The organism is Streptomyces sp. NPDC002206, from assembly GCF_053593595.1.
On sequence record NZ_JBSFCW010000010.1, the window covers coordinates 1 to 112,828 of the forward strand.

A 112,828-nucleotide genomic window follows, 5' to 3' on the forward strand; every position below is an offset into this window, starting at 1 on the left:
ACGATCACGTACACGTAATCGTTGGGTCCGCCGGGAGCGCACCTCACGGCCCATCCGGGCTGCCCGCCGCCGGAGGCGTTCCCGGAGCGCGGCACCTCGTCACCGAAGTCCTCGTTCGGATACTCGACCAACGGCCCGTGTGCCAGCCTCTGTTGATCCCGCAGTTTCACCCGGCACAGGTTGAGCACCGCATGCTGCATGGCGACATTGACGCGCTGTCCACGCCCGGTGTTCTCGCGCTGGAACAGTGCGGCCAGAATGCCCGCAACCGCGTGGATGCCGGTCCCCGAATCACCGATCTGCGCGCCGGTGGCGAGCGGCGGCCCGTCCTCGAAGCCGGTGGTGGACATCGAACCGCCCATGGCCTGGGCGACGACCTCGTACGCCTTGAAGTTGGTGTACGGACCCTCGCCGAAGCCCTTGATGGACGCATAGACGATCTTCGGGTTGATCTCCTGGATCCGCTCCCAGGTGAACCCCATCCGGTCGACGGCCCCGGGCCCGAAGTTCTCCACCATCACATCCGAGCGGCGGATCAGCTCAGTCAGCAGCTCCTTGCCACGCTCCGTCTTGGTGTTGAGAGTGATGCTCCGCTTGTTGCAGTTGAGCATCGTGAAGTACAGGGAGTCGACGTCCGGGAGGTCGCGCAGCTGCTTGCGTGTAATGTCGCCGGTCGGCGCCTCCACCTTGATGACGTCCGCGCCGAGCCACGCGAGGAGCTGGGTAGCCGAGGGCCCGGACTGCACATGTGTCATGTCCAGAACTCGGATGCCTTCTAGTGCCTTTGCCATGGCCGTCCTCACCTCGCTGATGTGTCATGTCGTCGGGTTGGGGCTGGAGAGGAACACGGTCGTGGGGGCCCGGCCCCCACACGCACACCCTGCGCGACGACGGCAGTCATCACGCCTGCACAAGCCCACACTGTAGATTGCATACCGTATGGAGTTGCCATCATCGTGGCCGCAGCGGGCGTCGTTGTCCAGAGGTCGACGCGATTCCGCGCGAAACCGTCGAGCCGCACCGGAGTCTCCCGGTGACGAACGATCGTTCGCGGCACGCACGCAGCGGTTCAGCGGAACGCAGGGCACGGCGTCCGCGTGCTCTTCGGACTACTGGCTGTCCGGGCGTGGTGTCGTCAGGGTGAGGCCAGTTGTGTCGAGGCATCCATCGATCGGCAGATTCTCCTCACCCTTGGCGAGCCGGACGGAAGGCTCGCCTTGGCCGACCCCGGACCGGACCGTCGAGGGAGGCGAGACACCAGGCGCGCACGGAGCGGAGGGCGGCGTTTTCCGGGCAGGGGCCGCAGCGGGAGCAGCCGCGGGCCGTTCCTCGTCGACGCTGATACCGAAGTCCCTCGCCAGTCCCGCAAGCCCGCTCGCATACCCCTGGCCGACGGCCCGGAATTTCCATCCGCCGCCACGCCGGTAGAGCTCACCACTCACATAGGCGGTCTCTGTGCCGGCTTCCATGTCGAAGCGGGCCAGGTCAACACCGGACGCAGTGTCGAACAGTCGCAGATGAAGCCCGGGCACCTGCCCGAACGTGCCACCGTCCGCTGAAGCACCCAAGGCGAACCGCTCGATGTCCCGTCCCAGTGCGGCCAGATCGACGTCCAGCGAGTCGGATCGACCTGCTTGCCGAGGTGACGCACGGCACCGGAAGCATGCTGCGGCTGGTTGCAGAAGACGAAATCGCCACCGAAGCCAACCCACCCGCTGCCGGTCAACAGCAACGCGGACGCGTCCACATCCGGCAGGCCGGGCCCAGCCGACCATCCGAGTGCAGCCCTGGCGGCGGATGCCTCGACCGGCATGTTGGCACCCTTGCTCAGCGTCGTCACAAGAGACAGTCTGCCTGCCGGCGGACCGCAAGGTCCCCCGACCGCACGAGGAGACAGTTACTGATCCCGGCCTACGCCGGGTTCCCCGTCAGACACGCCTCCGCTGTCAACTCGTATGACCTAAGTCTATTCTTGTACCCGTGCATGATGGTAGCGATCATGAGCTCGTTCGCTCCCGTGCGCTCGGCCAGATCTGCCAACCCCGCCTTGACGGCGGCCGGTGAACCGACGATGTGGTGGGAGAAAACCTCCGAGACATAGTCGTCCTGCGCGGGGGCCCACGGCCCGTCCGGTACGGCTTCGATCTCTTCCGGTGACAGCAGCGGACCCGGCTCTCCGGACATGGCCCGCACGGTGCTGATGTGAGCAGCGTTGTGGTACCGCTGGGCGAGTTCGTCGGTTTCCATGCAGATCACGCCCACCGAGACGATCGCGTACGGTTGCTCCAAGGTCTCCGACGGGCGGAACGCCTTGTGGTACGTCTCGATCGCGTGCGCGCTGTTCGAGCCCATGAAGTGCCCGCCGTGCGCGAAGGGAAGGCCAAGCGATCCGGCCAACTGCGCGCTGTAGGATCCCGATCCGAGCAGCCATATCGCGGGCATGTTGCCCCTGCCCGGCGTGGCGATGATCGAACCATAGGGATGACCGTCGGGGAAATCGCCCTGGAAGAACGCCAACAGCTCGGCGAACAGTTGCCTGAATTCCTTGTGGTTCGGTTGCAGCGCGTGGCTTGTGATCTGGTTTGCCCCGGACGACCGGCCCAGGCCGAGGTCGATCCGGCCGGGGTGCAGCACCTCGAGCAGGCCCATCTGCTCGACGGTCGACAATGGCGAGTAGTTGGACAGCATCAGACCACCGGTGCCGACCCGGAGGGTTGAGGTTCGGGCGGCGACGTGCGCGGCCAGAACCGCCGGTGTGGAGCCGGCCAGCCACGGCATGTTGTGGTGCTCGGCCACCCAGTAGCGCTCGTAGCCGGTCCGTTCGGCGAGCTGGGCCACCTTCGTGGAGTGCCAGAACGCGTCTCCCAAGAGGGAACCGGACGACACCGGCGTGTGGTCGAGGATGGACAGGCGAAGGCGTCCGTCAGACATGAGCGGCACCTCCCGTGGCGGCGCTGACCGACTCCTGGCGGTTACCCCGCAGGTCGAAGGATTCTGCCAGCAGGCGGTACGACGTCAGCCGATCTTCCGGCTGGGCGATGAGGTCTTGGATGATCATTTCGTCGGCTTCCACTTCGGCTGCCATGGACTGGACAATGTCGCGCAAGCGGTCGGGCGCGGCGGCGATGCTCATCGGCCACCGGCCCGGGGTGTAGCGGTAGGGCTGCGGCAGGCCGCCGAGCTGGTCAAGGGCATCAGCGGTGGTGGGCACCCCGTTGGGCAGCCTGCCTTTCGACGCGAGCCGGCGGACGACCTCTCCGCCCGATTGGGCGCGCAGCGCGTCTTCCTCGGTTTCGCCGCACACGACGCTCACGCCCAGGATCGAATACGGGCTCTGCAACCCCGTGCTGAATGGCGACGGCTGGAACTCCTTGCGATAGGTCGCCATGGCGATGTGCGCCGCGCCGGGGTTCAGGAATGCCGCGAACGTGTACGGCAGGCCCAGGCGAGCGGCGACGACTGCACTGGCGGGGCTGGAGCCGAGGATCCATGTCTCCGGCCGACCGGCGACGCCGTCGAAGAACGGCACCTGCGCGAACGGGTGACCGTCTTCGAAGCCGTCGAACCAGTGCAGTAGTTCGACGACCTTGTCGTCGTAGGGCTCGGGCGTGGCGACCACCTGGCGGGAACTCTGCAGCGCGAAGTCGAGCAGCGGACCGGCCGTGGCTCGGCCGAGACCGAGGTCGATCCGCCCCGGGAACATGGCGTTCAACTGGACGAACGTCTCGGCGACCCGGTAGGGGCTGCGCTGGTTCAACAGCACGGCACCAGAGCCCACCCGCAGGTTGCTCGTCCGTGACGCGATGGCCGCGATGGCGATCTCCGGTGAGGTGCTGGCGTTGACCGGCACCCCGTGCAGTTCGGCTATCCAGTACCGCGAATAGCCGAGCTGATCAGCCTGCGCGGCCAGGTCCAAAGTGAGCTTGTACGCCTCGGCGGCCGTCGAACCGGCAAGAACCGGCGACGTGTCGACAATGGACATCTTCATCGGATACACCTCCATCTGTTGCGAACGCCGGTGTTCGACGTCTTCACCCACCGACAAGATGCTTGAAGTCTTCACGCATATCCTCACTGGGCCACGCCGAACGCTGGAGATCCGGCGCCTGATTCGGTGTGGCTGCGCACCATGGTCCGGCCTCGTTCCAGGCCGGTGCCCACATACGTCATGGTGCGTTGGCATCCGGTAGCCACGGCCTGGTCCCAGGCGGCACGCTCGGGCGACGACCGTCGCTACCGACGCGTCGATCAACGGGCGGGGTCGAGTGCGATGTCATGGCTGATTTCTCGGCCGATCCGGTCCACGAGCAGGAATTCGGCGTGCGGGGCGTGCTGTGAGGCGGAGGCGATCAGGGTGTATCCGCCCGGGGGCAGCCCGGTGATCTGATAGAGGCCGTTCTCTGCCCTGGCCTGCGTCCAGCGCTGGTCCCGGTCGGCCACCACGGTGATCCACGCCTCGCAGCCGTCGGGGTGCAGCGGGCAGTGCAGCGCGCCGCTGACGGTGGCCGTGGCGTGGTTCGGGGAAAGGCTCGGCGTGGCGGTGGCACGTCGGCCGACTGGCGCGTCGGCCCTCCCCGCAGGATGGGACGGGCCGGCGACCCATCCGGGTCGAGGGCGGACGTGCCCGTGTGCTGCCACCGCGACGTCCGGGATCGCCGGCCCGCGCATCAGGGCCAGCTCGGCAAGCACACCCTCGATGTCCTCGAGCTCAGAGCGCAGGCTACCGGTGACCGACGTCTGCCGTTCGGGACGCACCGGTTCCAGCGCAGCGGCGGCGGAAGGGGCGGGCGGGCTGACCTCTTGACCGTCCAAGGTGTCCGCCACAGCCCGGGCGACCGATGCCGCCCGGTGGGTGATTCCGGCGAGTTCCGTCAGGTCGTTTCCGCGGTGCGCCAGCACCGAACTGTCGTGCACGATGGTGCGACCGAGTTCGTGGGACAGATCCACCAGTCGCAACGTCTCCGGGCATCGGCGGTTGGCGGTGCCGAGGAGCGTCCTGACCAGCGGGCGGATCGTCGCGGTCGCGGCGTGGAAACTGGCGTCGAGGACGCGGGTGTCGGTCCGCGCGCTGTGCCCGGCGGTCGGGCTGTCCGGCGCGAGAAGACCGTCGAGTACCTGCGCCAGCGCACGCAGATAGCCGGCCAGCCCGACCTGGGCCGCGTATGTCGTGCGCAGCGGCAGAACGGCCAGCCCGACGACGATCGCGCACGCCGCCCCCAGAGCGGTCTCCTCAACACGCGTGGCCAGCAACGAGGAAGTCAGTTCGCCGGCCTGTGAGTAGAACTGCGCGACCCCCAGGGTGGCCGCGCCGACGACGAGGGCGTAGTTGATCCTGCCGAAGTACGACATCAAGAACGCCGCCACGATGACCACGGCTATCGATGCCACCGGCTGCGTCCCGGTCAGTCGGGCAAGGCCGTCGCCGATCACTACACCGACCAAGGTGCCGAGGACGCGAAACACGGACTTGCGCAACTGTTCGCGGTCACTGGCGGAGCCGAGGAACGTCACATATACCGAGACGACAGCCCACAGCAGATGCGACGGACTGAGCAAATCGCCGAAAAAGACCGCCAAACCGAGCGCGATGGCCAGCTGCAGCGAGACGCGGGTGCTCACGGTCAGCGAGATCCGGTCCACCCGTGCTGTGCCCTGTTTGGACGATGCCATCGCGTTCACGATCCCCGAACCCGGCAGCCAACCGCCGACGAGGTGCACCGCGGGACGCGGTTCCTGCTGCACCTGAGGGTCCGCCTCGGTGCTGCTCATGGCGGACACCAGCGCGCGGGCCGCCTCGTGGTAGCGCTCGGCGATCTCTCCGGCACCCCCGGCCGCACCGACTGCGCCGATACCGCCGTCTTCGCGGCTCCCGGAGCGCGGCACGGAGTCGGCCGGCTGATAGCGCTGGAAACGGTACTCGGCCTCTTCGAGAGCGGCGAGATCGAGCTCACGCGCGGCGGTGACGACCGCTCGGGCGTCAGCCCGTGCCTCACGACTCAGTTGGCGGTCAGCACGTCGTTGCGCGAGCCGCGCCAGAGTGACCACGGCGCGCTCGTGTTCGAACAGTGAGCGGCGTCCGTCCTTGGCCGCCGTGTCGTTGTCGTCGGCAGGCGCGGTGGCCAACTGAGTGTCGAGCACCAGCGCGGTCTCATTGAGACGCACGACCAGTCGCCGCAGCCGTCGCGCGAGCCGACGATCGGCGGGGGTGTGCACGGGAGCGTCCATCAACGCGCCGGTCACAGTGAGAACACGACGGGCACGGGCGCGGTAGGAACGCTGCATTCGCGCTGTCGCATGAGCGTAGCCCGGCAACAACGCCAAACCGACGATGAAGGTCGCCGCGCCGGCCACACCGATGATGGCCCCGGGCCACGCGAGCTGGCCGACGCTGATCTGGCTGCCGGCGAGGAACCCGATCAGATAGCCGACGTGGATCGGGAACCCGGTCGCGAACGCACGTGCCCCGTAGCGTCGGAACCAGGCACCAACGGCCGGAACGACGACCAGCAGGACCAGACCAACGAGCCGATAGGGATGTACGGCTATCGCCAGGGACAGGCCCGCCCACATGCCGAGACAGGCGATCAGCGACGTCAGCGCACGCGCACGCAGGGTCCGCTCACCCACGACAAATGACGCCGTCAGCGCAACCGACGCGCCAAGTATCAACACAAGCAGCGGGGCCAGATGATTGATGACCCCAGCCCCTGGGACCGATGCGGCCACTTCGAACATGTGGAAGTCGGCATCGAGCAGCGCGGAGGCCCCGATCGCCGCCAGAACAGCGATCGCCCCGTTCGTCGCCGCCCGAACGCGCTCACCGCCCGGGTCGGACCCGAGATAACGATCGACGGCGTCGATCAACGCCATGGCCGACCTACCAAACTCAGCGGATGCACGTAATTCTCCTCATGATGGTCACTCGTGGTCCGGAGTGGCTCGCCGTCGATTACATGTCGGATGCTCACGTTGCTGAGCACCTCAACAGCCTGCGGAAAGCCCGACTACCGCACACTACATACATGAGGTCTTCAAGCAAAGCACTTGAGGTCCTCATGTATATGGATGGATGAACATCACAGTCGGGGGATCACGGAATACACCTGTCCGCCGGCACAGGTGGACGGCGACATGAGAGTCGTGGGACGCGCGGACTTCGGCGGTCCTGAGGGAGCTGCTCGGCAGGGGTGACGGGCTGTTGGAGCCCTCGGCGACCAGGTCCTGCAGATACCCGAAGCGGCGGATCCGACCGGGCCTGCAGGCCGACGGCCGTCAACAGCCCCCTGCGGTGCGCGAGGTCGGCCATCTCCTTGGCCTGGCCGAGGTCGGCACCCAGCGGCCACTCGCTGAACACCGTCTTCCCCACTTCGAGCGCGGGCCGGATGAGCTCCAGGTGCTCCGGAACCCTCACCGTCACGACCACGAGATCGACTTCCTCACTGCGGGCCAGCTCCTCCGCACTGCCGAGGCTCAGCGCCACTGCATACTTCTCGGCGGCCACACGCGCCGACTCGGCACTGCTGGCGCTGAGCGCCCGCAACTCGTATCCGTCGAGCCCGGCCAGTGCTGGCACATGGGCGGCGGCTGCCCACCCGCCGCTCGCGCTCAGACCTACGACACCGACGCGAATCGGTCCCTGATGAGGGGAAATGGACGTCATATGTACACCGTTCCTAGCCAGTGCACATGAGTGAGTCCCGGACCCACTGTTGCGTACTGGGCGCATCCCGAACGGTGTTGGATGCACTGGTCCCCCGCTTTCGCTTCCCGCTCGGCGGCACACCTCCAGGGGCGTGGTCCGTTGCGGGTGGGCGGGTTCCCTCACGCCCCCGGGTGCCCGGTCCGGCCTGGGCGGTCCGATGCCCCGCACGATCACTCCGGTCGTGCGGGGGCGGTGCCGTCCTTCCCCAAGCTCTCAACTCCGTTCGAGCAGGGGATACCCCATCCCGGACCGGGTGTCCGAGGGCGCGTCGCCCGATCGCGATACCCGCGGCATCGTGACGGGACATCTTTCGGCGTGGGGTGGCCAGCGGTTTCTGTCAGTGCTGGGCACCCCACAGGGAGGTGTAGGCCGGGTCGACCGCGACAACGCTCAGGCCGTGCTCGGCGGCCATGGACACCAGCCGGGCCTTGAGCTTCCCGGTCGGCATGCCGGAGATGAGCTGCCGGAACCGCTTGCGGCGGCCGTGCTTCTCCCGGGTCTTCTCAGGCGTGAAGTCGAGGTCTTCGATACCGATCGCGGCAACACCGACCCGCCCCGCCCAGTTGATCAACCGAGTCAGGGCATGGCGGATCTGTGCGTGGGTCGAAAGGCAGCTGCGGACCGCCCTCGCCGCTACGGAGCAGGGAGATGCACGACATACGGGCCATGCCTCGCCGCCATCATCCTCCAGTGACTCCGCAATCCTTGCGTTGGCCGCATCCTCGTGGCCGTCATTGCAGCAGTAGCAGCCCGTAGTGCCGCGGTCAGCGCCTTCTGCTCGCCGCCGGGCATGGCGGCGAAGATCCGGGCGATGTCGGCCTGGCGGCGGGCGGTGACCTCGCGCACGACGGCGCGTCCCGCGGCGGTTGCCGTGATCTTGGTGACGCGGCCGTCGGCCGGATCGGAGGTGCGCTCGACCATGCCCGAGGCGGAGAGGCGGTCGACCATGCGCGTCGCGGTCGAGGGGTTGACGGCGAGACGCTCGACGAGTCCAGCGAGGTTGGTCGGACCGGAGTTCTCCAGCACCACCAGCATGTGGAACCGCGGCATGGTAAGGGTCTCGTCCACGGCGGCCAGCGAGCGCGCCGAGATCGCCACCAGCGCCCGAGCAGCGGTCAGGAGTGCCGCCACCATCTCGCTCGCCGCGCCGGAATCCGTTGCTGCTTGTGTCTCCCGCATAGTCGCCTTTCTGGACCGCCTCGGCGGCTGCGTGCCGGGCAGGAACGCCTGAAGATGCACAACCACCCTCCAAACGACAGGCAAATACCGAACACAATCGATATCCGACCCCACCCGGCTCGCTCACCGGCCGTCATGTCACGGAATGAGCAGCAGCTTGCCCACGGTCTCCTGGGATTCGAGGTCGCGGTGCGCCTGGGCGGCATCCTCCAAGGGATACGTCCGGTCTATCAGGACATCGAGTGTGCCGTCACTGATCCATTGCATCACCTGGGATGCGCGCTGCCGCCACTGGTCGGTCGACTCGTGGGGGGCGTCACCCCGGACGTGGACCAGGCGAACCCCGTCGGGCTGCACCCACAGATCCAGCGGCGGAATGGCTCCCCCCGCGCGGCCGTAGTGGACGAAAACGCCCCTGAAGCGCAGCGACGAGATGCTGACGTCGAACAGGCTCTTGCCCGTGCCGTCGAACGCGAAGTCCACGCCCTCACCGTCGGTGAGCTCTCGGATGGCAGCACCCAGGTCCTCGGTCTCGTCACGGACCAGCACCTTCCAGGCGCCCGCCTCGGCAGCCGAGCGCGCCTTGTGGGCGCGGGAGACCGTGGCGATCACGCGCGCACCGCGGGCGGTGATCAACTGGGTCAGCATGCGGCCGACGCCGCTGGCGGCGGAATGCACCAGCACCACCGCGCCGCTGGGAACGGGAACGGCGTCGTAGGACAGGTGCTGGGCCGTCAGCCCCTGCATCAGCCCGCCCGCGGCGGTCTCGAAGGTCACGTTGTCGGGGATCGGGACGAGGCGCTCGTGCGGAACAGCCACCATGTCGGCGTAGCTGCCCATCACATACTGCCAGGCGACCCGGTCGCCGATCTTGGCTGTGGCGTCCGTGCCGACGGCGGTGACCACCCCGGCACCGTCGGCCCCCAGACGCGCCGGCAGTTCGAGACCCTTCATCACGCCGCGCCGCATGTAGCTGTCCATGAGGTTGATGCCGGCGGCCTTGACCTCGACGAGCACCTCGCTCGGGGACAGCTCGGGGACGGGCCGCTCCTCGACGCGAAGGACGTCGGGTGACCCAAAACTGGGAACGGAAATGACGCGCATGGTAGGTGCTCCTCGTTGAGATGGCTTGGATTGCCGAAGGGTTGGGGGTGTCTTGTGCGGTGGCCATGCCCCGGCCGGCGCGGGTCGGCGCCATGAACGGTCCACCGTCCTGAGCAGGCGCTTCTGACTATTCCTTTGGGCATCCCACGCTGCGTCTGGGCAGGTGTGACCGCCGATAGTGGCAAGCACGGCCGTGCGCACCGGAGGTGGCGCGATCGCACGGGGGCTTGCGAGACTGCCAGGTTACATGCATGAGGACCTCATGCAAAGTGACCTGGATATGCATGATGCATTCATGTAACCGCGCAGGGGTGGAACCGTCCTTCCGCGCCTTCCGGCACCCGGTTACCATGGTCCTTCGACCATCAAAGGGACGTGAGGACAGCCAATCCATGGGAACCAGGCAGCCACGGGACACCGGCGCCCAGCTAGCGGCCGTCCAGCAACTGATGCGGCTGCTCGTCGCCACCTACGCGCACGAGATGGACTCCCTCGCCAGCGAACTCGGCCTCACCCGGACCCAGGCCATCCTCCTCGGAACCGCCACCCAGCCCGGTTCCATCCGTGAACTGGCCCAGCGCATGGGCTGCGACCCGTCCAACCTCACGGGCGTGGTGCAGCGACTGCGCGAACGCGACCTCGTCGCCGTCGAACCCGACCCCGACGACCTTCGCGCCAAGCGCATCTCACTCACCACCACGGGCGTCGATACCGTCAACCACCTCAACGAGGGCACCGCCCGGCTCCTCACCGCGATCAGCACGGCAACTCCCACCCAGCTGACCACCCTCGAAAAGCTGCTCCGACGCGTGCTCAACCAATAGACGGGTGAGTGATCGCCTCCTGCCTCGCCGGCGTACTGATCCCGCCGAATCCCCCTACGCCGCATGCTCGCTACACAGACACGCGACGGCGGTCTCGATCCGCTCCCGGCCTGCCCACTCGGAGTGCCACTCGATCAGCACCGCTCGGACCTCCTCGACGATCGTCTCCTGGCTCGTCGCCGAGTCACGGTGCGCCCGGGCCTCATCGCTCGGCTCCTGCAGGTATCCGACCTCGAGCACCTTCGTTCCTCCGATGTCGACGTGGCCAGGGACCGCAGTCCGCGGTTTGGCCGCCGCCCCGGGTCACCGGAACGTCCGGCGAATCGTCTGCGACCGCGCCGTGGCGGCCATGCTGCTCCATTGAGTACGACTCGTGGGCTGGTCGCTCAGCGACAAGCCTGTCCCGGGCGTGTACGGGAATCGAACTGCTCGTGGGTCTCGACCGGCGTCGGGGAACAAGAAGCCCGCAGGAAGACCGCGTTCAGAATCTCTGCAGCACTGGCGGTCGGCAGGTCCAGGCGGAGGGTTCGGTCGCGGTGGAGCAGAACGCCCGCATCAGTGTCGAGCTCGACGGTCGGACAGGTCGCAGACCCGTGCGAGCTCAGTCGCCTCACCGCCCGTCCGGCTCGGCCGGCGGGACGATCTCCCGCTTGAGGACCTTGCCGGTGGGCCCCTTCGGTAGCGTGTCCGTGACCCACACCTTCCGCGGATACTTGTAGGCGGCTACCTGGCCTTTGACGTAATCACGCAGTTCCTCGGCCGTGGTGTGGGCGCCCGGCTTGAGAACGACCGCCGCGCCGACCTCCTCACCGAGATCGGGGTTGGGGAGGCCGACGACCGCGGCGTCGGCCACCGCCGGATGCTCGTACAGCACGGCCTCGATTTCGCGGGGGGTACACGTTGTATCCGCCGCGAATGATCACGGCCTTCGTCCGGCCGACGATCCAGAAGTATCCGTCCTGGTCGACTCGGCCGAGGTCGCCGGTATGCAACCAACCGTCCCGGATCGCGGCGGCGGTCTCCTCGGGGCGTCGCCAATATCGCTTCATCACGTTGTGCCCGCGGATCGTAATCTCGCCGGTTTCCCCGTGCGGTACCTCCTTGCCGTCCTTGTCGACCACCCGCATCTCGACGCCCCGGATCGGGGTGCCGACCGAACCGGGCCTGGGGCCGGCCTGCAGGGTGTTGAACGAGGCGACGGGCGAGGTCTCCGACAGTCCATACCCTTCGAGCACGGGGCAGTGGAACGCGGCCTGGAAGTCGTGCAGCACCTGGACCGGCATCGCCGCTCCGCCGGAGAGGGACACGCGCAGCCGGGAGTCGTCGTAGGCGCCCTGGTCGGGCTGCTGCAACATCCTGCTGAATACCGTCGGCACCCCGGCGAAGACGGTCACCCCGTGCCCAGCGAGGATTCCCAGTGCCTTCCCGGCGTCGAAGCGCGGCAGCAGCGTCAGACACGCGCCGGAGGCGACGGCGGCGTTGAGGGTGCAGGTCTGTCCGAACGCGTGGAACAGCGGCAGCCCACCGAAGACCACGTCGTCGGCGGTGAGCCGGAGCAGCTCGGTGGCTACGATGTCGCAGTTGCGGGTGAGGTTGGCGTGGGTCAGTTCGGCGCCCTTCGGCTGACCGGTTGTCCCCGAGGTGTAGAGGATCACCGCGGTGTCGTCCTCGTGCCGGTCGGTCAGGTCCTCGACGGGTGGGGCGGACACCAGCAGTTCGTCGAATGCGCCGGGACTGACGACGACCGCCTCGGCCTCGGCCTGCTGCGCACCGGTCCGTGCCTCGTCGGCGAAGGCGTGCCAGGTGAACAGGAGCCGGGCGCCTGAGTTGCCGAGGTAGTAGGCGACCTCGCGGGACTTGAGCAGGGGGTTCATCGGGACGATGATGCCGCCGGCCCGGAGTACGCCGAAGTAGGCGAGGGCGAACTCCGGGGTGTTGGGCAGCATGATCGCGACTCGGTCGCCGGGTTTCACGCCGCGGTCATGGAGCAGTCCGGCCATGCGGGCACTGCGCTGGTCGAGCGTGCGATAGGACACGGCGGCGTCCCCGAGACGGAGCGCCGCGCGATCCGGATGAGTCCGGGCGCTGCTCACGATGTGGGATGCGAGGTTCATGTCAGCTCCTCTCCTCGACTTTCTGGGTCTTTCGGCCACGCAGCCCCAGCGGGGCTGCGCCGACCACGCTCTGTTTCTGTTGCCAGCGGTGTTTGCAGCGGTGTGGGTCGGCCTCCAGCGCCGCCCGGTCCCAGCCGCCCAACTCAGCGGTCGCCTCGTAGGTGCTGTGCAGAAATTCGCTCAGCGCCCGGTCCGGATCGGCGGCGGCAGCAACCGCCTCGTAGGGCAGCACGTACGGGAATCAGCAAGCTGTCGAGATCGTCCTGCGCGTCCACCTCACGGATCCACACAAGACGGTGGCCTTCCTCGCCGGTCCTGATTACTTGCGCCTGTACCAAGCAAGCTGTGGGCACGTCGCTGTGGCCCTGGAACTCCAGCACACGTATCGCCGGCGCCGGCGTTCGGCTCCGGGCCGCATGGGAAACGAGGACCTTTACGGCGGTCCGCTGCGTCTCGGGCAGAAAGCCGGCGAAGTCGCGGCCGATGTACTTTTCCGGTGGTTCGCCCAAGGCCTCAGTCATGGAGGCGTTGAGCGAGCGAATCGCGCCGGCCGTGGTCAACACAACCGAAGCGAGGCCATCCGGATCAACGGAATGAACCAATTCGTTTGAGGTGTCCATCTGTGGCTCCTGAACAGTCTTCCCGAGCGGCTCCGCCATCGATTGATCGCCCGCCAGTGGCCGGGTACTGGCCACTCCCCTGTGTTCGACCGCGCACAAACACATAAGTCGGAAGGAATTCCGTTCCCTTGCCGGATGGCGATGGGGTCGCTGTCGAATGTGCGCGGACGGGGCAGTGCGCCCGGATCTGGTAGAAGACTGTCATGGCGATCCCCGGGGAGGCTTGGCATGCAGAACCAAATCCCTCCTCGATTGTGGTGTTCCGCGCCCGATAGCTGTCCCGCCGCCCGCTCCTGCCGTCGGGCTCACCGACACGATCCACCACGGAGTCGGTCCGCTCAGCCGGATCGGGCAAGCCGGCGTCGAAGCCCTGCGCACTCATCGATGCGCGGCCCGGCGTCAACGATCAGCCGTGTTGGGGCAGATCCTGTTCCGCCCAGACGACCTTGCCGCCCGTTATCCAGCGGCTGCCCCACCTACGCGACAGCTGGGAGATCATAAGAATGCCTCGACCGCCTTCGTCGTTACTGCAGGCGTGACGCAAGCGCGGGAAGGACTTGCCGGCATCGGAGGCTTCGCAGGTCAGCAGCCGGTGTTTGATCAGACGCAGGGACACGGGTCCGACGCCGTGGCGGATCGCGTTGGTGACGAGTTCGCTGGCGATCAACTCTGTGTCCGTAGCCAGGTCCTCCAGTCCCCATTGGGTCAGTTGCCGGGTCACCAGGCCGCGGGCACGGCCGACGACGGCGGGGTCACGGGGCAGATCCCATGAGACGGTCTGGACGGGGCTCGGAGAACGGGGCCGGGCCACCAGCAGCGTGACGTCGTCAGAGGGTGACTGGGTGGGCAGCGCCTCGATCACTGCGGAGCAGAGGGCTTCCAGGGGTCGCTGGGGCTGGGCCGCCAGAGTGGAGCCCAGTTGTCGCATTCCGATGTCGATGTCACGTTCGCGGGCCTCGACCAGGCCGTCGGTGTAGAGAGCGAGCAGGGACCCGTCGGGAAGTTCCACATTCACCGTCTCGAAGGGGACCGATCCGACGCCGAGTGGAGCTCCGGTGGGCAGGTCGGGGAACGTCACCTTGCCCTGCGGGTCGACGATAGCGGGCGGGGGGTGTCCGGCTCGTGCCATCGTGCACTGCCGGTGGACCGGGTCGTAGACGGCGTAGAGGCAGGTGGCGCCGACGGCGGCCGACGCCGCGTCCCCGGCGTCGGGGTCTTCCTCGGCCTGGCGTCGGACGGTGTCGTCGAGGTGGGCCAGCAGTTCGTCGGGGGACAGGTCCATGTCCGCGAGAGTGCGTACAGCCGTTCGAAGCATTCCCATGGTCGCCGCCGCATTGATGCCGTGCCCGACGACGTCCCCGACGACCAGGGCCACCCGGGCGCCGGAGAGGGGAATCACGTCGAACCAGTCGCCTCCGACGCCGTTGTCCGCATCGGCCGGCAGGTAGCGCGAGGCGGCCTCGATGGCCGTACTGCCTCTCAAGTGCTGGGGCAGCAGGTTGCGTTGGAGCGTGAGGGCCGTGGCGTGCTCGCGCGTGTACTGGCGGGCGTTGTCCAGCGACAGCGCGGCCCGGGTGACCAGTTCCTCCGCCAGGAGCAGGTCGTCCTCCTGGAACGGCTCAGGGTTCTCGGTGCGGATGAACAAGGCCACCCCCAGCACGGCATGGCGCGCAAGAATGGGCACGAGCATCATGGAGTGCATCCCGTTCTCACGGATCGCCTGCGCCCGCGCGGGGTCCTGGCCGACCCAGGTACCCGCAGAGGTGTCCAGGACAGGTTCCAGGTGAGAGCTGCCGGACGACAGCACACGGATCCAGGGCGAGGTCGGCGGGACGAAGATCGACTCCCCACGCACCCACGGAGACTCCGGGGTTCCCGAGTGAATCGAGGCCAGGCCTGCGCGGCGGAAGGTCTGGCGGCACCCCCCCGTCGAGCGGATGCGGGCCGCTGGTTCTTCGCCGAGCGGGACGAAATCCGCCAGGTCGACAACAGCGTAGTCGGCCAGGAGGGGTACGGCGAGGTCGGTCAGTTCCTGGCTGGTCTGCATCACGTCCAGGGTGCTGCCGATCCGAGTGCTGGCCTCGCTGAGGATGGCAAGACGCTCGTGCGCCCGCCTGCTTCCGGTGACATCCACGCTCAGGGAGCACACCCCCAGCGGCCGGCCGTGACCGTCGTGGAGGCAGAAGAACGACGCCGCCAGGGCATGCTCGCGGTACTGATCCTCCAGTGGCCATGCCCGGCACTCGTGGGCTGCGGGCGTGCCACTCTTCAGTACCTGCCGCATCACCGCTTCGAGCGCTTCGGATTCGAAGCCGGGCAGCGAATCCGTGAGGCGGCGTCCGAGCCGCCGGTCATGGGGGACGCCGTCCAGGCGTTCCATGACGTCGTTGACCCAGGTGCAGCGCAGTTCCAGGTCACGGACGACGATGCCGATCGGTGTGCGCATGAGGAGTGACTCGCGCACCGATCCAGTGATCGCCACCGGGGAGAGCGCGGCGATGTCGGTGCCGGAGACGAGCCAGCGGACATTCCCGTCCAGCCCCCACAGCAGCGAGATCCGCACACCCACGTGGAGCGTGCGGCCGTCGCGATGACGGACCGCCGTGGTACCGGACCACCCGCCCCGCGCCCGGCACTCCTCGACAAACGCCTGTACCTGCTCCATGCTCCGGGACAGCGGCATCACGAACCAGGCAGGCCGGCCCACCACCTCCCTGGCCGAGTAACCGACAAGCCGCTGCGCGGTGCTCGTCCAACCGACCACCGTGCCGTCGCCGTCGATCATCGCAATCGCAGCGTCGGGCACCTCTCGAGGGCTCAGCGGCTCTGTGAGGCCGTATCGGAGGATATTAGTCACCGTGGATCACCCCTCGGGGGTTCTCGAACAACGGGTCGAAGGCCAGTCGATCCCCCAAGGTCGAACACCGGACGGTGCTGTCACTTAACAGACGCTAGGCCTGGAGCGCACGAAAGCCACTGGGCCCGCGATACGACCTTCGGGTTGGAATTGGTGCCGATGGACCATTCCGTCGACGGTAATCGCGGGCGGGGCTGGTGTCAGCAGCCCCGCCAGTGCGGTGGGCGCCTCTCTGTGAAGGCGTGGGCGCCCTCCTGCGCGTCGTGGGACGCCAGAACCGGTGCGACGATCCGGTCCTGCTCGACGAAGGCGTCCTGGTCGCTGAACGCTCGCCGCTCGGTGACGACGCGTTTGACGGCTGTCACGGCCAGGGGCGCGTTGTGCCCGATGCTGGTGGCCAGTTCCAGGGACCGCTTCAGGGCCTGGCCCGGTTCTGTGAGGTGGTTGACCAGTCCGAATCGCTCGGCGCGCTCGGCGGGCAGAGGCTCGGCGGTAAGCAGAAGCTCCAGGGCGATGTTGCGCGGGATGCGCTCGGGCAGGCGCACCATGCCTCCTTCGGGCGGCACGATGCCGTAGTGGACCTCGGTCTGGCCGAAGGTGGCGTTCCGCGCAGCCACGATCATGTCGCAGGCGAGCGCCATCTCCGTTCCGCCGCCCAGCGCGTAGCCCTCGACGGCGGCGATGAGCGGGGTCTTGATCTGGGCGCGGGTGATGCCGGCGAAGCCCCGTCCTTCGACGATGGGCGTGTCTCCGGCCGCGAAGGCCTTGAGGTCCATGCCGGCGCTGAAGACACCGCCGGCCCCGCTGATGATGCCGACCCTGAGGTCGTCGCGGGTCTCCAGGCGGTCGACGGCAGCCGTCAGGGCCCTGGCAGTGGCCCCGTCGATGGCGTTGCGGGCGTTCGGCCGGTCGATCGTGATCGCGAAGATGCCGTCGTTCTCCTCGGTCCGTACGGTCGGCGGGTCCGTGGCCGTGGTCATGATGGTGGTTCCCTTCTTCCATGGTGCTGCTGAGCTGTGGCTTCAGTCGATGGCTTCGGCCTTGCGCAGCTCCTCGATCCCGGCGGCGTCGAAGCCGAGGTCGCGAAGCACGGACTCGGTGTGTTCGCCGAGATCGGGGGCGGGGCCGGGACGGACCTTGTGTTCCTGGTCCAGGAGGACGGGACTGTCGACGGTCAGGTGCGCCTCGTCGCTGCCGTCGTCGATCGGCACGAACACCCGGTTGGCGAGGAGCTGGGGGTCCTGGGCGCACTCTTCGAGCGTCTGGACGACTCCGTACGTGAGGCCCGCGGCGTCGAGCACCTCACGCCACTCGACCAGGGAGCGAGTCGCGAACGCCTTGTCCAGCAGGGCGGCGATCTCGGCGGCGTGGGCGCGGCGGCCCGGGGTGTCGGCGTAGCGTGGGTTCTTCGCTGCCTCGGGATGGCCGATGGCCTCGAGGAAGGGCGGGACCTGCTTGTCCTCGTTGACGAAGGCCAGGACGATCCAGCGGTCGTCGGCCGTGCGGTACATGTTCCCCAGCGCATTGGGCGGGTAGGACCGGTCGATGGGGCGGGGGGGCTTCGCCCCGACCAGTACGGCTTGCAGCCACATGCTCGCCGCCCAGGCGCCTTCGGCGAGCAGCGAGGCCGTAACGCGTGCGCCCTGGCCGGTCTTCTCCCGCCGGTACAGCGCGGTCATGATCCCCGCGAACAGGGTGATCGCCGTGGAGTGATCGCCCGATCCGAACGTGTTCATGGCCGGCGGTACGTCCCTCTGGCGTGTGAGGTCCATCAGGCCGCTGCGCGCCCAGTACGCCGTCACGTCGAAACCGGGCAGACGCGCATCCGGACCTTCCTCGCCGAAGCCGGTGACATCGGCGTAGATCAGCCGGGGGTTGAGGGAGGCCAGAGCGTCGTATCCCAGGCCCAGCCTTGCCCGCGTCCGCGGCGGGAAGTTGGTCACCAGCACGTCGGCCCACCGCACCAGACGCTCGAGCACCGGCCCGGATGCGGGCGACTTGAGGTTGAGCGCAATGCTGCGCTTGTTGCGGTTGTCCAGCTGCCAGGGGTAATTGACCCCTTCGACCTGGGGGTTGGGAGGGACACGGCTGAGCGAACGGTATGCATCGCCCACGTGCGGTGGTTCCACCTTGACGACATCGGCGCCGAAGTCACCGAGGACGGTGGCCGCGGCGGGCCCGGCGATGAAGCTCGCGAGATCGACGACGTGCAGTCCCTCCAGGAGGGGAGTGTTGCTCATGACTGCTCCATTCCTCAGTAAAGTCGCGCGCCGCACCCGGAATTGCCCCGCTGTCACGGGGCGCCGCGATGCATGCCGAGTCAGTGGGCGGGCGCCCCAGGCACGAAGGCGTTGTAGCCGGTGATGTCGCGGCCAACGATCAGCGCCTGCACGGTGTCGGTGCCTTCGTAGGTGTCGATGGCCTCGATGTCACACAGGTGCCGGGCCACGTGGTAATCGAGCAGGATCCCGTTGCCGCCAAGCATGTCGCGGGCGTCGGCGAGGATGGCCCGGGTTCCTTCGGTGTAGTGCATCTTGGCCAGCGCGACCCGGGGCATCGAGTAATCGCCCTCGTCCAGGAGCTGGCTGAGCCGGTACTGCATGCACAGCACGTCGGTGATGTCCGCCAGCATCCGGGAGAGCCGGTACCGGATGAGCTGGAAGGCGGCCGGCGGCATGCCGAACTGCTTGCGCTGCTTGGCGTAGGCCAGAGCCGTCTCGTAGCCCGCGATGGCGGCGCCGATCGCCTCCCAGGCGACGCAGAAACGCGAGGCCGGCAGGACCTTCTCGGTGTCGCGGAAGGTATCAACGCCCGCCGGCCGGTTCGCGGCCGGCACCCGGACGTCGGTGAGGGAGATCTGCGCGTTCTGGACACGGCGCAGAGCCGTCTTGCCCGTGATGACGTGCGCGTCGAACCCCGGCGCGCCGGTTTCGACCACGTAGCCGCCCACATGCCCGTCGTCGCCGCGGGACCAGATGATCACGTAGTCGGCGAAGGTCGTGTTGCCGATCCACCTCTTGTAGCCATTGACGACGTAGGAATCACCGTCCCTGCGCGCGGTCTTCTCCGGCTCGACCACGTCCGTGCCGTGCGCGGGCTCGGTCAGGCCGAAGGCCCCGATCTTCTCCAGGCACGCCATCGGCGGCAGGAAGCGCTGCTTCTGCTCCTCGGAGCCGAGCAGCGCGATCGACATCATGGCCAGGGCCGAGTGGACCCCGGCGAACGTCGAGATGCTCAGATCGCCCCGGGCCAGCTCGAGAATCACCAGGTCGGCCGTCACATTGCTCATCCCCGGGCAGCCGTAACCGGAAATCTGAAAGCCCGCGACGTCCAGCTGCGCCGGCTTGGGCACCAGCTCGAAGGGGAACTCCTCCCGCTCCCAATACGGGTTGATGATCGGGATGACCTCCCGGTCCATGAACTCGCGGACCTTCTTACGAAGGGCCCGCTGCTCGTCGGTGAGCAGGTTGTCCAGCAGGTAGTAGTCAGAGTGCTCCGGTCCACCCGGTACCGGCGGCTCCACCCCCGACGGCCTTCCGTTGCCGCTCGGGAAAGCGCCGTTCGGCACGGTCTGGCCCGGGTCGACTGCTGTGCCATGTGTCGCCTTCATGTTCCGCTCCCTTTGATCGGGGATCCGACTGCGTCAGCTAGGACGACGCTAGGAGCGAGCAGCGGCACGACCATCGGGCGCGTAACACCAAATTTGGTTTCAAATTGGTGCTCCCAACCCAATTCGCCCGGTAGTGCCTGCGCGTCAGCCTTGCACCACGGCTCGGGGAGAGCCACGCGGCCGCCTCGGCTGCCCGCGCTGACCCAACGATCAGAGGAAGCACACATGAGCACACCCAACGCATGACGCGCCACCCGCCACCGTGCAGTGGGTCGCCACCGGCTGCCCGCTCGCTCTTTGCGCCGTGATCCCGCCGGCTGCCTGGGCCATGAGCCGCTTCGGCGCCAAGCGCGCCTACCTCACCGCGTTGGCCCTGTTCACCGGCGGCTCCACCGCTAGCCACCCGGGCCAAAGGCCGGTGTGGACCATCCCGCCACGCGACAACCCCGCCGCCAAGGAATGATCTTGTGATTGACGTACCTCTTTCTGTCCTCGATGTGGCTCCGGTCGCCGCCGCCGGATCCCCCGCCGAGGCCCTCCGACACACCACAGCGCTCGCGGTCCGCGCCGATGAGCTTGGTTACCGGCGGTTCTGGGTGGCCGAGCACCACAACACGCCGTGGGTCGCCAGCTCTGCCCCGGCTGTGCTCATCGCACATTTGGCGGCCTCGACCTCGACGATCCGGGTCGGCTCGGGTGGCGTGCAGCTGCCCAACCATGCCCCGCTGGCGGTGGCCGAGCAGTTCGGCACCCTGGAGGCGCTGCACCCGGGCCGGGTCGACCTGGGCCTCGGCCGGACGTCCGGCACCGACCAGGCCACCGCGGTGGTCCTGCGCCGGACGTCCGCCGAGGCGTTCCCGCAGGAGCTTGACGATCTCATCGGATACTTCACCGGGCGCGAGAACCGGCTGCGGATCACCGCCGTCCCTGGGCTGGGCAACATGCCGAAGATCTGGCTGCTCGGATCGAGCGGCTTCAGCGCGCAGCTGGCCGGCATGCTGGGCCTGCCGTTCAGCTTCGCGCACCACTTCAGTGCGGCCAACACGCTGCCGGCACTGGACCTGTACCGGCAGTCCTTCCGCCCGTCGGAGTACCTCGACAAGCCGTACGCGATCGTCTCGGTCAACACGATCTGCGCGGATACCGACGAGCGCGCGGAGTACCTGGCCGGCCCGGCCATGCTGTCCTCCGTGCGCATTCGTGCCGGCCGGGCGGAGCTGCTGGCCAGCCCCGAGGAAGCGGCCCGGTACCCGTACACGCCGCAGGAGCGGGAGGTGGCGCGGCAGCGGTTCGAGGGGCAGGCCCTCGGCTCCCCGGAGACCGTGGCCCGCCAGCTCGCCGAGCTGCGCAAGCGCACGGGTGCGGACGAGCTGATGCTGACCACCCAGGTCTACGACATCAAGGACCGGATCCGCTCGTTCGAGCTGATCGCCGAGCAGGCAGCCACCCTCTGACCCAACGACCGGCCGCGGGCGAGGCCGGGGAAGTCTGCCACCCGGCCTCTTCGAGTGACTTCTCGTCCGCACCGAATTCCAGGGCGTCGCGCATGGTTCACGGTCGTCCGCCCGCCAGGCCACAGCTGCGCTTGCTGGGAAGCTGAACGACCACGAACGGCTGCGAACGAGACTGCAGATGAGACTGAACCGCCATGGCCGTGGCTGAGCTACGTGCTCTCGAATCGCCTACCAATTCTTGCGGATTTGGCGCTTCTTCGCCTTGGCTTCTTGACCGGCAACGGCAGCAACCCGAGTGAGGGACTGGTAGACGTTCCTGCGGGTGGTCCGGCTGCACGATGCCCGGCACGGCTGCGCCACGCCGCTCACGGCGGCGGGTGTCGCGCCGAGGGTCATCATGCGGATCCTCGGACACAGTCCGATCAGCATCAGGATGGACGTCTATACCCACGTCGTCCACGACATCCAGCGGGAGGCGATCAGCCACATGGACCGCCTGCTCAAGCGCCGTCTGCCAGGTGCCTGAGACACGACTGCCGTCAAAAGGCCCCGGACCGTGATCGGCCCGGGGCCTTTTGCCTGGTGCCCCCGGCAGGATTCGAACCTGCGACACCCGCTTTAGGAGTTCGATCTACCCGCCGCCTGTCGAGCTCCACCCGCGCGCACTCGGGCCGTTCGCGACCGCTGAACGCCGCGGCTGTCCATGGCCGTTGATGTCAGCGCTGGATGTCAGCGGAACAGCTCCGGCATGGGGCAGACCTCCAACGGCTCGTCCGGTCGGTCGGCCCATTTCCACCACACATGGCGACTGGCGCACTTCCACAGCAAACGGCACGTCCGACTACCGTCGCCCTCCCGCACACAGAGCACGAATCCGCCGAACTGCATGGCTTGGCTGCACTCCGGGCAGGTTGGGGCGTCGGCCATGCTGCGCACCATAGCGGAGCGCGAGGACGCCAATCCATGAGCTTGGGAATCACCGGCCGATCAAGCTCGACCAGGGCCCCGACCTGTGAGTAAGCACGCCTTTAGCTGGACTATGCGTCGAAGTAGCCGCTGTTGACCCCACTTCCCCACCTGTTGTGGCACGCATCTGGCATGGGGGTAGGAGTCGACGCGGTCGGCGCGCGGTGGAGCCCGTGCATCAGTCAGCAGACTCCGTCGCCCCTGAAGGAGTGTGGCCGCGCTGTACGGGGACAGCGAGTTCCGCCGGTTCCCGGCCAGGTGGTGTGACGCGGTGGGCGACGAGGGCGGCGAGGTCGTCGTCGCGGATTCCGTGACAGTAGGCGAGCAGGTCCTGGTGGAGGCGGTCGAGGAGTTGGCGGGGCGGGGCAAGGGCCCATCGGTGGACGCGCTGGGCGAGGGGGTAGAAGGTCCCGGTACGGTCGCGGGTCTCGCTGACGCCGTCGGTGTAGAGCAGCAGGCTGTCGCCGACGGTGAAGGGAATGGTGTCGACCTGATAGTGGTCGCCGAGTAGGTCCGCCATGTTGATGGGTGGTGACGGCGCGCTGGGTTCCACCTCGCGCACTTCGCCGCCGTGCAACAGCAGTGGCGCGGGGTGCCCGCAGTTGAGCACGCGCGCGATCGGTTCCCCGGCGGGGATCTCCACGAGCACGATGGTGGCGAAGCGCTCCAGCGCGTCGTCGGGGAAGTCCCGGGAGTAATGGCTCATGACGGTCTCCATATGTCCTGCCAGGGACGGCAGGTCGGGCGCGCTCATCCTCAGCACCCGGAACGTGCTGAGGATGACCGAGGCGACCTCGACGGCCGGAAGTCCCTTGCCGCGGACGTCGCCGATGATCAGCCGCACCCCGTGCGGGGTCTGCATCGCCTCGTAGAAGTCGCCGCCGATGCGGGCCTGCGCGGCGGCGGCCTGGTAGAGCACCTCGACGTCGATGTCTTCGAGGTGCTGCGGGAGTGGGCGCAGCAGCACCCGCTGCGCGGTCTCCGCCACGGAGAGGACCTCGGCGAGGGTGTGCTCCCGGTTCTGCCGTACCCGGCTGGCGTAGGCGGCGGCCAGGGTGACGGCCATGATCGCGAGCAGGGTGAAATTGCCCGGTGCCTGGCCCAGAGTGTGGTCGGCGGCGGAGATGGCGAACCCGGCTATCAGGGCGAGCAGCCCGATGCCCAGCGTGCCGGCCACGGAGTACATCGCGGCGGCTAGCGCCGGCGCTGCCCCGATCAACCGGTAGAACTGCAGGTGGGGCGTGAAGAGGGCCGCCACCGAGTCCAGCACGATCACCAGCAGCGGAATCAGGAGCGCCAGCGAGAACGGCCGGCCCTCTTCCCGCATCCGCCGGGAGAGCCGCTTCTGGGCGATCACCTGCCTCAGCGACCGAACGGCGGTGCCGCAGGTCGCGATGACCCCCCTGACATGCACACTCATGTTTCCAACCTTAGGCGGAGACGGTTTGTAGAAGCCCGTTTGTGCAGGGAGCCACCTGAAATACGTTCAATATTCCACTAAGCGCAAGCGCCCTAAGACTTACGTGATGCTCCTCGTGTTCGACCGACTGCAAGTTATGGTTGCGCCGCGTGACGGGCGTTACCGCCACTCTCTCGAGCTGCGTCGTCACCATGAGGGATTGGCAGGCCTGGCAACGTCTCGCGGTTGTGTCCGCCGACGCGCTGTGTGCACTCGGCCCCTGCGCCACCAGCGACGTCCGAGGTAGTTCCCGAGCTGCCCACCGAGCTCTGGATTCATCGCGATCAGCCTCCTCGCTTCACCGGCCCCGGCCCGTCCGGGACAGCGCCTTCCAGCATGCAATGGAGACGAGGCGGCGACCACGTCCTGACCGTACGAATCTATGGCGAGAGCTTGTTGCCAACGCACAATCACCAATCGGACGAGTGCGGGCCACGAGGTCGATGAGCATGTCCTTGCTTCAACCTCGACGTCGTCTACCCGGACCGCAGGCTCCGTGCCTGGGCCCACATGCTCGGCTTCCGCGGCCAGGTCTCCACCAAGTCCCGTCGCTACTCGACCACTCTCGGCGCGCTCCGCCAGGTCCACGCCGACTACCGCGCCGCCCAACAACGCGAAGAACTCGGCCTGCCCGACGCCGACCAGAACCCCACCGTGCTCGTCCTGGTCGACAGTGGAGTTCGTGGCCCAGTTCGACGAGTGCTACGTAGAGCTCCGGGGCCGGCGGGGCATTTCCTCTTCGTACTTGGTCTCGACCAGCGCGGAGAGCGACATGTACGTGCGGTGGAGTTGGCAGGGACGGCCGTTGTCGGCGGTCCGCAACGCGTCGCAGAGAGCGGGAGCGGCCCGACAAGATAGCTTCCGCCGTGCGCTCGCTCGACAAGGCGTCTTTGCCCGTGGCGGAGTTGCAGGAGATCGCTCGGGTGCATGAGCTGATCGGCGCGCTTGGCCGGAAGTCGGATGGCAAGTGTACGGCGACACAGACGCCGCCGGATCGAGGAGGAGCTGCGCGACCGCGGCTGGACGGCCCGGCATGATGGCAATGACCACGGCGACAACATCGCTGAAGCCAGTGGCCGCATATTTCCGTTCGGGTCGGCGCGGGTGCGGACAAGCTGGCGACCACGCGGGTCGATCACGGTGACCGTGGTGCCTGGCAGCGGCTGACCGGACGGGATCGGTGACCCGCCCGGTCAGCATCGGTCTTCGTCGCCGAAATGGTGCTGGTGTGGGGCAATGGCGACGGGCGCGGGCAGCATCACCGTGGGATCTTCCGCAGGGGACCCGGCCGGCTATGCCTCGCGAACCATCTGAGCCCCGGGTGGCCGACCCCCTGCCCGCCCAAATCGCCAGCGACGGCATCACCAATGCAATTCATGCGGGGCTGACGCGAAGGAGCGTCGAGCCGAGGTACTGAACGGCGCGCAGCGCGACTTCCAGATCGCTGTCCCCCTTCTGGACCGGGCGTCCCATGATTTCCTCGGCCTTCCGGATGCGGTACTGCACGGTGTTCTTGTGAAGAATTTGAGCGCTGGCGGTAGCGGTATAACTGCAGCCGGTGCCCAGAAAGTTCTGCACGGTCTCCCGAAGCCGTGCGCTGTGCTCGTCATCGACGGCCAACGGACCCAGGACGCCCCACACCCAAGCGCGCATGTCGCCAACGTTCGTCGCCATCAAGGCGATGGGAGCAACGGTGGAGAAGTCAGTGAACTGGGGGACCGGACTGGCCGCTGCCGCAAGTTCCTGCGTGCGCAGTGCCTGCCGATGCGTGGAGCGGAATCCCTCGATGCCGTACCCGACGCCCCCAGCGCACATGTGCACGGGAGGATCGCTGCGCTCGATCACCTGCGACAGTTGTTGCGAGGAGACGTCGTTGCGCGAGCCGAACGGCAGCCAAGCCCAGGACAAAACCGCATCTCGGGGGACGAACAGCGGCCTGGCGGGGCAATCGAGCTTCCGGGCGATCTCGTTGGTGATCCGGTCGAGCAGCGCAAGTCCCGCACCCTCACCCGTCAGCGTGGGCAACCAGGCGACCAGCCCGAGGTGGTTCTGCCGGAGCCGGTAACCAAGGGCTGGTTCAGCCCAGTTGAGGTCGACGTTCTTCTCGGTGAGGATGTCTCGCACGCGCGCGGCGCGCGCGGCGGTCTGGCTGAGCAGCCAGTGATCGCGTTCCTGTTGGTAGACCATGTTGACCGGTTCGGTTACCCGGTCGCTGTAGCCGAAGCTCAGCTGCAGCATGCGCCGGTTGGTCGCGGTGAAGAGCTCGTACTCGGCGCCCTGTCGGTCGAGCTCGTCCAGGCACCACTCCAGAAAGCGCAAGTGGCTGATCCTGTGGGCCCTGGTCATCACAGTGAGGGGGATGTCCCGCTGAGCCAGCCTCCGGGCGTACTCAAAATAAGCTGCAGGCCCCTTGACGTTGTCCAGAGATATGTCGTTCTCGAAAACGTGCAGCAACGTGGCGACATTTTCCGTGACGCTCGCCTGCAGGATTTTAATGACGGTTGCGTCGCCCCTGAGCTCGGGGACCTTGGCCGTAACATGCTCCACGATGTCGCGGCTGACCTCGGTGAGATGTGACCCTACGTTCTCCGCGACCACGGACAGTTGTTTCGCGGCCTCGGGATGCTCCTCAGCCATACCTCAATCCTACAGAGTGGTTCGTGATCCATCCGCTCCTACGGGACGCGATAGGCCGCACTCCGGCAAGCCTGTGCGAATACCGCCGACGGGCCTCTCCGATGGGTCGTATGACTCGCCTGGTTGTGGATCGATTCGGTTGATGTAGGGCGGGGCGATCTTTCGGATGGTGAGTGGGCTCGGCCGGAACCGCATCCACCGAAGAGCCGTGGGCGAGGCGGGCGTTGACCGTGTCACCGTCGGGTGATCAACGGGATTCTGTTCCGGCAACGGACCGGCCTGCCGTCGCGGGATCCGCCGTCCCGTTGCGGAAAGTGGAAGACGATTCATGACCGGCATCGCAGGTGATCAGCGGATGGCACGTGGGGCAGGATTCTGAGGGGCGGTTCAGGCTGATGCCGACGCCGAGAGCCGGATCGACTGGAGCCTGGTCAGCGTGGACTGCACCTCCTGCCGCACTCATCAGCACGCGGCGGGAGCCCGCTCCCGTTCCCCGAGAAGCCCTGGCAGACACACCCGGCCGGGCCGGCACTGCACCGACGGGGCCCTGGGCCGCTCGCGCGGTGGACTGAACTGCAAGATCCACCTGGCAGGGGGGCGGTCACCGGCCGCTCGCCTTCGCCATCCCGCCCGGCCAGTGGGGCGACGCCCCGCCAGATCCAGGATCAGCGACCGCTCGGTGTGCTCGCCGACCGCGATGCCCTCCAGCACCTTCACCACGATGCCGCGCTGGAACAGGTCGTTGAGGACGATCAGCCCTTCCAGCAGGTTCCGGCCGAGGCGGTCAACCTCCTGGACGCACAGCATGTCGCCGACGCGCAGGTAGTCCAGGCGGCGGTCAGGCCGGGCCGGTCGTCCACGGCCAACTTGCCGCTGATCTTCTCCTCGAAGACCTTCAGGCAGATCGGGGCCAGCGCGTCGTGCTGCCGCTGAGCCTTCTGCTTGTCCGTGCTGACGCGGACGAGCCCGATGAGGGTCAAGTCGCCCACCTCCCGTTCGTAAAACGTCCTGTCAGAGCAAAGCGAACGCCAGTAGAAGGTGAACGGGAAAATGAACGGCCGAAACGGGCAGTTGGGGCACCGGGTGGCCCCATCGTTCATGTTCGACCGACGGCTGTTGGACGAACGCACGGCCGCCTGCGCCGATCCACTGGTCGAGCTGGAGCTGGGCGATCTGCGGCAGTTGCCCGAGCGGGGCAGCGAACTGCCAGTCGGGATACGGACGGGGCCGATCGGGGCAAGCCACTACCGTGCAGCCTGGAGGACGGTCGTCGATTCATATGCGGACACCGATTTCACTCAGAAATGGCCTTTCCAGGACTTCGTCGACACCGCCGACCCGGCATGCTGGCGGGCTGCATGGAACGGGCCGGACATGGTCGGCGTCGCCCTCTGCTCCATCCGCCGTCACGCCCGCACCGTCGGCGAGGTCGAAGAGCTGAGTATCCGGACGGACCAGCGACGCCTCGGAATCGGCCGGGCCCTGCTGCTGGACGGGCTGCGAAGCCTTCGCGAGCAGGGTGCAACGACCGCCCGGCTCTTCACGGGCACGGCAAACCCGCACAGGTCCTACGATCTTTACGAGAGCGTGGGGTTCCGGCGGCAGAACGAGTACGTCCGTTACCGCAAGCCGCTTGCTTGACCGACCGGTCATCGGGCTGCCCACAGGATTTGACAATGCCTCGGGCGGGGGTGAGTTGGTCTGCTCGTTAGCGCTGGGTGGCGAGCCAGCGGCCGAGGGCAAAGCCGTCGTGCTGGTGGTCGACAAGACGGCGAGTGGCCCTCGTCGGTGGCGTCGGCGGCGGCGTGGGTGAGGCCACGTTCGATGCCGTGCTGGCGAGGGCCCCAGATGATATTCAGGCGCTCGAGCGCGGTGGTGCGGTGTCCTGTCTCATCGAAGTTAGTCGTCTGCGTGACGCTGACCTGCGTGGACTGGATCGGGTGAGACGCGTGGACTCGGTTCCTTGAGACAGACTGCATCTGTCCGTCTCATGTGATCTCATTCGATCCGGTTCGCCTGCGACGACGTCGATGGAGTGTCGCCGTGCCACAGCCGACGATGCCTCTCGTTAATTCCCAGGTCAGCAGCTTGCTTCGGCTGGCAGGATCGTGGTCATGTGGATGGATCCGTTGGTGGCCCGAGCCCGTGGGCTCTGGGAGGACATGGCCCAGGCGCCGGTGTCGTTCGCCCCGGCGGGCGGCGTGAACGTTGTGGTCTCCCCGCAGTCCAGGCTGTGCCCGGTTGGCTGGGTCGGAGTGGTAGCTCTAGGCCGATCAGCGATCGTGACCGCGCCGAGTGACAGTGCCGCCGTGATCGTTCGTGAGGCGCTGGGGAGACTGCCGGTAGAGGCCATCGTCGATAGCGCTTTGGTCCGGGAGGTCCTTCCGGTGGCTCAGGCGCTCGGGCCGGCGGCGCTGTCATATGTGTCCCCAGCGGGTTTCCGGCCGGTGGAAGCTGGCGCGTTGACCGTGGAGCAACTGTCAGCCGATCATCCGGATTTGCGGAGCTTGGAGCAGGTAGCTGGTCACGAGGACGCTGGTGAGGCTGCTCTGGACGAGATTACGTCGCCCGCGTTCGCGGTTCGCGAGCACGGCCAAGTGGTTGCTGCTGCGGGATATCGGGCCTGGCCGAGGCGGACGGCCCATGTCTGCGTCCTGACGGCGCCAGAAATGCGTGGGCGAGGGCTGGCACGGGTGACGGGCTCAGCGGCGGTCGCTCATGCCCTCGCTGTCGGGCTGCTGCCGCAGTGGCGCGCGCGCCCGCCCGCCTCCCGGCGTGTTGCGGCTGCATTGGGCTTCCAGGAGCTGGGCTCCCAACTCAGCGTTGAGATCGCTTAGGTTCTGTCCGGTCGATCATGGTGTGGGAAGATGCCGTCCATGATTGATTTTCGAAGGGGCCGTGCCGCGTAGAACGCCATCTTCACTTCGGCCGCGGGAACATGGCTGGAGGAGACCCTGGGTGCGCTATCGCGATGTTCCTGGCCTGTCGGGGGCGGCAAATGCGGCAGTCCGCGGGCTCGAACGGGAGCGACTGACGCCAGGCATTGTGTCTGTCGCGCTGAGCGTGTGGTCCATGCGCGTCCACGGCACCAAACGCCGCTGGAGGCTGTGCGAGGCCGAGTTCACCTGCCCGTGCTGCGGCGAGGGCTGGGCCCGGGACAAGCTGCAAGAGGCTCTGTCCATGCTGCCGCCGAGGGCCGCCGCCGAACTCCGGGTGCAGATCGAGCGCCTGGACGAAGTGCTACTCAGACGAACGCACCACGAGCCCACAGCAGATTCAGAGTTGGCATGGTGGCATCGCCGGTGCTGACCGTGCCCATGCCGTCCACTGAATCGTTGGTTCTTGTATGACTGGTCGGGGGGATCTGACAGAGGCGGAGTGGCGACGTCTGGAGCCGTTCTTGCCAGTGGGCAACAACCGCTGCGGGCGGTGGCGCCACCACCGTCAGGTGGTCAACGGCATCCTGCACCGGATCCGGACCGGGGTGCAGTGGCGGGACCTGCCTGAACGCTATGGGCCGTGGAAGACCGTCTATGAGCGCCATCGGCGCTGGTCAGCCGACGGAACCTGGGAGCGGCTGCTCCAACAGGTACAGGCCCAGGCCGATGCTGTCGGCGGGATCGACTGGGACGTCTCGATCGACTCCACCTCGATCCGTGCCCACCAGCACGCGGCCGGCGCCCGCAAGACCCCGCCACCACCTCCGTCAAAGGGGGCGGTGGCGATAGCACACCAGAGCGGGGTGCCGTGGGCGAGACTCCAGGCCCGCCTGGTGGAGGTGGTGCGGGAGGTGAGGCGCTCGGTCGCTCCCGAGGAGGCTTCACCACCAAGATCCACCTGAGTGCCGACGGCCGTTGCCGTGTGCTGTCACTGTTGCTGACGGCGGGCCAGCGGGCGGACTGCACCCAGTTCGAGCCGGTCATCGAGCGAATTCGGGTGCCTCGCCTTGGGCCGGGGCGCCCGCGCAGCACACCGGACAGCGTGAGCGCCGATCAGGCCTACAGCAACAGCCGGACCCGCCACTACCTGCGACGACGAGGGATCCCCCACGTCATCCCCGAGAAGAGCGACCAGGCCATGAACTGCCTACACAGGGGCCGGGCAGGGGGACGCCCGCCCGGCTTCGACAAGGAACGCAACACCGTGGAACGGGCGATCAACAAGCTCAAGAACCACCGAGCTGTATCCACCAGGTATGACAAGCGCGCCTACGTCTACCTGGGTACCGTCACCGCGGCAGCGACCGTCATCTGGCTCCGAGCATGATCGGCCGGACAGAACCTAAGAGGGGCCGTGCGGTGCGGCTCGGTGGGCACTCAGTCGCGCGACTAGGTTCGCTGAGACAGAAGCACGAACGACTCGGTTCGTTGAGAAAACGACTCTATTGAGTGAGACGGGACATGCGGGCAGTATCGAGGGCGCCGGTGTTGTGCAGGTGGCGTTGCCGGGTGAGCCAGCGGCCGAGCGGGTATCCGACGTCGACTTCAAAGGTCTGAGGGACGTCGAAGTGGTGGTGGGTGCGGAAGTAGCGGCCGGCAGTGGTGAGGCCGCGGCGCCAGTCGGCGCTTTTGGGTTGGAAGACACGCAGCGTGAGGGCGAGGGCAACTTCTTCTTGCTGGGTGGGGCGGTCAAAATGGAGCCAGCGGCTGGGGTCTTCGGTGTGGGTGGGGCGCTGGATGCGGGGGTCGGCAAGGCGGGCACTGAGACCTTCGTCGTGGGCGCGCAGAGGTTCGACGGTGCACCCAGCAACGCCCGCGCCCTCGGCGAAGGGATCGACGTCCAGGTCGGCGAAGACGACGGCGTCGATGGTGGAAGCGCGCGGGGCAGCCGGTGGTCGTGGATGGCTCTGAGGACAGCGACCGGGCGGCCTGCGAGGCGCAGTCCGTCGACGCCCGCGCCGGGTCCGGTGGCGAGCCAGTCGCGCAGGTCGGTGTTGTCGACGGCGGGGACGAGGATCTGGTGATCGGCCAGCAGGCCGAGGTCGATAGCGCCAGAGAGGGTAAGGCGGTAGGCAACGGGTCCGAAGAGGGTTTAGTCGTCCGTGGAGGCGACGGGCGTGTCGCTGGGGTAGGTGTCGGGGTCCCAGTTGCGGAGGGTCGGGGTGAGGGAGACGGGGGTGTGCCAGTCGCCGCCGAGCACCACGGGGTTGGACGGTCGTTCCTTGGCGATGAAGTCGAGGATGCGGTCGCGGGCGCCCGCGTAGCCGTCCCACTGGTCCAGGTTGACGATCTTGTCAGGTCCCAGGTCCCAGGTCGTAGTCGAACTGGGCCATGATGGTCTGCTGAGCGATGACGTTCCAACGGGCCTTTGAGTTGGCCAGGTTGTTCAGCAGCCACTTCTCCTGCTCCGGTCCGGTCATGGTGCGCTCGGGGTCCCAGACGTCCGGGGTCTGGGGCTTCCGGCCGTCCCCGTTGGCCTGGTCGGTTCGGTACTGGCGGGTGTCGAGCACGCTGAACTCGGCGAGCTTTCCGAACTGGACCTTGCGGTACATCAGCGCGTCGGCGCCCTTCGGCTTCTGCTCCGGCCGCATCGGGAGGTGCTCGTAGTAGGCCTGGTAGCCGTTGGCCCGCCGCTCCAGGAATGGGCGGCCGTCACCGGCCGCGCCCTGTATGTCACCGGCGTAGTTGTTCTGTACCTCGCGGTCGTCCCAGGTGAGGATGAACGGGAAGCGGGCATGCACGGCGCGCAGGTCCGGCGAGGTTTTGTAGAGCGCGTGCAGCCGGCGGAACTCGGCCAGGCTGCCGCCGGATGTTTCGTATATGTAGTCGCCGAGGTGGAGAACGAAGTCGAGATCCTGCTGGGCCATGTCGCGTTAGGCGGAGTAGCGGCCGCCGGTCCACGACTGGCAGGAGGCGAAGGCGAACCGCATACGATCCACTTTTTGCCGGGCACCGGCAGGGTGCGGGTGCGTCCGGTGGGGCTGAGCACTCCACCGGACCGGAACCGATACCGGTACCAGCAGTCCGGTGCGAGATCGTCGACCACCACGTGCACGGTGTGGGCGGCTTCGGGCAGAGCCGACACAGACCCGCTCCGGATCACCTTCCTGAACGACTCGTCGCGTGCCACCTCCCACTGCACCTCGACGGGTTCCGCCGGCATGCCACCGGTTTCGGCGTTCAGTGGGTCCGGCACCAGGCGGGTCCACAGCACGACACTTTCGTGGTCGGGGTCGCCGGAGGCGACACCGAGGGTGAAAGGCGCCATGTCGAGTTCAGCGGCCTGGGCAGCGAGCGCCTCGCTCAGCTGAGCGATAGTCAGGACGGCGACCGCGCCACCGGTCAAGGTGAGGAATCTTCGCCGATCAAGGGTTCTCAAAGAGTTGGTCATGTGGCGTGAGACTGCAACACGAAAATCGCCGATCGGTTGTCCGCGAGGCGAACAGCGGCTGTCTGCATTCGGTCGATCTCAACAGCCTTCGATTTCGTCGACGACGGCCCCCTCCGACTTGCAAGGCCTGTCTGCGGATCGCCCGCCGCCTCACCATCTGACCCGCAGCGGGCCTCGTACTCGCCCAGCAGCAGACGAACGATGGCAGTTGAGGACAGCGCGCAGGCAGCCGGTGGTGCGGATGTCGCGGATCTCGATGGTGCGCACCGCCTCTTCGCCGCCGTCGACGTAGGTGCTGGTGGCGGCCGACTTGCCATCCATCGCACGGATCAGGGGGTCGTTGCGGTTCCCGGGAAGGGGCCGGCCGACCACGACGATCGAGCGGGTGCCGGCGTCGATGACGACTTGGTGGTGAGGTAGTTCGACCAGAAGCCCGGGCGAGTGAGCAGTGACTCCCCCGCAACCAGCGGGCCGTCGTCGTATCCCTTGATCAGCGCCCCGTAAGCCTGTCACCAACCACTGACAAAGCTCGATCCGGGATCGGTGCGGAGTCGCCGCCTGTACCGCATACGACACCGTCTTGCCCGGACGGGCCAACTACAACGCTCGGCCACACATGGGACTGAGATCACACAGTCGAATCGCCGCTGACAAAACCCCGCAGCCCATCAACCTCGGGTGCCTGTGGTCAGAATTCGCGATCGATGCCGGTCACGGCGGCCTGCCCCAGCGGGGCATCGTCCTGTGAGAAGCCGCTGTCCCTCAGCGCGCTGGAAACCAGACGTACTGCCTCCGCCTCGGCGCCCGCCCGACTATCGGCCTCTACTTCGATCCTGACGGAAAACGTACTGCCCTCACCAACCGTCAGAAGGTTCAACTCCTCGCTCTCCCCCAGGTCGGTGTTCTTCGGATCCTGAGGGCGCAGCCTGCGTTCCATATCGATGCGCGAGGCATCGCTGACTCCATGGACGAACGTACCGGGAACAGTGATGACATAGGTGGTCACAAGAACTCCTTACACGGACACCCCTGCCATACAGGGCGCATCCGGCCTGATGAGGGGCTGCCGTCACTCTCCAGAGTGACGGCCGGTCAGCACACATGCCTTGCCTCCACTTGTACCGACTAGCCGTCCCGGCCTTCAAAAACACGCTGCGCAGCGGCCCCCTCGTCCTCAACCGCCCCACACCGATCCGACAACTCCAGCACCTTCCCACAGTGCTCACACAACTCCCCCTCCCGCGCAGGCGTGCCACACGCCTTGCAGAACTGCCGCGCCTCCGCTTTCCCCGTCATGACGCCTCCACTTCACAGAACAAGCCGTAAACGCCGCGTACCCCACAAGACCCATCGGAACCCCAGCAGCTCAGAGCTCCACACTCGGAGTACGAAGAGACCCGGAACTACCCGGAACTATCGACGGCGCCCGCATTCCTGACCCGCCACATCCTCGGCCGCCCCAGGACCACAGGGCTCCCGGCCCAGCCGGGCCAGTTCCTCGCACCCCTGCCGCCCCAGAGCACGGGCGGCCTCGCGCTCCTGGCGGCGCCGCTCCTCGGTCCTTCGGCCTTTACGAGGACAACGGGACCACCGCGGGCCCGGGCCGGATCGCCACGACAGAGATCCGGTACAAGGAGTCCGGCGAGCGCCACACCGTGTCGATCAGCCCCACGAAGGGCTCCTTCCGCGGTCAGGGGAAAAACCGCCAGTGGACCCTTTCCATCATGGGGACGTGCACGCCCACCCGCGTCACCGCCAACGGCGTGCGCCTGCCACCGCACGCCTACCACTGGGACGCCAACTCCGGGATCCTGACGGTCACCGTACCGCGGCACACTGTCCACGCCGCGATCACCGTGACCTACCATTAGGAGCCGCAAACCACCTCCGAGCAGAACCACGGCGGTCGCCGGCGGGCCGGTGCACCACGCGCCAGGTCCGCAGGCGGCCACCGCGGCGCGGGACAAGGCTCCCAACAAGGCTGCACTGTGGACGCGCCTCGTTGGGCAGCCACAGCGCGCCCGCCGAGGAAACGGGACCACGCAGTGCGGGGTGCTCGATGCGTCGTGCTCCTCGACGTTGTGCCCCGCCGCCCATGCGACGCCGGCGGGTCCAGACAGAAACAGCATTGTGATGGTCTCGTTCAGCCGCCTCTCAGCCATAACAGTGCATAATTCGTGCACACATCGCATGACTGGACACCCGATCAACGTTGTCTGGTTTGTCGAGGTCCTGGCCATTCTCGGTCAGGCGCGCGACCGGCTGGTAGCCGACGGGCGGTCAGAGGGCGCGGCAGCCACGTTCACACCGACGCACTTGGCTTGTCCAAAGCAACGGTGATCAAGCCGAGAGCAGCGCGCCATCGGCCAGAACAAGCGTCGACGGACCAGGTACAACACGATCCCCTGCCCAGGACGACGCTCGCAGACGGCCCGATCGACGTGCGAGGGGCTTCCGGGCAGGCTCCGCTTCCGATGCTGCCCACCCCCGAGCCCTCCTGATCCGGTGTGGCCGCGCGGCGCGGGCGGGGCCGAATGACGTCAGGGCAGCTACACGGCCGGGTGGTAATGAACGACTGAGTCTGCCCACGGTCATGCCGGTCCGACATCGCGTCGATCGCGCGCGCTGATCGATGTGGCGAGCTCATCCATCGTGTGCAGGAACGCGGCGTCCAGATCGACGTCGTACCGGTGCGCGAGGACAAGGACGGACCACAGACAATCCGCAAGTTCGTGCTCCAGAGCGGCACGTCCGCCCGGCATGTCACGGGCACCTTCCTGTGCCATGACGATCTTTGCCAGATCGCCGACGTCCCCGACGAAGCCGAGCATGAACTCCTCCCGTGTCCATACCCGGCCTCGTTCCCTCAGGTTCAGCTCGTCGTAGAGGTCATGAATGCGCAGGGCGCGGCGCTGGAGTTCGCTGAGGTCCATGTCTCAGCCTTTCCCCATCCGCCCAGCGCAATCTCTCGCCATGATCCGTACCCGGGTCGCGTGTGCCGGAGACCTACGGTCGGCGCACGCACTGGCCGCATCCTCGCGGCGTCCGGGCCACGTCCCGGTGAAAGCGTCCGACGGCGGCGTTGGGGAGTACCTCAACTCCACTATGGAAGCGGGCGGCCGCCACTGCTGCCGCCCGCCGGCGGACCTGGCAGCTCCGCCGGCTCCGGCGACGCCCAGCTGGTGGGCAGGCCGCTCCTCGAGTGGGGGCGGCGTACCAATGGCCCGTGCGCGTGAGGGTGCGGGAGCCAGGTCTTCTTCGGACCGGAGTCAACCCGTCAACTGGGTAAGGAGCACTTCACTCAGCGGATTGGGCGTTGCCAAAGCATCTGTCATTAGCTCCAGGTGGCACTGTATTTAGGCTGACCGGGATCTGGCCCTCCTGACGAACGGACCGACCTCATGAAAGTCGTGTTCACCGGACACGTGATCGAATGGCGTGGGCCTTCACCGTTCTACTTCGCCACCGTGCCCAAGGAACAGACCGCCGATATCCGTGAGGTGGCTGTCATGGCCACGTACGGCTGGGGCGTGATCCCTGTCGAGGCCCGCATCGGCGAGATCACCTTCACGACGTCGCTCTTCCCCAAAGACGGCGGCTATCTGCTGCCACTCAGGAAGGCTGTACGCAAGCCGCAGGCCCTCTCGGCAGGTGACGACGTGGCCGTGGAGATGACCGTCCGTCTCTGAACCGGACGTCGCTCGGCCGGTCACCTCGACGAGTCGCGCCGCCCACGTCGGCTTCCACTCAAGGCCTCGATGGCGCTCGGCAGCAACCGTCGGGATACTCACCTCGCCACCTCAAGTGCCCATCCGCCATATGAAGTGCTCCTTACCTCAGTTGGCGAGTGCGCATCCGAGTCGGCGAGGCTCAGCGACTCATTGGCAGGTCCCGCTGCCGCCGTAGCAGGGCGAGTACCCGACGTTCGGGGTAGGCGCAGGGCCCGGGTGGGTGCGGTCGTAGTCGTGCTGTGAGAGCACCAGCAGCACGGCCAGCGCTCCGGCTGCGAGGAGCTGCACTAGCGCTGTCCACGGTGTGCGGATCAGCGCCGCGAGACCGGCAAGTACGAGCGTGCTGAAGAGGAAATGTTCCGCCCATGCGATGCTCGCGAGTTGCGACGTGTCGATCTCCGCTTACGCCCCCTGCGCAGCCCATATCTGCATGCCGTAGCCGAAGCTCTTCCATACGAATACGGCGGCCTCGACTATGAACAACGCAAAGCCAGTGGCAACGTCCGAGGCGAGAGACGTGCTGTCTGACCAGGGCCACCTGCGTCGAGGCGGAGGGCGGCCTTGTCGACGCCCATATGGCACTCAAGCACGCCCACTGACAGCCGACCGAGGCGTAGGTGGTGTCGGACTCCCCACAAGGCTCCCGGAGTCTGCGCTCCAGGAGCCTTGTGGTGTCCAGTCGCTGATCAGGCGACCGTGATGTTCTCCGCCTGCGGGCCCTTCTGGCCCTGGGTGACGTCGAAGGTCACGGCCTGGCCTTCCTGGAGCTCACGGAAGCCGTTTGCGTTGATGTTGGAGTAGTGCGCGAAGACGTCCGGCCCGCCGCCGTCCTGGGAGATGAAGCCGAAACCCTTTTCGGAGTTGAACCACTTGACGATTCCGCTGGCCATGCTCGTGCCTTCCAGTCGATATCGGATCCGCACCGCGCGGACCCGGAGGTGATCGCCCTGGTCTCGCACTGCACAGCAAAACACCCACGCCGGAGCGCGGGCAGGGACTGCGAACCACGACATCTGGCAGCAACGCTACACGGCGAAACCGGCCCCCACCAGAGAGCAACGACCATGATCCGGGCCCGGGTCGCCCGTGCCGGATGGCAGCGGCGGCGCGCGCAGTGGCTGCAGCCGCCCTCGCGGCGCCCGGGCGGCTCCACGATCTGAAAGTCTCCGACGTCGAGTGCACCGACGGCCGCGTACGGCTCGTCCAGCACAAGAACCGGGCCGGACGTATCCGGGCCGACCTGCACATGGAACAGCCCGCCCTGCGGGAGGAAGCGGATCCGTACTTCGCGGGGACGGGGGCCCGGGATGTCCCCGGCCCGCTGCGGAGTCTGCTGACGGTCACGGACCCCGCCCGGGAATCCTTCGCGGGCGAGCCGTGGGTATTCCTGGCGGTGATCTACCGCAAGAGCTCCGTTCATCCTCAGCGCCACTTCCTGGGCCTCGCCGCGGCACTGATGTGCCTGAGCACGGAACTTGTCACCCGACAGCTGCCCCGACCCCGCCCTCCGAGGCGGCGTGAGCAGGATTGCTGTCACCGAAGGTGCATCGTTCTTGTCACCTTGAGATCGTTTGTGGTCTTGACCCTCGACACAGACAGCCCCAAGGAGACGAGTTGATCACGGAGTACCAGCAGAAGCTGCGCGAGCGCTACATCGCCGCCACCGTCATGCCGGCCCCGGCGCCGTGGCAGCCGGTGCTGGACCACAGGACCCCCATCGGGGGTCTGCTCGGCATTGGCTTCGCCGTCCATCCCGACAGCGGACACGACCTCGTCATGGTCGTGTCCAGCGACGGCCATGGACTCTTCGACGCGGTCACCGGCGAGAAGGTCGCCCGCGATCGGGACCCAGACCCCGACACCAGCACTCCGGACGCGTCGCCGGAGCTCACCTGCCCCGGGCTCGGCCCGATCGAGGGCACGCCGGTGCGTATCGCCGGGCTCTTCGGCGGCGGCCTGCACAGCACCACACCAGACGGCTGGACCCTGGACGTTGTCAGCCCCGAGTGGCCCCACGACCGCGTCGTCCTCTCCGCCGACGGCGGGTCCCACAAAGGCCCGGCGGGAGGGACGTGGTGGCACATCTTCCATTCCGAGTACTCAGAACTCCGCGCAGCCGGTTTCTCTCCCTCCGGCCTGACCCTGGCGGTCGCCACCAGCAGCGACCTCACCCTCTGGACGCGACCTGACCTCCACTTTGACGACTGAGCGGACAGCGGGGCAGCAAGACAGTGGGACAGCAGGCGAAAGGGCGACAGATGGACCGGGCAGAACTCGCCGGGATGCTGGGAGGCCAGACCAGGGCCTGCGAACCCGCCAGAGCGGCGCTTCTCGACGGAGGCGAGTTCGTCGTATGGGACGGCAGCGTTCCCAGCCAGCAGCTTGCCGACATCTACGGGGCTCGCCTCCGACGGGCGGGGAGGCGAGGTACTGAAACTCTCGCCTTGCCATCCACCGTCGACATCCTCACCCGGCTCGAAGCCGTTCAGGTCAGGATCGGCTGCATCTTCTCACCGGACCGGATGTGGGTCAGCCACAACTGACAGAACCCTGCGTGGCACTGACATCAACCTTGTGCACGACACGGGGCGCTGTACGGCCTCCCGGAATCATCCCCGCGGGTGCGGGGAGCAGCCGTCCGTTGCGGACGTCCGCAGCGTGAGTAATCGTCAAGACCTGTGGACCGGGTAGTTAGAAGAAGCCGATCGTGTCCTTGAGAGGACGAAGGGCTTTTTCGCGGTATGTGGCGCTGTCGCGCCAGGTCGTCCCTGCCTGCACGCTGGTGATCGTGACGCCCGCCCTCCCGGCTGAGTTCTTCGCGGGCGCCAGGTGTCCGCAAGCGATGAGTGCGCCGATGCGAAAGAGAGCGATGCCCAGTTGGCGGGCTGCCTCGGGCTGGGACAGCCAGGCATCGTCTGCCGGCTGGGGAACCCGCAGGAGCTTTGGGTAGCGGCGCTCGTCTTTCGGAGTCATCAGGCGGCCCCCGCTTCGGAGCGTTCGACGAGGTGACCGTTCTTGAAGCGGGCGCCGTTGCGGACGAGGGCAACGAGGTGAGGTGCGGTGATCGCGCGCCAGCGGGTCTGGGCGGACTCGACGAGCTTCAACACCATCGCCAGGGCCGCGACCGGGCTGCCGGCCCCGCGGGTGACCTTGGTCCGCAGCTTCACGGTGCTGAAAGTGCTCTCGATGGGGTTTGTCGTGCGCAGGTGCACCCAGTGTTCGGCGGGGAAGTCGTAGAACGCGAGGAGCCCGGCGCCGGGCCGGTGGCCGCATAGCATGGGGCCATGGACGAGATCGGCGGTGTCGAGGTCGTTGCCTTCGCGGACGGCGAGGCGTTCGACGGCTGGTTGGCGGCTCACCACGCACGGTACGACGGCGTGTGGGTCAAGGTCGCCAAGAAGGGCTCCGGGATCGCGTCCGTGACAGCCGACGAACTGGTCGACGCGGGGCTGTGCTGGGGCTGGATCTCGGGTCAGCGCCGGTCGCTCGACGCTTCGTACTACCTGCAGAAGTATGTGCCGCGGCGCCCCAAGAGCCTGTGGTCGCAAGTCAACGTCGACAAGGTCACCGCGCTGGCGGCCGCGGGCCGGATGCGCGAGCCGGGCTTGGCGGAGGTACGCAAGGCGCAGGCGGACGGACGTTGGGCCGCCGCATACGCGCCGCAGTCGACGGCCGCGGTGCCCGACGAACTGGCGGCGGCGCTGGCGGCGGATACCCGGGCGACAAAAGCTTTCGGGGCACTCGACAAGACCGCGAAGTACTTGGTGCTTCTGCCCTTGCTCCAAGCCCGAACTCCCGAGGGGCGCCAAGCCGCAGTGGAGCGCGCGGTGCGGGCGTTGGCCGCCGACGGGTAGGCGCGGTGTCAGAGGCTCAGGCGGTTCCGCCAGCGGCGTCGAGGCCCCGGGGCGTCCGAGGGGAAGCCGGCCGCAATGCAGGCGTCGCACTACGCCCGCCACTGGGGGTCGGCCCGGAGCGGGGTCCCTCGTACGCTTCGCTTTCTCGACCGGATGGACAAGCTGGTTGGCATGCCTGTTGCCGGGGCCGTCGTCAAGTGGGGACAGGCCTCCGACGGAGCTCAAGCAGTTGGCCGCTGCGGTGATGAGAACGGCCCCGAACGTCCCCTTCATCGACCCCACGCGACGTAGTGATTCTGGAGCCTGACGGGTCTGAGCGGCATCGGCTAGGCCTTGCTGGTCAGCGCCGGGGAGCGTACCAACCGGCCGCCGCTCGGCGCATCACGTAGTACCTTCCCGAAGTACGCGTCGGCGTCGGCCGGCTCCATGTCCCACAGCGGCCGGCCGAACCAGGTCCTGATCTGGTCCAGGTGTCCGACGTCTCCGCGGATCGTGCTGTCCGCCAGACCTGCCGAAGTGCGGGCGAGGACGAACCCGGACCACGCATCGGTCTCGAACTGCTCCAGCTCTTCCGCCGATGCGGGCGCCCAGTGCTCGCGCAGGCCCCGTACGACTGCCGGTGCCGCCGACCCGAGCCTCCTCGCCTTCATGCCGGCTACGGATCGGTCGGACGGGATGAGAGCGCTTCAGGAATCCCGAAGTTACGTCACCTGGCGACAGGCCACGCGATGGAGGAAGAACCCGCTGGCCACGGACACAGGGACTCAGCAGGGCTCAGGGGAACTCACGGGATGTCGCACACTCGTGGCGGACCTCGACGGCGAGCATCCTCACGGCCGCTCGGCGCCCTACAGCTTTCAGCGTGCGTACTCCGCGGGGTCGACACCGGAGGCCGGCCGGGCCGTACCGGCGAGCTATGTGCTCAGCGGGCTCGCCCGACCCCAGGTAGAGGTCACCGGAGCCTTGGTAGGGCGGCGGCCCGGCACCTCACCCCGCGGTGCCGGGAACGCCACAGGACCCCCTAATTCTAAGGTGCGGGGAACGCCACCGGGCTCCGCTCCCCCGCCCTGTTCACCGCTCGTACGCCGAAGAAGACGTTGTCCTTGGAGAGATCGATCTCGTACGTCGTCACGTCACCCACCGGGATGACATGCGTCCACTCGGGAGCCGTCGTCTCACGCCACACGATCTCGTAGCCCGCGAGGTCCGGCTCGGCACCGCGGGTCCACAGGAGTTGTGTGGAATTGGTCAGCGTGGACGTGACGACCTTTGCGTTGCGTGGCGTCCCCGGTGCCTGGGCCAGCGTCCACAGGGCCGCCGCGTTGACCTTCGCGACCCGTGCCACGAAGGGAAAGTCGCAGAACTCCGGCAGGTCGCCGAACTGCTTGCTGTCCGCGTCGACGCGCACATCCTGGTGCTGGTGGGCGAAGTCCTCAGCCGGTTCGGTGAAACGCGCGGCCGGGTAGGCGCGTTCGAGGAACGGGACATGGTCGCCGCCCCGGCGGTAGCGGTCGCGGCGGTAGACGACGCGGACGTGCATGCCGGTCGCGTCGTTCTCAGCGACGTCGCGGACGAAACGGGCCAGCTGGCGGGACGGGGAGTCGTTCTCGCCGCCCACCGAGCGGCGTGTCGCCGCCTGTTCGGGGGTCTCCGAACTGGGCACGCCCTCCGCGAACAGACGGATGGTGTACGGGTCCCGGCTGCCGTCGTCGGCCGTGCTGCTGCCGACGATGTCGTTCGTGAACATCCCCTGGATGTCCGCGCCGGCCGACTTGAACTGCTCCGCCATGTGCGTGGCTCCGTACAGCCCCTGCTCCTCCCCCGCCACCGCCGCGAACACAATCGTCGACGCCGGGCGCCGGCGTGCCATCACCCGCGCGAGCTCCATCGCCACGGCGACCCCCGACGCGTCGTCGTCCGCGCCCGGCGCGTCCGAGGTGGCGTCCATGACGTCCGTGACCCGCGAGTCGTAGTGGCCCGAGACGACGTACACGCGCTCCGACGTGACCGAACCCCGCAGCGTTGCGACGACGTTGGTGATGCGGGTCGCGGTCGGGATGCGGGTCGCCGGTTCCTGGACGTACGACTGGAGCTCCACCGACATCCGGCCGCCCGACTCAGCAGCGTACGTGCGGAGTTCGGCCGCGATCCAGTCGCGCGCCGCGCCGATTCCCCGCACCGGGTCGTCCTGCGCCGAGAGCGTGTGCCGCGTACCGAAGGAGACCAGCTTGCGGACGGTGGCCTCGATCCGGTCGTGGTCGATCTCCTTGATCAGGGAACGCAGTTCGCGGGAGGGCGACTGGGCCGTCGCGGGCGGGCGCGGTCCGCACCCCGACGCCTCCGACGCCTCGGCCGGGCGCCCCAGCGCCGCGACCCCCGCACCCGCCGCTGTTGCGGTCAGGACCGTTCTCCTACTGGGGCGCATGTGTCCTCCTGGGATGGACGCGAACCATGGATGCCGGACCCCAGCAATGGTTGTGTATGCAACCACTCGCGGCAAGAGTGCGTGCGGGTGCGCAAGAGAGCCCTGTTGCGTGCCCCGCCAGCGTCAGCCGCCCTCCGTGTGCGTCACCGCCCGGCTCGCCTGCTTGCTCTCGCGGCGCAGGCGGTCGTCCGGGAGGAGGAGGGTGACCTCGGAGGCGGCGCCCAGTGTGCAGGAGGAGACCGGCTTGCCGACGGCGACTGCGGAGGGGCCGATCTCCAGGGACCGTTGGCGGACGGGGTCGTGGCGAGCTTGGCCTCGAAGACGCAATGTTGTTGACGCCTTCTACGTCCCGGAGTCCTGTTGCCTCAGGGCCAGGTTCGAGCGGGGCCAGACGCAGTGAAGGCCCGGTATCCACCGGGCCTTCACGTTTGAGTAGCGGGGACAGGATTTGAACCTGCGACCTCTGGGTTATGAGCCCAGCGAGCTACCGAGCTGCTCCACCCCGCGTCGACATGGTGAACTGTACGGCACCGACCCGGTTCGGCCCAATCGGCCTTCTTGGAAGCAGTGCCAGCGCATCTGTCAGCGCGGTCGGCCGGCCATGAGCACCATCCAAGTCTCGCCCCACGCCAGGAGACGCGGCAGTGGACCTTCACCAAGACAACCAACCAGGTGGTACGGGCGTGCCTCGGACTCGGGCCCAATTGCTCATGACCAACCGACACGGCCACTGCTCACCCATTCCGGACTCTGCCGTTCCCGCAGGAATCAGTGCCCGCGGCAACGCGGACCCTACAAGCGGTCGGACGCGCGGCGTTCTGCCGGGCACGGAGCTGGAGGTACGTGCCAGGCTCGACGCACGAACCGAGGTTGATCCGGCGCTACAGGACTGGGAACCGATCAAACAGTTGCGCCCTCGGTGTCCGCGGCGACGTTGGCCGGCACGGCGACGCCCTCGACGGTGTGAAGTTCACGTTCTGCCCAGCCCGAAAAGCAAGTACTCCGGCATGCCTGGGCAAGGTCGGCAACTCTCGGTGCAGGCAGGGCCCCTCTTGACGCCGGCCCGGCTACGCGCCCACGCCCCGGGACGACGCCCGGTCGGGTGTCGCGACAGACACCCTGAGAGGGCGGGCCAGACCGATCAAACCTTCGTCCAGGCGCTGCAGATGCCGCAGGACACGGTCCGTGACACGGTCGTGCCGGGGGAAGCCGGGCTTGTCCGTCTCCAGCATGGAGGCCAGGCTCGCGCCGGTCTCCACCACGCCGTCGCGGTCGTCGTCCTCGACGCGCGCGACGAGGACGTCGATGTTGTGGGCGATGCGCCGGCCTGCTCCCTTCAGGAGCGGGTCCGCGGCGACGCTCTTGCTGCTCGGAAGGAGTTGGGCCGTCGCCGCCAGCGAACGCGCGTGGTAGGCGCACGTCTCCAGCAGCGCCACGACGTAGCGAGCGGTCTGGCGGCGGGTCCGCAGCGGGGTGATCGGGTGGGTCAACGGCTGCGCGGAGGACCGCAGATCGTCCAGTGCCGTATCGAGCTCCCGGGCCATGTCCAGCAGATCGCGCGCGGGCCCGCCGCTCAGCTGCTCCACCGCGGCGTCAGTGACATCACCGAGCCGGGTCAGCACCGTGCCGAGGAGTTCGTCGGTGCGGCGATCGGTGTGCACCGGCAGGATCACGGCGGCCGCGATCACGCCGCAGGCGGCGCCGAGCGCGGTCTCCTCGATGCGCAGGACGAGTACCGCGGAGCTGTAGGTGTTGAGCAGCGTGTACAGCAGCCCCAGTGCCGCCGTGACGAAGAAGGACATCAGGGCGTACGACAGCGGCGCCGTGAAGAACATGGCGAAGATGAACAGCAGCACGAGTGCGAACGCCGTCCAGGTGTGGTGACCCACCAGGCCCGCCAGGCCGACACCGGCGACGACGCCGAGAACCGTGCCCAGCAGCCGACGGTAGCTCTTGACCAGGATCTCCCCGGTGGACGCCGTGTTCAGGAAGACGACCCAGCAGGTCAGCACCGCCCAGTACCAGCGCTGACTGGAGAGGAACTCCCCGCCCACGATGGCCAGCGCCGAACCCACCGACACCTGGACCGCGGCACGGGTCGTGGGACGCTCCAGTCCCTTGCGGACATCCTCGACAGGCTCGGTCTCCTCGGCCTGCGCGATGGCGAAGTCCTCGGCGTCCAGTTCCTCACGGGAACGTGTCGTCGCAGGTGTGTCGTCGGACTCGTCCTGGGGCCCGTCGAGGGCCAGCCGTAGGCCCATGACACCGCGCGCCGCCTCCCCGATGCCACGGAAGACGTCCTGGACGGGGACGGAGGCGCGCGGCAGATTCTCCTCGTCCCGATACCCGAGCAGCCGATTGCGCAGGTGAGCCACGGCGGCGCCGCGATTGTTCGAGGCCGGGCGGGCGACGAGCAGGCGCAACGCGTTGAGATCACGGCGCAGCGTCGCGGTGATGTCGTCCTGTGTCCGCAGTCGGTTGCCGGGCGGTGGCGCGGGCGCATGCGGCAGATGCAGCGTGAGCGTATCGGCGCGTTCGGAGCTGCGCGCGGTGAGGATGAGTACGCCGAGCCGCTCGGCGGCGATCTCGGCGTCGGCGACACGGCGCTGGACGAGCAAGGCTGTGGCACTGTCGCTGGTGCCCTCCTCCAGCCGCCCCTGGATCATCATCGCGCTCTGGTGGAGGCGCGCGGTGTGCCGGCGTACGTCCTCCAGCGCCTTCTCGACGTGGTCCGGCCCGGCGTCGAGCAACTCGATCTGGGCGGACACCAATTGGGCGAGGCGCGCGCGGAAGGCCTCGCGCAGTCGCAGCAGAATGCGTTCGGGTGTCTCAACAACCAGGCCGAACCGCACGACCGCGCTGCAGACGAACGCGACGACCAGTGTTCCGCACAGCCCCGGCAGCGCGGAGACTGCGGCCCTGACGAACAGGGACACAAAGTAGATCTGAAACCCGATGAGTCCCAGGGCCGTACCGCGATCACCGAACCGGCGACTGTAGACCGCAGCGAAGATCAAGGCGAGGAAGACGAGGTCGCCCGCGACGACCTCGGTGCTCAACAGCGCTCCCAATGACATCGCCACGAGCGCCACCGGCAGGCCGAGCGCGAGCGTGATGGCCTGTTCGCGCCGCTGCTTCTCCTTGATGGCGAAGGTCGCGACCATGGCCGCGATGGCACCGGCCACCATGTGGCTCACATCGGCCTTGAGCAGCGCCAGAACCGCGAGCGTGAGCGCGATGGCACCGACTGTCCGCAGGCCGGCCATCAGCCGCAACAGTCCGGGGTCGGAGGCTGAGAACCGGTCCCAGATCCTCGTCCGGCTCGCCCGTGTCACTGTCCTCACCCTGCCGCTTTCCCCGCTCGCCACCATAAATCGGAAGTTCCAGCATGGCACGCGTCAACCCCCGCCCTGGCCCCGCCGTCCCGCGGGAGTGATCAAGCGGTTGTGTGTACGTGCCGGACGAGAAAGGCTGGAGCGAGACACACGGCCTGGTCACTCTGATCGGCCGCACCAGAGCCGGAGCCGACCGTTGAGGAGCCGGCGACTCCGGATGACGAGACCGACCAGCCGGCGCGTGAGGAGGGCTGGATGGCCGCCCTTATGAGGGAGGGCGTCGCCCGGGCAGCCCGCGGCCGTGGGCTGAGAGCGAGCGCAGCGCCAGCAGCAGGAACCCGATGTCGTCGAGGTAGACGGGGTCGGGGATCAGGTCGACGGGACACACGGTGTATATCGCCGCCGCCCACACCAACGCCTTGTTCCGCAGCGGGACTCCTGCGTCGATGAGCAGCTTCCTTGCCCGGATCAGCCGGATCAGGAGGACGCCGGCGACCCCCATGGTGAGCAGCGCGGCGACCGCGCCGACGAGAAGCCAAGCCGTGGGGTCCATGGGCTCATCGTCCCTCCTTATCCGGATTCCTGAGCCCGCCTGCGGGTGCGGCGCTTCAGCGCACGCCGTTCGGACTCGCCCAGGCCACCCCATACGCCGGAGTCCTGACCGTTCTCCAAGGCCCACTCCAGACACAGCTCCCGAACTGGGCATCGGCCGCACACCGCCTTCGCTTCTTCCGTCTGCACGAGCGCCGGGCCGGTGCTTCCGACGGGGAAGAACAGATCGGGGTCCTCGTCACGGCAGGCCGCCCGCATACGCCAGTTCTCCATGTGCCTCACTCCCGATGGTTGTCGTCGTTCGGTCGGTACGTTGCGGGTGACCGACAACGGGCCCCTGAAACCCCATTGGCTTCTTCTCACCGCAATGCCCACACTCGTACAGGTGCGCCGCACATCCTGCGCCCAGGCCAATCGTCGCCAAGAGGGCACACGAGATCGGCGGATATCGGGTCCCTCAGGCGAACCCGCAGTCCCGGGCACACCGCCTGGACGAACCTGCCGAAAAACACCTGCAGACACCCGACACCGCACTGGCGGACCGTCGATTCGCAGCTCACTCGGGCTGGGAACGGGCAGGCCGTTCGGCCAGATCACGATAGCGCTCGCACCTCCCGGCCGTCGGGAACGAACGCCTCGTGGCGGACCGGGCCGATCAGTTCGGCCTCGGTCAGCCAGTCATGCCAGGCAATCTCCGAAGTATCGGGGGTGACTGTCTCCGGCACGATGGCCCGTGCAGTCCGAGCCGCCGGTACGGGCCAATCGCGCCCTGAAAGAGGTACTTGACGACGCATCGTGCGGAGGCTTGACCTGAATCCCGCGAGCCGCGCAGACCCCAGCGCCGAAAGTGGCGACCGCGGTCGCTTCCGCCGGATGCCCGGTCAACGGCGTCGTGCTGCCCATACGCTGCGCTCGGTGCGTACCGTCAGGTCGTCGCGGCGCAGAATGCTGCGAGGACTGTCGGTGTTGAGCAGCTGGTCGAGAGCGGTCAGGTCTTCGACCGGCAGCGCCTCGGCGACGCTGCCGCGCATGCGGCGCAGGCTGCCGAGTGCGTAGCGGCCGACTGCCTCGGTGTGGGGCGGGCCGAGGTTCACGGTGATGGTGCGTTCACGCTCGACGGTGAAGCCGGCGGCGGTCAGCTTGGGCCCCCAGTCGGCGCCGCGGTGCGGCATGTGCTCGGCATGGTGACGGTCGAGTGCGGCATGGCAGCGTTCCTCAAGGCCGGGCCGGTCTTCTGGCGCGTCCTCGGGCAGGAATCGCGGGAAGCCTGCCAGTTCGACGACGGCGAACAGCCCGCCTGGCGCGAGCGTGTCGTGGACCTGGCGCAAGGTGCGGTCAGGGTCGGCCATGTGGTGCATGGAGGCTGACGCCCACACGAGATCGGGCGTGCCGAGGTCGGGCCAGGCAGTGTCGAGGTCGGCCTGAACAGTATGCACTCGGCCGGCCAGGCCTTCCGACTCGGCCTTCTCGAGCAGGCGGTGCAGGTGGCTGGCCGAGGTGTCGACGGCGGTCACCTCAGCATCGGGGAAGCGCTTGAGCAGTGCGAGAGTGCCGGCTCCGGTCCCGCTGCCCAGGTCCACTATCCGAAGGGGGGCGGCTTTGACGGGCAGCCATGCGGTGATGGACGCGATGTGCTCGGCGAGCACTTCTGCATCGAGGTCGAGGATCTCCGCCTGGCCGTCGGCGTCGTGCTGCTGTCCGTGCTGGTGGACCGAGTACGCGCCGTGATCGTCCGCTGCGTGCGGGAACGTGTGAATCATGGCACCCACGCTAAGGGGATCACAGGCGTGCGGCACGGTCGCTTCCCGAATCCGCAAGATGATGGCTGCTTGGACTGCTGAACAGGCAAGCGGCACTCGACCTGCGGCAAGGAGAGGCGGCTGCGCGGCGCTCACATCACTGCGACGGACGACCGGCGTCCCTTGCGCTCTCGCCGCTTTGGTGCCCGCGGCGGGCGTCGCGGTCGAAGATACCCAGGATCTCGCACGGGCCGCCCTCTGCGCCGATGGCATGCGGAAGCATGGTGGGGAACTCCGCGGCCTGATTGGTCTCTACGCGAAGGCGCCGATTGCCCAGCAGCAGGATCGCGGTGCCGGAGAGGACAACGAGCCATTCGCGGCCGGGATGGGCACGCATGCGCGAAGGGCTGTCGGGCGGCGGATCCGTCATCCGCTGACGCACGACCGTCATGCCCGGGTCCGCCCGGACGGGCCACCGCATCAGCTGGTGGGCTGCGTCGATCATCGGGCTGGAGATGACATCGTCTGTGGCCGTCTCGACGAGCTGATCGAGCGAGGTGTCCAGGGCACGGGCGAGGGTGACGAGCTGGTCCAGAGCAAGGCGGCGCTGACCGGTCTCGATCCGACTGAGAGTGGAGGGACTGAGCCGGGCTCGGGTGGCCAAGTCGTCAAGAGACCAGCCCTGCGCCACCCGCAGCGCGCGGATCCGCATGCGTACCAGGCTGTCGAGCTCACCATCGTCTTGCGTCATAAGCAAAATTGTATGCCTCATACGCAAAGCGTGCTTGGTGTGAATGCGTGAGGGCCCGCTCAGGGCTTGCTCACCATCTGGAAAGGCACGCGCATGTCTGTGAGGGAACGGCGCGCTGATACTCGCCCGCTCCCGCCGCTCCGGTCGTCGTGATCGATAGCGGCACGCCCCCGTAACGCACCCACCGAGGGCGCGCACGGCCTGCTCAGCCTGGAGGGCGTTGCGCCGGCGGAGCTGCTGCGCAGCGGACGGGAGGAAGTGCGCCTTTATGGCGGACGGATCGTGGCCGGCGAGGCGACCGTCGCTGTCCCGGACGACCCGACCGCCGAAGGTGATCCGCGTTTTGCCGTGCCCCTGATCGACGGCAGCGTCCCGCGGGCAGCGCCGACTGCTGGTCGCCACCGGGTTGCGTGACGTACTGCCCGACGTTCCTTGGCCGGCTCGGCACTGGCGGCACGGCGTGGTGCACTGCCACGGCTGGGAGATACGCGACGAACCTATAGGGATCCTGACGGTTGGCCCGGCCTCCGTCCACCACGCGCCGCTGTTTCGGTAACTGACTGACGACCTGGGCTGCTTCACCCGCGGCACCGACCTGGACCAGGACACCCGCACGCTTCGCCGCCCGCAGTATCCGCGTCGTGGACACCCTCGCGGCCGCAGCCGAGTCCCTTGAAGACGGCAGAATCGCGGCGCGTGGCTGACCGACGGTCAGATCGTTCCCCGCCGGGTCCTCGCGGTCGCGACCCCGATGCAGGCCCGGACCGACGGCCTCCCTGACCTGAACCTGCCGATGCAGGATCTGCCGGGCGTCATGGGCCGCCACTTCGCGACCGGCACGGAGTCTTGCGCCGGACACAGTCCATGGCGTGACTGCCGGCTCACGGCAGCGACGGCAGGTACATGCGGCCGACGGGCGACCACGGCAGCCCAACAGCATACTGAAGAAAGAGAGCACTAATAGCGGACTCGATCGCCAACGTGTCCGGGGTATGCCGTGAGAGAACCCGGGATCGACTACCACGCCGTCTTCGAGGCGTCACCCAGTGCAACGCTGGTACTCAATTCCGTGTTCGTCATTATGGACGCGAACCCGTCGTTTCAAGATCTGGTCGGTCGCACCCGCGACGAGCTCATAGGCCAGTACGTGTTCGACGCCTTCCCACAGGACGACAAATCCGAAATGGAGGACCTGAAGGCGTCACTGCACCGGGTGCTGGAGAGCGGCGCCCAGGACGTTGCGGGTCCTATCCGCCATGATTTGGAGGAACCGGACCGGCCGGGAGTGTTCGCGGAGCGCTACTGGAGCCCGATCAATGCCCCCGTCCTGGATTCCGACGGACAGGTCACGCTGATCGTGCACCGCCTCGAGGAAATCACCGACCTCGTCCGCGCCGGCGACCCGGACGCCGATCATCGGCGTCGTCAGATGGAACTCGAGCTGTACGCCCGCTCCCGCCAGTTGCAGCAAGTCAACGAGCGACTGCGCCAGGCCAACGCCCGCGAACGACAAATCGCCCTCGCGCTCCAGGACTCGATGCTGCCCGCCCCCCAGGCCCTCGCCCGTCACCAGGCAGCGGTCCGCTACCGCCCCGCGATCCACGCCCTGAACGTCTGCGGGGACTGGTACGACGTGACCCAGCTACCCAACGGCAGCTACGCCGTGGCCGTCGGCGACGTCGTCGGGCACGGCCTGGCCGCGGCCGGCGTCATGGGCCAGCTGCGCAGCGCCCTCAGCGCCGCGATCCGCGTCGTGGGCGGCCCCGCATCGGCACTCGACGGACTCGACCTGTACGCCCGCTCCGTGGACGGCGCCCTGTCCACCACCGCGGTGCAGACCATCATCGCCTGGGCCGACCACCGCATCACCTACAGCAGCGCCGGCCACCCGCCCCCGGCCCTCGCCGACCCCGACGGCACCGTGCGCTTCCTGGACCAGGCGACCGACCCGCCATTGGGCGCCAGCCTCGAACACACCCCCCGGCCCCAGGCCTCCACCACCTACGCCGACGGCGCCACCCTCGTCCTGTACACCGACGGGCTGATCGAGCGCCGCGGGGAGGACATCGACCAAGGTCTGCAACGGCTCGCCGACCATCTCGCTCGCCATGGCAACGGTCAGGTCGAGGCACTGGCGGATGAACTCATTGACCTCAGCTCCGCCACCGATGACACGGCTGTCGTCGTCGTCCGCCTGTGACCTGGCCGCTGCCCATCGGCCGGGAAGAGATGACGATGCTGTCCGCATGCGGTTGCGTGCGGCACCACCGGAGGCATGGCGTGCGGAAGCGTCCGGAACGCTGTCACCGAAGCGGCTCGCTCGGCTCCGTACGGCGCAAGGCGGAGGCCAACGCCCCTTCGTCACCGACGCTGGACACCGTGGGCCGATCGGTGGGTGGCGGCACGGCAACGCTGATGACCGGCCGGTGCCGTGCAGCCCAGCCGCCGGGGCCCTGAGCAAGGTCGGTGACCCGATGTGTCACGGCCCGACGAACCAAGAAGTCTCAACACGTAGGAGCCCGACCTGAACGGGGGCCATGCCGGAGGCGCCCAGGCGTACGTCGCCGCCCACGCCCGCTACCTCGTGCACCTCTCACGCCGCTTGCCGGTCTGCCTGATCCACCTGCGCGCCATGGAGGACCACCGCCTGCCGGGCACCGGGCACAACACACTGATCGGCTGCGGCTGGTACACCACCACGGCCCTCGGCCGGCTCGTGCCCATCGCCGACGCCCGGAGCGGCCGGTGACCCTCCCCGTCCGCCGCCCCGGCCACACCCTCACCCTCCTCAGGACGAAGGCCCGAGTCACCGCTCGTGCGGCCGCTCCCTCCCGGCCGGTCCGCCTGGCAGAGGACCTGCGCGAACTCGACGCCGACTGATGGGAATCGGCGGAGGTGTGGGGATGCCGCCTGGACGGCACGTTTTCGCAGCTCCGCGGGACCTGTCAGCGTTCTCGCCCTACCGGTATGTGACCGAGCTGTGGAGGTGCTGGCAGCCCTAGCCCCGGACCTGGCGACGGCGGCCCGAGCCGCCGCTCCCATCGGACCCGCAGGCGGCGGAACCAGTGCAGGTGGGCGAACGCGCGCTCGACGACCCAGCGTTAGGTGTCAGGTCCGGAGCCGTGCTCGGTGCTGTGACTGAGCGTTCTGGTTGGCCAGCCTGACCAGATATCGCGCTAAGTCACAATGCCGACCGATAGATGGCTATCTCGATCCGTAGTTGGCCCTCGCCCCGTTCGGCTGCCCAAGACAGGCCCAAGCGTCTGTCGGAGGCTCAGCCGCTCGTCTTGATTCGGTGACCCGCGTCACATCCGGCTCCTGTCAGCAATCGGGGCGCCGTCTCGTTCAAAGGGCACGCGAACGAGACAGGAGCAACGCCATGAAGCACCACATCGTCGTACTCGGTGCCGGATACGCCGGGGCCTTCGCCGCCGGAAACCTGGCCCGCCGGCTCTCCCCCGCCGACACCGAGATCACCGTCGTCAACGCCGTGCCCGACTTCGTTGAGCGCATGCGGCTCCACCAGCTGGCGATCGGCCAGGACCTCGCGTTCCGCAAGCTCGCCGACGTATTCGCGGGCACCGGGGTGCGGCTGCGCCTGGCGCGCGTCACCGGCGTCGACCCCGAGCGCCGGACCGTCGCCGTGACCGGCGAGGACGGCGACGGCGAGCTCGCCTACGACACGCTTCTCTATGCGCTCGGCAGCTCCGTAGCCCACCATGGCGTCCCCGGCGTGGCCGAGTACGCCTTCGATGTGACCGGCCGGTCCTCGGCGCTGCGTCTGCGCGAGCGCCTGGCAGGCCTGGGCGAGGGTGGCACCGTGCTGGTCGTCGGTGAGGGGCTGACCGGCATCGAGACCGCCACCGAGTTCGCCGAGTCCCGGCCCGACCTCTCGGTCGCGCTCGCCGCCCGCGGCGAGCTGGGCGCCTGGCTCTCCCCGAAGGCCCGCCGTCACCTGCGCCAGGCCTTCGACCGGCTCGGCATCACCGTCCACGAGCACACCGACATCGAAGCCGTCGAGCCGACACGGGCGATCGCCGCCGACGGTACGTCCATCCCGGCCGACGTGACTGTGTGGTCGGCCGGGTTCGCCGTGCACCCCATCGCGGCCGCCGGCGGCCTGGAGGTCGCCGAGACCGGCCAGATCGTCGTCGACCGCACCATGCGCTCGGTCTCACACCCGGACGTCTACGCCGCCGGTGACTGCGCCTACGCGATCGGCGAGAACGGCCGGCCGCTGCCGATGTCCTGCGCCTCGGCCGGCTTCACCAACATGCAGGCGACCGCCGCGATCATCGCACGTCTGACAGGCAGCAAGGTCCCGACCACTGGGCTGAAGTACCACGGCAACCACATCAGCCTCGGGCGGCGGGACGCGATCTTCCAGATGGTGGACGGAGACGTCCGGTCGAAGTCCTGGTACCTGGGCGGCCGGACCGCCGCGCGGCTCAAGTCGGGCGTGCTCAAGGGGGCCGGGTGGGGCATCGCCCACCCGACCTTCGGCATGCCGAAGCGCAAGCGTCGCCTGGCCACCGCTGACCGGGCCGGTCTGAGGGTCGCTGCATAGGCTGTTCCGCATGGACAGTGCAGCCATCGATCGGTTCGAGGCCAGCCGGGGCCGGCTGGCCTCGCTCGCGTACCGTCTGCTCGGCTCGGCCGCCGACGCCGAGGACGCCGTGCAGGACACGTTCCTGCGCTGGCAGGCCGCAGACCGCGAACGGGTCGAGGTGCCGGAAGCGTGGCTGACCAAGGTCGTCACCTATCTCTGCCTCGACCGGCTCCGCTCGGCGCAGGCGCGCCACGAGCGAGCGGCCGGCGCCTGGCTGCCCGAGCCGCTCCTCGAGGGCGACCCGATGCTCGGCCCGGCCGACACCTTCGAGCAGCGCGAATCGGTGTCCTTGGCCGTACTGACCCTCTTGGAGCACCTCTCGCCGGTCGAGCGGGCCGTCTACGTCCTGCGTGAGGCCTTCTCGTACAGCCACGCCGAGATCGCCGGGATCCTCGACATCACCGAGTCCGCGAGCCAGCAGCATGTCCACCGGGCCCGGATCCGGGTCGCCGCCGAGCGCCGCCGCGGCGGCGAGGCCGATCCCGCGTCCGCACGCCGGGTCGTCGAGGAGTTCCTCGCCGCCGCCACGTCGGGGCGCACCGAACGGCTGGTGACGCTGCTCACCGACGACGTGACAGCAGTCTCGGACGGCGCTGGACTGGGCAAACGGCTGTTGCGGTACAAGACGCGCGAGCGGGTCGCCTCCTACGTGCGGGCCGGCTTCAAGCCCACGCCGGCGAAGCGACGGCTGGCCGGCGGCTCGCCCGCGATGCATATCGCGCTGGTGAACGGCTCCCCGGCCGTCCTGGCCGTGGTCGACGACCGGGTCGTGGGCGCCGTGGCGTTCGAAATCAGCGACGGCAAGGTCGCGTCCCTGCGCGGCATCGCCGCCGCGAACCGGCTTGCGCGCCTCAACGAGGCCTGGCGGCAGCACGAACCCGACGCGCCGGTCATCAACGCATGGTGACCAGAGCCACCGGAATCCAGTGACCTGAGTCGGAGCGAGAACGGCACTCCTTCGGCCCCCGCGCTGCACAGCAGCCCGGGGCCGAAGCACGTCGGTCTCCCGAATCAGACTCGGCCATGCAGTTCGGATCCCCGATGGCCAACTGTCGGTAGACACAGTGGCCAACTACGAATCATCACGAAGGGCTGACCAGAGTGGATCCGAGCGGCCCCTGGCCACCTATCGCTCGAAGTCACAGCCGACCAGGCCGGTTGTGACTGATTCCCAATCGTCGTTGACAAGCAGTCGGAGTGTGGTGCGGGAGGGCGAGCTCGCGGTCAGGGACGAGCGCCACGGTGATCCTCTGCGCCTCCGCCAAGAGCGGCTCGGGCCGCCGCCAGACGCTCCCTGGATTCGGCTATCCACTCTTCGCCCACGTCGAGCGGCACGGAGACGACGATCTGGGTGCTGGTGCCGTCATGGACTTCGACCACGTAGGGGTCGCCGGACATGAATCGGAGGTATACGGTGCGGCCTGATTGGGGCCAGTCCGCTGTGAACTGCTCGTCGAGGTCGGCCTCCTGTTCGGCTTCTTCGATGGCGTCGAGAAGCCGGCCCCAGTCAGAGAGGTCCTCGGAGTCGAACCCGAGGCAGACAGTTCCGTTCACGAAGCCACTGGTGACGACGGCCTCCGCGTCGTAGTGCCGGACACCGAGGCTTTCGAGGGTGGACCTTGCGAATCTCGAAATCCATGGCATCCCCTGAACCGGGGAGTTGCGACGACCACTGGAACCGAAGCGAATCCGACGGGGCTTCGTCGTCTCGCGCGCTCTCGCACGGGTCTCACCGACTGTGCGCACTCCCCCGGACCACGAGGCCCTGACCTGGCATCAAGTTCCGTCCCTGGATCGGCCGGAAGCCCCTGGACAGTCGTCATGACCTGCGCCGGGTAGCCGACAGCTTCGACACCGGCCGAGGCCCTGTTCTGTGCGCAGGGTTCGGTGTGGCGTGTGTGACGTCAGCTTTTGAGCCACACCGAGCCCCGCGTTCCACATCAGGAGCCGTCGATCAGTTTCTGTACCTCGGGCGGGAGTTCTGAGCCGGAGTAAGCGGCGAAAAGCATGGCTGTCTTCGGTGTGTCCCCGATGGCGATGGCGACCTTGGGAGAGATGCCGTCCACCTCGTAGGCGGTCTCTGTCGTAACCGGATCCTCGTCCTTGTCCTGGCCGCCGGTGTCTTCGCAGGGTGGTTTGGTGGCGGCGCCGAGCTTCTTCCCGAGTGTGAAGTTCACGTTCGCCACGTCCCGATACGATCGGTCCTGGTAGGTGTACCGGTTGACGCAGGAAGCCGACTCCTCCCCACCGCTACCGCTGTCGGCCGTGCACGCGGCTGCTGACATCACCATGGCCGCCGCCACCAGCACGCTCGCGGATCGCCCGGTCCAGCTCATGCGTGTCCCCCTCAGTAGATGCTGCAAAGAGGAGGAGTGTCTCCTCTTTGCCGAGTGCCCTTGCCTTCGCTCCACGCGGAAACGAGATCGTGCACGTGGTGAGGCTCTCGTGTCCCGAACTGACATGCCCCAGCCCGGAGATGTGTCCGGCCTCGTGAGGGCTCACGGTCGGCCGGGGCAGCCCTGGTGAGCGCCGCATCCGGTCTGAGTGGTGAGCACCCTGCCCAGCCAAGCCGACAACCTCCCTGCCAAGTCGACGTCGGCAACCCGGATCAGGTTCCCTTGCCGCGCCGCCGCCCCGTTTACGACCCTGACGTGATCTTGCAGCCTGGGTCACGCGGCGAGGACCGCACGGACTCCCAGAAGTACCCCCGCCTGCTCGGCACGCTGATCGAGGAGGGGTACGTCGTCCCCGAGGGCGGCGGCAGCTACGGCGTGGGGCCCCAACTGCGATCCATGGCCGCGCAAATACTCTCGGACGACACCGTGGGAATCGGATCGACCCTGCGCGCACTCCAGCAACGCCTGGGCCAGACGGTCCATCTCGCCGTCCTGGGCGGCGACGCCGCGGAAGTCGCCCGGAGACTGTGACCCACCCGAGGCAGGCGCCGGCCGGACGGCCTGGCATTCGTTGTCGGGGGGCGCGGTGGACACGGACGTCGTCGGGGATGCCGAGTGCGGGGGTGAGGGTCTGCCAGGTGTTGTGGCCGTAGCACCACCAGACCTGTCCGTGCGGGCGCCACGACTCACCAGACTCTTGAGCACCCGTGGTGAGTCCTACTCACCACGGGCGAGGGGGCAGCCCACTGCGACTGATAGGCCCACAGGCCTCCAGGCGCCTGAGCCAGTAGCGACCGAACCGCAGCTGAAGAGGAGTTCACACCCCAAGGACGGCCAGTCCGGAAGTCACACCGAGGAACCGGTTCGGGGGTGGCTTGCAGAGGGAGCCCGGGCGCCAGTACATAGCATGTGCAGGCATGACGACGTTGGCTGACGAGAGCATCCACCCGTTCCGTATCGACATCCATCAAGACGAGTTGGACGATCTCCACGAGCGTCTCGACCGTACCCGCTGGCCGGACGAACTGCCCGGAGTGGGCTGGGCATACGGCATTCCGCGGGATTACCTCAAGGAACTCGTGAGGTACTGGCGGCACGAGTACGACTGGCGTGCCGCGGAAGCCCGGTTGAACCAGTGGCCGCAGTTCACCACCACGATCGACGGGGCGAATATCCACTTCGCCCACATCCGGTCGCCCGAACCTGATGCGACCCCGCTGGTCATGACGCACGGCTGGCCGGGCTCGATCGTCGAGTTCACCCAGGTCGCCGGACCGCTCACCGACCCGCGAGCCCACGGCGGCGACCCTGCCGACGCATTCCACCTGGTGCTGCCGAGTATTCCCGGATTCGGGCTGTCCGGGCCCACGAGGGACCGGGGCTGGGAGTTCAAGCGGGTCGCCGCCGCGTTCGCCGAGCTGATGGAGAGCCTCGGATACGAACGGTACGGGGTGCAAGGAGGTGACTGGGGAGCAGCCATTTCCCGGGAGCTCGGCCGGACACGGCCCGACCAGGTCATCGGCGTGCACCTGAACCTGCTGCCGAACTCAGCCGCGACGCAGGACCCCAGTGCGGACGACCTGGACGCGCTGGGCCCGGCCGAGCGCGAGCGCACGCTGGACTCCTGGCAACGCATGCAGGAATGGAGCCGTGACCGCCAGGGCTACGCCGACATCCAGTCCACCCGGCCGCAGACCCTGGCCTACGGTCTCACCGACTCACCAGTGGGCCAGCTGGCATGGATCGCAGAGAAGTTCAAGGAGTGGACCGACTCCCACAACCGCCCCGAAGACGCCGTCGACCGCGACCAGATGCTCACCAACGTGATGTTGTACTGGCTGACCGGCACAGCAGGCTCGTCCGCCCGCATCTACTACGAGCGCGCGCATGCCGACTACTGGGGCACACCACCTGAGCCCTCGACGACGCCGACCGCGCTCGCCGACTTCCCGCGGGACAACTTCATTCCGCTGCGGCACATCGCGGAGCGGACGAACAACATCGTGCAATGGACACAGTACGACCGCGGCGGGCACTTCGCGGCCATGGAACAGCCGGACCTGCTGGTCGACGACGTAAGGACGTTCTTCCGAAACGTGAGAGACCACCGACGGAGCCACCACGGGTAGCCCAGATCTGCCGACTTCGGATCAACGCCAAGGATCACCGGTGGCCAGTTGTCTCTGTCTCGCATGAACTGGCTGCTGTCCAAATCCTCCCGGCTGGGGGCGCCGCTTCGGTGTGCCGCCAGTAGTCACCCGAGGAGCCCCGTCCTGTCGTAGACGGGTGACGCTACCGATGTGCCAGTGCGATCAAATCGGCCGCCGTCAGTGTGCTGATCGCCGTCGTGCTGCACAACGGCTTCGGACTCGCTCTCGGCTACGGCGTGGGCGAGGCCACCGGACTCGGCCGACCCGCCAGCCGCGCCATGGCTTTCGAGGTCGGCATGCAGAACTCGGGGCTGGCCGCCTCGCTGGCGACCGCCCACTTCAGCCCGCTGGCCACCCTACCGGTAGCGGTGTTCTCCGTGTGGCACAACATCTCGGGTGCCCTGGTCGCCGCTTGGCTGTCCCACCGGTCTCGGCACAGTGGGCCCGCACCCGCGGGCGCCGGTCACGCACTGGCCGCAACCGCGGCCGAAGGAGCCTGACGGAGATTGCCCGGACGGGCCGGCGCCGGTTCGCGGGGTCGTTGCAACTGGTCGGTTGATCAGCCCGCGAGCAGACGTCTGGCGGGCCGACCAGCGTGCTCGGGTTCGGCTGGTCAGGCCGCGGTCTGAAGGCCGCGAAGTCAGCTGCAGCCGGCGGACGGGGCACGAGGCCGGTGTCCCGTCCGGTGCCAGTCCCGCCGACTGCTTGGGTGTCGCCTCGGCAGAAGTCGGCGAATCGGGTCTGCGTGGAGCCGTCGAGGCGGATCTTGGCGAGTGCGCGGGCGGCCCACAGAAACGGCAGCGCCATCACTACTTGATGTCGCCGTGGAGCGTGCACCGGCGCGCGCTCGCTCATTTCTGGCTGAGCTTCACGCGTTCGGTCAGACCGCCGACCTCGCTGCGGAGTTGCTGAACGGAGTCGACAAGGGAGGCCAGGGCGGACTCGATATCGACCACTACGGCTGCGTGCTTGTCCATGGTGGCTGCGTGCTCCAGCTGTGCCCACACAGCTGCCTCCGCCACCAGGGCGTTGCGCTGGGGACTGGCGACCGGGTGCCGGGATGCTTGGGCGAGCAGTTCGCAGGCCTTCTGGCCGGGGGCGCTGTCGGTCATGGACGAAATCCTTCCAGTGGGCCCAGGCCAACTGGCGTGTTTCGGACGGTGGATCTCAAGAGGCGGACGCCCCGGACCTGTTGAGCAGGTGACCGGCGTGTTCCAGGGGCACAATCCTCCGTGCCGCCCCAGCCCTTCGAGGAAGTCGTTGGCGATCTGGTGCAGCGCGTCTTGCCGGTTGGTCCGGCCCGGGCCTCTACCGAACCCGCAGCACCAGTAAGCCCCTGGTCGCGCCGTGCACAAGGAAATCGTGGGCGTGACGACCGGGTCGCTGTGCCGGAGGCGTCTCGTCGCGTACCCGAGTGAGCTGCGAGTGTGCTGCGCACTAAGCAGCGCCGGTGAGCTGCTGCGCCCAGACGGTCTTCCCCTGCGCTTCGTAGTGGGTGCCCCAGTTTTCGGCGACAGTGGCGACGATGAACAGCCCTCGTCCCGTCTCGTCGATGGTTCGGGCGTGCTTGAGGTGCGGAGCGCTGCTCACAGCGTCGCTGACCTCGCATGTGAGCATCCCGTCCAGAATCAGACGCAGTCGAAGTGGTGGGGCGCCGTAGCGGACCGCATTGCCGACGAGCTCGCTGACGATGAGCTCGGTGGTGAAAGTGCTGTCTTCGTCAATCTTCCATGCCGCGAGCTGTCGGCGAGCGGCGGCGCGCGCACGGGGTGCGGCTTCGGGGTCGGCCGGCAAGGGCAGGGTGAGGACCTGCTCCGCGGGGAGCGCTTTGGCGCGTGCCAGCAGCACCAGCTTCTCCGTCTCGTAGCGGTCCCTCATCGCGTAGGCGAGCGCATCGCAGAGCTCGTCCAACGGCTGAGCAGCTCCTTGGTCCAACAGGGAACGCAAGTGCGTGGACGCCCGGAGGACGTCTTCGTTGCCGACTGCCAGGGTGCTTCCTGCGGGTAGGGCGACCGTGGTGGCTGGGAACGGGGCCTGGTCGGTGCCGGCCAGTACTGGGCCCGCAGGGACGGAGAGGGTGGTCGAGCTGCCGTCGGGAAAGACCACGTAGGGCTCCGGCAGGCCCGCGCGCACAATGGTGCACTGGTGTTCGACCGAGTCGTACACCGCGATCAGGCAGCCGGCGGTGAGCGGCTCGCGGTGCAAGGGGTCACCGACCGGGAGCGCCGCGCGTTCGGCGGCCAGGCGTGCGGCAGTGTCACTCAGCCGCGCCATCAGTTCGTCCGGTTCCAGGTCCAAAGCGGCCAGGGACTGGACGACCATCCGCAATTGCCCCATCGTGGTGGCGGTGGCCACACCGAGCCCGACGACGTCACCGAGGACCAATGCTGTCCGCGCCCCCGCCAGCTCGATCACATCGAACCACGCGCCCCCGCCTCCTCGTCCGGGAAGGTGCAGGTGGGAGACCTCCACCGTAGACGGCGTCGCCGGTCGCTGCGGCAGCAGCCTGCGCTTCATGGTCGCTGCGACGGTCCGCTCTCGCGTGTAGCGACGGGCGTTCTCAATGCACAGCGCGGCGTGGGCGCACACGTCGGACGTCAGCGCGAGGTCCTCTTCCTCGAAAGGGTCCTCCGCCCCGTGCCGATAAAAGCTCACCACGCCCAAGGCCTGGCCCCGCAAGGCCAGTGGAGCGACGATCAGGGAGTGGACACCGGAGCGTTTGATGGCCTCCGCCCGAGCAGGATCAGCCGCGAGCCACAAGCTGTCTTCCTCCACCGGGACGACCCGCGGGCGCAGGTCAGCCAGTACGCGCGAGAAAGGGGTGCCGTACGGCAGGTTCCGCACCTCGCCCACAGGGTAGGCCGACATCAGCCCCCGAAAAGCAGTGCGCCGCAGGGGTACTCCCGGGTCGACCGGGGCCAGCGGCGGGTCCTCACCGCGGATCACGTCCTCGATGACCTCGACCACCGCGATCCCCGAGAACGCCGGCACCACCGCTTTCGTCAATTCCTGGCAGACGGCCATGACCTCCAACCGCTCGCCCACCTGTCGACGGACCGCTTCCAGGATCTTCAGGCGCTGGAGGTCGCGCTCACGGTCGGTGACATCCATGACGGAGGCAACCAGGCCCAGGACCCCACCGCTTTCGCTCTCCAGGCGCACGTAGGAGAGGGAATAGGTTCTCCGATTGCTGCCGGCGGGCCCCTGCACGGATCGCACGATGCGGTCGAACACCGGCTCCCCGCCTTCCATGACTCTGCGTGCCACTGCCGCTTCTTCCTCAGGGGCAGCAAGCCGGTAGGCCTCGGTGAACACTTGGCCCGGCAGAGAGCCGACCGAGGAGGCGTACATCCCGCGCATCGCCGCGTTCACGCGGACGATGCGCAGTCGGTCGTCCAGGGCATGCAGGTGCAGCGGCAAGTGAGTGATCATGGCCCGCAGGATCGCCAGATCCTCATGTGAACCGGCGTCCACGCCGGCTCGCACCTCCCACGTCACCGACGAGCCAGTCAGTACCGGCGTCACCACTACCGAGCCCGGACCGTCGGAGGGGGACCGGAGCCAGTTCTCAGTGGCACCGTTCTCGTGCACGAGAGCACCGACGGACCGGCCCACGGCCTCCTCCGCAGACCATCCGAACACCTCGCCGGCCGAAGGAGACCAGTCGATCACCCGCCCGCCGTCATCGATTCGCATGAGCACGTCTCCGCTGGACATGGCCGCACACCTCCGCTCCGGCCCGTACCCACGAGCCGCACAGCCGCTCGGCCGCAAGCAGGTACTCATAGGCGCAACGGCGCCCACTTCCATAGTGAAGGCCACAGGTCGACCCGGAGACCGGAAGCGATGCCTTCGTCCGGATGAAGCCGCCGGTCGAGTCGGACGACGGCTCCAGCCGAGCGATCCCGAAGGACAAGCGAGTCGACCGGGTGTGTGACCCGACCTTCAGGCAACGCCCGCAACTGGAACAGCGTGTCCGGCGCGCTCCCAGACGCCTCTCTCCGGACAGTGGTTCTCCGCCCGATTCCAGGAGCTCATGACGAACGCCTACTCGGCGCTGCAGGAACCGTGACGACCGGGTCCGGGCGCTCCCCCGCCCGAACCCGGCTCACAAGTCACCGGTCCCGGGTCAGAAGTCGGCCTAACAGGGCGCGTCCGGAGGCAACCAGCCCGGACGCGCTACGGCGGGTCGCGGCCTTGCTCCGGGACTTGGACTTCGGTTTCACTTTGGACTTGGCCTTGGATACAGGAGTGGCCTTGGTCTTGGATGACGGCTTGGGCTTGGGCTTGGTCATCAGCTTGGACGCCAGCTTGGACTTGGTCTTGGACCTTGGCCCGGACTTCGGCGCAAACTTCCGCTTGGCCTTCGGCTCCGGAGCCGCCTCCGCTCTCGTCGTCCCCTCCGCCAGCACGTGATAGCGATGGCTGGCCCACCGCCCCACCAGCAGATATCCGAGCAGTGCACCGCTCGTGTTGAGGATCGCGTCGTCGATGTCGAACGCGCGCCCGGCGACCAGGGCGCCCTGGACGAGTTCGATCACCACCATCACCGTCACCGTCAGTATCACCATGCGCAGCATCCGAAGCCGGCGCGGCACGAGAATCGGCAGCAGGATGCCGAACGGGACGCCCAGCAGGAGGTTTCCGCCGGCCTGCTTGCAGGCCGCGAGGAATGTGTAGTCCTCGGCGTACTGTCGCAACGACCTTCCGGGCCGGAGGTTGGCCCGGACCAGGTCCTCCGATGCCTTTGAGGGGGTGAGCGTCACCTTCGCCAATGCCATGGAGAAGGCGACCAGTGCCAGGAAAGTCGCCACCAGGACGAGCGCCCGCAGCAGCGTGGCTCCCCACACCCGCCGTCGCCGCTCCTGACGATCCACCTCTGCAGTCATGGCCCACAGGTGCCCCCATCGGCCACGACCACACCTGCGGAACGCCCTTTCATGCCCCCGCGGGCCAGAGGGAGGGGACGGGGTGAGGCGAAGCAGGGGCTGCTTGACGATGCCCCTCACCCCGCAGTCTCCCTCCCTGTGGCCAGGCGCGGATGGGCATGCGCCGGTGGTCACGGTCGGTGGCCGTTTATGCGGCAGATGAGGAGGGCGACGTCGTCGTGGTCATGCGGATGGCGCAGCGCACCCAGGAGGTGGTCGCAGGTGGCTTCGAGTGTCGGTTGCGGCTCGGCGAGGAGGTCGAGGAGGGTGTTCAGGCGGGTGTCGATGGGTTGGTCGCGGGTTTCGACGAGGCCGTCGGTGTAGAGCAGCAACTGGTCGCCGGTATCGAGCTGCAGGGTGGTCTGTTCGAACGCGGCGATGCCGACGCCGAGGGGAGTGCCGGTGGGCAGGTCGACAAGTTCGGGCGGCCGGCCGAGTCGGGTCAGGACGGGCGGTATGTGGCCGGCGAGGGCGATCACGCAGTGCATGCGGTGCGGGTCGTAGACGGCGTAGATGCAGGTGGCGAAGCCGGGCTCAAGGCCGGCGGCGATGTGGTCGAGGTGCAGGAGGACCTGCGCGGGGTCGAGGTCGAGTTCGGCCAGGGTGCGGACGGCGGTGCGGAGCTGTCCCATGGTCGCGGCAGCGTTGATCCCGCTGCCCATCACGTCACCTATGACCAGGGCGGTCTTTTCGCCCGCCACGGGGATGGCGTCGAACCAGTCACCGCCGACCTCCGCGGAGGCCTGGGCGGGCTGATAGCGGTAGGCGATGTCCAGGCCGGTCGGCTGGGGCGGCCGGTGGGTCATGAGGTGGCGTTGCAGGGTCAGGGCGGTGCGGCGTTGGTTCTGGTACAAGCGCGCGTTGTCGATGCGCACCGCAGCGCGGGCGGCCAGCTCACCGGCCAGGACGATGTCGTCTGGGTCGAACGGCAGCGGGTTTCGGGCGCGGCACAGGTCCAGGGCGCCCAGCACTTCCCCGCGGGCTATCAGCGGCACGGCCAGGTAGGCGTGCAGGCCGGCCTGGGCCAGGAGAGCGGCTCCCCGTGGTTCGGCGGCGATGTGCTGCAGATCCGCTTCGGTCACCTGATTCACCAGGACGGGGCGGCCGGTGGTCACACACTGGGTGATGAGCCGGTCGGCGGCGTAGGCGGCGATGTGCCCGGTCTGATCGGCCGCGTAGACGGCGTCGGTGGGATAGGCGGCGGTGACTGCCAGCGCCCTGAACAGGGCCGGCGCTCCGGGGGACACAGTTTCTGGTTGCCGGTCGTCGAGAACTGCGTCGAGGATGTCGACGGCGGCCAGGTCGGCCAGTTCGGGCACCAGGATGTCGGCCAGCTCCCGGGCGGTTTTTTCCACATCCAAGGTGGTGCCCACCATGGCCGAGGCCCGGGCAATGGTCGCCAGCCGCTTGCGGGCAGCGGCCGCCTCCAAGCCGGCTCGGTGCTGCTCGGTGCTGTCCACCACCGACGCCGCCACACCCAGCACCCGCCCGGCCGGATTCTCGAGCCGGTAGTACGACACCGACCGGGCGATCTCATCGCCCGGATCGGTCGGTGACCGGCCCACGATGAAGTGGTTGATCAGCGGTCTGCCGGTGTCCAGAACCTTCCGCATCATCGACGCGACGGCCCCGGTGTCGTCCAGGAACCGCAGGACCTGATGGACATCACGGCCGATGTGCTGGGCAGCCGGCAGGCCGTTGAGGCCCTCCAGCGCCGGGTTGACCATCACGTACCGCAGGTTGGTGTCCAAGACGGCCAGGCCGATCGGGGACTGGGCCACCAACTGCACCGACAGCGCCAGATCCCGTTCCACCTCTCGCAAAGTGGCCTGATCGGTGGCGATACCCAGGGCGTACGGCTGTCCGTGCTCGCCCAGCAGCCGCATGTTGCGGAACTCCACCAGCCGCGTACTGCCGTCCTTGTGCCGCACGGGAAACACGCCGGCCCAGGTTTCACCACTGCTCATCACCTGCGCGAACAGGTGCAGGACGAGGTCGAAGTGCTCCGGGGCCACCAGCAGGGGGGCCGCGAACCGGCCCAGCGCCTGGTCCGCGGTCCAGCCGAACAGTTCCTCGGCCTGCGGACTCCACAACGCGATCCGTCCCGCGCTGTCCAGCACCACCGCGGCCACACCCAGCACGTCCAGCAGCCCACCCGGCTCGGCCGGGGCGACCCCCACCGAGGCAGGACCCTCCGGGAACGCACCGGTGGCACCCATGAGGCACCTCTTCTCCCGAAATGCATAGCCGTGCCCGACTCCGTGAACCCCGCACCAGGCCTCTCATCGTCTTCCATCCTCTCTCCCGGCGCTACTGACCACAGCCTGACGCCCTGGCGGATGGAAGAGGGCGGGAGGATCCAGCGTGAGGAGCGGGTCTCGGGCTGATCAGCGCGGTACGGGCAGTCGATCGCCGACAACCGTTACGGAACGTCACCGTCGTTTGTCTCGCTGGTTCCGCCGGAGTCCGATTCACTGCGTCAAGCACGTGTGATCCCGCTTGACGCGATCTGGCGGCAGGACGGAGGGATCCTTGAATCACCAGTGGACTCGAAGGCGAGATGATCGGCCCATGGACACACCGGCAAGCGTGCCAGGTGACTCCCTCACCCCCGCCGCGGCTCTGGCCGTAGCGGCTCCGGATGGAACGCTGACCGGCTGGAGCACAGGTGCGGAACAGCTGCTCGGGTATTCCGCCGGTGAGGCCGTCGGCCGGCTCGCGACGGCGCTGCTCGCTTCGTCCCTCCCCGCTGGTGTCCTTGAGCGCTTCGATCGGCAGGAAGATTGGACGGGACACGTGGTACTCCGCCACCGGGACGGCAGCTCGGTCGAATGCCGGTTGCGGGCGCGTCCGCTGCCCACGGGTGACGGGCGAGCCGGATGGCTGCTGGAGGGCATTCGGGTACGGGAGGAGAACCGCGACACGGACTCTCTGCTCCGCTGGTCGTTCGACCAGTCCCCGTTTGCCCTGGCGATCTACGACACCGAGGGCCGGTTCCTGCGGGTCAATGAGCACATGTCCAAGCAGCTCGCCGCCACGGAGCGGGATCTTCGCGGGCTCCGGATCACCGAGCACATGCCCGATCCTGCCTTCCAGGCCCCTGAGCAGTCAGTCGATCACGTGTTGCGTACCGGTGAGCCCGAACACATCGAGAACTACGTCAAGGTGCCAGGAGAGTCCCAAGCCCACGCCTGGACCATCCACTTCACCCCGCTCAAGGACTCCCTTGGGCTGGTCCACGGCGTGCAGCTGGCAGCTCTCGACTTCTCCGAGCAGTACGCGGCCCGCGAACGCCTTGCGCTGCTCGACGAGGCCAGCAGGCGTATCGGCAGCAGCCTGGACGTGGCTCGCACCGCGCAGGAACTGGCCGACGTAGCCGTGCCCGACCTCGCGGACTTCGTCTCGGTCGATCTTCTCGACGCCGTGCTGCACGGCGACGAGCCCCCACCCGTTCTCGACGACGGTCCTCTGGTGCTGCGGCGCGTGGCCACCAGCCCCGATGTAAAGGCTGTCGTCGCGGTCGGCGAGTTGTCCCACTACCCGGAGTTTTCGCCGGTTGCTCGCAGTCTGGCCACCGGTCGCGGCACCGTGCACCGGATCGGCGAGCCCGGGATCACCCGTTGGCTGGCCCACGACCCGGTCCGGACCGCCTGGGTGAGTCGGCACCGCGCGCACTCCCTGATGGTGGTACCGCTGCGCGGCCGCGGCATCAACCTCGGCGTCGTCCTCTTCGTCCGCCTGGATCCGTCCGCCGGGCCGTACGAGCAGGCAGACCTGCAGATCGCCAAGGAGCTTGCGGCGCGCGCCGCGGTCTGCCTCGACAACGCCCGCCGCTACACGCGCGAACACACAACAACTCTGGCCCTCCAGCACAGCCTTCTGCCGCAGGGGGTTACCAAGCAGGCCGCTGTCGACGTGGCCAGCCGCTACCTGCCCGCAGACTCGGAAGTCGGTGTCGGCGGTGACTGGTTCGACGTGATCCCGCTCTCCGGCGCCCGCGTCGCCCTGGTTGTCGGCGATGTGGTCGGTCACGGGATCCACGCCTCCGCCGCCATGGGGCGCCTTCGCACCGCAGTACGTGCCCTCGCCGACGTCGATCTGGCCCCGGACGAACTGCTCGCGCATCTGGACGACCTGGTCGTCCGGCTCGGATCCGGGCCCGAGTCCGGAACCGGGACGCCCTTCGCGGAACTCGGGGCCACCTGTCTGTACGCGGTGTACGACCCCATCTCCCGCAAGTGCTCACTCGCCAGCGCCGGCCACCTCTGGCCCGCTCTGGTGACCCCTGACGGCACGGTGGACTTCCTCGAACTGCCCACCGGCCCGCCACTCGGCCTGGGCGGGCTGCCGTTCGAGGCGGTTGAACGCGAACTGCCCGAAGGCAGCCTCCTGACCCTCTATACCGACGGCCTTGTCGAGGCGCAGAATCGCGATGTCAACGCCGGCCTGAACGCTCTGCGCACGGCCCTCGCCGACACGGCTCCGTCGTTGGAGACCACCTGCGACCGCGTACTCGATGCTCTGCTCGGCGAGCGGCCGGCCGATGATGTCGCGCTGCTCATCGCCCGTACCCGTGCCCTGGACGACGGGCACGTCGCCGTCTGGGATCTTCCCGCCGATCCCGCCTTTGTGGCCGAGGCCCGCTCCAAGGCGACCGCCCAACTCCACGCCTGGGGGCTGGACGACCTGGCCTACGTCACCGAACTCGTGGTCAGCGAGCTGGTGACCAACGCGATCCGCTACGCCGCCGCACCCGTTCAGCTGCGGCTGATCAAAGAAAGGACGCTGATCTGCGAGGTCTCCGACGCCAGCAGCACCGCACCCCACCTGCGCCGTGCCCGCATCTTTGACGAGGGCGGACGCGGCCTCATGCTGGTCGCCCAGCTCACCGAGCGCTGGGGAATGCGGCATACCGGCACAGGCAAGACCATCTGGGCCGAGCAGCCCCTTCCCGAGTAGGTGTGCGGGACTCGTCAGGGGGGCGTGCCGGTCAGCGCGGAGATACCGACCCGGCACAGCGCTGGCCGCAGACAAAACGGCCTTTCCGAGGGCACCGTGTCCTTCGGCCCGGTGTCCAGGGGCGATCCGGCGGTGGGACGGCACACAAGAGGCCCACCACACCGCTCGTGAATCCCCCGGACGAGTAGGGGCACGCGGTACGTGGGCGCGGCAGGCGAACCGGGTTCAGTCGGGGAGGGAGAGCCTCCTGGTCAAGCACATCGCCGCCGTCAGCATCCCCGCCCGGACCCGGGTGGGCCGGTACATCCAGTCCGACCGGAAGGAGATACCGAGCGAACCGACCTGGTCGCCGCTGTACACGGGCACCGCGACGCACGTCGTACCGCGGGCGTACTCTTCCCGGTCCATGACGACCGGCTCTGTGAGTGAGGAGTCGAGTTGCCGCATCAGCTCCTCCCTGCGCGTGATGGTGCGGGGCGTGAGTTCGGTCAGGGAGTGCCGGGAGAGGTAGTCGGCGCGCGCTTCCTCGTCCAGTTCGCGCAGCACGCTCTTGCCCAGCGCGGTGGCATGTCCGGCGTCCTGGAAGTCCACCCAGAGGTCCACACGCGGAGCCTGGGCACTGTCGACGATTTCCATGACACGGATTTCGCCCTGCTCGTAAATGGTCAGATAGACAGCGACCGAAAGATCGTCGCGCAGGGACATCAGGACAGGGCGGATGCGCTCCGGTCGCTCCTGCCCGTTACGCCCAGCGCCCAGCGGGTGGCTTCTACAGGAGAGGACGAATGCGCCGTCGTCCAGCTCCGTCACGTATCCGTCCTGGGCGAGTGCGGGCAGCAGCCGGTGGACGCCGGCCAAGGGCAGTCCCGTCTCCAGGGCCAGCTGCTGCGCGGGGGCACCTCCCTCGTGCGCCCCTACGGCCTCCAACAGGCGCAGGGCGCGCTCGACGGACGCGATGAGCTCGGGGCCGGTCTGGTCACCCATGCCACCAAGCATGGACCCGGTGCCGGAGGGCGGCAAGGCGTCTTGCTGCGTGCCCGACCTGGGGCGCATGCAGTGAAGTACGACAACCGTCTGTGGGAATCCGGTCAGTTCACCGACCCCGCGGGTCCCCGTACTCGCCCTCCAGGTCGCCTTCGGTGTCCGGGAACACCTGGCGCAGGTTCTCAAGAATCGCGGGGCCCGGTGACCACGCCTGCGTGCTGGTCAGCCGCCCGGCGCCGAAACCTGCACGGCTCGGAGCCCGACCACGATCTTGAAGCGGGTGGCCCGGGCCCGATCGTCTTTTCGGGGGGATCAACGCGCTGCCGCAGCACAAGGTGCGGGGCGTGTGCCTCAAGGAGTGATCCGATGTGATCCGGAGTCAGGAAATGAGCGAGAGGGATGGTCATGTTGAAGATCTTGGAGAGGCGCGCTCGGCGCTTCGCAGCGGGCACGGGTGCTGCCGCAGTCGTCGTGCTCGGTACTCCGCTGCTCAGCGCTGCTGCTCCTGCTCAGGTCACTGCTCCCGTGCAGCCCTATGCCACGGTGACCAGCCAGAGTGGTTTGAACGAGCGGCAGTACCCCAGCACCGACTCGTCGGCGGTGGACTTCCTCGAGTACCAGGATCAAGTGGGTCTGCGATGCAAGGTCCGTGCGCAGACCATCGCCGGCAACAATGATTGGTACTTGTTGCGTGACAGGCAGGCATGGATCTCGGCGAGCTACGTAGTGCGGACCGGGACCGTCCCGTACTGCAACGACATCCAGGTGAGCCGACTCGCTCACGGCCCGCAGGCCGCCGACGCCATGGGCTGAAAGGGCCTGTCCCCGATCGTTCGCACCAGGGCGGACCGTGGGCGTGGTGGTACCCCGCCCGAAATCACCGCCGTGGTGTGCCCCGTTCCGATCGCGACGCGGGCGCGGCCCACATCGACCTTTTCGACACCGAAGAGGCCGTCACCCCGCCCGTCGCCGAGCTGACCGACTTCTTCGGCCCGCACCTCCGACAGCCGTACCGGCGCTGTTCGCCGGCGCCGGGCCGACGTGCTCCTCCCCCAGCGAGCAGATGTGCCCATCTCCCGTTACCGTGGTCATCCTCGCCGGTCCCACCGGGCAGCTTCCGAAAGCGCTGCAGGCGGCCGTGACCGGCCTACGGCGGAATGAGCGACGGTCGGCGACGCGTTGGTGGGTATAGGGCGAGGAGCACCGGAGCACCGACGTGACAGCTGCGACCATCACCACACCACTGGGCCAGGTCCTGCGGTCCTGGCGCCGGTCGGCGCCGGGCCCTCTGTGGCTGGTGGTGCCCCTGGTACTGATCGTGGCCATACCGGTGGCCGACCACTTCCTGCCGCCGGGCATCCATCTCGGCCACCTGCTCATCGTGGCCCCGGCGGTCACCTCCGTCGTCGCGGGCCCTCGGCTCACCGCGCTGATCGGCGGGCTCGCAGTGGTATCCCTCGTCGTCGCGGGGACGGAGCGCGGCGTCCTGACCACCGAGAGTGTCCTCGTCGAGTTCGGGTCCCTCGCGGCGCTCTCCGCCCTCTTGGTGATCTTCTCTCTTCTGCGGGACCGACTGTGGCTGGAGCTGCTCCGGGCGCGTTCGGTCTCCGACGCGACACAGCGCGTCGTCCTGCGCCCGCTGCCGGACAGGGCCGGACCGGTGTCCATCGCCTCGGAGTACCGCAGCGCCGAGGCCGACACCCGCATCGGCGGCGATCTGTACGCCGTCGCCCGCGCCTCCGACTCCACCCGGCTGGTCATCGGGGACGTACGGGGCAAGGGCCTCGCCTCGATCAGCGACACCGCGATCATGCTGGGCGCCTTCCGTGCCGCGGCCCACCGCCAGTCCCCACTGCCGGAACTGGTCGCGTACCTGGAAGGCGCCGTCCGGTGGGGTCTGGCGGAATTCTCGGAGTCTTCGGGGTCCGAGGCGGACGTCGGGGAGCGCTTCGTGACCGCCGTGGTGGTGGACATCCCGGACAACGAGCCGGTGGTCCACGTGATCAGCTGCGGGCATCCGCCGCCCCTGTTGCTGCGCAACGCCACCGCGACCGCGCTCAATGTGCCCGCCCCCGCACTGCCCCTCGGTCTCGGCGGGCTGTCCGACGACTCCTATGTCGCGGCGACCTTCCCGTTCGCCTACGGCGACCGGCTCCTGCTCTACACCGACGGCGTCAGTGAGACCCGCGACGAACAGGGCACCTTCTATCCACTCGCCGAGCGCGCCGCCGCCTGGACCGATCAGGCGCCCGGACCACTGGTGCAGAAGATCACCGCCGATCTCAATGCGTACGCTGCAGGCCCGCCGAACGACGACATGGCGATGATCGTCGTCCAGCGCGATGAAGCACCGGGCAGTCCGAGCAGGCCGCCGAGTCAGCAGGTCGCCCACCACGATCGGCATCATCCGGATGCGGCGGCCGCGGCGTAGTGCACAGCGTCGGCGACCGCGGCCCGACACACGGAGCCGGCAGACCTCACCCGCACTCTTCGCACCCGGCGGGCGCCGACAACAACTGGAGACGGGGCCCCAGGACGGCCGCGTGAGTCCAAACAGCCGGGCAGGACGTACGGAGTGGTCCGGCGCCGGACAGCTGCGTCAGGCACCGGGCCGTTACAGGGCAGATCGACTTTCGGGGGCCAGGCCGGCGGACCAGTCGGCGAACGTGGTCCAGGCGATGTCCGGATAGGAACGGTGCAGCGCTTCGATGTCCACGCGGTAGCCCTCGCGGTTCAGGAAGTCCCACATCGCCCCCATGTCAGCACTGCTCTCGTGAACCACGGCGAGGGGCACCTGGACGGGCTCGACGTGACGGTGCAGCACACGCTGGAGAACAGCGGCCATCTGCGTGGGAGTGGGCGCGTCGGATGCGGCCTCGATCCGCAGGCCGACGTGCCGCTCGCGGTCGGAGACGACAGCCGCCACCAGCGCCCCGAGGTCGCGGCGGGCCAACTGCTGCAGTGGCCGGTCCGGCGGAAGCGGAAGCTCCAGCCGTCCGGACTGAAGGCCCTGGAGATCGCCGAGCAGGTTGTCGAAAAAGTACGTCGGAGCAACCACCGTCCACGGCGGTCCTTCTCGGATGAGAATCTCCTCGATCCGCTGCTTGCTGTCGAAGTGCGGCACACCCGTGGACCGGCCGGCCGAGGCGACAGACGCGAGTACGAGATGCGGCACCTCAGCCTGCGCGGCGGCACGCACGATGGCACGTCCCTGCTCCACCTCCGCATCCGGCCCGTCCTCGAACGGCGTAGTGACTGCGAACACAGCGTCCACTCCGGTGAACGGATTCACCAAGGACGCCGCGTCGCCGAGGTCACCGGGGACGACCACCACGCCGCGCTCGAGCAAGGCATGCGCCCGGGAACCCGCAGGGTCGCGGACCACTGCGCGCACCGCATGCCCTCCGTCCAGGAGAGCGCGCACCACCGCACCGCCCTGGCCGCCGGTAGCCCCAAGAACTGCCACGTGTACGGACATGTACCTCAGCTTCCCTGCGTTTCTTTCTCTCCCAGCCTTCATGATTGCCGCCCCCGTCACGGGACGCCACTGGCCGCTTTCACCCATCGTCGACCATTCGACAGCAGTCTCCCGGCAACAGCCCCGACATAGTCGAGGGCAAGATCGCCGACCAGCGGGTGGTGGAGGCGTTTGGTTCCGGTCGTGTGGGCCTGGACGTCGTGGTCCGCCCACATGCAGCAGTTGCGGTATGTGGGGAGTCGGGCAAGCCGACGGCGGGGGTTCCGGACCGGTCCGGCCTGTCCTTCAATGTGCGCCGACCCTGTGAGCGCCTTCCTCGTTCCGGCGACGCACACCGCGGCGACCTTCCCGTAGGTGCACATCCACCCCTCAGTGACCCTCGTTCAAGCCGCATATTCAATCTCAGAAGAGAGCAGGTCAGACCGTACTCACGTGTTCGAATGCAGGTTGGCCTTTTCATTCGTGCGCATGGTCGGAGAATAGCGGGGCAGGCGGTGGTGCGGAGGTTGATAACCATGGTTCCCCTGCTTCTCGTTCTTCTGCTGGCCCTGATTCTCTTCGGCGCGGGGTTCGCGCTGAAAATTCTGTGGTGGGTCGCAATCGCCGTGCTGGTCCTGTGGCTGATCGGCTTCGTCGCCCGCCCGAAGGGCGGCACTGGCCGCTGGTATCGCTGGTAGCCGACAGCTTCGGCGCATTCCAGGCAGTGCAGGGCGGTGGCCCGTCGTCATCCGGATGAGGCAACAGGCCACCGCCATCACAGCAGGCATCGCCCCTGTTTTCCGATGGCGGGGCGTGAATCTCTGGATGCGGGGCACCCGAACCGACGCGGCCAATGAAGCCGCTGTGCACGACGTACGGAAAAAGGAGGCCGGCGGGTATCCCTGCTGCCCTCCGTTTACCGGAGGAGTTGTTTTCGCGTGACTGAGAATCTGTGGAATTACAAGTCGACTGCGGGTCGCGTGACGGGCCCGGACCTCACCGGCTACAAGGTCGAGGCCGCGGACGGCGGCATCGGGAAGGTCGACAAGCACTCCGACGAGGTCGATGACGCCTACCTGGTGGTGGACACCGGCGTGTGGATCTTCGGCCGGGAAGTCCTGCTCCCGGCGAGCACGGTCGTCAGTATCGACCCGGACGAGCAGAAGATCTTCGTCGACCGCACCAAGCAGCAGATCAGGGACGCCCCGGAATTCGATCGGGAGAAGCACCTCGGCGACCCGGGCTACCACGACCAGCTGGGCACTTACTACGGCGCCGGCACACCGTTCGGCGGCCCGTTCATCTGACCCTGCGTCTGTTCTGTTCAGCACGGCCCCCGGGACTCTTCGAGGAGTGCCGGGGGCCGTCGCATGCCCCGCCAGGTGCGCCGCCTCGGCCTCGGCAGATCGTCAGCACCACTGCACGGCCAGTTCCCGCAGGGCAAGCGCATTCGCCGAGATCCATGATGTTCCGCCCTTTCACTTCGCAGGCCTGGATGAAAAACCCTCTGCTTCTGCTCATCACTCGACCTCACCTTGGTGATCCGAACGCCGTGCTCGAAACAACCCGGGAACGACAGCTTCAGCAGGAGGGCGCCAACAGCCCCTGGCGAGCTTTGCTATTCCAGCAGAGCTCGAGACAAAGGCAGGCACGCGGCAGAGTACCGCCGGCTGTGATGCGTCACTGGGCCGTCTGAGTCAGGAAGGTTCGGTGACGGTGATGAGATCTGCGTTCACCGCGGGGTCGGTGCTGGGGGTGGAACAGCATGAAGGCGCTGACGCCGGTGAGGTCGAGCATCCGGGACAAGCATGCAAGGCCAGTGCTGTGTGTGCTGTGCAAGTCGCCGTCCACCGGCCCTCTCCGTTGGTCCTTGGGAGTCTCTTGGGGCTGTTCACGGGTGTGGGCTGCAGAAATTCGGCAACCCGTCCGTGGTGATACGAATCGGCTTGGTGGGTCTCAGTGTGTTCGCGGCTCTCGCGGCGGTGGGTGCCGCCGTCTGGATCTCGTCCTGGTGGTGGATTGCCGGTGTGCTGTTCGCTTTGCTGGCCCTGATCGGGATCTGGGATCTTGCACAGCGCAGACACTCGGTGCTGCGCAACTACCCCGTGATCGGGCACGCCCGTTTCCTCATGGAGAGCATCCGCCCCGAGTTCCAGCAGTACTTCGTGGAGCGGAACTTCGACGGCCGCCCCTTCGACCGAGACGTGCGCAGCATCGTGTACGAACGGGCGAAGGGCACGGATGCCGAGGAGCCGTACGGCACGGAGCGGGACGTCTACCGACCCGGCCATGAGTTCCTGGTGCCGTCGATGGCACCTTGCGCGGTCCCCGGGACACCACCGCGCGTCAGGATCGGTGGCCCCGACTGCACCCAGCCGTACGACATGGCACTGCTGAACGTGTCCGCCATGAGCTTCGGCTCCCTCTCGGCGAATGCGGTCCTGGCTCTCAACGGTGGTGCGGCGGGCGGCCACTTCGCCCACGACACCGGTGAAGGCGGCCTGTCGGAATACCACCTGCGGCCCGGAGGGGACCTCGTCTGGGAGATCGGCACGGGTTACTTCGGATGCAGGAACGAGGACGGCGGATTCGACGCCGAGAAGTTCGCCGACAAGGCGGCGCACGACCACGTGAAATGTGTGTCGCTCAAGTTGTCGCAGGGCGCCAAGCCCGGCATCGGCGGAGTGTTGCCGGGGGCCAAGGTCAACGCGGAGATCGCCCAGGTACGGGGCGTGCCCCAGGGGCAGACGGTCATCTCGCCCCCGTACCACCGAGTCTTCTCCACACCTCGTGAACTGGTCCGCTTCGTCGCACGGATGCGAGAACTGTCCGGAGGTAAGCCCACAGGATTCAAGCTCTGCCTCGGCTCGCGGCGGCAGTTCCTCGCCGTGTGCAAGGCCATGCTGGAGGAGGGCACGGCCCCTGATTTCATCATCGTGGACGGGGCCGAGGGGGGCACCGGGGCAGCGCCGCTTGAGTTCGCCGACCATGTCGGTACCCCGCTCACCGATGGTCTGCTCACCGTGCACAACGCCCTCGTCGGCGCCGGCCTCCGAAATCACATCAAGGTCGGAGCCAGCGGCAAGATTGCCACGGGCGCCGACCTGGTCAAACGCCTCCTCCAGGGCGCCGACTACGGCAACTCGGCCCGCGCGATGATGTTCGCCGTGGGCTGCATACAGGCGCAGCGCTGTCACACCAACACCTGCCCCACTGGCGTCACCACACAGGATCCCCGGCGCGCACGCGCCCTGGACGTCGGAGACAAGTCGGTGCGGGTTCAGCGTCTCCAGGCGGCGACCGTGGCCAGCGCGCTCCAGATCATGGCCTCCATGGGTGTCACAGACCCTGACCAACTGCGTCCGCACATGCTCCAACGGCGCGTCGCCCCCTACACCCTGCGCTCCTTCGACGAGATGTACGAATGCCTCGCGCCAGGGCAACTGCTCGCCGAGCCCCCTTCGTCCTGGGCCGCCGACTGGGAAGCTGCCGACCCCGACCACTTCACTGTCTGACCTGGAGGATCTTGTGACCCGTACCGTTGCCCGCCTCATCGGGGATTCGCTGAGCGAACTCGGCGTACGCCAGGTGTTCGGCGTCGTCGGGGACGCGCTCAATCCGCTGACGGAAGCCATCCGCACCACCAAGGACATCGAGTGGGTGGGATGCCGCCACGAGGAGACCGCAGCTTTCGCCGCCAGCGCCCAGTCCCAGCTGTCCGGCAACCTCGGCGTCTGCATGGGCACAGTCGGCCCCGGCTCCATCCACCTGCTCAACGGTCTCTACGACGCGGCGAAGAGCCGCACGCCGGTCCTGGCGATCGCCGGACAAGTGCCGTTGGCCGACATGGGAAGTGACTCCTTCCAAGAGGTCGACAACGACGCCCTCTTCAGTGATGTTGCGGTCTTCCGCGCAACGATCTCCTCACCCGACCAACTCCCGCAACTGCTCGAGACGGCCGTTCGCAACGCCTTGGGGCGCAAGGGGGTTGCCGTTCTCACTGTGCCGGGTGACATCAGTGACCGGCAGCTGAGCACAGGCCGCAAAGCCCGTTTCTCGCTGAGCCCGACGGTGACGCGGCCGGAGGAGTCCGCCGTCCGGAGCGCGGCCGGCCTCCTCCAACACGCCGAAAGGGTCACCCTGCTCGTCGGTCAGGGCGCCCGCGCAGCCCGCGAGGACGTCCTGGCACTCGCTGACCGCCTCGCCGCGCCCATGGTGCTCACCCTCAAGGCGAAGGAGGGCTTCGAGGGAGACGACAACCCCTTCCAAGTCGGCCAGACCGGGCTGATCGGAAATCCGGCCGCAGCTTCCGCCATGCAGGAAGCCGACACACTTCTGCTGCTGGGTACGGACTTCCCCTACCGGGAGTGGTATCCGGACGGCCGGATTGTCATCCAGGTGGACACCGAACCCACGCACATCGGACGCCGCGTCCCGGTGGAGGCCGGGCTCGTCGGCGACGTGGGCGCCACAGTCCGCGACCTGCTCCAGTGCCTGGGATCCGGGAAAGCGCGCGACCGCAAGCATCTTGACCACGCCCGCGGACGTTTCGAAAGCTGGCGCGACGGCCAGGCCCGGCTCGCCGACCCGAAGCACGACAATGGTGCGCTCGGACGCATCCGCTCGGCGCTCGACAACCCCGAACACGGAATAAGGCCCGAGGCGCTGGCCGCCACGGTGGACCGGGTCGCCGCCGACAACGCCGTCTTCACCTCCGACACCGGAATGGCCACCGTGTGGCTCTCACGATTCGTGGAGATGCGCGGCGCGCGACGGCTCCTCGGCTCGTACAACCTCGGCTCCATGGCCAACGCCATGCCGCATGCTCTCGGAGCGCAGTACCTCGACCGGCAACGCCAGGTGATCGCATTCTGCGGTGACGGTGGCCTCAGCATGCTCCTCGGCGATCTCATGACCCTCAAAACCGGCGATCTCCCCGTCAAGCTCGTCGTCTTCGACAACCGCCGCCTCGGCATGGTCAAGTTGGAGCAGGAGCAGGCGGGACTGCCCGAGTTCGGCACTTTGCTGGACAACCCGGATTTCGCCGCAGTGGCCACCGCCATGGGCATCACCGGCATCCGTGTCACGGACCCCGCCGAGCTGGAGGAGTCGGTACGACGCGCTTTCGACACACCTGGACCGGTCCTGCTCGACGTGCTGACGAACCCTGACGAAATCGCCATCCCGGCCAAACCGACGGTCGGACAGGGCTGGGGGTTCGCCGTCGCCAAGGTGAAGGAGGTCGTACGGAGTCACCGCGAGCCCGACTCGCACTGATCCGGGTACCACCGGCTCCGCCATCCCGTGCCAGGAGTGTCGGCACCGCAGTGCACGCCCGCACCACGAGTGTTGCCGGGGCGACCGCGGGGCCGGAGGCGCTTCCCGCCCGCGCCGAGAAAGGTCACGTCGCAGTGGCGATCGGTCCAGCCGACAGGCGGATCAGCCGGCCGCTGACCGTAAAGAACAACGCGGCTCTGATCGGAACCCTGTTCACGGGGATCCGCTCGATCGCCATCGGCACGCCGGTCACCTGAACCATCGAGGACCGCCGTGGCTTCGTGCCGCATGACCGACCCCACAGCCGGTGGGGTCGGCGGCAGCAGGGCGGGATCAGCTGTTGCCGGCTTCCCGCGCCGCGCGCTCCAGTCGGCTCCGGTGGTTCTCCCACCATGCCTGATCGCCTGGTGGCACGTTGTCGCTGCCCTTCAACAGCCCGACGGTCCCGTCGATGAGCTCTCGCACGATATCGGCGTGGCCGGCGTGCCGGTGGGTATCGGCGATCACGCGCACCAGGACGTGGTGCAGCGTTACCTCCCGTCGTTCTTCCGGCCACCACGGAACGTGACCGATCGCGTCAAGCGGCAGCGTCGCGATCGTGCTGTTCGAATGCTCCCACGCTTGGTGATACAGCCCGATGATCTCTTCGCGCGACTCGTCTGCGGTTGCCCACATGTCCGCGTTGGGTTCGACGTCCTCCGTGTACCACCAGGGCGGCGGCTCGTCGTCGAAGAACGGCCGCCCGAACGTGTCGCCGAGGTACCCCATCTCCACGCCGGCGACATGCTTGACCAGTCCCAACAGGTTAGTGCCGGTGGGTGTCAGGGGGCGGCGGGTGTCGTACTCCGAGAGCCCGTCGAGCTTCCACAACAGGGCGTCGCGAGCGTCTTGCAGGTAACGGAGAAGATCCGCTTTCGGGTTCGATTCGATCATGCCGGGAAGTCTTCCATCCGGCACTGACAACAAAGCTCTGCAGGGCAACGCAGGACAGTGCTGCAGGGACTTTGCCTCGCGGCACCGCGATCGACGCCTTCGCCGGTCGGCCAACCCGCCGCTGCCGTGACCGCCCTTCCGCGATTCTCCGGAGCACCCACTCCGACGGTGGTCCAGCTCTGGCTCGGCGAGGGCCCGTTCGGCTCCCCGTGCAGCTCCGGCCGACCCGTGAACGTGTTCCAACGTGTTCGTCGCTGGTCACCTGCGCGTGATGGATGAGGGCGCCCGCGGTGTCGGCAACGTGCCCGGCCTCATGCACCACGCTCAGCAGCCTGATCCGGCGTCGGGCGAGCCCGAGCATCTCGATCACCTGCGCAGCAGGCGTGCGCTCCTGCCAATCTCGATACGTCAGCCGGCTCATCGGGCACCACCGATGGCCCCGGGGCGGGTCCCGCGTCGTTCACCACCCGTGGTGACAGTCGGGTCCGGCGGACGGCCCTCCCCTGGGGACAGCCGAAGGGAGTGGATACTGGGCTCCGAGATACGGCCACGGACGAGGGGTACGACCAGTGACCAGCGACAATCGCATAGGACCGCCCAGTTCTGGCAGCGAACGCGACATGCTGCGGGCCTTCCTCGACTACCACCGTGCGACCCTCGCCATGAAGTGCGAAGGGCTTACCGACGAGGAACTGCGGCAGCGCTCGATGCCGCCGTCGACGCTCTCACTACTCGGTCTGGTACGGCACATGGCAGAGGTGGAGCGCGCTTGGTTCCGTCGAGTGTTCGAGGACAACGACGCGCCCATGGTCTGGTCCGACAAGACCGACTTCCAGGCGGCGTACGACGCAAGCGCATCAACCAGGGACGAGGCGTTCGACGCCTGGGAGGCCGAGGTGGAGAAGTCGCGCTCCATCGAGCGGGAGGCTGACTCTCTCGACCTGGCCGGGTACCAGCCACGATGGGACGAGGAAGTATCGCTGCGGATGGTGATGGTGCACGTCCTCCTCGAGTACGGCCGCCACAACGGACACGCGGACTTTCTGCGTGAAGGGCTCGACGGGACTGTGGGCGCCTGAATCCGCGCGGCCCGCTCCCCGGGTCTTCCGTGGTGCGAGGACGGGCCTCCTGCCGGTCGATCCCGGCCCGCTGGAAGTGGATGGCGCACCGGCGCGGAACGGGTCGTCCATGCCGTCCCGCGCTGCGCCCGACTGACCGTAGACCTGGTCTGGCTGTTGGAGCCCGCGGCGGCCGCCGCGGTCACTCGGACGATCGTCGACCCCCAAGCCTGGGAGCTGCACGAAAGCATCGAGCCGCCAAAGCTCGACCGGCCGAAGCGCCCCGCGGTCACCAGGGCAACACTGCCGCTGCCGCCCGAGACGAACACCCGCGTCGAACTGGTTATCGAGCTACCGGCCCGATACCGGATCGACGCGCGGATACGTGAGAGCGCGAGCCGGGCTTCGGGAACAGTTCAATCTGATTCGCGCGCGAGTTCGAGTGCAAGGGCCTGAAGAATTTCCTCCGTCGATGTCGCAGATACTGTCTCGTCATAGGCGTCCGCAACGGCCTGGAACGCGAGCACGAATCCGGTGATCAGTGCACTGAGCGGCTGAGAGAGCTGGCCCAGAACAGACAGCCCGACCTCACGCGGACCCGCGGCGGCAGACACGATGAAATGCTCGGGAACCACTTCGCCGAGCAGGTCCGAGACATAGTCGGTTCCGACCCCGCTGCGCAGTGCGGTGAGCGCCGCGATGGCCTTGAGTTTGATCTCGTTCTCGGTCATGGGACGAGGGTAGGAGCAAACCTCAGCACTTGGGCGGCACGGACATCCTTGCGATGTTGGGTGGTCATTCACTATCGCCTGCAGCCGGGTCAGGGCGCAGCCGGCAGACCAGGTGTCCCAGCAGCCTTGCCTGTCTCCGGGTCGCAGGGATGACTTCACCGACGAACCACGGCCTCGGGCGGCAGGCTGCCGGGAGTGGCGAGCACGGGAGCGATCTGCGGCAGGCTGATCATGACGGTGCCCGCGCTCGGTCAGGACGCGCTGCGTTTCTTCGCGGACGTCTTCCTGGCCGTGCCCTTCTTCGCAGCTGCTGTCTTCTTCGCCGTGGTCTTCTTCGCCGGGACAGCCTTCTTCGCGGCTGGTTTCCTGCTGGGCCGTATCTCGTGCACAGTGGCGTCCCCGGCGTGCTCACTGCGGCTCTTCTTGGCCGCCTCCACCGAGGCGTTCAGGGCGGCCATCAGGTCCACGACCTTGCCGGACTCCCGCTCCTTGTTTTCGGCCGGCTCCCGGAGCTCCTTGCCCTCGGACTTTGCCTCGATCAGCCTTTCCAGCGCGTCGCGGTACCGGTCCCGGAATCCGGAGATGTCGTCCATGGCCATGGTGTCAGTGAGCTGTACGGCACGTTCGATCTCGGCGTCGTCCAAGTCGGTGACCTTGGGCGCGAGTGATTCGGGGCTGCGGATCTCGTCCGGCCACCGCATCGAGTGCAGCACGATCGCGCCTTCTCGTACCCGCAGCAGGCCGAGGCGTTCACGGCCGTGCCAGGCGAATTTCCCGACGGCGACCTTGTCGGAGCGCTCCAGGGCCTTGCGGAGCAAGGTATACGGCTTCGCGGCGACCTGTCCGTCGACCGCGAGGAAGTAGGAGTCGGTGATCCGGATCGGGTCGATGGTGTCGGCGTCGACGAACGCCACGATCTCGATCGCCTTCGCCGTCGGCAGCGGCATTTCCGCGAGCTCTTCGTCGGTGACCGGGACGACCTGGTCCGCGCTGATCTCGTAGCCCTTGCCGATCTCCTCCTGCGATACGACCTCGTCCTCGATCTCGCACACCTTCCGGGTGCGGCCCCTGCCCATGTCCTCAAGGTGTACCTGGTGGAAGTGCAACGAACGGTCCTCGGTCGCACTGATGATCTTGATCGGGATCGTGACCAGGCCGAACGAGATGGCGCCGGTCCACAGGGGCCGCAGCATGCGTTCCTCCAGGCCCCCTGACTGTGTGGGCCGGGAAGCGGACCGGAGCGCCGGGGAAGGGACCGACCTGCACAAGGTCGGGGCGCAGCCGGGCCACCGCCCGTAATCCGATCCTTGCGCGAGCCGGCCGTGATCGCATACGCAGACGTCGAAGGATGCCGCTTCACGGTGCCGTGGCTACCGCGATGGGACTGCTCACCACCGGACACCCGATCGGGCGACGGACGGCACCGTCCGTCACACGACCAATGGGGGTCTCTCCTGCTCGAACGGAGTTCAGAGCTTGGGGCAGGTCGTGCGGGGCTACCGGACCGTCCAGGCCCGGACCCGGCACCCCAGGGACGCGGGGGAACCCACCCACCGACAACGGACCGGCGTCCCCTGGAGAGCCTTCACACAGCGGGAAGCGAAGCGGGGAACTCAGTGCATCCAGGACCGTTCGGGATGGGTCCGCTACGCAGCAGCGTGTCCAGGATTCATTCGCGGACACTGGTTGACGGTTCAGCCTGTGGTCCCGCGGCTGCTGAGCAGGTCGCGTACGCGGTCCACCAGTCCGACGCCGGGCGCGAGCAGCTTGTTGGCGGGCGGGGTGTCCGGAAGGGAGGGGTGCGGTCGGGTGGGGGCCACCTCCTTGGCCCGGCGCACCAGCCGCCCCAGCTCGTCCAGCTTGTCGGATGAGAACGACTCCGCGAGTCTCGGGAACAGCTCGTGCTCCTCCTCACGCACGTGGGACGCGACCTCGAACTTGAGCTTCGCAACGATGTCGTTGAACTGCGGATCGTCGGCGTGCAGGTCTTCGAGATCCTTGAGCATCTGCTCGACCTTGGCGTGATCGGCGAGTTCCTTGTCCGCCAGTGCCCCACCGTGCGGAACGTGCTTGCGTACCGTCGGATACAGGTACATCTCCTCGGCGACGGAGTGCCGCACAACTTCCGCGGTCAGCCGGTCCGCCAGCTCACGTCGCCGCGGATGGTCGACCGGCTGCGCTTCGATCTGCGCGAACAACTCCTCCAGCTCACGATGATCGGCCGTGAGTTCCACGATCACATTGCCGCCGTGTCCCATGACAGTCCCTTCCTCGGGTGCGTCGCCCTCCGCGAACCGGAGCCGCAGACACCCAGACAACAGGCCAGGGAAGCAAAACCTGCGCTCTGCGCGCGAAGACGGACAGGCACTCACCTCCCCGGCGCAGCCACGCCCCAGGCACACCCCAGCGTTCCCGCTTCCCTGCGGCCTGGCGCGCCCACAAGCTGGTACTGGAGGGCGTCGGCCCCTCGCCATTCGGCCCACATCGAGATGCCGAAAATCGCTCCCAGCCGACGAGGCTGCCCCGCTCCGGTCAGAGCGATACCGAACGGCAGTTGCTCGGCACCCGGCGGGACGGCGAGTCCTCACTCCGCGTGCCGCTCCGAGGCCGGCGGTGGGGCCTTCCGCTTCTTCCGGCCGCGGTGGCTCGTGTCGCACCAAGGGAAGATGAGGCTCCGTCGGCAGGTGCACAGCGCGACGGCAGGCCGGTCCGAGCGAGCAATGGTGCCGTCCTCCTGGACGACTTCGACGGGCCCTTCCACAAGCATGGGTCCGGCCGGCTCCTGCATGACGTGTCGAGCAGCCGCCCGGGGTGCGGTCCCTGGTTCATTACGGCCGTCCTGCACGGATCACCACCAGTTCCTCTTTCTCCTGGCCGTGCTCGATCAGGCCCTGGACCTGAAGCCAGTCGGCCCGTTCACGCAGCACAGGCCCGAGCCAATACGCCGGTACCGGTACCCACGTCGAGCACTTCGGCTCGGGGGGTGACGGATGTTCGCGCCGCAGAGCGGATATCAGCATGGCCGTGTCTTCCTGCGGCGCGTAGACACCCGAAGACTTGCGGAGTTTCACTGTCGCGTCCGGCTCTCAGAGCTCGCGCAGAGAGTGGTCCGAAGTGACGGAGAAGTCGAACCCGGCCTGCTCGGCGCTCCCCATATGCTCGACGCGCTCACGCGGACCGGCCGGCTCGGTCATCATCGTGCATCCGACCAGCATCATGGAACGCTCCTTGCCGATCCCTTGGCTCCGCAGCATGAGCTGTCCGACTCGGGGCACCTGGGTCGCGTGACGAGACCGCCCCCGGACCCGAGGACTCACGCAGGGACTTGTGAACCCGTCCACCCCGCCATGGCTGTCCTTTTGCGCAACACGAACGCTCAGTACAGCCATGGCAGGCGTGGGACGACGGGGCGGGCGCGATGACTCCACCTGTGGAGAGACGTGCATGACGGGTGATCGGCCTCCGAGCCGGTGTCGCAAGCGACTCGGACTCGGCGTTCGCTGAACGCCGGCGAAGTTCGGTAGCACCGAAATCTGAAACCCCGGCGCGCGAGCGTGAAGCCCGGATGCCGTCACCCCGGCTGCGCGGTCCTTCCTGCGCCCAGGCAACTACCGTCCGGACTTCTTCAACCGCTCAGCTGCCTTGGCTGCGGTCTCCTGGGCCTTGCCCGTCAATCGCTCACTGCGACCCTCAGCCTGCATGCCCTTGTCGCCCACGGCATCGCCGGCGGTCTCCTTCAGCTTGCCCTTGACCTGCTTGGCCTTCGCCTTTGCCTTACTCATAACGATGCTGTCCTTCACTGTGAGGGGGACTGACGTACCAACCCTGCGCCGATCACTCTGAGGCCGCAATCGGTGAGGTGCCGCGCGCACGAGCAACCGGGCAAGGAAGGGTCGTAGGGGCGCACGCACGCCTGCGGCCGACCGCGCACCTGGTCGGCGCCGTCGACTTGAGTACGCCGGATGAGGTGGCCGCCGTTCGTGTCGGACACGGTGAAGAGCGCCGTCGGGGTCGCGGATGAACGGTTCGATGCGGCGTGGCAGAACCGTCCGGGAGCACATGTCCCCTGACGCAACGGCGACACCTGCTGCCGATTCCCCCGTCCGGGTGGCGGGTTCCAGCGGGGCACAGTCCCCCGGGCTTCAAGTCCCGGACGGGCAAGGAGGAGTCGGCCATGGAGGGTCCGATCAGCGGCATCAAATCACCGGCGCTCACGTTCCCAGACGATCCCGCGGGACCAGGGGCAGCAGAACCCGCATCGCCCCCTCAGGGTCGGGGACGGAGATCGCCAGCCTGCTGAACGGTGCACACCGGCGCAGTTCCACACACAGCACCGGCGCGCCGGCCCGTACCAACGCGAAGTCCTGTCCCTCCGGAAGTGGGCGGATACCCGCGCACAGCCGGCCAGGAATCCAGGTGCCCCGACCGCGCCCACCGCGAAGCGCCCGCCACCAGTCGGGCTCGAGATACAGCCGGCGAAGTGCCGATCCCGGTACCCGCACATCGCGGTGGCGTGTCACCACCTTCTCCCACCACGACAGGCGAACAACGATATCGGTGCCCTCCACTACCACCCGCGCCATGACCACTCTCCTCATTGTCGTGTTGCGAGGAAGACAGGACCTGGTGCCTCGTCCGAGCCCCTTCGCGATGCTGCAAACCCGGTCCCGGTCTCCATCGCGCCGTCAAGAATTTCCCTCAGCAAGGCGCGACCCTGAACAGCCGACGGTTGCCGATTCCACGTCGATCGGGCCACGGTGGCTCTTCTGCAGCCGCCGACTGCTCCGGGACCGCCGCACCACCGCAGACATGTCCGACGGCTCCAATCCCGTCGTCCACAGGGCCGGCCGGGCGATCGGCGCCGCACGCGGCCGCACGGCCCCGTGCGCGATCGAACTGACCTCAACCGTCACACTCCTGGAGATCTGCACGGGAGCGACCTGTCGACGAGGAAACGGGAGACCTCTCCGGCGCGGACACGTCCCCTGATGTCCTCTCGCGTCAGTGAGACCAACCGGGCCGAGTTCGCATCCTTTGTAGCCCGGTGGTGACTCGGTCCCAGGGATTGATCACATCGTCGGCGAGGCGGCGTACTCACGGACTCTGCCGACACTCGCACCGGTCGGCCGCGGGAAGCTCCGTGACGCGGAACCGGTGGCCCTGGCCGGCGGTGGTTTCGGCGCCAGGTGCCGCTGGTGAAGTGCTGGTGAGTCGTTCGAGCTCACGGAACGGGTCGGTGCTCATCAGGGCCCGCAGGGTCGAGGCGCCACCGAGCAGGCCGGTGACATGGCGAACGGGGACAATGGCCCCAGGGAGTAGCAGCACGGTGGCCGCCCGGTACTCCGAACCGGTTCGCCCCCGGATTGCAGGGCCGCCGACGTCAGGGCGTCCCCTCCTTGACGAACGCACATATCCCTCTGCGCTCCCGTCACCGCGCAGCGTGAGGAGGGCCGGCGGGATGAATGCGGAAGGCGTCGATTCCGTGCTGGGGCAGGCTCTGGAGCGGTTGGCCCGGCCGGCCGAGGCCGGCCGCGCCCTGGCCGGCAGACTGGAGCTCCGAGAGGGGCTGCGTCGGCTGTGTGACGTCGTTGTTCCCAGCTCGGGGACTGGTGTGCGATCGACCTCGGCGACGCCGCCCGCCTCATCGAGCCGCTCGCTCATGCGCGCCCCTATCTGGAGGACCTCCGCGATCTTGCCGACGGCGTGGACCTCCTCGTCCAGCAGATCGAGAAGTTGCGCAGGCACGACAACCGGCAACGCCGCGATGTGAGCGTGGCCCCCGAGCAGGCCAGCCCGAACGCGGCACTGCGGCACAGGCCAGGGAGGTGAACCTTACTTGACCCAAGTGCACTCAGGTTTTATCAATGGAAGGGCATCAAGCATTGCCGGGAAAGGGAGGCAGTGATGGCACGGGCTGTGGGTGTTGACCTGGGAACGACGAACTCCGTGGTGTCTGTGCTCGAGGCCGGTGAGCCGACGGTCATTGCGAATACCGAGGGTGCGCGGACCACTCCGTCGGTGGTGGCGTTCGCCAAGACGGGTGAGGTGCTCGTCGGCGAGATCGCCAAGCGGCAGGCGGTGACGAATGTCGAGCGCACCGCGCGGTCGGTCAAGCGGCACATGGGAGAGGCGCAGTGGCGTTTCCCCGAGTCCGGCGACATCGATGGCAAGCGATACACCGCGCAGGAGATCTCCGCACGCGTGCTGCAGAAGCTGAAGCGGGACGCCGAAGCACATCTCGGGGAGGACGTCACCGACGCGGTGATCACCGTCCCGGCGTACTTCAACGACTCTCAGCGCACCGCGACCAAGGAGGCAGGCCACATCGCGGGCCTGAATGTGCTGCGGATCATCAACGAACCGACGTCCGCGGCGCTGGCCTACGGCCTGGACAAGGAGAACGACCAGACGATCCTCGTGTTCGACCTCGGTGGCGGCACCTTCGACGTATCCCTGCTGGAGATCGGCGAGGGCCTGGTGGAGGTCAAGGCGACCAATGGCGACACGCACCTCGGAGGTGACGACTGGGACCAGCAGATCGTCGACCACCTGGTGAAGCAGTTCAAGAACGGCTACGGCGTTGACTTGTCCAAGGACAAGATGGCGCTGCAGCGTCTGCGTGAGGCCGCTGAGAAGGCGAAGATCGAACTGTCGTCCGCGACCGAGACGACGATCAACCTGCCCTACATCTCGGCGTCGGCCGAGGGCCCGCTGCATCTGGACGAGAAGCTGACACGTGCGCAGTTCGAGCAGCTCACGGCCGCCCTGCTGGAGCGCTGCAAGGGTCCGTTCCACAACGCGATCAAGGACGCCGGGATCAAAGTGGCGGACATCGATCACGTGATCCTGGTGGGCGGTTCGACGCGGATGCCGGCAGTGACCGGGCTGGTGAAGGAGCTGACCTCCAAGGATCCGCACAAGGGTGTGAACCCGGACGAGGTCGTCGCCATCGGTGCCTCGCTCCAGGCCGGTGTCCTCAAGGGTGAGGTCAAGGACGTTCTGCTCCTCGACGTCACGCCGCTGTCCCTCGGTATCGAGACCAAGGGCGGCATCATGACGAAGCTCATCGAGCGCAACACCACGATCCCGACCAAACGGTCCGAGATCTTCACGACGGCCGACGACAACCAGCCGTCGGTGCAGATCCAGGTCTACCAGGGCGAGCGCGAGATCGCGGCGTACAACAAGAAGCTCGGCGTATTCGAGCTGACCGGTCTGCCGCCGGCCCCGCGTGGTGTCCCGCAGATCGAGGTCGCGTTCGACATCGACGCCAACGGCATCATGCACGTCGCTGCCAAGGACCTCGGCACCGGCAGGGAGCAGAAGATGACCGTCACCGGTGGCTCCTCGCTGCCCAGGGACGACATCGACCGCATGGTGCAGGAGGCCGAGCAGTACGCGGAGGAGGACCGGCGGCACAGGGAGGCCGCCGAGACCCGCAACCAGGCGGAGTCTCTGGTCTACCAGACCGAGAAGCTGCTGCGGGACAACGCGGACAAGATCCCCGGTGATGTGAAGACGGAGGTGGAGGCCGCGCTCACCGAGCTGAAGGAGAAGCTCAAGGGCGAGGACACCACCGAGATCCGTACCGCCACCGAGAAGGCAAGTGCGGCCGCGCAGCGCATCGGCACCGCCCTGTACGCACAGACGCAGGGCGAAGCCGGTGGGGGCGGCGCGGCCGACAGCAGCACGGCTGGGGGCCCGGGCACCGGCGAGGAGGACGTCGTCGATGCCGAGATCGTCGATGACGAGCGGAAGGGAGGCGCCGGATGAGCAAGGAGCCGGACCTCAGGCATCAGGGTGAGCGGTCACCTGTGGTGGTGCGCGATGTGCGCAGGATCGACCCGGTCATCCTGCAGTCCCGGCGACGCCAGGATGTGTCCGGTACGGACGGAGTCGGTCAGGGAGGACAGGACTCCGGCCGGACCGATCGGGCTGAGGCCGCACGGCTGCGTGAGCAGATCACGGAGCTGACCGAGGATCTGCAACGGGTGAAAGCCGAGTACGACAACTACCGAAAGAGGGTGCGCCGCGATCGTCTGGCGATCCGGGAGATCGCGGTGGTCAATGTGCTCACCGGCCTGCTTCCGGTCCTGGATGTTGTGGAGGCGGCTCGCAGGCAGGGCGACGACAACGGCGCCGCGGCGGTCCTCTTCGACGTACTCGATGAGCGGCTGGCGGCGCTGGGGCTGCGGACCGTCGGTGCAGCGGGTGAGCCCTTCGACCCGAACATCCATGAGGCAATCGCCTATCGCACCTCCGGTACGGACCATGAAGCCGTGTGCACCGAGGTGCTGCGCCACGGCTACCGCGTCGGCGACCGCCTCCTGCGCCCGGCCCAGGTGGCGGTGGCAGGACCCGCCCCTGCCGCACGCCCGTAGCCCTGCATGTGGCAATTCCCGAGGCCGAGTAGGGAGTGCCTCACGCAGCAGCACCGGCATGCGGTGCACCTGGACCACAGCCGGCCGTCGGGAACGAATGCCTCGTGGCGGACCAGGTCGATCAGTTCGGCCTCGGTCAGCCAGTCATGCCAGGCAATCTCCGAAGTATCGGGGGTGACTGTCTCCGGCACGAGCGGAAGTCCGGGGCCTGATCGGCGGGAAGGAACCGGAACGCGATGTCTTCGGCGCAACTGCGCTCGATCGCCCGGGAGAAGCGCACGCCAGTGGCATGGCCGTGGATCAGCAGACGCAGCATCAGCCCGGGCTCGTAGGGCGGGTAACCGCGCTTCTCGGTGGAGTCGGCTGGGACGGGCCTCAGGTCCAGCACCTCGTCGACCACGTCGGTGACGAACCGGGCCAGGTGGTCCTGGGGCCGCCGGTCGTCCAGCGACGAGGGTGGTGAACGGGCCCCGGTGCGGGTCGAACGCCCTGACCGCTTGTCCACCCCGGCCTGACGACCCTGCGACTGTTCCTCTCGACCGGCTCGACCTTGAACAGCCCGTCCCCACCAGGCATACCGTCCTCATCCCGCACGACAGATCACGAAGCGCAGACGGGTCGTTTCCCTGTCTTCGTGTGTGGTGTCAGCCTTGTCGGCGGAAGTCCAGCATGTAGAAGACCTTGTCGTAGCGGTGTTCACCGACGGCGACGAAGTCGGGCAGACGGCCGTACTCGGTGAAGCCCAGCGACCGGTAGAGGCGCAGGGCGTCGCTGTTGTCGCCACGGGCGTCCAGGGTGAGGACCTCAACACCCGCCCGCCGGGCGTCAGCGATCAAAGCAGCGGTCAGCGCCCGGCCGACGCCACGCCCCTGGACGGCAGCAGCCACCGCGATCTTCTCCAGATCAGCGTGCGGTCGATGAGTCGGCCGCGCGTAGCGCAGCCAGTACCCCAACCCGACAAGCCGACGGTCAAGGTAAGCGGCACGCAGGGCCCCGTCTCCGTCCTGCACGGCAGTGACGACGTGGCCGAGGCGTTCCGCCACCTCATCCCGCGAGGGGGGCTCGACCCAACCCAGCGCAGCACCTCCACGGACCAGGTCCGCCAGGATCCGGTGGGCCGACTCCACGAACCGGGCTTCCAGTTCCGGATCGGACGTCAGTTCCGCCACGTCGAGCATGGCAGGTTCAGCAGCCCCGCTGCTGGTCATGGCCGTATTCATGAGCGGCAGCCTAAGGGCTGTCCCGTAATCCCTGGTGGATCAGCGCGCGGCGTCAGATGCGGTGCATCGCAAGGCGGAGGGGCGTCCTCATACTGGGCATATTCGGGCGTTCCGACAACGCGGCAAGGTGCCGTAGCTGTCGTCGTGCGCCCGCCAGGGATTACGGGACAGCCCTTAGCCAGCCCAAGAACCAGCCGGAGTTCCTGCACCGCAGCCTCAGCCGAGCCCCGTTACTGACCCACGCTCCTGGCCACGCGGAACATCATGGAGGATCCGGGGGTCATCGGCTCGCACAACAGTCAGCCTGTCCGCCGAACGCGTTTCGCGCGCCGGGGTCAGCGGTCGGCGATGTCCTCGCGGAGCCCGTCGGAGAACTCCCACCACGACAATAGCGGCGACGTGCAGTCGATCGGAACGCTCGCATTGGACGGATCAGGACAGGAGCGCGCACGTGAGCACGTCGTAGGCACACAACGCCGGCTGCCTGGAGCCACGGGAACCCGTCAAAGGATGCGCCGACGCGTCGCCCTGTTGGGTGACAGCACCTGTCGCAGTGACCAGGGGCCGGACGGAGCGCCCGGGCTTGCCGACGGTCGGGGTTCGGCGTGGTCAGCTGCGGTTCCAGCTGCGGAGCTTGTCGGGGTTGAGTACCACCCATATGTCGGTGATCTTCTCGTTTTGCACGTGGAAACTGACGACACCGGACACGGCGGTGTCGTGGCGGAGGACCAGACCGGTCTTGCCGTTCACGGATTGCAGGGTGGCTTCGAGCTCGGGGTGCTGCACCAGTACGCCGAGCATGAAGCGGGCCGTACGCTCCGCGCCGTGGATCGGGTTCAGGGCAGCGCGAACCTTGCCGCCGCCGTCGCTGAGTGTAGTGGCGTCCGGGTCGAGCAGCGAGACGAGAGTGGTGAGGTCGCCGGTGTCGCAGGCGGCCCGGAAGGCCGTGACGATGCGGGTGTGCACATCGGACGCAATCTCCCGTCGACGCCGGTGGCGCACGTGCCGCCAGGCGGAGGACGCGAGTTTCCGGCACATCTGCGGGGTACGGCCGACGATCGCAGCAATTTCTCCGAACGACAGGGCGAACATGTTGCGCAGGACAAACGCGACTCGCGCCGCAGGCGTCAGGGATTCCGGCACGACCGTCAGCGCCGTGTTCACGGACTCGCCGAGCGTGATCCGGTCCAGCGCCCTCACCGGAGTCGAAACCACGGTGATCGTCCTGTCCGGCACCGGCTCGGGCAGCCACTCACCCACATACAGCTTCCGCCGGTGCCGGGCGGAGTCGAAGATGTCGAGGCACATGTGTGCAGCGACGCGCGTCAGCCCCATCTGCGGTGCTTCGAGGACCTCAGCACGGGACAGGTCCTCTTCCTGGTTCTCATCCATGAGGGATGGTCCTTTCTGCCGGGTCGTCGGACGACGGCCGCCGGGCTCGCGTCGGATGCCGGGGCGGACGCGGTCCTCGCAGAAGCGGCGGGAAAGGGCCGCCCAGCCGCTGCATGGCCCCGATGCGCCCCTGTCTCCTCCGCCGGACCAAGCTGATCATCCGTGCCCGTCGGGAGGGGCGGGACGGAAGGCTCAGGCGGCCATGGCGGCGAGTTTCGACGGGTTCATCATCCACAGCACCCGGTCGATACCGTCTTCGATCACGCTCACCGTGACAACGGCGAACACGTTCCCGTCACGGTACAGAAGCACCGCGGCCCGGCCGTTGGTCTCGACCGGCTCCACCGTCACACCGGACCAGAAGGTGTCGGCGAACGCGTGGACGTACCTCGCCACACGGTGACGGCCCACAACGGGGAACTTCGACGCCCGAACGGCTCCTCCGCCGTCGGAATACGAGACGACGTCCTGTGCGAACAGCTCCTCCAATGCGGTCACGTTCCCTGTCTGTGCGGCCGCCACGAACGCGGTCAGGAACCGCTGATGCTCGGCAGCCGCGACACTCGCACGTTTCTCCGCGGCCAGATGCTTCCGCGCCCGGCTCACCAACTGGCGTACGTTCGCATTCGTCTGACCGATGATCTCCGCGATCTGCTCATACGGGTAGTCGAACGCCTGCCGCAGAACGTATGCCGCCCGCTCCGTAGGAGTGAGCTTCTCCAGCAGCATCAGCACCGCAACCTCCAGAGCCTCCTCGCGCTCGGCGCCCAGCGCCGGGTCACTGCTGGTGTCGACCGGCTCGGGCAGCCACGGACCGACGTAGGTCTCACGGCGGACCCTCGCGGATTGCAGGACGTTGATCGCGAGCCTCGTCGTGGTCGTCGCGAGGAACGCCTGTGCGTTCTGCACCTTGGACCGGTCGTAGGTCTGCCAGCGGATCCAGACCTCCTGGAGGATGTCTTCCGCCTCGCTGACGCTGCCCAGCATTCGGTAGGCGATCCCGAACATGCGACCGCGGACATTGCGGAACACCGCCTCGGCCTCCTGAAGGCTCTCGGCGTCTTCCGCTGGATCGTTCTTCGACGACATGGTTCGTGACCCTTGCTACTCGACGGGTTTGCCGGCGGTCGAGACCTCGCGCATGAGCGCCACGATGTCGTCGGGGATCGACGGGATGGCCTCCCGTTCCACCGGCCCGGGACCCGACCACACCAGATTGACCTGCAGCGCGGGGTCGAGATCCGGTGAGTCGGACCGGTTGTGACAGCCGCGCCCCTCCTTGATCTCCACGTACGGGGCGAGCGTCACCCGGTCCCGGGTGGAGAACTCCATGCGCTCCGGGTCGTAGCGCGACATGAACCGCTGGCCGAGCCCGCTGCACAGGATCTCGCCTTCGCCGTGCGCCGTCCCGGAGGCGAGCGTGCCCGCCGCGTTCTCCGGGTGCAGGATGCCGGAGGCCTTGAGGGTGTCGGCGGCGTGCTGTTGCCAGGCGTCCCCGGGGTCGATCGTGGCGAGGGCAGTGTCGATCCCGTCGGCCTCGAGCGAGGTGTGTGCATCCGCCTTCGGCCGCTTGCCCACAGCGAGGACGTCGACCCTGGGTTCAGCGAGTTCGATGGTGGCGCGCAGGCCGGATCCTCCCGTCCCGATGACGAGGTCGGACGTGGCGACCCACCGTCCGGACGTGTACATGAGTGCTCCTCGGCCGTCGCTGGAACGTGCTCCTCCATAGCTATGACCGAGTAGGCCATTGATGTGTGACTCGATCTCTCGAAGCCGACGGCACAGAACCCGAACGGCCGACATGGATCGTGGAAGGGCTCTCACCTGCGGATCCTGCCGGAATCCGCCGCTCGTGGGACCGGCGCCGGTTGCCCAGCCGGCCACGAGACAGGCATCGCGCTCACCACGCGAGTGCGATGCCTGTCCGCGATGCCGTCCGTCCGCGCCGCCGGCAGTGATCCTCCGGCGGCGGGATGCGGGGCCGCCCGCGCTGTCAGAGGTTGGAGAAGCGGCCTGCCTGGGCGAGGATCTGCTCGGCGTCATCGACCGGGGGGTAGATCCACCGCGCATTGATGTCCCGCTTGAGGGACTTGGCGCCTTCGCCGGTCATCTGGACCGTGCGGTCCCAGCCCTGTGTGACCACGGCGCCGGCCGGCCCGAGATCCAGGCAGATGCCGTAGGGATCGGGGGTGAAGGGCAGCGGGTCGGTGCCCAGAAGGTCGGCGGCCACGTTGTGTCCGGCGAACTTCCCCATCGGCTGGGCGTGCTGGCAGCTCTGCGTCGTGTAGTGCCCTTCCTCCGCGAGGGCGGAGGCGGTGTCGCCGGCGGCGTAGACGTCAGGGACTCCCGTCACCCGCAGGTAGGCGTCCACGCTCAGCCGTCCCAGACGGTCGCGTTCCCCCGGGATCTGTGCCGTCAGAGAACTGGCGACCATGCCGGCCGTCCACACGACGGTGGCTGTGGGGATCACCTCACCGTCCGAGAGGGTGACGTCCTCGGGGGTGGCCGATGCGACGGTGCGTCCCAGACGTCGCTCCATCTTCAGTTCGTCGACCGCGCCGTCGATCTGCGGGCGGGGTCCAGGACCGAGCTCCGGTCCGAGGACGTCGGCGCGGTCGACCAGGACGACCCGCACCTCCTCGCCCGCGCCGTGCGCGTCGGCGATCGCCCGCAGCCGTTCGCCCAGGCCGGTGGCCACTTCCAGGCCGGTGAAGCCGGCGCCCACCACAACGGCCGTGTACCGGCCCGGGGACGGCGCCCGCTGCGGCAGCCGCCGCAGGTGATGGTCGAAGGCGGCCGCCGCGGACAGCGTGTCGACGTCGAAGACGTTCCGTGCACCCGGGAAGTCGGGGCGCACCAGCCGACTGCCGGCGGCCAGCACGAGCTTGTCGTACGACAGGGTCAGATCCTCGCCTGCTCGCCCGACGGCCCGTACCGTACGGGCCCCGGTGTCGATACCGGTCACCGTCGCCGTGACCCGGCGCACACCGATGGGCCCGAGAACACGGTCCAGAGGCACCCGCTTGCTCTCCGGGTCCTCTTCGTAGAGACGGGGACGCACGACCAGATCGTCACCACCACTGATCAGGGTCACCCGCACCTCCTCGCCTGCCTCACGCATGGCTCGCACGGCTCCTGCCGCGCTCCACACGCCGGCGAATCCTCCACCGATGACAAGGACATCCTTCATTTCTTCTCCTGTGCCGTGTTGACGTTTCCGCACCATTGACAAGACGGCGAGGCGAAGTGTGACAGCACGGAGAATCTGACGTGCATCTCTCCTGCCGGGCCACCGGACCCAGAGCGTGGTCGCCGCTGCCGGCCGGGAAGGCGGGGCGCAACACTTCGCACGGCCCGAGGCCGTGCCCGCGTCGACCCGGAAACGACCCACCGCACCCTGGTCGGCCGGAAGCTCGTTTACGTGACGCCCTCAGGTGGAGCACCATGATCGGTTCCCGACCTCCACTCCCCCGCAATGTGACCGAGCAACTCAGCCTGCGCGGGCCGAGTTCGCGCACGGCATGCCCCGGATGAGGCGCGCAGCGTGACCCGGCCCGGTCGGCCAACCGAGCCGAGACCAAATGCCCGTCATGTCACAAATTATGAGGCTGGTCGGTCATAGCCGACGAACCCGCAACTGCGATTGCAACCGGAGCACTCATGGCCACCACGGAACGTCGGTTCTCGATGGTTCTCGTGATCGACACGGGAGGGTCCGGTATTCGCGCTGTCACGCCTGGCGCTGACCGGCGGGGTGAGCGGCACAGCTCTTCGCCGGTGGTCCTACCCACCTCGTGTCGGAGCGAGTACCGATCGCCGCGTCGGCGAGGTGACAGGACCAGGACCCCTCGTTTCGGCCCCGGGCCCATGGAAGCGAACGCCCAACCGCAAGCGAAAGGTGAAGTCGATGTTCTCCAACTGCCAGGAGCAGCCTGTCTCCCCACCCCATCGCCGTGGCTGCCCCGGAAATCGACCGACCACATCCTCGGGTATCAGGCCGTTCTGTATCCACGTCACGCGTATGCACAGCGGTCGCGTCGTCCTTGCCGTGACGGGCGCTGTGGACCGGGCCACTGCCGGCGCACTGCGAGCCACCGCTTTGGAGGAAATCGAAGCGGGCGCCCGGAAATTGGTCCTGGACTTTACATACCTGTCCTTCTGGGACTCCAGTGGCATGGGAGCTGTCGCGTCCGCATACCGCAGCGCGACTCACGTCGGTGCGTCAGTCGCCCTTGCAGGTCTCTCGCCGACATTGGAGAAAACTTATCGACTGACCGGGATGGACAGCGTGGTCCCGCTCCACCGCGACGTGTGCACGGCCCTCACGGCATAGGGCAGTTCGCCCCGCACCGGCCGGCGACTCGACACGGAATCCGTTCCAGAAGCAGCCCGTGTACGTCAGGAACATGCATCCCACGCATCGGGCCCGGCCGGCCCCCGCGACAGCGTGCGCTCCGGGCAGACAGCCCGCCCGGGCCGTCTCACGGGACGGGCTCCGGCCCAGCAGAGCAAGCGTCCTCCCCTCTCCGGCGCCGCGATCAGGTGTGCGCCTCGGATTCGATGACGTGCTGCCCTATGCCATCGGCTGCGGCCGCGGACAGCAGTGCCGCCGTCAGGTGTGGAAACCGGGCGTCGTGGTGAGCTCGAGGAGGTGCCGGGCGGTGCCGGCGGGGTCGACGATCTGGTGCAGGTGCGCGCCGGGCAGGTGTGCGGTCCGCCAGCCGCGTTCGCGGGCGTCGGTGGCCATGTCGTCGTACGGGGGGCCGAACAACAGGTAGGAACAGGGGTGGTCGTCCCAGTCGTCGGGGACCGGGATGCGCTGCTCGTAGTAGGCGAGTGGAAGCGTGGGCTGCTCGGCGATGACCTTCTGCCGCATCGCCGGGTCGGAGAACATGGGCGCGATGTCAGCCTCGTCCCACCAGTCGGTCCAGCGCGGCAACATGCCGTCCACCGCCAGGGGACGGAGGAACTCCAGCAGCTCGAGTGGGGCAACGGGGGTCTGTCCGATGCGGGCCGGTAGAGCGGCATCGACGAAGACCGAGCCGTTCACCGGATGGTCGAGCCCCGAGCGGATCGATGGGAGGAAGAGACCCGCGTTGCTGTGCGCCACCAGCACGATTGGGTGATCCGTCGGGATCTCCCGGAGGTCGTCACGGACGGCGTCGGCGATCCGGGGCCAGAACGGTGGTCCGTCGGCGCCCACGTGCAGCAAGGACGGTACGCGCACCTGGTATCCCGCGGCGGCCAGCTGTTCCGCCACCGGGTGCCAGGTGGAGGGACCCACCGACGGACTGTGTACGAGAACGAAGATCGGCTGCATGCGAGCATCCTGTCGCCACGCCGCTGACGGTCGCGACCGACTCGGCTGACGGCGAACACCCGGCGGACGGATCGGCATGCCTTCGGAATCGTCACCCACTTCCGAGGTGAGGAGCGTTCGGTGAACACGCGAGCATGTCGGCAGCTGTTCGTTTTCTCCATGCAAGCGAGCGGCGACGTGCCCACGCGTTTGATCCGCACACGCGAGCGAACCCAGCTGAGCGGTCCCCTCCCCGGACGAGATCCTCGCGGACTCCGGCAGGGCGCACCCCGGTGCACCGCTGCAGCAGGCGGCCACCGGACCCCGGTGGTTCCATGGGATTCATGACCAGCAGGACAGTCGTCGTCGAGCGCCGCATCGCCGCAGCCCAGGGGACCGTGTGGGAAGCCCTCACCGATCTCAGGGGCATGGAGCAGGTGCTCAGCAGCGTGTCGAAGACCGAGGTTCTCACAGACGGAGCCTTTGACGTCGGCACGCGGTGGCGCGAAACCCGGCGCATGTTCGGCAAGGACGCCACCGAGGAGATGTCGGTGACCGCGAGCGAGCCGCCCGGGCGCTACGTGGTGGAGGCCGAATCCCACGGCACCCACTACGTCTCGGAGTGGCAGCTGCGGGCGGACGGCCCGGCCACAACGACGGTCCGTATGACGTTCAGCGCCGTGCCGGCCGGCGGCTTCACCGGCCTGCTCGCCAAGGTCCTGGGCGGCGTGGGCGCACGGGCTGTGAGCAAGGCGATCGCGAAGGACCTCGACGACGTCGCCACGGCGGTAGAGGGCCGCAGCAGCTGAACCTCCCGCTGCCTGACGGACCCTGGGACCGATCACAGCAGGCAGCCGGAGATGCCGGTGGGCGGTCTCGCAAAATCGTTGCCATGGGACCCACGTTCGAACACCTTCAAGAGCCGGTGCCCGCCGCAGCGCAAGTCCCATCTGCCCCGTGTACCGGGATACCGGAGAAGTCACCTGGCACCTGTCTCCCGAGCAGGCCGGAGTGGGCCGCACGGCGGCTCAGCAGTGACAGCGCCCCGGTCGGCCTCGTCGTTGCATGACCCGCATCTGTTGGTTCCTCACCCTTAAGGGAAGGGTGAGACATCACTCGACTGGCACATCAGGGCTCTACTCGTGCGTACTATCTCTAGACACTGCTGCACATTGCGGCAGTTGTGTCCTGCGGGTGTCCCGGTCAGCACAGACGGGGCACCTGCCTCCACCCGCTCGCGGACCGGGTTCGTGCTTTCACCGCCTTACCCGCGAGCTGCAGAAAGGCCCATGACATGTCTGAAATTCAGTTCCACACCACAGGACTGGCGTCGCAGTACATCACCCAGGTGACGGGCGACCTTGAGCGCAACGTCAAGGAGCAGGAACGCATCAGTGCGGAAATCGAGGCGCTGCAGGAGCAGTTGGGTGCTTTGCAGCACGACCACTCCGTGCTGGTGAGCATGCAGGAGGCACTTGGCGGCGCGAGCCCCGCCGGCGAGGCAGCCACCACCGCCGCGCCGACCGTGCCGCGCCAGGCCACCGAACCCCGGCAGAGCAAGCCGAAGAAGGCGGCCACCACCGCGAGCGCAAAGGCGGCGACGGCATCAAAGAAGAGCGCCGCCAAGGCCTCATCCGCGAAGGCCCCGTCCGTGAAGGCCCCCAAGGCAGACACCAAGCCGACCCTCGTCAACCTCATCCGCGGTCACCTGGAGCAGCAGAGCGAGCCGCGCTCCGCCACCGAGATCTCCGCCGCGCTCACGAAGGCCCACCCCGACCGCGGCGTGAAGACCACCGTTGTGCGTACCACCCTCGAAGGGCTGGTCGCCAAGAGCCAGGCTCAGCGCACCAAGCAGGGATCGTCCGTCTTCTACACCGCGACGGCTGCTTCGGAGCCTGCTGCGGCCGACTCCCAGCAGGAGGCAGTGGCTGGCTGAGCACTCTCAGGAGCGCCCATCTCACCGCCACCAGGGGGCGGTCCGATGGCGCCCCGGCCGGAACCTCGACGTGCAGGGCCAAGTCGGCGTGCGGCGGTGCGGGAGTGGGCCTCCCCACACCGTCGCCCGCGCCCTCCGGGCCAGCACCGAGATCCTTGGATCCAACTCTCTGGACCATGTTCCGACTGACGTGTGTCAGCAGCCGTGCCGGAGCACGATGGGTGTCATCGTCGCTGCCGGCCGACTTTGGGCTGCCCGCCACACGAAACAGGACAGCTGTCATCGACGGGGCGGCCCTGTTGCGACCGCCGCCCCGTTGGCAAGCTCGTTGTCACCTTCCACGGTCACCAGCAGACCTCTCGGGCGTCTGATCCTCGTGGTGGCCGTTGTCGCTCTCTTCGGAAGGCACCTGACCGCCCGAGTACCGATGACCGGGATCGCCGGGATCTGACGTCACTCAAGGGTGCATGCGCGCGCCCTTGAGGACCTTGTCCACCGCGTTGCGTGGCCCGTAGATGGCCATCCCCACCAGATCGAGCTGGTCCTTTCCCACGGCCCGTACAGCCGCTCGGTTGTCCCGGTCGTTGCCCGTGCTGAACAGATCTGAGGTGAACACAGCCCTCGGCAGCGAGCGCGACAGCGCACGGCCGTGCACAGCGGTCAGTATCTCCTTCGTCCCTTCGAAGACCAGTACGGGCTGGCGGAACATCGGCAGGTACGCAGTGCCGTCGGCGTCCGTGTACGGCTCGCCGATCACTTCGGGTGCCACCGTGCCGAGCCCGCTGACCAGGAAGGCGGTCACATTCAGCCGCTGCCAGGACTCGAGGTCCTCGCGCAGCAGGACAGCGATCTTGGTGTCGAAGCGGACGGGCACGTTCTCATCCCCCGCCCTGTTCTCGACCCCGGTTCCGACCTCGGTCTCATCGTCATTTCTCATGCTTCGAGACTCCACGGTCCGCGCCCTCTGCGTCTTGTACGTTCTTTGCGTGATGCCCCGGCAGGAGATCTCCGCTTGGCGCCCCCCTGTCGCGGGCGTCGTGGAGGTTTTCCACGCGCACTTCACCGAGCACGCGTACCCCATGCACGTCCACGAAGCCTGGACGTTGCTGATCGTCGATGACGGCGCGGTCCGCTACGATCTGGACCGCTACGAGCGCGGCACCCCGAGCGACACCGTGAGTCTGCTCCCGCCGCAGATCCCGCACAACGGCTCGCCGGCCACGCCGCTCGGATTCCGCAAGCGCGTGCTCTACCTCGACACGACACAGCTGGACGAGAGCTTCATCGGGCCGGCGGTGGACGGCCCGGACCTCACCGATCCCGTGCTGCGCAGACGCGTCGGGCAGCTGCACACAGCACTCGCGAGCCGGGGAGACGAGTTCGAGGCGGAGAGCCGTCTGGCCTTCATCGGCGAGCGACTGCGCGAGCATCTGCGCCCCAGGCTGGCCCTCGGTAGCGCGGCGCCCGACCACAACGTCGCCCGGAGTCTGCGTGACCTCCTCGACGAGCGCCTGCTTGAAGGCATCACCCTGGAAGAAGCCGCGCGCCTGGTGCACGCCCACCCCACGCATCTCGTACGAGCCTTCAGCGGCGCCTTCGGCATCGCCCCGCACCAGTATGTGATGTCCCGTCGCGTCGACCTGGCCCGCCGTCTGCTGCTCGACGGACAGCCGGCGGGCGAGGTAGCGACTGCCGTCGGCTTCTACGACCAGTCCCACCTCACCCGGCACTTCAAGCGAGTTGTGGGCATCACCCCGGGCCGGTACGCCCGAACCGGGACCATCCGCTGATGATGGACCGCCCGCACTCGGCGCCACACCTGCGCCCCAGCGGGAAAGGCACACCGACAGCCTGAGGCCGCGCGGATCCGCCTCGGACTCCGGCCTGGGGACCAGCGAGCGCAGCAAGGCCTCACCGACCACGGCGGCCCCCTGACAAACCCATGAGGGTGCGCAGCATCCGCTCCGCTACGCGCGGCAGGGCCCGACTCGGCCCCCGAGTAAGTCCCACTCATGATCGGTGAGTTCATGTCGACGCTCCGGACCGCGATCCACCAACAAACGATCTTTGAAGGCGGACCCCGGACAGCCCCGGCGGGAAGGGGCTGAGCCAATCGGTGTAGCTGCCGGTTGAGTGAGCCTGTCGTCGACACGGGGTGGGCAGGGATGGCGGCGGAGGTGTTTGCGAATGCCCAGCGGTGACGTGCTCGTACTCATCGATGACAGTGGCCGGGTGGTCGAGTGGGGGCGTCCGGCTGAGGAGCTGTTCGGGTGGTCTGCCGAGGAGGCCGTCGGCCGGTCCGTGGCAGCGCTCATGCGTGAGGTCGCCGCTCACGGCGAGTCGCGGCGGGGCGGGTTCTCGGATGCGGCCGCGGTGCTGGTCAAGCCGGTGCTGCGAGGTACTTCTGTGATGTGGCAGGTGCTCTCAGCAGGGGACATCATGCCGGCGCAGGACGTGGCGATCTTGAAGGCTGTGTTCACCCATTCCCCGGTGGTACTGAGCCTCGACAATCAGCTGCGCGTGGTCCGCATGAGCACCGCGACCGGCGGGCTGCATGACGCGCCGATGGGACACCTGCTGGGCAAGCATTTCACCGAGGCGTGGGAACTCGCAGACCCCGAGGAAGAAGCCGCCGTGGCGCAGAGGGTCCTGGAGAGCGGAGAGCCGGTGGTGAACCGGCTCGTCCGGCGCGTCACGGCACCAGGCCGACCCACGCGCCGTATCCAGTCCTTCTCCTACTTCCGCCTGGAGGACTCCCACGACCGTGTGCTCGGACTGGTGGCATCCGCGGTCGACGTCACCGAGCGAGAGAACGCACAGAACCGACTGGCCCTCCTGGACACGGTCCGCACACGAGTGGGGCACCGGCTGAACGTGGGCATTGTCTGCCGGGAGCTGGTGGAGGCGGTAGTGCCCGCCTTCGCCGACATCGCCGACGTCGAAGTGATCGACGACGTCATCCGCGGAGACGAGCCCCCGCCGGTGCCCGTCCACCGGGACGTTCCACTGCGCCGAACCGCCTTCCAGGGCCCGATCGCGGGTCAGCCGGTCGGAGTCGTGCGCCCCCTGCCAACCGGCACCCCCTTCTCGGACGTCCTGTCCGACCTTCGGCCGCGCCTCGTGTCGATCGAGGAGGACAGCTCGTGGCTGGCCGCCGACCCGGCCCGGGCCGAAGTCATCAGGCGGTCCGGTTCGCACTCCCTGATCGTGGCGCCGCTGGCGTTGCGCGGCCATGCTCTGGGCGTGGTCAGCTTCTACCGCCACCAGCAGGAGGACCCCTTTGAAGAGGAGGATGTCGCGGCGGCGTCCGCGGTGTGTGCGCACGCTGCGCTCTGCATCGACAACGCCCGCCAGTTCATGCGCGAGTGGATTGTCGCGCGAACCGTGCAGCGCAGGCTTCTCCCCCAGCAACCGGCCACACATGCCACCGTGGACATCTCCCAACTCCACCTTCCCGCTCCGGAGAGCGGCGGCGCATGGTACGACGCGATCGCGCTGCCCGGTGCACGGACCGCACTGATCGTCGGCGACGTGGCAGGGAAAGGCATCGCCGCAGCCATCACGATGGGACTCCTGCGGACGGCCATCCGGACACTCGCCGCCCTCGACCTGCAGCCCGACGAGCTGCTGGCCCGCCTCAGCGACACCGCAGCCCGTCTCGCCGCCGCATACGCCGAACTGCCTCCCACGGCTCCCCTGGACCGCGAGCCGCTCACCGCCGGCTGCGTCATCGCGATCTACGACCCGGTCGAACGCACCTGCACCATCGCCCGCGCCGGCCTCCCCGAGCCGGTCGCGGTCCTTCGCGACAGCACCTCGGTCGACCTGTCCGTCCCCCCAGGTCCCCTGCTCGCCGAAGCGGGCAACGCCCCATTCCCCGCGACCACCGTCAGCCTCCCCGAAGGAAGCACTCTGGTGATGGGCACGGCCGCGCTCGCGGACGAGGTCCTGGCGCCATCCGGCCCACTGCGCCCACTCCTGGACGGCGCCGGCACAAGGCCCCTGCCGGACCTGTGCGACGACATCGCGCACGCCCTCGCGGACGGCCACCGGACCGGCGAGGCACTGATGCTGCTCGCCCGCACGAAGGCACTGCCCCCGGATCGCGTACTGACCCTCTCGCTGCCCGCGGACCCCGAGGCCGCACCGATCGCCCGCGCAGCGGCCCGCCACCAACTGAAGGCCTGGGGCGTGGACGAGGAGACGGCGTACACCACCGAGCTCATCGTCAGCGAGCTCGTCGGCAACGCGGTCCGTTACGGCGCTCCACCCCTGCAGCTACGGATGATCTTCGAGCAAATGCTGACCTGCGAGGTCAGCGACAACGCGACCAGCGCTCCGCAGGTGAAACACGCCCGCACCATCGACGAGACAGGCCGAGGACTGTTCATCATCGCGAGCCTTGCCGACCAGTGGGGCACCCGCCATCAACCCCAGGGAAAGACCGTCTGGGCAGAACAACCAACAGGGGTGTCAACGGAGCGCCGAAACGGTGCCGGGCGTCCTACGTGAGGACATCGTGGCCACGGTGGAGGAGCCGTCCGGCGTCGTGGAACGCCTCGCTCACCTCGATGCCGCGGCCGCGAGCTCCGCGCGGGCCTGCGCGTGCCCGGGGTGGTGCCTGAGGGAGGCTCGGGCAGCCCGGCGGGTCCGTAGGGCCAGGTCGTTGGGATGGTCAGGTCTCGTCGGAGCCGAGTCCCACCGCGCCACCAGCCGGGCCTGCCGTGCCCCGAGCGCCTTCCCCTGGGCGTCCCGATGATCGCCGCCCCGACCGGTCAGGGTGTTCGTGGGGTCAGGGTGCGGTCGCCACGCGTTGGAGTGCGGCGGCAAGTGCGGCGAGGTCGTGGCCGGCGAGGTTGTCGAGGACGTGCCGTCGGACGCTGGCCAGGTGGGCGGGCCAGGCTTCCCGCAGACGGGCGAAGCCGTCGTCGGTGAGGACGGCGTTCCATCCGCGTAGGTCTTCCTGGCACTTGGCTCGTTGGATGAGTCCCTGCTTTTCGAGGCGGTTGACGACGCGGGTCATTCCGCTGAGGGACAGGTTGCAGGCAGCGGCGAGTTCGCTCATCCGCATCCGGTGGTGGGGAGCCTCGGACAGGAACATGAGGGGGGTGTACTCGGAGAGGGGAAGCGCTCCATCACGGACCATGTCCGCGTCCACCAGTCGTGGCAGCGCCGTCATGACATTGCCCAGGGCGCGCACGACCATTTCCTCGGTCTGGTCCAGGGGGCGCAGGGCCTGTTCGTCGTGGGGCATGCCTCACAGTCTATCTCCTTGACAAGGCAAGGACCCGAACCTTTACTTGACTCGGCAAGTACATATACAAGCAAAGGTGCAAAAGATGACAAAGATTGGCATCATCCTCGGCAGCACGCGCCCCGGACGTAACGGCGAGGCCGTCGCCCACTGGGTGCACGGGCTGGCCACGGCTCGCACCGACGCGGAGTACGAACTCGTCGACCTGCTGGACTACAAGCTGCCGCTGCTGGATGAGGTCTACCCGCCTGCGATGGGTCAGTACAGCCAGCCGCACACGCAGGAGTGGGCCGCGAAGATCGCCTCGTTCGACGGCTTCGTCATCGTGACCCCCGAGTACAACCACTCGGTGCCCGGCGCCCTGAAGAACGCCATCGACTTCCTGGCCGCCGAGTGGGCCAACAAGTCAGTCGGCTTCGTCAGCTACGGCTCCACCGGCGGCACCCGCGCCGCGGAGCACCTGCGCCTGATCGCCGGTGAGCTGCAGATGGCGGACGTCCGCTCCCAGGTGGCGCTCTCCCTGTTCACCGACTTCGAGAACTTCAGCGTCTTCAAGCCCGCCGACATGCACCGCGACGCCCTCACCACCACCCTCGACCAGGTCGTCGCCTGGAGCAACGCCCTCGCTCCGCTGCGCGCCAGCTGACGCGCGGCATCACGAGGCGCCGCCCACAATGCCCCGCACCTGCGTCCGACGCCGGTGCGGGGCTCAGGGGCTGCGCCACCCTTTCGACCGCTATGGGAAATGCCAGACCCGCCGGTGTCGGGGCACCCGATCACGATCGGACCGGACACGTTCGGTGACGTGACCCACGACGCCCAGGGCCGGCCGCTGTCGCGCGGCGAGAAGATCCGCAAACCGGTGGCGAAGGGGTGTCCTCGCGCAGGGACAACGCAGAAAGGCGGACAGTATGCAGTTCGGAATCTTCACGGTCGGCGACATCGCACCCGACCCGGTCACTGGCTACACCCAGAGCGAGGCGGAACGCATCAGCAACGTGGTGCGAGTGGCGCAGCGGGCCGACGAGGTCGGCTTGGATGTGTTCGCGCTCGGCGAGCACCACAATCCCCCCTTCGTCCCGTCCTCGCCCACCACCCTGCTGGCACACATCGCGGCGCTGACCGAGCGCATCATCCTCAGCACCTCGGTCACGCTCATGACCACGAATGACCCGGTGAAGATCGCCGAGGACTACGCCATGCTCCAGCACGTGGCGAAGGGACGGCTCGATCTCATGGTGGGGCGTGGCAACACGGTGCCGGTCTATCCGTGGTTCGGAAAGGACATCCGGCAGGGCGTGGCTCTCGCTCTGGAGAACTACAACCTGTTGCACCGGCTCTGGCGGGAGGATGTCGTGGACTGGGAGGGCACCTTCCGCACCCCGTTGCAGGGCTTCACCTCGACCCCACGCCCCTTGGACGATGTGCCGCCCTTCGTCTGGCACGGCTCGATCCGCACGCCCGAGATCGCCGAGCAGGCCGCTTACTACGGCAACGGGTATTTCGCCAATCACATCCTGGCGCCAAACCTGCACTTCAAGCCGCTCGTGGACTTCTACCGCGCACGTTTCGAGCACTACGGGCACGGCACGAAGGAACAAGCAATCGTCGGTCTCGGCGGGCAGGCGTTCATCGCCCGACGCTCCCAGGATGCCGTGAACACCTTCCGCCCGTACTTCGAGGAGTACCCGGTTTTCCGGGGGAGCTCGCTCGATGACTACATGGCCCGCACACCCCTGAGCGTCGGCAGTCCGCAGGAGGTCATCGACAAGACCCTCACTTTCCAGGAGGGTTTCGGCGACTACCAGCGCCAGCTCTTCGCGCTCGACGGCATGGGCCTGCCCGTCGAGATGGCGCTCGAGCAGGTCGAGTTGCTCGGAACCGAGGTCGTCCCGGTGCTCCGCAAGGAGATGGCCGGCAGGCGCGCCCCTGGAGTGCCCGACGCACCCATCCACGGCACCCGGGTCACGGAGAAGTACGGCGATGCCGAACCACGGCAGCCGCGCCCGAACCCGAACCGCGGCGACAACCTCTCCGGCGCGTCCCCGTACCAGGACAGCGACCCGAGCGTCGAGGCTCACTTCCCGTCGGCCGTGTGACCAGGGCAGCCAGCCTTTCGACTCGCGATCGAGGCGTGGGAGGCCTTCTTCCGGGCGAGGTGCTCCGCGACCTCGGCCACGCGCACCTCGAAGCCGCCGAGCACGAAACAACGACCTCCACCGCACCGAAGGAAGAGGAAAGGAACCACGCATGAGCCTCAACACCTCCAACCTGCACGATTCCGCCGAACCGGACGGGCCCTTGCGCCTCGTCGTCGTCAGCGCTGGTGTGAGCGACCCCTCGTCCACCCGCCTTCTCGCGGATCGCACAGCGCAAAAAGTTCTCGACCTGCTCCTCGAATCCGACAGGCCCGCGACCGTCGGTGTCATCGAGCTCGGATCGCTCGCGGTCGACATCGCCCAGGCGATCGTCTCCGGATTCCCCGGCGAGCGCCTCAAGACCGCGTTCGCACGCCTTGCCGCTGCCGACGCCGTTATCGCCAGCACACCCGTCTACAAGGCCGGTATCAGCGGACTGTTCAAGTCTTTCGCCGACATCCTCGACAACGACCTGCTCATCGCCAAACCGGTTATCCTCGCCGCCACCGCGGGCACGTCCCGGCACGCCATGGTTGTCGACGAGCAACTCCGGCCCCTGTTCGCCTTCCTGCGCGCGCTCCCCGTGCCCACCTCCCTCTTCGCCGCACCGGAGGACTGGGGGCAGGCCGCGCTCGGCGACCGGATCCAGCGCGCCGCCACCGAGCTCGTGCTCCTGCTGCGCAGCGGCGTCGGCCGGTCGATCGCGGACGGCGCCTGGACCGGCTACCAACACCAGTTCGGCGGGAACGCCACCCGCGCCGAACACAGCGCCGACGACGTCGACTTCACCACCGACCTCATGCGACTCGCCGCCGGCGGAACACCCTGAGATCGTGAATGCCTTCCGATGGGGCGCCGAGCGGGAACTCCGCCGCCCAACGCCCGACGGCCTCGCCGTTACCCCTGCCGCCCCGGCCGACCTGCGGCTGCGGCTGCTGGAACCGCGGTACGAGAGCGCCTGGTGACGGAGCATCGCGTCAACTACGTACCAGGGCAAGTACGGAGGCGTCGCTTTGCCGGGCGGTCCAGGGCACACCGCCACGCCGTCCTCAACGGGCCGGGATTCTCAGGAGGCGCGTCCCCTGACCCGGCGTCGGCTCGGTGAGCGCACGCGGCCCCGGCACCCCGGCGCCCACCAGCGCACTCAGCAGCCCCAAGGACGCCTCCTCCAGGCTCCCGAGAACCGTGCGCCGGTCCGCCGGTTCGATGGGTGCGACGGACGGAACTACGAGGACGTGGCAGCCCGCAGCCTCCGCCGAGGCGACACCCGTGGGAGTGTCCTCCACGGCCACGCAGGCGGCCGGGGCCACACCCAGGGCTTGGCAGGCGGCGAGGTACGGGTCGGGGTCGGGTTTTGTGCGGAGCGTGTCGTCGGCGGTGACCGTGGTTGTGAACCGGCCCGCGCCCAAGGCCTCCAGGGCCTTCACGACGGTGTCGGCGACGTGCCGCGGCGAGGCCGTGACGAGGGCGGTGGGAACGCCCTCGCTGCGCAGCGCCACGAGCAGTTCGACTGCGCCGGGGCGCGGCACGACGTCGGCGCGCACCCGGGCCGCGAACTCCCGGTGGAGCTCAGCGGCGACCGCGTCGACCGACGCGCCGGCGGCCCGGCCCAGTGCCTTCGCCGTGTGCTCCACGGGGCGGCCCAGGACATCGGGCTGGTCGGCCTCCGTGAGCGCGTACCCCAACCCGGCAGCCACCTCGTCGACGGCCCCCCACCACAGCTGCTCGGTATCCACGAGGGTGCCGTCCATGTCGAACAGCACGGCCTCCAGCAGGAGTGGCTGGACGGGCGTGGTGCGGGGGTGCTTCACAAAGGTCTCTTTCGGCCGGTCGACGTAGGACGGGTGCTGACGTGCTGCAGGGCAGTACGCCCGCAGACGTCCTGCGGGCATTCGGATGCGGCGGGCGCCGGGGCTCAGTGGCGTCGCTCCGCGACCAGCACCGGCCGGTCCGGGAGCGTCACGGTTACGGTGGAGCCCGGGGCGAGTACCGCCGCCTCGTGCGTCCGCAGGTCGGCCTTGACCTCGGTGCCGTCGGCGAGGCGGACGGTGACGCGGGTGACGGCGCCGAGAAAGGCGGTGGCGACGACCCTGGCGTTGCCCATGTCGTCCGCGGCAAGCCGTACGGCTTCGGGTCGTACGAGGACGTCCACGTCGTTGCCCTCGCCCGGGTCGCCGTCCACGGGCAGCCGTCGTCCCAGGACCGCCACCGTCGTGCGCTCGGCGTCGAGGACGCCCGGGATCCGGCTCATGGTGCCGACGAACTCGGCGACGAACGCGGTGGCGGGCCGCGCGTACAGCTCGGCGGGGGCCGCGCACTGCTCGAGCCGCCCCGCACGCATCACGGCGACGCGGTCGGCCATCGAGAGTGCCTCTTCCTGGTCATGCGTCACAAAGAGTGTGGTGATGGCGAGTTCCTGCTGCAGGCGACGGATCTCCTCGCGGAGGGTCAGCCGTACCTTGGCGTCGAGCGCGGACAGCGGTTCGTCGAGCAGCAGGACCCGCGGGCGCAGCGCGAGCGCGCGGGCGAGCGCGATGCGCTGCTGCTGCCCGCCGGAAAGCTGGTGCGGGAAGCGTTCACCCGTGTCCCCGAGGCCTACCAGCTCCAGCAGCTCGGCGGCGCGGGCGCGCCGCTCGGCCGTACGAACCTTGCGCATACGCATCCCGAACGCGACGTTGTCGAGCGCGCTGAGGTGCGGGAAGAGGCTGTACGACTGGAAGACCATCCCGGCGTCACGGCGGTGGGCCGGCACCCGGGTCACGTCCTCGCCGTCGACGAGTGCCTCGCCGGAGTCCGGGTGTTCGAACCCGGCGAGCACGCGCAGTGCGGTGGTCTTGCCGCAGCCGGACGGGCCGAGCAGGGCGAGGAGTTCTCCGGGCCGCGCGGTCAGGTCGAGGCCGTCGAGGGCGACGGTCGCGCCGAACTTGCGGCGCATGCCACGGAATTCGACGGTTGCGGCGCCGGTCGTGGCGGCCTTCTCCAGCGTGGTGATCGTCATGGTGGGGGTCATCCCTGGGAGGCGGTACGGGAGGGGGCGCGGCGGCCGCCGAGGGTGGCGACCGCCAGGAGGAGTGCCCAGGTCAGGAACAGGCTGAGCACGGACACGGCGACGGACATCTGGGCCTGGGAGCCGCCGATGCTGTAGATCCACACGGCGAACGGCTGGAAGCCGAGGAGCTGGGCGACCGTGAACTCCCCCAGTACGAGTGCCAGCGTCAGGAACGCCGCGTTCAGCAGCGCGCCGCGAAGGTTCGGCAGCACGGCGCGGACGAGGGCCTGGGGCCAGCCCGCGCCGCAGCTGCGGGCGGCCTCGACGAGCGTACGCACGTCGACGGCGCGCAGCCCCGCGTCGAGGGCACGGTGGACGAACGGCAGAGCCATCACGACGTAGGCGAGGACGAGCACGATCGGGAAGTCCGGGTTCTGGAGCGCGACGAACGTCTGGAAGAGTGGCGTCGTCGCGAGGTACTCGGGACCCCACTTGAGGACCGTTCCGATCCCGGCGACGAACGCGATCGGCGGGACGATCAGCGGCAGCGAGCAGATGACCTCGACCACGGGCCGCAGCCGGGGTGCGCCGAGCCGCAACGCGACCATGGCGGGCACCATCAGCAGCAGAACGACGGCGATCGTGGCGGCGGCCAGTTCGAGAGAGAGCACCAGGCTGGGCAGGAAGCCCTCGGTGCCGAGGATCCGCGCGTACGCGTCGACGTTCAGGCCCTGACCCGGCACGTCGACCGTGAAGATCACGGAGGCTGCCAGCGGCACCAGGAAGTAGAGCCCGGCGACGGCAAGGACCGCGGCCCGCCCGGGGCGGAAGGTGGTGTTCAGGCGAGCCATCGCGCGCTCCGTCGTTGCAGGGGCAGGTACACGGCCATCACCAGGCCCGCGACGAGGACCATGTCGAGGCTGAGTGCCAGAGCCACGTTCTCCTGGCCGACCAGGACGTTGCCGGAGATGGCGTCGGCAATCTGCAGGGTGACCAGCGGCACCGAGCTGCCGACCATCGCGGCGGCAGTGGCGTAGGCGGCGAACGCGCTGCCGAACAGCAGCACCAGACCACCGAGCAACGACGGCGCGAGCACCGGGAGGGCGACGTGCCGCCAGTACTGGGCATGTGTGGCGCCATTGTTCCGGGCGGCCTCGCGCCACTGGGAGCGCAGCCCGTCGAGGGCGGGCGTGATGGTGAGGACCATCAGCGGGATCAGGAAATAGAGGTACGTGAGGGTCAGGCCCCAGAAGCTGTACAGGGTCCAGCCCGCGTCGGCGAGGCCCAGGTGCGTTGTGAGGACACCGGAGTTGCCGAGCGTCGCGACGAAGGCGAACGCGAGCGGGACGCCGCCGAAGTTCGCGAGCACCCCGGAGGCGGTGAGTACGGCCTCGCGCAGTGCGCGGAAGCGGGAGACCACCACGGCCTGGGCGAGCAACAGCCCGAGGAGCATGGCGATGGCCGCCGAGACGGCGGACAGCTTGACGCTGCCCAGGAGCGCTGTCAGATAGGCGCCGTGCAGCGACGCGGTCAGATTGGCGGTGGTGTAGGACGTGGCGCCGGTGGCCGGGTCCTTGACGGTGAAGGCGCCGTTCAGCATGGCCAGGGCCGGGATCCCGAAGGCGATCGCCACGAAGACGAGCAACGGAACGACGGCGAGCCACCCGGCGCTCCGGCGCCGCCGCCCCGAGGCAGCGGCGCCGGGCGCAGCGACGACGGGGGGCGGCGCGGAAGTGACAGTCATGCCGGAGGTCATCCCGAGACGGCCTTGCCCCAGCCCTGGGCGATGACGCCCTTGGCCTTGTTCTGCTGGGCCTCGGTCGGGAACGTGACCGCGCCGGAGACCTCGGGCAGCTTGGCGGCGGCGTCCTTGTCGAGCGTCCCCGCCTTCTCCATGGCCGGCATCAGCGCCGGGCGGGCGTAGCCCTTGAGCCAGAGGTTCTGGCCCTCGACGCTGTACAGGTACTCCTGCCAGAGGCGGGCGGCGGCGGGGTGCGGCGCGTCCTTGGTGACGGCCTGCGAGTAGTACTGCGCGTACCGGCCGTCGGACGGGACGGAGACCTTCCAGTCGACGCCCTTGCCCTTGAACTCGTCGGCATAGCCGGCGTTGAGGTAGTCCCAGTCGATACTGATGGGCGTCTCGCCCTTCTCGACGGTCGCCGGGGTCGACTCGACCGGCGTGTAGTTCCCGTTCTTCTTCAGCTCGGCGAAGAAGTCCAGTCCCGGCTGGACATCGTCGAGGGAACCGCCGTTCGCCAGCGCCGCCGCGTAGACGCCGCCGAACGCGGAGCCGGACTTGGTCGGGTTGCCGTTGAGCGCGACCTGGCCCTTGTACTCGGGCTTGAGGAGGTCCTTGAAGGTGGTGGGGCAGTGCTTGACGCGCTTGGCGTCGCAGCCGATGGAGACGTAGCCGCCGTAGTCGTTGTACCAGCGCGCCTGCGGGTCCTTCTGCGCGGCCGGGATGTCATCGTACGAGGCGACCTTGTACGGCGCGAACAGTCCCTGCTGGGCCCCGCTCAGGGCGAACGAGCTGCCCAGGTCCAGCACGTCGGGGGCACGGTCCTGGCCCTTGCGCGAAGTGACCGCATTGATCTCGTCCTGGCTGCTGCCGTCGGGGTTCTCGACCTCGATCTTGATGCCGTACTTCTTGGTGAAGCCGTCGATCAGCGCGCCGTAGTTGGCCCAGTCGCGGGGCAGAGCCATGGCGTGCAGCGTGCCCTCCTTCTTCGCCGCGGCGACGAGGGCGTCCATGCCGCCGAAGTCGGTCGCGGAGGTAGCGGTCGCGGCCTTCTTGCCGTCCGGTGTGGTGGCGGACTGGCTGGTGGCTGCGCCACAGGCGCTGAGGCTGAGTGCGGCGACGGCGAGGCCGCCGGTGAGAACGGCGATCCTGGACAGGGGCAACGTCACGATCTCTCCTGGTGTGGCGCCCCGGGCGGAGATTCTCGCCGGGGCTCGACAGAGAACTTGTTTGAACAAGTTGACCTCAGTAGGCACGCCCTCCATGTCGCCTCGGTGAACAAAGGGGCAACTGCGAACGCCACTCTTCTGGACACTCGCCGGATGCCCTCCAGGAGAACGGCCCCCTTCCCGTTCTCGTCTACGCTGGTTCACCTGCACACAGCGCACAGCACGAGAGGGGATCATGGCAGCCCGACACGAGGAGATCGCCGAGGAGTTGCGCCGGGCGATCGATCGCGAGGAGTACGCGGTGGGCAGCCGACTGCTCCCGGAGACAGAACTCGCTGCACGCTACGGCGTCTCGCGCGGCACCGTCCGCCAGGCCGTCGCCGCCCTGACGTCGGAGGGTCTGATCGGGTCCCGGCAGGGCGCGCGGCGCGTGGTGCTCGCCAGCCGCCGCAATCAGAGCTTCGCCGAGCTGCGCAGCTTCGCCCAGTGGGCGCGCGCGATGGGCCGCACGGCGACGGGCCGGGTGGTGTCCTCGCAGTACCGCCCCACGACCGACCAGGACTCGGTACGCCTCCAGATGCCGGTCG

100 protein-coding genes, 1 tRNA gene and 19 pseudogenes (1 of these 120 cut by a window edge) are annotated in these 112,828 nt (G+C 68.0%); 46 read left to right on the forward strand and 74 right to left on the reverse strand.

Translation table 11 applies throughout. The annotated features are described in order from the left end of the window. The 9 genes and pseudogenes from ACWCP8_RS19815 to ACWCP8_RS19855 all read right to left on the reverse strand — a co-directional run. A partial coding sequence (locus ACWCP8_RS19815; RefSeq protein ID WP_451117178.1) for a formyl-CoA transferase occupies window positions 1-791 on the reverse strand: 791 nt, incomplete at its 3' end. 375 nt (window positions 792-1,166) lie between these two features. Beyond that, a pseudogene (locus ACWCP8_RS19820) lies at window positions 1,167-1,813 on the reverse strand (TerD family protein); the annotation flags it as partial. 98 nt (window positions 1,814-1,911) lie between these two features. After that, the gene (locus tag ACWCP8_RS19825; protein ID WP_352267928.1) at window positions 1,912-2,931 is read right to left on the reverse strand and encodes an LLM class flavin-dependent oxidoreductase; all 1,020 of its coding nucleotides are present in this window, start codon (window positions 2,929-2,931) and stop codon (window positions 1,912-1,914) included. Further along, a complete protein-coding gene (locus ACWCP8_RS19830) occupies window positions 2,924-4,063 on the reverse strand; it encodes an MsnO8 family LLM class oxidoreductase (RefSeq protein ID WP_451117181.1) in 1,140 nt (379 codons plus the stop codon). The genes ACWCP8_RS19825 and ACWCP8_RS19830 overlap by 8 nt, the downstream gene beginning before the upstream one ends. Before the next feature lie 185 nt (window positions 4,064-4,248). Beyond that, window positions 4,249-6,870, reverse strand: a complete 2,622-nt coding sequence (locus ACWCP8_RS19835) for an FUSC family protein (RefSeq protein ID WP_451117183.1) — start codon at window positions 6,868-6,870, stop codon at window positions 4,249-4,251. Between the two features lie 220 nt (window positions 6,871-7,090). Next, entirely contained in the window at window positions 7,091-7,660 is a 570-nt protein-coding gene (locus ACWCP8_RS19840) for a Gfo/Idh/MocA family oxidoreductase (RefSeq protein ID WP_352267932.1), read from the reverse strand. 13 nt (window positions 7,661-7,673) lie between these two features. After that, window positions 7,674-8,300 (reverse strand): annotated as a pseudogene (locus ACWCP8_RS19845) (IS200/IS605 family accessory protein TnpB-related protein); the annotation flags it as partial. A gap of 35 nt (window positions 8,301-8,335) precedes the next feature. Further along, window positions 8,336-8,881 (reverse strand): MarR family transcriptional regulator, encoded by a 546-nt coding sequence (locus tag ACWCP8_RS19850; protein ID WP_382844256.1) that lies wholly within the window; start codon window positions 8,879-8,881, stop codon window positions 8,336-8,338. 138 nt (window positions 8,882-9,019) lie between these two features. Beyond that, window positions 9,020-9,985: a quinone oxidoreductase family protein gene (locus ACWCP8_RS19855; protein ID WP_451117186.1), complete on the reverse strand. Its 966-nt coding sequence runs from the start codon at window positions 9,983-9,985 to the stop codon at window positions 9,020-9,022. A 392-nt stretch (window positions 9,986-10,377) separates the two neighbouring features. On the opposite strand from ACWCP8_RS19855, the gene ACWCP8_RS19860 reads away from it, so the two are divergent. After that, on the forward strand, window positions 10,378-10,809 hold the full coding sequence (locus ACWCP8_RS19860; protein WP_352267935.1) for a MarR family winged helix-turn-helix transcriptional regulator: 432 nt from the start codon (window positions 10,378-10,380) through the stop codon (window positions 10,807-10,809). 54 nt (window positions 10,810-10,863) lie between these two features. Here the strand turns inward: ACWCP8_RS19860 and ACWCP8_RS19865 are convergent, their stop codons facing one another. The 9 genes from ACWCP8_RS19865 to ACWCP8_RS19905 form a co-directional block, all read right to left on the reverse strand. Beyond that, entirely contained in the window at window positions 10,864-11,049 is a 186-nt protein-coding gene (locus ACWCP8_RS19865; RefSeq protein WP_352267936.1) for a hypothetical protein, read from the reverse strand. Between the two features lie 370 nt (window positions 11,050-11,419). Then, window positions 11,420-11,662 carry an AMP-binding enzyme gene (locus tag ACWCP8_RS19870; protein ID WP_451117189.1) on the reverse strand — a complete coding sequence of 81 codons (243 nt, stop codon included), beginning with the start codon at window positions 11,660-11,662 and terminating at the stop codon, window positions 11,420-11,422. Beyond that, window positions 11,616-12,923, reverse strand: a complete 1,308-nt coding sequence (locus ACWCP8_RS19875) for an AMP-binding protein (protein WP_451117191.1) — start codon at window positions 12,921-12,923, stop codon at window positions 11,616-11,618. The genes ACWCP8_RS19870 and ACWCP8_RS19875 overlap by 47 nt, the downstream gene beginning before the upstream one ends. A 1-nt stretch (window position 12,924) precedes the next feature. Next, entirely contained in the window at window positions 12,925-13,155 is a 231-nt protein-coding gene (locus ACWCP8_RS19880) for a DUF5996 family protein (protein ID WP_451117192.1), read from the reverse strand. Next, window positions 13,067-13,543: a PAS domain-containing protein gene (locus tag ACWCP8_RS19885; RefSeq protein ID WP_451117194.1), complete on the reverse strand. Its 477-nt coding sequence runs from the start codon at window positions 13,541-13,543 to the stop codon at window positions 13,067-13,069. Before ACWCP8_RS19885 ends, ACWCP8_RS19880 begins: the two co-directional genes overlap by 89 nt. A gap of 406 nt (window positions 13,544-13,949) precedes the next feature. Continuing rightward, entirely contained in the window at window positions 13,950-16,349 is a 2,400-nt protein-coding gene (locus ACWCP8_RS19890; RefSeq protein WP_451117196.1) for a SpoIIE family protein phosphatase, read from the reverse strand. Between the two features lie 251 nt (window positions 16,350-16,600). Continuing rightward, window positions 16,601-17,380 (reverse strand): crotonase/enoyl-CoA hydratase family protein, encoded by a 780-nt coding sequence (locus ACWCP8_RS19895; protein ID WP_451117198.1) that lies wholly within the window; start codon window positions 17,378-17,380, stop codon window positions 16,601-16,603. Window positions 17,381-17,422: 42 nt separating this feature from the next. Further along, window positions 17,423-18,640: a CaiB/BaiF CoA transferase family protein gene (locus ACWCP8_RS19900; protein WP_352267943.1), complete on the reverse strand. Its 1,218-nt coding sequence runs from the start codon at window positions 18,638-18,640 to the stop codon at window positions 17,423-17,425. A gap of 80 nt (window positions 18,641-18,720) precedes the next feature. Further along, window positions 18,721-20,010: an acyl-CoA dehydrogenase family protein gene (locus tag ACWCP8_RS19905; protein ID WP_451117200.1), complete on the reverse strand. Its 1,290-nt coding sequence runs from the start codon at window positions 20,008-20,010 to the stop codon at window positions 18,721-18,723. Between the two features lie 304 nt (window positions 20,011-20,314). Between ACWCP8_RS19905 and ACWCP8_RS19910 the strand changes: the two genes are divergently transcribed. From ACWCP8_RS19910 to ACWCP8_RS19920, 3 genes and pseudogenes are all read left to right on the forward strand, one after another. Beyond that, entirely contained in the window at window positions 20,315-20,473 is a 159-nt protein-coding gene (locus tag ACWCP8_RS19910) for a hypothetical protein (RefSeq protein ID WP_352267945.1), read from the forward strand. Between the two features lie 4 nt (window positions 20,474-20,477). Further along, entirely contained in the window at window positions 20,478-21,464 is a 987-nt protein-coding gene (locus tag ACWCP8_RS19915; RefSeq protein ID WP_451117202.1) for an LLM class flavin-dependent oxidoreductase, read from the forward strand. Window positions 21,465-21,780: 316 nt separating this feature from the next. After that, window positions 21,781-21,990: pseudogene (locus tag ACWCP8_RS19920) on the forward strand (tyrosine-type recombinase/integrase); the annotation flags it as partial. A 618-nt stretch (window positions 21,991-22,608) separates the two neighbouring features. Here the strand turns inward: ACWCP8_RS19920 and ACWCP8_RS19925 are convergent. Continuing rightward, complete coding sequence (locus tag ACWCP8_RS19925) at window positions 22,609-23,850, reverse strand: PP2C family protein-serine/threonine phosphatase (RefSeq protein ID WP_451117204.1); 1,242 nt, start codon at window positions 23,848-23,850, stop codon at window positions 22,609-22,611. Between the two features lie 510 nt (window positions 23,851-24,360). On the opposite strand from ACWCP8_RS19925, the pseudogene ACWCP8_RS19930 reads away from it, so the two are divergent. Then, a pseudogene (locus ACWCP8_RS19930) lies at window positions 24,361-24,555 on the forward strand (replication initiator); the annotation flags it as partial. A 708-nt stretch (window positions 24,556-25,263) separates the two neighbouring features. On the opposite strand, the gene ACWCP8_RS19935 reads toward ACWCP8_RS19930, so the two are convergent. After that, window positions 25,264-26,526, reverse strand: coding sequence for a PucR family transcriptional regulator (locus ACWCP8_RS19935; RefSeq protein ID WP_451117206.1), 1,263 nt, complete (start codon window positions 26,524-26,526; stop codon window positions 25,264-25,266). Window positions 26,527-26,655: 129 nt separating this feature from the next. Between ACWCP8_RS19935 and ACWCP8_RS19940 the strand changes: the two are divergent. Then, a pseudogene (locus tag ACWCP8_RS19940) lies at window positions 26,656-27,179 on the forward strand (IS5 family transposase); the annotation flags it as partial. Between the two features lie 85 nt (window positions 27,180-27,264). On the opposite strand, the pseudogene ACWCP8_RS19945 reads toward ACWCP8_RS19940, so the two are convergent. Further along, window positions 27,265-27,626: pseudogene (locus ACWCP8_RS19945) on the reverse strand (recombinase family protein); the annotation flags it as partial. Window positions 27,627-27,675: 49 nt separating this feature from the next. Between ACWCP8_RS19945 and ACWCP8_RS19950 the strand changes: the two are divergent. The 4 genes and pseudogenes from ACWCP8_RS19950 to ACWCP8_RS19965 all read left to right on the forward strand — a co-directional run. Continuing rightward, window positions 27,676-28,167 (forward strand): annotated as a pseudogene (locus ACWCP8_RS19950) (GNAT family N-acetyltransferase); the annotation flags it as partial. Window positions 28,168-28,688: 521 nt separating this feature from the next. Next, window positions 28,689-29,363 carry a GNAT family N-acetyltransferase gene (locus ACWCP8_RS19955; protein ID WP_451117430.1) on the forward strand — a complete coding sequence of 225 codons (675 nt, stop codon included), beginning with the start codon at window positions 28,689-28,691 and terminating at the stop codon, window positions 29,361-29,363. 121 nt (window positions 29,364-29,484) lie between these two features. After that, a complete protein-coding gene (locus tag ACWCP8_RS19960) occupies window positions 29,485-29,835 on the forward strand; it encodes a hypothetical protein (protein WP_451117208.1) in 351 nt (116 codons plus the stop codon). A 37-nt stretch (window positions 29,836-29,872) separates the two neighbouring features. After that, window positions 29,873-30,792 (forward strand): IS5 family transposase gene (locus ACWCP8_RS19965; RefSeq protein WP_451117210.1). Its coding sequence is split into 2 segments (ribosomal slippage): window positions 29,873-30,251 and window positions 30,251-30,792, totalling 921 coding nucleotides; the frame shifts between segments, so codons are not numbered across the junction. Between the two features lie 115 nt (window positions 30,793-30,907). Here ACWCP8_RS19965 and ACWCP8_RS19970 read toward each other — a convergent pair. From ACWCP8_RS19970 to ACWCP8_RS20000, 7 genes and pseudogenes are all read right to left on the reverse strand, one after another. After that, complete coding sequence (locus tag ACWCP8_RS19970; RefSeq protein WP_451117432.1) at window positions 30,908-31,651, reverse strand: helicase associated domain-containing protein; 744 nt, start codon at window positions 31,649-31,651, stop codon at window positions 30,908-30,910. Beyond that, window positions 31,558-31,770, reverse strand: coding sequence for an alkaline phosphatase D family protein (locus ACWCP8_RS19975; protein WP_352268083.1), 213 nt, complete (start codon window positions 31,768-31,770; stop codon window positions 31,558-31,560). The genes ACWCP8_RS19970 and ACWCP8_RS19975 overlap by 94 nt, the downstream gene beginning before the upstream one ends. Further along, on the reverse strand, window positions 31,760-32,332 hold the full coding sequence (locus ACWCP8_RS19980) for an alkaline phosphatase D family protein (RefSeq protein WP_451117212.1): 573 nt from the start codon (window positions 32,330-32,332) through the stop codon (window positions 31,760-31,762). Before ACWCP8_RS19980 ends, ACWCP8_RS19975 begins: the two co-directional genes overlap by 11 nt. 104 nt (window positions 32,333-32,436) lie before the next feature. After that, window positions 32,437-32,856: pseudogene (locus tag ACWCP8_RS19985) on the reverse strand (alkaline phosphatase D family protein); the annotation flags it as partial. A 276-nt stretch (window positions 32,857-33,132) separates the two neighbouring features. Beyond that, window positions 33,133-33,270 (reverse strand): annotated as a pseudogene (locus tag ACWCP8_RS19990) (IS5/IS1182 family transposase); the annotation flags it as partial. Between the two features lie 274 nt (window positions 33,271-33,544). Next, window positions 33,545-33,862 (reverse strand): hypothetical protein, encoded by a 318-nt coding sequence (locus ACWCP8_RS19995; protein ID WP_352267953.1) that lies wholly within the window; start codon window positions 33,860-33,862, stop codon window positions 33,545-33,547. A gap of 119 nt (window positions 33,863-33,981) precedes the next feature. After that, on the reverse strand, window positions 33,982-34,152 hold the full coding sequence (locus tag ACWCP8_RS20000; RefSeq protein WP_352267954.1) for a YfgJ family double zinc ribbon protein: 171 nt from the start codon (window positions 34,150-34,152) through the stop codon (window positions 33,982-33,984). A 134-nt stretch (window positions 34,153-34,286) separates the two neighbouring features. Between ACWCP8_RS20000 and ACWCP8_RS20005 the strand changes: the two are divergent. Both ACWCP8_RS20005 and ACWCP8_RS20010 read left to right on the forward strand, forming a co-directional pair. Further along, window positions 34,287-34,574: pseudogene (locus ACWCP8_RS20005) on the forward strand (DUF5110 domain-containing protein); the annotation flags it as partial. 6 nt (window positions 34,575-34,580) lie between these two features. Next, window positions 34,581-34,727 (forward strand): hypothetical protein, encoded by a 147-nt coding sequence (locus tag ACWCP8_RS20010; protein WP_352267955.1) that lies wholly within the window; start codon window positions 34,581-34,583, stop codon window positions 34,725-34,727. Window positions 34,728-35,447: 720 nt separating this feature from the next. Here the strand turns inward: ACWCP8_RS20010 and ACWCP8_RS20015 are convergent. Further along, a complete protein-coding gene (locus ACWCP8_RS20015; RefSeq protein WP_352267956.1) occupies window positions 35,448-35,789 on the reverse strand; it encodes a nucleoside triphosphate pyrophosphohydrolase family protein in 342 nt (113 codons plus the stop codon). Window positions 35,790-36,257: 468 nt separating this feature from the next. On the opposite strand from ACWCP8_RS20015, the gene ACWCP8_RS20020 reads away from it, so the two are divergent. Continuing rightward, complete coding sequence (locus tag ACWCP8_RS20020; protein ID WP_451117215.1) at window positions 36,258-36,545, forward strand: DUF1905 domain-containing protein; 288 nt, start codon at window positions 36,258-36,260, stop codon at window positions 36,543-36,545. 189 nt (window positions 36,546-36,734) lie between these two features. Here the strand turns inward: ACWCP8_RS20020 and ACWCP8_RS20025 are convergent. Both ACWCP8_RS20025 and ACWCP8_RS20030 read right to left on the reverse strand, forming a co-directional pair. Then, window positions 36,735-37,169 (reverse strand): annotated as a pseudogene (locus tag ACWCP8_RS20025) (DUF6234 family protein). A 104-nt stretch (window positions 37,170-37,273) separates the two neighbouring features. Beyond that, a complete protein-coding gene (locus ACWCP8_RS20030) occupies window positions 37,274-37,477 on the reverse strand; it encodes a cold-shock protein (RefSeq protein WP_352267957.1) in 204 nt (67 codons plus the stop codon). A gap of 224 nt (window positions 37,478-37,701) precedes the next feature. On the opposite strand from ACWCP8_RS20030, the gene ACWCP8_RS20035 reads away from it, so the two are divergent. Beyond that, entirely contained in the window at window positions 37,702-38,205 is a 504-nt protein-coding gene (locus ACWCP8_RS20035; RefSeq protein WP_352267958.1) for a hypothetical protein, read from the forward strand. Further along, a complete protein-coding gene (locus tag ACWCP8_RS20040; protein WP_451117217.1) occupies window positions 38,202-38,795 on the forward strand; it encodes a hypothetical protein in 594 nt (197 codons plus the stop codon). The genes ACWCP8_RS20035 and ACWCP8_RS20040 overlap by 4 nt, the downstream gene beginning before the upstream one ends. 483 nt (window positions 38,796-39,278) lie before the next feature. Here the strand turns inward: ACWCP8_RS20040 and ACWCP8_RS20045 are convergent, their stop codons facing one another. Beyond that, a complete protein-coding gene (locus tag ACWCP8_RS20045; RefSeq protein WP_451117219.1) occupies window positions 39,279-39,560 on the reverse strand; it encodes a DNA-binding protein in 282 nt (93 codons plus the stop codon). Continuing rightward, window positions 39,560-39,835, reverse strand: a pseudogene (locus ACWCP8_RS20050) (transposase); the annotation flags it as partial. The pseudogene ACWCP8_RS20050 and the gene ACWCP8_RS20045, both read right to left, overlap by 1 nt. A gap of 36 nt (window positions 39,836-39,871) precedes the next feature. Here ACWCP8_RS20050 and ACWCP8_RS20055 point away from each other — a divergent pair. Further along, a complete protein-coding gene (locus ACWCP8_RS20055) occupies window positions 39,872-40,441 on the forward strand; it encodes a YdeI/OmpD-associated family protein (protein WP_352267963.1) in 570 nt (189 codons plus the stop codon). Window positions 40,442-40,767: 326 nt separating this feature from the next. On the opposite strand, the gene ACWCP8_RS20060 is transcribed toward ACWCP8_RS20055, so the two are convergent. The 9 genes from ACWCP8_RS20060 to ACWCP8_RS20100 all read right to left on the reverse strand — a co-directional run bounded on the left by ACWCP8_RS20060 (window position 40,768) and on the right by ACWCP8_RS20100 (window position 49,243). Then, window positions 40,768-41,091, reverse strand: coding sequence for a hypothetical protein (locus ACWCP8_RS20060; protein ID WP_451117221.1), 324 nt, complete (start codon window positions 41,089-41,091; stop codon window positions 40,768-40,770). 377 nt (window positions 41,092-41,468) lie between these two features. Beyond that, the gene (locus ACWCP8_RS20065) at window positions 41,469-42,866 is read right to left on the reverse strand and encodes a M20/M25/M40 family metallo-hydrolase (RefSeq protein ID WP_451117223.1); all 1,398 of its coding nucleotides are present in this window, start codon (window positions 42,864-42,866) and stop codon (window positions 41,469-41,471) included. Window positions 42,867-42,989: 123 nt separating this feature from the next. Next, window positions 42,990-43,193, reverse strand: a complete 204-nt coding sequence (locus tag ACWCP8_RS20070; protein ID WP_451117225.1) for a hypothetical protein — start codon at window positions 43,191-43,193, stop codon at window positions 42,990-42,992. Between the two features lie 106 nt (window positions 43,194-43,299). Next, window positions 43,300-43,373, reverse strand: a tRNA-Met gene (locus ACWCP8_RS20075). Between the two features lie 560 nt (window positions 43,374-43,933). Next, on the reverse strand, window positions 43,934-46,132 hold the full coding sequence (locus ACWCP8_RS20080; RefSeq protein WP_451117434.1) for an FUSC family protein: 2,199 nt from the start codon (window positions 46,130-46,132) through the stop codon (window positions 43,934-43,936). Window positions 46,133-46,466: 334 nt separating this feature from the next. Next, window positions 46,467-46,754 carry a YkvA family protein gene (locus ACWCP8_RS20085; RefSeq protein ID WP_352267968.1) on the reverse strand — a complete coding sequence of 96 codons (288 nt, stop codon included), beginning with the start codon at window positions 46,752-46,754 and terminating at the stop codon, window positions 46,467-46,469. 17 nt (window positions 46,755-46,771) lie between these two features. After that, complete coding sequence (locus ACWCP8_RS20090) at window positions 46,772-47,026, reverse strand: WhiB family transcriptional regulator (RefSeq protein WP_352267970.1); 255 nt, start codon at window positions 47,024-47,026, stop codon at window positions 46,772-46,774. A 608-nt stretch (window positions 47,027-47,634) separates the two neighbouring features. Further along, on the reverse strand, window positions 47,635-48,513 hold the full coding sequence (locus tag ACWCP8_RS20095; protein ID WP_352267972.1) for a class I SAM-dependent methyltransferase: 879 nt from the start codon (window positions 48,511-48,513) through the stop codon (window positions 47,635-47,637). Between the two features lie 136 nt (window positions 48,514-48,649). Beyond that, window positions 48,650-49,243 carry a helix-turn-helix domain-containing protein gene (locus ACWCP8_RS20100; RefSeq protein ID WP_451117228.1) on the reverse strand — a complete coding sequence of 198 codons (594 nt, stop codon included), beginning with the start codon at window positions 49,241-49,243 and terminating at the stop codon, window positions 48,650-48,652. Between the two features lie 997 nt (window positions 49,244-50,240). On the opposite strand from ACWCP8_RS20100, the gene ACWCP8_RS20105 reads away from it, so the two are divergent. The 5 genes and pseudogenes from ACWCP8_RS20105 (at window position 50,241) to ACWCP8_RS20125 (ending at window position 54,759) form a co-directional block, all read left to right on the forward strand. After that, window positions 50,241-51,443 (forward strand): PP2C family protein-serine/threonine phosphatase, encoded by a 1,203-nt coding sequence (locus ACWCP8_RS20105; protein WP_451117230.1) that lies wholly within the window; start codon window positions 50,241-50,243, stop codon window positions 51,441-51,443. Window positions 51,444-51,785: 342 nt separating this feature from the next. Continuing rightward, window positions 51,786-51,992, forward strand: a pseudogene (locus tag ACWCP8_RS20110) (hypothetical protein); the annotation flags it as partial. Next, on the forward strand, window positions 51,989-52,123 hold the full coding sequence (locus ACWCP8_RS20115) for a hypothetical protein (protein WP_451117232.1): 135 nt from the start codon (window positions 51,989-51,991) through the stop codon (window positions 52,121-52,123). The pseudogene ACWCP8_RS20110 and the gene ACWCP8_RS20115, both read left to right, overlap by 4 nt. A 499-nt stretch (window positions 52,124-52,622) precedes the next feature. After that, window positions 52,623-53,810 carry an NAD(P)/FAD-dependent oxidoreductase gene (locus tag ACWCP8_RS20120; RefSeq protein ID WP_352267976.1) on the forward strand — a complete coding sequence of 396 codons (1,188 nt, stop codon included), beginning with the start codon at window positions 52,623-52,625 and terminating at the stop codon, window positions 53,808-53,810. 10 nt (window positions 53,811-53,820) lie between these two features. Then, a complete protein-coding gene (locus ACWCP8_RS20125) occupies window positions 53,821-54,759 on the forward strand; it encodes a sigma-70 family RNA polymerase sigma factor (RefSeq protein ID WP_451117234.1) in 939 nt (312 codons plus the stop codon). Window positions 54,760-55,076: 317 nt separating this feature from the next. Here ACWCP8_RS20125 and ACWCP8_RS20130 read toward each other — a convergent pair whose 3' ends face one another. Then, on the reverse strand, window positions 55,077-55,496 hold the full coding sequence (locus ACWCP8_RS20130) for a DUF5959 family protein (RefSeq protein ID WP_352267979.1): 420 nt from the start codon (window positions 55,494-55,496) through the stop codon (window positions 55,077-55,079). A 296-nt stretch (window positions 55,497-55,792) separates the two neighbouring features. Next, window positions 55,793-56,188: a DUF6281 family protein gene (locus ACWCP8_RS20135; RefSeq protein WP_352267980.1), complete on the reverse strand. Its 396-nt coding sequence runs from the start codon at window positions 56,186-56,188 to the stop codon at window positions 55,793-55,795. Window positions 56,189-56,503: 315 nt separating this feature from the next. On the opposite strand from ACWCP8_RS20135, the gene ACWCP8_RS20140 reads away from it, so the two are divergent. From ACWCP8_RS20140 to ACWCP8_RS20150, 3 genes and pseudogenes are all read left to right on the forward strand, one after another. Then, entirely contained in the window at window positions 56,504-56,779 is a 276-nt protein-coding gene (locus ACWCP8_RS20140) for an IclR family transcriptional regulator (protein WP_352267981.1), read from the forward strand. Between the two features lie 386 nt (window positions 56,780-57,165). Next, entirely contained in the window at window positions 57,166-58,377 is a 1,212-nt protein-coding gene (locus ACWCP8_RS20145; protein ID WP_352267982.1) for an epoxide hydrolase family protein, read from the forward strand. A 173-nt stretch (window positions 58,378-58,550) separates the two neighbouring features. Next, window positions 58,551-58,898 (forward strand): annotated as a pseudogene (locus ACWCP8_RS20150) (bile acid:sodium symporter family protein); the annotation flags it as partial. 351 nt (window positions 58,899-59,249) lie between these two features. Here the strand turns inward: ACWCP8_RS20150 and ACWCP8_RS20155 are convergent. Together ACWCP8_RS20155 and ACWCP8_RS20160 are read right to left on the reverse strand one after the other, a co-directional pair. Continuing rightward, entirely contained in the window at window positions 59,250-59,510 is a 261-nt protein-coding gene (locus tag ACWCP8_RS20155; protein ID WP_352267983.1) for a hypothetical protein, read from the reverse strand. A gap of 325 nt (window positions 59,511-59,835) precedes the next feature. Next, window positions 59,836-62,115, reverse strand: coding sequence for a SpoIIE family protein phosphatase (locus ACWCP8_RS20160; RefSeq protein ID WP_352267985.1), 2,280 nt, complete (start codon window positions 62,113-62,115; stop codon window positions 59,836-59,838). A 98-nt stretch (window positions 62,116-62,213) separates the two neighbouring features. Between ACWCP8_RS20160 and ACWCP8_RS20165 the strand changes: the two are divergent. Continuing rightward, window positions 62,214-62,470: pseudogene (locus ACWCP8_RS20165) on the forward strand (hypothetical protein); the annotation flags it as partial. Between the two features lie 43 nt (window positions 62,471-62,513). On the opposite strand, the gene ACWCP8_RS20170 reads toward ACWCP8_RS20165, so the two are convergent. Continuing rightward, window positions 62,514-63,287 carry a VanZ family protein gene (locus ACWCP8_RS20170; RefSeq protein WP_352267987.1) on the reverse strand — a complete coding sequence of 258 codons (774 nt, stop codon included), beginning with the start codon at window positions 63,285-63,287 and terminating at the stop codon, window positions 62,514-62,516. Window positions 63,288-63,457: 170 nt separating this feature from the next. Beyond that, on the reverse strand, window positions 63,458-65,545 hold the full coding sequence (locus ACWCP8_RS20175) for a SpoIIE family protein phosphatase (RefSeq protein WP_352267988.1): 2,088 nt from the start codon (window positions 65,543-65,545) through the stop codon (window positions 63,458-63,460). 352 nt (window positions 65,546-65,897) lie between these two features. Between ACWCP8_RS20175 and ACWCP8_RS20180 the strand changes: the two genes are divergently transcribed. Beyond that, window positions 65,898-68,285, forward strand: a complete 2,388-nt coding sequence (locus ACWCP8_RS20180; RefSeq protein WP_451117238.1) for a SpoIIE family protein phosphatase — start codon at window positions 65,898-65,900, stop codon at window positions 68,283-68,285. Window positions 68,286-68,510: 225 nt separating this feature from the next. Here ACWCP8_RS20180 and ACWCP8_RS20185 read toward each other — a convergent pair whose 3' ends face one another. Next, window positions 68,511-69,269 (reverse strand): IclR family transcriptional regulator, encoded by a 759-nt coding sequence (locus ACWCP8_RS20185; protein ID WP_352267990.1) that lies wholly within the window; start codon window positions 69,267-69,269, stop codon window positions 68,511-68,513. A gap of 405 nt (window positions 69,270-69,674) precedes the next feature. Between ACWCP8_RS20185 and ACWCP8_RS20190 the strand changes: the two genes are divergently transcribed. Then, entirely contained in the window at window positions 69,675-70,082 is a 408-nt protein-coding gene (locus ACWCP8_RS20190; protein WP_451117240.1) for an SH3 domain-containing protein, read from the forward strand. Between the two features lie 403 nt (window positions 70,083-70,485). Continuing rightward, entirely contained in the window at window positions 70,486-71,700 is a 1,215-nt protein-coding gene (locus tag ACWCP8_RS20195) for a PP2C family protein-serine/threonine phosphatase (RefSeq protein WP_451117242.1), read from the forward strand. Window positions 71,701-71,883: 183 nt separating this feature from the next. Here the strand turns inward: ACWCP8_RS20195 and ACWCP8_RS20200 are convergent, their stop codons facing one another. Both ACWCP8_RS20200 and ACWCP8_RS20205 read right to left on the reverse strand, forming a co-directional pair. Next, window positions 71,884-72,747, reverse strand: a complete 864-nt coding sequence (locus ACWCP8_RS20200; protein ID WP_451117244.1) for an NmrA/HSCARG family protein — start codon at window positions 72,745-72,747, stop codon at window positions 71,884-71,886. Window positions 72,748-72,803: 56 nt separating this feature from the next. Then, the gene (locus ACWCP8_RS20205; RefSeq protein WP_451117246.1) at window positions 72,804-73,109 is read right to left on the reverse strand and encodes an MmyB family transcriptional regulator; all 306 of its coding nucleotides are present in this window, start codon (window positions 73,107-73,109) and stop codon (window positions 72,804-72,806) included. A 153-nt stretch (window positions 73,110-73,262) separates the two neighbouring features. Between ACWCP8_RS20205 and ACWCP8_RS20210 the strand changes: the two genes are divergently transcribed. The 5 genes from ACWCP8_RS20210 (at window position 73,263) to ACWCP8_RS20230 (ending at window position 78,260) form a co-directional block, all read left to right on the forward strand. Next, window positions 73,263-73,424: a hydrophobic protein gene (locus ACWCP8_RS20210; protein WP_326601482.1), complete on the forward strand. Its 162-nt coding sequence runs from the start codon at window positions 73,263-73,265 to the stop codon at window positions 73,422-73,424. 240 nt (window positions 73,425-73,664) lie between these two features. Continuing rightward, window positions 73,665-74,033 (forward strand): PRC-barrel domain containing protein, encoded by a 369-nt coding sequence (locus ACWCP8_RS20215; RefSeq protein WP_352267995.1) that lies wholly within the window; start codon window positions 73,665-73,667, stop codon window positions 74,031-74,033. A 624-nt stretch (window positions 74,034-74,657) separates the two neighbouring features. Further along, on the forward strand, window positions 74,658-76,241 hold the full coding sequence (locus ACWCP8_RS20220) for an FMN-binding glutamate synthase family protein (RefSeq protein ID WP_451117436.1): 1,584 nt from the start codon (window positions 74,658-74,660) through the stop codon (window positions 76,239-76,241). Between the two features lie 13 nt (window positions 76,242-76,254). Continuing rightward, window positions 76,255-78,003, forward strand: coding sequence for a thiamine pyrophosphate-dependent enzyme (locus ACWCP8_RS20225; RefSeq protein WP_451117249.1), 1,749 nt, complete (start codon window positions 76,255-76,257; stop codon window positions 78,001-78,003). Between the two features lie 50 nt (window positions 78,004-78,053). Then, window positions 78,054-78,260: a hypothetical protein gene (locus ACWCP8_RS20230; RefSeq protein ID WP_451117251.1), complete on the forward strand. Its 207-nt coding sequence runs from the start codon at window positions 78,054-78,056 to the stop codon at window positions 78,258-78,260. A 76-nt stretch (window positions 78,261-78,336) separates the two neighbouring features. On the opposite strand, the gene ACWCP8_RS20235 is transcribed toward ACWCP8_RS20230, so the two are convergent. Next, complete coding sequence (locus ACWCP8_RS20235; RefSeq protein WP_352267999.1) at window positions 78,337-78,936, reverse strand: DinB family protein; 600 nt, start codon at window positions 78,934-78,936, stop codon at window positions 78,337-78,339. Between the two features lie 569 nt (window positions 78,937-79,505). Between ACWCP8_RS20235 and ACWCP8_RS20240 the strand changes: the two genes are divergently transcribed. Beyond that, entirely contained in the window at window positions 79,506-80,015 is a 510-nt protein-coding gene (locus tag ACWCP8_RS20240; RefSeq protein ID WP_352268001.1) for a DinB family protein, read from the forward strand. 395 nt (window positions 80,016-80,410) lie between these two features. On the opposite strand, the gene ACWCP8_RS20245 is transcribed toward ACWCP8_RS20240, so the two are convergent. The 8 genes and pseudogenes from ACWCP8_RS20245 to ACWCP8_RS20280 all read right to left on the reverse strand — a co-directional run bounded on the left by ACWCP8_RS20245 (window position 80,411) and on the right by ACWCP8_RS20280 (window position 85,308). Further along, window positions 80,411-80,725, reverse strand: coding sequence for a hypothetical protein (locus ACWCP8_RS20245; RefSeq protein WP_352268002.1), 315 nt, complete (start codon window positions 80,723-80,725; stop codon window positions 80,411-80,413). A gap of 251 nt (window positions 80,726-80,976) precedes the next feature. After that, window positions 80,977-81,918 carry a non-homologous end joining protein Ku gene (gene ku / locus ACWCP8_RS20250; RefSeq protein ID WP_451117254.1) on the reverse strand — a complete coding sequence of 314 codons (942 nt, stop codon included), beginning with the start codon at window positions 81,916-81,918 and terminating at the stop codon, window positions 80,977-80,979. A gap of 501 nt (window positions 81,919-82,419) precedes the next feature. Then, the gene (locus ACWCP8_RS20255) at window positions 82,420-82,983 is read right to left on the reverse strand and encodes a hemerythrin domain-containing protein (RefSeq protein WP_451117256.1); all 564 of its coding nucleotides are present in this window, start codon (window positions 82,981-82,983) and stop codon (window positions 82,420-82,422) included. 326 nt (window positions 82,984-83,309) lie between these two features. Then, a complete protein-coding gene (locus tag ACWCP8_RS20260) occupies window positions 83,310-83,513 on the reverse strand; it encodes a CDGSH iron-sulfur domain-containing protein (protein WP_451117258.1) in 204 nt (67 codons plus the stop codon). A gap of 40 nt (window positions 83,514-83,553) precedes the next feature. Then, the gene (locus tag ACWCP8_RS20265; RefSeq protein WP_451117260.1) at window positions 83,554-83,745 is read right to left on the reverse strand and encodes a hypothetical protein; all 192 of its coding nucleotides are present in this window, start codon (window positions 83,743-83,745) and stop codon (window positions 83,554-83,556) included. 84 nt (window positions 83,746-83,829) lie between these two features. Then, window positions 83,830-83,943 (reverse strand): annotated as a pseudogene (locus ACWCP8_RS20270) (LLM class F420-dependent oxidoreductase); the annotation flags it as partial. 390 nt (window positions 83,944-84,333) lie between these two features. Beyond that, window positions 84,334-84,507, reverse strand: a complete 174-nt coding sequence (locus tag ACWCP8_RS20275) for a CsbD family protein (RefSeq protein WP_352268007.1) — start codon at window positions 84,505-84,507, stop codon at window positions 84,334-84,336. A 429-nt stretch (window positions 84,508-84,936) separates the two neighbouring features. Continuing rightward, window positions 84,937-85,308, reverse strand: a complete 372-nt coding sequence (locus tag ACWCP8_RS20280) for a hypothetical protein (RefSeq protein WP_352268008.1) — start codon at window positions 85,306-85,308, stop codon at window positions 84,937-84,939. A gap of 1,321 nt (window positions 85,309-86,629) precedes the next feature. On the opposite strand from ACWCP8_RS20280, the gene dnaK reads away from it, so the two are divergent. Both dnaK and grpE read left to right on the forward strand, forming a co-directional pair. Then, the gene (dnaK, locus tag ACWCP8_RS20285) at window positions 86,630-88,498 is read left to right on the forward strand and encodes a molecular chaperone DnaK (RefSeq protein WP_451117262.1); all 1,869 of its coding nucleotides are present in this window, start codon (window positions 86,630-86,632) and stop codon (window positions 88,496-88,498) included. Continuing rightward, window positions 88,495-89,106, forward strand: coding sequence for a nucleotide exchange factor GrpE (gene grpE / locus ACWCP8_RS20290; RefSeq protein ID WP_451117264.1), 612 nt, complete (start codon window positions 88,495-88,497; stop codon window positions 89,104-89,106). The genes dnaK and grpE overlap by 4 nt, the downstream gene beginning before the upstream one ends. A gap of 181 nt (window positions 89,107-89,287) precedes the next feature. Here the strand turns inward: grpE and ACWCP8_RS20295 are convergent. From ACWCP8_RS20295 to ACWCP8_RS20320, 6 genes and pseudogenes are all read right to left on the reverse strand, one after another. After that, window positions 89,288-89,609: pseudogene (locus ACWCP8_RS20295) on the reverse strand (transposase); the annotation flags it as partial. 141 nt (window positions 89,610-89,750) lie between these two features. Next, a complete protein-coding gene (locus ACWCP8_RS20300) occupies window positions 89,751-90,314 on the reverse strand; it encodes an N-acetyltransferase family protein (RefSeq protein WP_451117438.1) in 564 nt (187 codons plus the stop codon). 621 nt (window positions 90,315-90,935) lie between these two features. Next, window positions 90,936-91,718, reverse strand: a complete 783-nt coding sequence (locus ACWCP8_RS20305) for a sigma-70 family RNA polymerase sigma factor family protein (RefSeq protein ID WP_352268012.1) — start codon at window positions 91,716-91,718, stop codon at window positions 90,936-90,938. Between the two features lie 192 nt (window positions 91,719-91,910). Next, window positions 91,911-92,807 carry an RNA polymerase sigma-70 factor gene (locus ACWCP8_RS20310; RefSeq protein WP_352268013.1) on the reverse strand — a complete coding sequence of 299 codons (897 nt, stop codon included), beginning with the start codon at window positions 92,805-92,807 and terminating at the stop codon, window positions 91,911-91,913. Between the two features lie 177 nt (window positions 92,808-92,984). Further along, a pseudogene (locus ACWCP8_RS20315) lies at window positions 92,985-93,407 on the reverse strand (FAD-binding protein); the annotation flags it as partial. Window positions 93,408-93,711: 304 nt separating this feature from the next. Further along, complete coding sequence (locus ACWCP8_RS20320; RefSeq protein WP_451117267.1) at window positions 93,712-94,908, reverse strand: NAD(P)/FAD-dependent oxidoreductase; 1,197 nt, start codon at window positions 94,906-94,908, stop codon at window positions 93,712-93,714. Window positions 94,909-95,739: 831 nt separating this feature from the next. On the opposite strand from ACWCP8_RS20320, the gene ACWCP8_RS20325 reads away from it, so the two are divergent. Continuing rightward, a complete protein-coding gene (locus tag ACWCP8_RS20325) occupies window positions 95,740-96,051 on the forward strand; it encodes an STAS domain-containing protein (protein ID WP_352268016.1) in 312 nt (103 codons plus the stop codon). A gap of 279 nt (window positions 96,052-96,330) precedes the next feature. On the opposite strand, the gene ACWCP8_RS20330 is transcribed toward ACWCP8_RS20325, so the two are convergent. Beyond that, window positions 96,331-97,038 (reverse strand): alpha/beta hydrolase, encoded by a 708-nt coding sequence (locus ACWCP8_RS20330; protein ID WP_352268017.1) that lies wholly within the window; start codon window positions 97,036-97,038, stop codon window positions 96,331-96,333. Window positions 97,039-97,361: 323 nt separating this feature from the next. On the opposite strand from ACWCP8_RS20330, the gene ACWCP8_RS20335 reads away from it, so the two are divergent. Both ACWCP8_RS20335 and ACWCP8_RS20340 read left to right on the forward strand, forming a co-directional pair. Beyond that, complete coding sequence (locus ACWCP8_RS20335) at window positions 97,362-97,826, forward strand: SRPBCC family protein (RefSeq protein ID WP_451117269.1); 465 nt, start codon at window positions 97,362-97,364, stop codon at window positions 97,824-97,826. 485 nt (window positions 97,827-98,311) lie between these two features. Further along, complete coding sequence (locus ACWCP8_RS20340) at window positions 98,312-98,953, forward strand: hypothetical protein (RefSeq protein ID WP_352268019.1); 642 nt, start codon at window positions 98,312-98,314, stop codon at window positions 98,951-98,953. 457 nt (window positions 98,954-99,410) lie between these two features. On the opposite strand, the gene ACWCP8_RS20345 is transcribed toward ACWCP8_RS20340, so the two are convergent. Next, window positions 99,411-99,890 (reverse strand): DUF2000 family protein, encoded by a 480-nt coding sequence (locus tag ACWCP8_RS20345; RefSeq protein WP_451117271.1) that lies wholly within the window; start codon window positions 99,888-99,890, stop codon window positions 99,411-99,413. Between the two features lie 52 nt (window positions 99,891-99,942). On the opposite strand from ACWCP8_RS20345, the gene ACWCP8_RS20350 reads away from it, so the two are divergent. After that, complete coding sequence (locus ACWCP8_RS20350; RefSeq protein WP_451117440.1) at window positions 99,943-100,743, forward strand: AraC family transcriptional regulator; 801 nt, start codon at window positions 99,943-99,945, stop codon at window positions 100,741-100,743. Window positions 100,744-101,140: 397 nt separating this feature from the next. Then, a complete protein-coding gene (locus tag ACWCP8_RS20355; RefSeq protein ID WP_451117273.1) occupies window positions 101,141-103,465 on the forward strand; it encodes a SpoIIE family protein phosphatase in 2,325 nt (774 codons plus the stop codon). Window positions 103,466-103,745: 280 nt separating this feature from the next. On the opposite strand, the gene ACWCP8_RS20360 is transcribed toward ACWCP8_RS20355, so the two are convergent. Next, window positions 103,746-104,207 (reverse strand): MarR family winged helix-turn-helix transcriptional regulator, encoded by a 462-nt coding sequence (locus tag ACWCP8_RS20360; RefSeq protein ID WP_352268023.1) that lies wholly within the window; start codon window positions 104,205-104,207, stop codon window positions 103,746-103,748. An 85-nt stretch (window positions 104,208-104,292) separates the two neighbouring features. Between ACWCP8_RS20360 and ACWCP8_RS20365 the strand changes: the two genes are divergently transcribed. From ACWCP8_RS20365 to ACWCP8_RS20380, 4 genes are all read left to right on the forward strand, one after another. Beyond that, window positions 104,293-104,853 (forward strand): NADPH-dependent FMN reductase, encoded by a 561-nt coding sequence (locus ACWCP8_RS20365; RefSeq protein WP_352268025.1) that lies wholly within the window; start codon window positions 104,293-104,295, stop codon window positions 104,851-104,853. A gap of 265 nt (window positions 104,854-105,118) precedes the next feature. Next, entirely contained in the window at window positions 105,119-106,306 is a 1,188-nt protein-coding gene (locus ACWCP8_RS20370; protein ID WP_352268026.1) for a CE1758 family FMN-dependent luciferase-like monooxygenase, read from the forward strand. Between the two features lie 151 nt (window positions 106,307-106,457). Continuing rightward, window positions 106,458-107,174 carry a CE1759 family FMN reductase gene (locus tag ACWCP8_RS20375; protein ID WP_451117276.1) on the forward strand — a complete coding sequence of 239 codons (717 nt, stop codon included), beginning with the start codon at window positions 106,458-106,460 and terminating at the stop codon, window positions 107,172-107,174. A gap of 4 nt (window positions 107,175-107,178) precedes the next feature. Further along, window positions 107,179-107,310: a hypothetical protein gene (locus ACWCP8_RS20380; RefSeq protein WP_451117278.1), complete on the forward strand. Its 132-nt coding sequence runs from the start codon at window positions 107,179-107,181 to the stop codon at window positions 107,308-107,310. 168 nt (window positions 107,311-107,478) lie between these two features. On the opposite strand, the pseudogene ACWCP8_RS20385 reads toward ACWCP8_RS20380, so the two are convergent. The 5 genes and pseudogenes from ACWCP8_RS20385 to ACWCP8_RS20405 all read right to left on the reverse strand — a co-directional run. Next, window positions 107,479-108,156, reverse strand: a pseudogene (locus tag ACWCP8_RS20385) (HAD family hydrolase); the annotation flags it as partial. A gap of 104 nt (window positions 108,157-108,260) precedes the next feature. Continuing rightward, window positions 108,261-109,343 carry an ABC transporter ATP-binding protein gene (locus ACWCP8_RS20390; RefSeq protein ID WP_451117280.1) on the reverse strand — a complete coding sequence of 361 codons (1,083 nt, stop codon included), beginning with the start codon at window positions 109,341-109,343 and terminating at the stop codon, window positions 108,261-108,263. 8 nt (window positions 109,344-109,351) lie between these two features. Further along, window positions 109,352-110,185 carry an ABC transporter permease gene (locus ACWCP8_RS20395; RefSeq protein WP_352268031.1) on the reverse strand — a complete coding sequence of 278 codons (834 nt, stop codon included), beginning with the start codon at window positions 110,183-110,185 and terminating at the stop codon, window positions 109,352-109,354. Next, on the reverse strand, window positions 110,173-111,078 hold the full coding sequence (locus ACWCP8_RS20400) for an ABC transporter permease (protein WP_351267640.1): 906 nt from the start codon (window positions 111,076-111,078) through the stop codon (window positions 110,173-110,175). Before ACWCP8_RS20400 ends, ACWCP8_RS20395 begins: the two co-directional genes overlap by 13 nt. Window positions 111,079-111,086: 8 nt before the next feature. Continuing rightward, on the reverse strand, window positions 111,087-112,241 hold the full coding sequence (locus tag ACWCP8_RS20405; protein WP_352268033.1) for an ABC transporter substrate-binding protein: 1,155 nt from the start codon (window positions 112,239-112,241) through the stop codon (window positions 111,087-111,089). Window positions 112,242-112,476: 235 nt separating this feature from the next. On the opposite strand from ACWCP8_RS20405, the gene ACWCP8_RS20410 reads away from it, so the two are divergent. Beyond that, window positions 112,477-112,828, forward strand: partial view of a GntR family transcriptional regulator gene (locus tag ACWCP8_RS20410; RefSeq protein ID WP_352268034.1) — the 5' portion only. 473 nt of this gene lie beyond the right edge of the window; the window shows 352 of its 825 coding nt (coding positions 1-352); it begins with the start codon at window positions 112,477-112,479; its stop codon lies beyond the right edge, outside the window.

Excerpts from the sequence above, each read along its gene's own strand:
- ACWCP8_RS20190 (WP_451117240.1), top strand. The coding sequence starts at position 69,675 with ATGTTGAAGATCTTGGAGAGGCGCGCTCGGCGCTTCGCAGCGGGCACG.
- ACWCP8_RS20360 (WP_352268023.1), bottom strand. The coding sequence starts at position 104,207 with ATGCCCCACGACGAACAGGCCCTGCGCCCCCTGGACCAGACCGAGGAA.
- ACWCP8_RS19980 (WP_451117212.1), bottom strand. The coding sequence starts at position 32,332 with ATGGCCCAGCAGGATCTCGACTTCGTTCTCCACCTCGGCGACTACATA.
- ACWCP8_RS20280 (WP_352268008.1), bottom strand. The coding sequence starts at position 85,308 with ATGGCGCGGGTGGTAGTGGAGGGCACCGATATCGTTGTTCGCCTGTCG.
- ACWCP8_RS20100 (WP_451117228.1), bottom strand. The coding sequence starts at position 49,243 with ATGACGCAAGACGATGGTGAGCTCGACAGCCTGGTACGCATGCGGATC.
- ACWCP8_RS20340 (WP_352268019.1), top strand. The coding sequence starts at position 98,312 with ATGTCTGAAATTCAGTTCCACACCACAGGACTGGCGTCGCAGTACATC.
- ACWCP8_RS19895 (WP_451117198.1), bottom strand. The coding sequence starts at position 17,380 with ATGACCACGGCCACGGACCCGCCGACCGTACGGACCGAGGAGAACGAC.
- ACWCP8_RS20030 (WP_352267957.1), bottom strand. The coding sequence starts at position 37,477 with ATGGCCAGCGGAATCGTCAAGTGGTTCAACTCCGAAAAGGGTTTCGGC.
- ACWCP8_RS20370 (WP_352268026.1), top strand. The coding sequence starts at position 105,119 with ATGCAGTTCGGAATCTTCACGGTCGGCGACATCGCACCCGACCCGGTC.
- ACWCP8_RS20145 (WP_352267982.1), top strand. The coding sequence starts at position 57,166 with ATGACGACGTTGGCTGACGAGAGCATCCACCCGTTCCGTATCGACATC.
- ACWCP8_RS20365 (WP_352268025.1), top strand. The coding sequence starts at position 104,293 with ATGACAAAGATTGGCATCATCCTCGGCAGCACGCGCCCCGGACGTAAC.
- ACWCP8_RS20020 (WP_451117215.1), top strand. The coding sequence starts at position 36,258 with ATGAAAGTCGTGTTCACCGGACACGTGATCGAATGGCGTGGGCCTTCA.
- ACWCP8_RS20300 (WP_451117438.1), bottom strand. The coding sequence starts at position 90,314 with ATGACCAGCAGCGGGGCTGCTGAACCTGCCATGCTCGACGTGGCGGAA.
- ACWCP8_RS19935 (WP_451117206.1), bottom strand. The coding sequence starts at position 26,526 with ATGGCTGAGGAGCATCCCGAGGCCGCGAAACAACTGTCCGTGGTCGCG.
- ACWCP8_RS20350 (WP_451117440.1), top strand. The coding sequence starts at position 99,943 with ATGCCCCGGCAGGAGATCTCCGCTTGGCGCCCCCCTGTCGCGGGCGTC.
- ACWCP8_RS20055 (WP_352267963.1), top strand. The coding sequence starts at position 39,872 with ATGGACGAGATCGGCGGTGTCGAGGTCGTTGCCTTCGCGGACGGCGAG.
- ACWCP8_RS20130 (WP_352267979.1), bottom strand. The coding sequence starts at position 55,496 with ATGCCATGGATTTCGAGATTCGCAAGGTCCACCCTCGAAAGCCTCGGT.
- ACWCP8_RS20090 (WP_352267970.1), bottom strand. The coding sequence starts at position 47,026 with ATGGAGAACTGGCGTATGCGGGCGGCCTGCCGTGACGAGGACCCCGAT.
- ACWCP8_RS19835 (WP_451117183.1), bottom strand. The coding sequence starts at position 6,870 with ATGGCGTTGATCGACGCCGTCGATCGTTATCTCGGGTCCGACCCGGGC.
- ACWCP8_RS20000 (WP_352267954.1), bottom strand. The coding sequence starts at position 34,152 with ATGACGGGGAAAGCGGAGGCGCGGCAGTTCTGCAAGGCGTGTGGCACG.
- ACWCP8_RS20395 (WP_352268031.1), bottom strand. The coding sequence starts at position 110,185 with ATGGCTCGCCTGAACACCACCTTCCGCCCCGGGCGGGCCGCGGTCCTT.
- ACWCP8_RS20125 (WP_451117234.1), top strand. The coding sequence starts at position 53,821 with ATGGACAGTGCAGCCATCGATCGGTTCGAGGCCAGCCGGGGCCGGCTG.
- ACWCP8_RS19860 (WP_352267935.1), top strand. The coding sequence starts at position 10,378 with ATGGGAACCAGGCAGCCACGGGACACCGGCGCCCAGCTAGCGGCCGTC.
- ACWCP8_RS20390 (WP_451117280.1), bottom strand. The coding sequence starts at position 109,343 with ATGACGATCACCACGCTGGAGAAGGCCGCCACGACCGGCGCCGCAACC.
- ACWCP8_RS20185 (WP_352267990.1), bottom strand. The coding sequence starts at position 69,269 with ATGGGTGACCAGACCGGCCCCGAGCTCATCGCGTCCGTCGAGCGCGCC.
- ACWCP8_RS20210 (WP_326601482.1), top strand. The coding sequence starts at position 73,263 with ATGGTTCCCCTGCTTCTCGTTCTTCTGCTGGCCCTGATTCTCTTCGGC.
- ACWCP8_RS20245 (WP_352268002.1), bottom strand. The coding sequence starts at position 80,725 with ATGACCGAGAACGAGATCAAACTCAAGGCCATCGCGGCGCTCACCGCA.
- ACWCP8_RS20135 (WP_352267980.1), bottom strand. The coding sequence starts at position 56,188 with ATGAGCTGGACCGGGCGATCCGCGAGCGTGCTGGTGGCGGCGGCCATG.
- ACWCP8_RS20095 (WP_352267972.1), bottom strand. The coding sequence starts at position 48,513 with ATGATTCACACGTTCCCGCACGCAGCGGACGATCACGGCGCGTACTCG.
- ACWCP8_RS20305 (WP_352268012.1), bottom strand. The coding sequence starts at position 91,718 with ATGGATGAGAACCAGGAAGAGGACCTGTCCCGTGCTGAGGTCCTCGAA.
- ACWCP8_RS20120 (WP_352267976.1), top strand. The coding sequence starts at position 52,623 with ATGAAGCACCACATCGTCGTACTCGGTGCCGGATACGCCGGGGCCTTC.
- ACWCP8_RS20255 (WP_451117256.1), bottom strand. The coding sequence starts at position 82,983 with ATGGGACACGGCGGCAATGTGATCGTGGAACTCACGGCCGATCATCGT.
- ACWCP8_RS19840 (WP_352267932.1), bottom strand. The coding sequence starts at position 7,660 with ATGACGTCCATTTCCCCTCATCAGGGACCGATTCGCGTCGGTGTCGTA.
- ACWCP8_RS20085 (WP_352267968.1), bottom strand. The coding sequence starts at position 46,754 with ATGGACCCCACGGCTTGGCTTCTCGTCGGCGCGGTCGCCGCGCTGCTC.
- ACWCP8_RS20400 (WP_351267640.1), bottom strand. The coding sequence starts at position 111,078 with ATGACTGTCACTTCCGCGCCGCCCCCCGTCGTCGCTGCGCCCGGCGCC.
- ku (WP_451117254.1), bottom strand. The coding sequence starts at position 81,918 with ATGCTGCGGCCCCTGTGGACCGGCGCCATCTCGTTCGGCCTGGTCACG.
- ACWCP8_RS20330 (WP_352268017.1), bottom strand. The coding sequence starts at position 97,038 with ATGCAGCCGATCTTCGTTCTCGTACACAGTCCGTCGGTGGGTCCCTCC.
- ACWCP8_RS20275 (WP_352268007.1), bottom strand. The coding sequence starts at position 84,507 with ATGAGTAAGGCAAAGGCGAAGGCCAAGCAGGTCAAGGGCAAGCTGAAG.
- ACWCP8_RS20080 (WP_451117434.1), bottom strand. The coding sequence starts at position 46,132 with ATGGCCGGCCTGCGGACAGTCGGTGCCATCGCGCTCACGCTCGCGGTT.
- ACWCP8_RS20180 (WP_451117238.1), top strand. The coding sequence starts at position 65,898 with ATGGACACACCGGCAAGCGTGCCAGGTGACTCCCTCACCCCCGCCGCG.
- ACWCP8_RS20310 (WP_352268013.1), bottom strand. The coding sequence starts at position 92,807 with ATGTCGTCGAAGAACGATCCAGCGGAAGACGCCGAGAGCCTTCAGGAG.
- ACWCP8_RS20375 (WP_451117276.1), top strand. The coding sequence starts at position 106,458 with ATGAGCCTCAACACCTCCAACCTGCACGATTCCGCCGAACCGGACGGG.
- ACWCP8_RS20335 (WP_451117269.1), top strand. The coding sequence starts at position 97,362 with ATGACCAGCAGGACAGTCGTCGTCGAGCGCCGCATCGCCGCAGCCCAG.
- ACWCP8_RS20320 (WP_451117267.1), bottom strand. The coding sequence starts at position 94,908 with ATGAAGGATGTCCTTGTCATCGGTGGAGGATTCGCCGGCGTGTGGAGC.
- ACWCP8_RS19925 (WP_451117204.1), bottom strand. The coding sequence starts at position 23,850 with ATGAGTGTGCATGTCAGGGGGGTCATCGCGACCTGCGGCACCGCCGTT.
- ACWCP8_RS19850 (WP_382844256.1), bottom strand. The coding sequence starts at position 8,881 with ATGCGGGAGACACAAGCAGCAACGGATTCCGGCGCGGCGAGCGAGATG.
- ACWCP8_RS20205 (WP_451117246.1), bottom strand. The coding sequence starts at position 73,109 with ATGTGCACCTACGGGAAGGTCGCCGCGGTGTGCGTCGCCGGAACGAGG.
- ACWCP8_RS20355 (WP_451117273.1), top strand. The coding sequence starts at position 101,141 with ATGCCCAGCGGTGACGTGCTCGTACTCATCGATGACAGTGGCCGGGTG.
- ACWCP8_RS19885 (WP_451117194.1), bottom strand. The coding sequence starts at position 13,543 with ATGGACACCTCAAACGAATTGGTTCATTCCGTTGATCCGGATGGCCTC.
- ACWCP8_RS20265 (WP_451117260.1), bottom strand. The coding sequence starts at position 83,745 with ATGCTGATATCCGCTCTGCGGCGCGAACATCCGTCACCCCCCGAGCCG.
- ACWCP8_RS20065 (WP_451117223.1), bottom strand. The coding sequence starts at position 42,866 with ATGCGCCCCAGTAGGAGAACGGTCCTGACCGCAACAGCGGCGGGTGCG.
- ACWCP8_RS20170 (WP_352267987.1), bottom strand. The coding sequence starts at position 63,287 with ATGACTGCAGAGGTGGATCGTCAGGAGCGGCGACGGCGGGTGTGGGGA.
- ACWCP8_RS20200 (WP_451117244.1), bottom strand. The coding sequence starts at position 72,747 with ATGTCCGTACACGTGGCAGTTCTTGGGGCTACCGGCGGCCAGGGCGGT.
- ACWCP8_RS20010 (WP_352267955.1), top strand. The coding sequence starts at position 34,581 with ATGGGGACGTGCACGCCCACCCGCGTCACCGCCAACGGCGTGCGCCTG.
- ACWCP8_RS19955 (WP_451117430.1), top strand. The coding sequence starts at position 28,689 with ATGGCCCAGGCGCCGGTGTCGTTCGCCCCGGCGGGCGGCGTGAACGTT.
- ACWCP8_RS19905 (WP_451117200.1), bottom strand. The coding sequence starts at position 20,010 with ATGAAGGCGACACATGGCACAGCAGTCGACCCGGGCCAGACCGTGCCG.
- grpE (WP_451117264.1), top strand. The coding sequence starts at position 88,495 with ATGAGCAAGGAGCCGGACCTCAGGCATCAGGGTGAGCGGTCACCTGTG.
- ACWCP8_RS19825 (WP_352267928.1), bottom strand. The coding sequence starts at position 2,931 with ATGTCTGACGGACGCCTTCGCCTGTCCATCCTCGACCACACGCCGGTG.
- ACWCP8_RS20060 (WP_451117221.1), bottom strand. The coding sequence starts at position 41,091 with ATGAAGGCGAGGAGGCTCGGGTCGGCGGCACCGGCAGTCGTACGGGGC.
- ACWCP8_RS19900 (WP_352267943.1), bottom strand. The coding sequence starts at position 18,640 with ATGAGCAACACTCCCCTCCTGGAGGGACTGCACGTCGTCGATCTCGCG.
- ACWCP8_RS20155 (WP_352267983.1), bottom strand. The coding sequence starts at position 59,510 with ATGACCGACAGCGCCCCCGGCCAGAAGGCCTGCGAACTGCTCGCCCAA.
- ACWCP8_RS19855 (WP_451117186.1), bottom strand. The coding sequence starts at position 9,985 with ATGCGCGTCATTTCCGTTCCCAGTTTTGGGTCACCCGACGTCCTTCGC.
- ACWCP8_RS20325 (WP_352268016.1), top strand. The coding sequence starts at position 95,740 with ATGCACAGCGGTCGCGTCGTCCTTGCCGTGACGGGCGCTGTGGACCGG.
- ACWCP8_RS20260 (WP_451117258.1), bottom strand. The coding sequence starts at position 83,513 with ATGCAGGAGCCGGCCGGACCCATGCTTGTGGAAGGGCCCGTCGAAGTC.
- ACWCP8_RS20160 (WP_352267985.1), bottom strand. The coding sequence starts at position 62,115 with ATGTCCAGCGGAGACGTGCTCATGCGAATCGATGACGGCGGGCGGGTG.
- ACWCP8_RS20175 (WP_352267988.1), bottom strand. The coding sequence starts at position 65,545 with ATGGGTGCCACCGGTGCGTTCCCGGAGGGTCCTGCCTCGGTGGGGGTC.
- ACWCP8_RS19875 (WP_451117191.1), bottom strand. The coding sequence starts at position 12,923 with ATGAACCTCGCATCCCACATCGTGAGCAGCGCCCGGACTCATCCGGAT.
- ACWCP8_RS20235 (WP_352267999.1), bottom strand. The coding sequence starts at position 78,936 with ATGATCGAATCGAACCCGAAAGCGGATCTTCTCCGTTACCTGCAAGAC.
- ACWCP8_RS20345 (WP_451117271.1), bottom strand. The coding sequence starts at position 99,890 with ATGAGAAATGACGATGAGACCGAGGTCGGAACCGGGGTCGAGAACAGG.
- ACWCP8_RS20015 (WP_352267956.1), bottom strand. The coding sequence starts at position 35,789 with ATGGACCTCAGCGAACTCCAGCGCCGCGCCCTGCGCATTCATGACCTC.
- ACWCP8_RS20045 (WP_451117219.1), bottom strand. The coding sequence starts at position 39,560 with ATGACTCCGAAAGACGAGCGCCGCTACCCAAAGCTCCTGCGGGTTCCC.
- dnaK (WP_451117262.1), top strand. The coding sequence starts at position 86,630 with ATGGCACGGGCTGTGGGTGTTGACCTGGGAACGACGAACTCCGTGGTG.